Consider the following 115,343-nt stretch of genomic DNA (forward strand, 5'->3'; position numbering starts at 1 on the left):
AATTAACTACACCAGTTGCAGATGCTACAGTTTCTATACAACCTGATTTACCGCAATTACAGTTAAAGCGTTGATCAAAATCTGTTCTAATATGTCCAATTTCAGCTCCTGAACCATTATGTCCATGAACAATTTCACCGTTTGAAATAATTCCGCCACCTAAACCTGTGCCAAGTGTTATAGCAACAACGTCATCAGCGCCTTGACCTGCACCTTTGTGCTTTTCACCTAAGGCCGCTACATTGGCATCATTATCTACGTAGACTGGACAATCAACAAATTTACTAAAGGTTTCTCTAACATTTACATTGCCTGGCCAATGTAAATTTACGGCGCCGTTCACAATTCCAGTTTCAAAATCAACTGGTCCCGGTACTCCTATACCAACACCAAGCGCATTTTTTACATCTAAATCACGAGTCGCTAAAATTTCAATAAATGAGTCATAAATATTTTTTAATAGCTTTTCCCCTGTATGATCAGATGTATCTGTTTCAATTGACCATTTGTGCAATTGTTCTAAATTTTCATCAAAAATACCGAGTTTACAAGTTGTACCACCAATATCAGCTGCTAAAATTACGTTTTTCATTTATGTTCATTCCTTCTTTGGTTAATAATTAAAATACACTTTAAATAATTATCTTTAGATATTAATTCATAATTATATAGTGATTTTATTTCTTGTAACATCATTTCATACATATCATTAGGATCTTTAAAATAAATAATAAATCCAAACTTTTTTAAAAGCTGTAAGACATCATAGAAATTATTGATTTCCTGTTTCATTTGTCTTTTTCAACTCTTTTTCTAAATTTTTATATTTATTGTCATTTGAATCAATTTTTACTGCTTTTTTTACATAACTTAAAGCTTTTTCATTATCATTTAATGCTCTATTTGCTATTGCTAATTCATAATTTAATAGTCCTGAATTAGGATATTTTTTTAATCCTCTTTCCCAATCAGCCATTCCTTCAGCTCTAGAGCTAGTAGTTGCAGTAATTAAACCTTTTAAATAATAAGTTTCGGCATCATCATAGCCTTTATTTATAGTGTGGTCGACTAAATGACTTGCTTCCTTATAATCATATTTTACCATTGCATCTTGAATTAATTTATCATAGATGTTTTGCTCTTTAATTGTGAAAATTCTAATCTGCAATGCTACAAAAATTACTAGGAGTAAAATTAAAAATATCCAAAATAGATTACGATTTACAGTAAAATAATAGCCAACAAGCGTAATTAATATTCCACCTACAAATCCTCCCAAATGTGCCATTATATTGACATTTGACAAGAATAAAGATAGTACCACCATTATTAGTAACGCAATTAGCATTTGTCCAATTACTTTTTTATCAAAAGTTTTACTGATAATCATCATTGCAAAAATAGCACCTATAAGACCAAAAATGGCACCACTAGCTCCAACTGATATCGTATGAACATTAAAAGATAGTGAAATAAAGTTACCAAGTAATCCCGAAATTAAGTAGATACCTAACATCTTTAATGGACCAACAATAGATTCAACAATCTTACCAAAAATAAATAGTGATAACATGTTCATTAATATATGTTCGAAATTAAAATGTAAGAACATTGAAGTGATAAGACGGTACCATTCACCATGAACAACATTAAAGTGAACTAGCCCACCGACATCTAGTAATTTAATATCAGAGAAATGATTTAAATACAAAATCATTATGAGCCAAATAATCACATTAATAGCGATTAAAAGATAGGTCATAGGCGTAAATGTCATCATATATTTATCGATTGGATTTTGTCTCATTACGCGTTTTTTATATTGAAGCGCTGATGTTTTATTACTTCGTGAAATAAGCTTTGCTAGCATTAGATTAGGCATCAATTTTTCTAAATCACGTATGTCATTAATTAAATGAAAGTCCATTTTAAAAGGATGTGTTTCTTTAAATTCATTTATATTTAAATCTTTATCGGCAAAATAAAAGAACTCAAATGCTTTAGGTTCGAAGCTTAATTTCTCATCAATGCTACGACTATTTTCATAAATTTTAGATTTATCAAATCGAATTTCTTGTGTAGAGGTAACATCTTTACGAAAAATAGCTAATTTTCTTTTGTGTTGATTTGCAAGCCATACCTCATTTTCATTTTTTTCAATATTTATTAGATGATAGTCAAAATAACGAATCCAATAAAATATTGATTTCCAAAATTGTTTTTCATTATCCATTAATTTCTCCACCATCAAGTTTTATAAATAATTAATTCTTTAACAGGTTGATCGTGATTTTCAATTTCAAAATCTGTAAGTTGAAAATCATAAATTAAGCTAATCGTATTTGCATCTGATTGACTGAGAAATCGATCAAAATAGCCTCCACCATAGCCAATTCTATAACCATCATTACGAAAGGCTACACCAGGTACTATAATTAAATCTAATTCATCTGTAATCTCAGTATCAGCCTCAACATAATTAATCCCTTTTTCATCTTCGACAATTGAATCTAAATCAATTAATTCTTTAAAATTCATTTCACGCGTTTTGTAATTAGTATTAGGAACAAATACTTTTTTATTATCATTTAATACAGTTTGAATGATTTTATATGTATCTACTTCATGAGGCATTGAAAGTACCATACCGATACGATGAGCATTTTTATACCACTCATTATTAAGTAATTGTTCTTTCAACCAATGATCAGCAATTTCTTTTTTTGAAGAATCAAACGCCTTCATTTTTAAAAGAATATCTTTGCGGATAGTCTTCTTATTCATTCCCTTACACCACCTTTGCACACTAAATATATTATAACGTTATTAAATGATGATGTCATTTAGATGAAATGAAAATGAGGACTATAATCTAATACTTAATCATACTTATAAAATACTTAAATATAAAAAAATAGGCTGAAATATTATTTCAGCCTAATCAATCGTTTTATTATTTAGTTTCACGATGTAAAGTGTGTTTGTTATCACGTGAACAATATTTTTTCATTTCGATACGTTCAGGATTGTTTCTTTTATTTTTTGTTGAAATGTAGTTTCTGTCACCACATTCAGTACAAGCTAATGTTACGTTTACGCGCATGTTAATTCCTCCTTACCTTTTCTAAATACGACTTTATTATCATACCACTTAGAACAAAAATTGAAAAGTATTAATTTTAGTAACGCCTTTTAGTTCTAAAATGTGTAATTAAAGATTATTTTTTATTTTTAAAGTAATAATTAATGACATCGCGTCCTAAGTCTCCACCATTTAACCATGGTGGTGGAACTGGTTGGTTAGTATACATAATTGAGAAAGCTAATTTAGGATTTTTAATTGGTGCATAACCTATATAAGTTGAGTTTACGCGAGATTCTCCGTTTTGGAATACTTCGGCTGTTCCCGTTTTACCTGCAGATGGGACTTCTGTTTTATGGAAACTAGCATAACCCGTACCATCGACTTTGTTAAAGGCCATTTCAAATCCTTTTTTAACTTCATCAATTTCATCTTGTGAATTATTAACTTTATTTAATACATTTCCTTTTATTTTCTCTTTAACTGGACCAACATCATCACTATTGGTTGCGTTATGAACGGCTAATCCTATATGAGGTTGAATTCTATAACCATCATTAGCAATAGTAGAAATATACTGAGATAGTTGAAGCGGTGTGTAAGTGTCGTATTGTCCGATAGATAAATCGAGATAGTTACCAGGATTATTTGTTAAAGGTTCAATTTGTCCAATTGTTTCATTTGGTAAATCAATCCCTGTTTTAACACCTAAACCTACTTGGTTTAATCCTTTTCTTAATTTTTGACCTGCTTCTCTAATATCTGTTGGTAAATTCATACCGTAATAGTACGGGTCTCCTGCTAATTTTAAAGCAGTTTTAAACATATAAACGTTAGATGAATGCATTAAAGCTTCTTTATCATCTATTCTTACCTTACCATTTTGGTTAAAGTAAGAGCGTTTTGTTAGGCCACCACGGAAATGTAATGGTTCGTCAATCATTTCTTCGCCAACTTTAATCGCATTATTTTGATAGCCAGTTAATAATGTACCGCCTTTGACAGAAGAACCAACGGCAAATTGTCCTGTGAAATTGCCCAAATCGTAATCGGTTAATTTACCATCTTTACTAATTTGTCTTCCAGCCATCGCGAGAATATCACCATTTTTAGGATTCTGAACTACTATAAGCGCATTATCCATGTTGGTAGCACCTTGACTACGTAGCGTTTTAATTTCACTTTCTAGTAATGATTCAACCTTTTTTTGTAAATCGATATCAATCGTTAACTGTAAATCATCGCCTCGTGATCCTTTATTTATCACTTCTGAATTAATCACTTTCCCAGATTTATCAGTAGTATATTTCATTTGTTTCTTTTTACCACGTAATACATCTTCGTATTGATATTCTAAATATGATTTACCTACTCTATCATTTCTTGAGTAACCTTTTGCTAAATATTGTTCTGTTAACTCTTTAGGGATACCTTCAGATGGGGTTGAGACACTACCAAATATACTACGAAGCGTATCGCCATACGGATAGCGGCGATCCCAATCCATTGAAGTATTCACACCAGGAAGTTTATCTAATTGTTGAGAGACAGCTGCATATTCTTTTTCAGTGACATCTTCATTTTTAATTGTTTCTGGATCTAAAGTCGAACCTGCTGACATTTCTCTAAATATTGCTAAGACTTGTAAATCTTTTTTACTTAGAGTGTTAAGTTGTTTATCACCAATTTTAGTATAAAGCTGTTTATCATATTGCTCTTGGCTAATACTTCCATCATTAAGCATGGATTGTTCTTTTTTCATCATACTTTCTACTTGATCTGGATGTTTTTGAATCCAAAAATCTTGTTTATCGCGTTCAGTAATTCTATTCGTCTTCATTGTTATTAATTTAGAAAGTTTCTCTGCTGTATCTAACATATCCTGTTGACTCGTTTTTCTTGAACGCGTGTATGTAATAGCAAGCTTAGAAGCATTATCGACTAAGACTTTACCATTTCTATCAAGTATTCTACCTCTTGGCACTGACTCGTTTACAGTAATATTTTCATCGTTTTTAACTAACTGCTTATAATGAGAGCCATGAGCAATTTGTAAATACCCTAACCTTAATACAATTATTGCAAATATTAATACGATTGCACCGAAAATAAAATTGATACGTTTATTCATTGTATGTTTTATTTTCTCATCATTTGTTTTTTCTTTTAACCTTTTAAGCAAGATAACCTACCTCAATTATTAAAACATGTTTACCTATAAATGATATATGAAATTTATATATATTACCATTATTATATCAAAAAAAATAGTGGCCTCTATCAAAGAGACCACTGAAATAAACGTTTATTCATCAACTTATTTAGCAGCGTTATATAATTCGTCTACTTTTTCCCAGTTAACTACGTTCCAGAAAGCACTGATGTAATCTGGACGTTTATTTTGATATTTTAAGTAGTAAGCATGTTCCCAAACATCTAAACCAAGGATAGGTGTTTTACCTTCTGTTAATGGGTTATCTTGGTTTGGTGTAGTAACGATTTCTAATTGACCGTTATTCACTACTAACCATGCCCAACCTGAACCAAAGCGAGCTGCAGCTTTGTCAGCGAATTCTTTTTTGAACGCATCTAAAGAACCCCATTGTTCTTTAATTTTATCAACTACAGTACCTTTTTCTTCAGAATTAGGAGTTAATAATTCCCAGAATAATGAGTGGTTTAAGTGTCCACCACCATTATTACGTACAGCTGTTTGAATATCTTCAGGTACGCTGTCTAAATTAGCAACGATTTCTTCGATAGATTTAGATTCTAAGTCAGTACCCTCAACTGCAGAGTTTAATTTTGTCACATAAGTGTTGTGATGTTTGTCATGGTGGATTTCCATAGTTTCTTTGTCAATGTGTGGTTCTAATGCATCTGCTGCATAAGGTAAATTTGGTAATTCAAAAGCCATAAATAATCATCCTCCTAAAATTTCGATACAATAATAATAACAAGCAATTTATTAAGCAACAAACCTTTTGCTTAAATCTTAATTATTGTTTACTTATTATCTTGTTACTTTATTAATATAACTCATAAAGTTAGATTTTAAACATAATACGCCTTAATTTTTATTATTTACCTAATAATTCAGACTAATGGCCTATAAATTCAAAAAACTATCTAGCTAATGACCTCATAAGCTAGATAGTTCTTTATTAATTAATTCCCTTATGATGACATGATTCACATATACCATATACTTCTAATTTATGTGTATGAATGTCTACATTTGGCAAGAATTGTTTAATTTCATCGATTGGACAGTAATCAATTACCTTTGTATCGCCACAATTTTCACAGATAAAATGATGGTGATGATGATTTGTACAAGCAATTCTAAATTTCATTTCTCCGTCTAATTCAGTACTCTCAATGATATTTAAGTCTTTAAATAGATGTAAGTTTCTATAAATAGTATCGAAAGAAATACCAGGATAATCTTTATCTAATTGTTGTTGTATATGTTTAGCATTTATATATTTATCTTCTTGAACAAATATATTAATCATATCTTCACGTTTCTTTGTGTATTTTAAACCATTATTTTTTAAAATTTTTATTGCATCATTTGTATTCATACTTTAATGCCCCTTTTTAAATCTAAAAGTAGATCTTTGATATAACATTGTAATTCCTAATAATAGAACTAATAGGACTACAATAACACCACCTGGTGAAATATTCATATAGAAAGCAAGAATTAATCCCAAGATTACTGAACTTTCACCAATGATAATACTTAAAATAATTAATTGTTTAAAGCCTTTAGTAATTCTCATAGCAATTGCTATTGGGAGTGTGATTAAAGCACTTACTAGTAAAATACCTACTACTCTCATAGAAGCAGAGATAACCATAGCAACGATAACTATAAATAAAAATTGAATCCACTTAGGAATATTGATGACTTTACTATATTCTTCATCGAAAGATAAAATAAATAATTCTTTGTAAAATAAAATAATGAATAGAACTACGATGATTGAAATTACTATTATCGTAAGTAAATCACTCAAATTGACCGCACTTATAGATCCAAATAAAAGCCCTACTATTTCTTGATTAAATCCATCAGCTAATGAAATAAATATTGCACTTAATGCAATACCAGCACTCATAATAATCGGGATAGCTATTTCTTGATAATTTGTATAAGACGTTCTTAATTTCTCGATTAACAGTGCTCCAACGATTGCAAAAAGAATACCAAACCACATTGGGTTAATAAATGCTAATGCGGGTGATAGCGTGAGAATAAACATCCCAAATGAAATACCACCTAAGGTCACATGACTTAAAGCGTCTGCAATTAAGGATAGACGTCTTACTACAATAAAGGCGCCTATCAATGGCGCAATAAATCCAATAAGTATACCACTTATTAGTGAATAACGCATAAAATCAAAATTTAATAAGGCTTCAATCATGGAAATCACCGTATATCGTTATATTAAATTTATTCATAATTAACTCCTTGTAATCTTATATTATGCTTCACAGCATGATCTATTATGTTGATGATCAACAAATTTTACGGGATGACCATAAATCTTAGAAATTTCAACTTCATCAAGAGATTTAAACTCTTCAGTTGATCCATGGAAATGTAGATGTTTATTAAGGCAAGCCACTTTAGTAGCTGTATCGGCTACTACACCAATATCATGAGTGACAAGTATAATTGTAATACCTTCATGTTTTAAGCGTTCTAGTGTTTCATAGAATTCACTGACATGTTTCGCATCTATCCCATTTGTCGGTTCATCAAGTATTAACACTGAAGGATTAGAGATTAAAGCACGAGCGATTAAAATTCGTTGTTGCTGTCCCCCAGAAAGCTCGGCAATATTTTTATCAATTAGATGATGAATATTTAATCTACGCAATACATCCTCTACTAATTTTTCGTCTTCTTTATTAAAACGTTGAAATAGTTTCTTAGTCTTTGTAAGACCACTTAATACTACTTCTCTCACGCTTGCTGGAAAGCCTGCTCTAAAAGCATTTGCTTTTTGAGATACATAACTTATTTTTAAAGCTGATTGTGTATTCTTTTTATAAGACTTTCCATCTATATAAATTTCACCATTTTGCAACGGAAGTAATCCTAGTATTACTTTTAATAATGTGGATTTACCCGCCCCATTTGGTCCAACAATTGCGAGAAAGTCACCTTTATTTATTTTTATATTTATATTTTCAAGCACTTGTTTATTATCAAAAAAGTAATCAATATTTTTTAATTCAAATACGGGTTGGCTCATGATTTCACCTCGTTTAATACTATACAATTAATGATTTAGTTTGTAAATAGTAATGTTTACGACTTAACAAATAAAAAAAGGAGTGGGACTAAATTCAAGTTGAATTCGTAGTCCCACTCCCGCACTAAAATGACTAATGTTAAGAAACGTTAGATATAAGCAACATCTCAAATTAGTCAGCTTTTGCGAATTTGCTATAAGGTTTCAAAATATTATTTTTATCTTAAGCGCTTAATAGTCTTAGTAATAATTTATATATTATTGTTGAAGTATTTTATCTTTTAAATTTGGATCAAATTGTTGAGATTTTAACATTTCAATTTCAAATTTATAAGGCGGTTTTTTATTTTTCTTATCTTCACCAACATATGGTGTTTCTAAGATTTTAGGAATTTTTTTAAATGCATCATGATGAACAACATAGCTTAAGGCGTCAAATCCGATATGACCAAATCCAATATTTTCGTGTCTATCTTTGTGAGCGCCTTGTTCATTTTTACTATCGTTAACATGCACGACTTTGATTCGATCTAATCCAATAATTTTATCAAATTCGTTTAATACGCCATCAAAGTCTTCTTTAATATTGTATCCTGCATCATGCGTATGACATGTGTCAAAACAGATAGATAAACGATCATTATGTGTCACCCCATCGATGATACGCGCGATTTCTTCAAAGTTACGGCCTACTTCTGAGCCTTTGCCAGCCATAGTTTCAAGCGCAATTCTCACATCATTATCATGTGTAAGTACTTCATTTAGACCTTTGATAATTTGAGCAATTCCTTTATCTGAGCCAGCTCCAACATGAGACCCAGGATGTAAAACTATATCTTTAGCACCGATAGCTTGTGTACGTTCGATTTCATTTTGTAAAAAGTTGACACCTAATTCAAACACTTCAGGTTTAGTAGTATTTGCAATATTAATAATATAGGGTGCATGAACTATAATATTAGATAAACCATATTTTTCCATTGCCTTATGGCCATTATCTATATTTAAGTCTTCAATACTTTTTCTACGTGTATTTTGTGGTGCGCCTGTATAAATCATGAAAGTAGATTCACCATATTTGTGTGCTTCTTCAGCAGAACCTTCTAACATTTTTTTACCACTCATTGATACGTGAGAACCAATTAACATGTCATTCACCTATCCTTTTTTATTATTCTTTCTTTGTTGTCTACTTTGACGTTTACTATATTGTTTACGTTCTTGACGTTTCATTTTTTCAACTTCACGTTTGAATTTCTTTTTATAGCCTGGTTTAACTTTATTCTTAGTTTTACTTCTTACTTTATGTTTTACTTCATTTGTTAAGTGATCGTCTTTTCTTTCACGTTTACGTCTGACATTATGTGCTTTTATCGGTGTTAACTCGCCATTTTTGACGTCTACATTTTCAAAATGATAACCTTTATCTTCAATTAAAGAGATATTATGTTCTTCGTCAGGACTATACATTGTGATAGCTACGCCTTTGTAATTACCACGGCCAGTTCTACCGACTCTGTGCGTAAAGAAATCAATATCATTAGGAACATCAAAGTTGATAACATGACTTACGCCTTCAATATCAATACCACGAGATGCTAAATCACTAGCAATGACGTATTGGAAATCTAAGTTGCGTATACGTTTCATTTGTTGCTTACGTTCTCTAGGTGTTAAACCGCCATGAATCATACCAACTTTAATGCCTGCTTCATTGAGTGAATCAGCTAATTCATTAGCATTATCTCTACTATTACAGAAGACGATACATAAATAAGGGTTTAGTATATCAATTAATTGAAGTGTCTTATCCACTTTTTCTGTACCTTTAGTAGGAATTAAGTAAAATTCAATATTCTTTTTATTTTGAGATTTAGAATCAACAACTACGAAATCAGGATTGTTTAAATATTTATTTAAAAATGGTTGAAGCGATTTAGGAATCGTAGCGCTAAATACCGCAATATTCGCATTATCATCTAAACGAGCTGCAATGTAGTCTACATCTTCAATTAAACCTAAATCAATCATAAGATCTGCTTCATCCACTACCAAATATGAAGCTAAATGAACATGTAAGTGACCACCTTGAGCCAAATCATTAATTCGTGTAGGTGTACCTATAACTAATTGTGGTTGAATATTAGTACGTTGTTTATCTTTTTCAATATCTGTACCGCCAATAAACAAACTTACTTTTACATCAGTTTTGAATTTTGCTAAATGACTAGCTGCTTGGAATAATTGTTGTGCTAATTCACGTGTTGGTGCCACCACAATTGCTTGAGGTTCTTGAATTTCTGGATTAATAGAATCCATTAAAGGTAATAAAAAGGAATGAGATTTACCAGTACCAGTTTGTGATTGACCGATTAAATTAACACCCTTTTTAATTCTTGGAATAATTCTGTTTTGTATTTCTGTTGGTTTTTCAAAATTAAGATCTTTAACAGCATCAATTAATTTTGAATCTAAATTAAATAATTCAAATGGATGATTTGGCATCGATTTAGCCTCCTTGTATCATTCTTGTAGTATATTTTTTAAGTTTTACATATAAGTGAAGGGATCGGTATTAATATCAGAAGATTCAATTTTAAAATCAACACTGAATTCAAACAACCATTGATTTAATAACGTTTTTAGTCCATCTCTCATAACATATTCACTATAGTGATTGATATCTAATAAATTAATACCATTCGTTTTAGCATCTAAAGCATCATGATGTTTAATATCACCAGTTATAAAAATATCTGCGCCTTTATTAATAGCCATTTGTTCAAAGCCAATGCCAGCACCACCGATAATTGCCACTTTACGTATAATAGCGTTCTCATCACCAGTAAATCTCACGCTAGGAATTTGAAGTTGTTGTTTCACTTGCTTTACAAAGTCTTTAATCGCTACTGGCTCAGTGACTTCCCCAATTTTCCCTAGACCATAATTAGCTGTTTTAGTCATTTTAATAAAGTCGTAAACTGGTGTTTCATACGGATGATTTTCAATAATCTTAGTTTCAGCTAAATGACGTTGATGATTTTTTATCATAAACTCTACTTTTACTTCATCTACATATTCTATACTATCAATTTGTCCTAAATGTGGATTAGCATTTCCTACTGGTTTAAATTGGCCTTTTCCTTCAGACTCATAAAAACAATATTCGTAATTGCCTTCTTGCGCTAAACCAGCCTGATCTAAACTATCTTTAAAGTCTTCAACATTATCTTTTGGAATATAAGTTTGAACTTTATAATAGGTCTCCTGTTCATTGTTTAAAAACGTAATATTATGCAGATTTAATTTTTGAGCAAGCATTTCATTTACGCCGTCAACATGATTATCAAGATTAGTGTGCAATGCAATAAGTTGGATATCATTTGAGATAATTTTACGGATTAATTTCCCATATCCATCGTCAGTGATGTTTTTAATTCCTTTGAAAATTAAGGGATGGTGAGCAATTATCGTATTAAAACCTTTCATTATAGCTTGGTCTACTACTGCATCAGTACAATCTAGAGTGGTCAATATACCAGTGATTTCTTTATCATTACTTCCAATTAATAAACCTACATTGTCCCACTCTTCAGCAGTATTTAAAGGAACATTCTTATCAATTACAGACATTAACTGCTTAATTTTCATCATTTAGCACCTCTTTAATCAATGATATTTCATTTTCTATCTCTTTAAGTCTCTCATGATGAACTTCTGAATTCAATTGTTTACGAATGTGTTCTAATGCTTCTAATTCTCTATGCCACTTTTTATAAAAAATAGATGTTTTATTTTCAATTAATTTAGGTCCAAATTTTAAATTAAATTTATTTAGATATTCAATATTTTGAGTATACTCACTAACTACTATTTCATAAATGTGGCCCTTTTCTTCAATAATTTCTTCTGCAATAATTTCATAATTCAAGTTTTGCAATGTTTGACGCAAAACTTCAGTTTGAATATTACTTTGTAAAATTAAACGAGGATGATTACTTAATTTATCTTTACCCTCACTTAAAATTTTAGCGATTAAAGGGCCACCCATGCCACAAATAGTGATATTCTGCACATTATCATTTTGGTTAATCACACTTAAACCATCGCCTAAACGTACATCAATTGATTGGTTAAATTGATATTCTGTTACATTTCTTTTTGCAGCCTCAAAAGGGCCTTTAATCACTTCACCCGCTATTGCAGTTTGGCAGAGACTATTTTGAAGGGCATAGATAGGCAAATAAGCATGATCTGAGCCAATATCTGCCATCATACCAGGTAATAAATATCGACTTACAGCTTTTAATCTTTCATTTAAATTAATCATAATAAACTCCTTTTACTATAAAAAGGGAGTGAGACAGAAATCCTAATTTATTAAAAGATTTCGTCGTCTCACCCCAGCAAAGATGACTAGATTTGAATAAAGCTCAATTGAAGCGCATATTTAAATCAGTCAGCTACTGCCTACATAATAACTAAGGCTGAGATACTTAATTTTATCCCAGCCCCCAATTTTCATATCCGAGTCATATTTAGATTTATCAATGCTCTTTCATCTTTAAAATCATTTGATTCAAATTTTAAATGAGATGATTAGTCCATGAAATCTTTAAGACGTTTACTACGACTTGGATGTCTAAGTTTTCTAAGCGCTTTAGCTTCAATTTGACGAATACGTTCTCTTGTAACGCCAAACACTTTTCCTACTTCTTCTAATGTACGCGTTCTTCCATCATCTAAACCAAATCTTAAGCGTAGCACGTTTTCTTCACGATCAGTTAACGTATCTAATACATCTTCAAGTTGCTCTTTTAACAATTCGTATGCTGCGTGATCAGAAGGACTTTGAGCTTCTTGGTCTTCGATAAAGTCTCCTAAGTGACTATCGTCCTCTTCACCAATTGGTGTTTCAAGTGACACTGGTTCTTGAGCGATTTTAAGAATTTCACGAACTTTTTCAGGAGGTAAATCCATTTCTTCCCCAATTTCTTCAGGAGCTGGATCACGTCCTAAATCTTGTAATAATTGTCTTTGAACACGGATTAATTTATTAATTGTTTCTACCATATGCACTGGGATACGAATCGTACGTGCTTGGTCAGCAATTGCACGTGTAATTGCTTGTCTAATCCACCATGTAGCGTATGTTGAGAACTTAAATCCTTTGCTAAAATCGAATTTTTCAACTGCTTTAATAAGCCCCATGTTACCTTCTTGAATTAAATCTAAGAATAACATGCCACGACCAACATATCTTTTAGCAATACTTACAACTAAACGTAAGTTTGCTTCTGCAAGGCGTGATTTAGCCACTTCATCACCTTGTTCAATACGTTTAGCTAATTCGATTTCTTCTTGAGCACTTAGAAGATTTACGCGTCCAATTTCTTTTAGATACATTCTTACTGGGTCATTAATTTTAACACCTGGAGGGGCACTTAAATCATTCGGATTTAATTTCTCATCCGTATCTGAACTATCTTTTTCGTTGACTAAACTGATATCATTATCATTTAATTGGTCAAAGAAATCATCCATTTGATCTGAATCCATGTCGAAATTTTGCAGCTTCTCAGCAATTTCTTCATGGCTAAGATGACCTTCCTTTTTACCTTTATCAATTAATTGTTTTTTGACATCTTCTAATGTCAATGTCGGATCAATTGTTTGTTTTTTAATTTTAACTTGGTTATCAGACATGAAAAGGCCTCCCAATTTTAATATAAACTTTCAATTAAGGGTTAATTTCTATAATAATTCAATATAATAGAAAAAATATAAATAAAAATTCACAATAATTTTAACATGTAGTAATTCAAAATAATATATTGTGAAATAAATTTAATTAGATAAAGTTGATTCTCATTTAATTTATGGTACATATTTACCCATTAAAAGCGCATAATAACCATTATACAATAACGGTTATTAAATAGAAATACTATATTAAAATATTTCAATATAAAAGACTAGTAAAAGATTCTTCTTACATTCTCTGTTTATTTTTATTAACGATAAGCCCTAAATAATATTTTTGCATTTCAACATCGCCAATGCGTGATGCTTCACGCAATTTATGATTTAATTCTTCTATTGAATCTTCATATTTGTGTTCATTTATACTTTTAATATAATCATCAATCTCGTTATCATAAGGTTCATTATTTAATTCATAATTGTCTAAGGTAATCACAGCTTCTCGTACATCATTATCATCGATATACAAGATGATATCACTAATCGTATATTTATCGTTTTCAGCGTAATACTCTTTTAAAAGTTGAAAAATACTTTGAAAATATTTATTAGAGAAATCTTCATCTTCAAGTTCTCTATGATAATTTAAAAAGATATCTTTATCATTCATAAAATGTTTGAGCAAAGCGCGCTGAGCTTTTTCTTGCTTATTTAGATGAGTGAAAATAGTGGAAATATTAGGTGCATGATTATCATTATAGTCATAATCGGATGGATAATAGACATCATTCGGTATATATTGTTGTTGATAATTAACGTCATTAGTTAATGTAGTCGGATCAACGTTAAATACATCAGCTACATCTTGGACCACTTTCTTTTGTAAGATTGATGAGTGCATCATTGCTATATCTTGCGTCACTTCTTTAAGATAGCGTTCATAAGCTAAGTCATTATTATTAATTTCATCTTTGTGACTATTAACTTTAAATAAAATAAATGACTTTTTCTCATTATTAACAAATTCTATAAACTTCTCTTTTCCGTACTTTGTTATATATTCATCTGGGTCCATATTTTTAGGTAACTGTACAACAAATACATTTAAACCTTGTTGTAGCAATGTTTGTCCAGTTTTTAGTGTAGCCTCTTGACCAGCAAAGTCCCCATCAAACATAAGTGTAATATTAGAAGTGAGCTTTTTAAGAACAGTAATATGCTCATCAGATAAAGCAGTCCCCATACTTGCCACTACTGTTTTAAGCCCAGAATAATCAGCTTTGATAACATCCATGAATCCTTCAAGTAATATCACTTCGTCATTTTTACGAATAGACTTTCTAGCTTTATCAAGATTATAGAGTAATCTTCTTTTTTGAAAAATGGGTGTCTCAGGGCTATTTAAATATTTAGGTTCTTGATTATTATAAGTACGACCAGAATAGCCGACAATTCTACCTTGAGCGTTCATTAATGGAAACATAATACGGTCTCTAAAACGATCGTAATAACTGAAGTTTTCTTCATTTCGTGATAACAAACCTGCTTCATAAGCCAGTTCAATATCATAGCCCTTTTTCTCAAGGAAATCATGACAAAAATGTGAGTTATTTGGCGCATAACCAATACCACGTGATTTAATAAGTTCTTCAGTAAATCCTCGGTCCATTAAGTAGTTAAGTGCCTCTTCACCCTCAACCGTCTTCATTAAGGCATACATATAGTATTCTTGAATGCTTTCATGCATTTCAATCATACTTAAATCATCTGAAGCAATTTGTGTAGTTTGTTGACTAGTATTTCCAACATCAACTTTTATATTAACACGCTCTCCTAGTTCTTTAACTGCTTCAACAAACGAAATGTCTTTAATTTCTTGAGTAAATTGAAAGACATTACCACCCTTTTTACAACCAAAGCAATGACAGATTTGTTTATCTTCTGAAACTGTAAAAGATGGCGTTTTTTCATCATGAAAAGGACACAAACCAATATAATTGCGTCCTCTCTTTTCTAATTTCACATATTCACTAACTAAATCTAGTATATCTGTTTTTTCTTTTATTTCATTAATAACTGACTGTTCAATTCGCAAAATAAATCACCTATTAAATATTAGTCATAATATTATACCTTTATCGCTTAAAATTTAAAATTATTTTGCTTGTTGTTCAATAATATGAAGCACATCGTTTGCAGTTTCTTCAATTGCTTTATCAGATACATCAATTACCGGGCATCCAATTCGTTCAACAATTTCTTCAAAAAATTCAATTTCTTCTTTAATACGTTTTTCATTTGCATATCTAGCTAAATCGCTAAGACCTAGCTGTTTTAATCGCTGTTTACGAATTCGATTTAGTTTATCTTCACTAATACGAAGTGCAATGCATTTAGAAGGATCTATCTCGAATAGAGCTTCTGGTGGTGTAACTTCCGGTACAATTGGTACATTCATTACTTTATAACTTTTATGTGCTAAGTATTGAGATAAAGGTGTTTTAGATGTTCTTGAAACACCTATTAATACAATATCTGCTTTGGGTAGACCTTTAGGATCTTTTCCATCATCATATTTAACCGCAAACTCAATGGCATCAATTTTTTTAAAGTAAGCGTCATCTAATCGATGCACTCTGCCGGGTTGATTATATGGATTATCATTAAATGAGTCTTTTAATAGTCCCATTAATGGCCCCATAATATCTACAGATTTAAGTTGATGATTTTCGATATTTTCTTCCATGTAATCTTTCATCTCTGGTTTAACAAGTGTATAAACTATAATAGCATTTTGATCAATCGCAACTTGTATAACCTCATCGATATTTTCAAAGGTCTCAATATATGGATATCTTAAAAACTCATGTTTACACTCTTTGGGATTAAATTGAGAAACGCATGCTCTTGCTACAAGTTCTGCAGTTTCTCCAATCGAGTCGGATGCGATGATAATCTTTATATCTTCCATCGTTATACCACCTATTCTTTAAATAATGATACGAATAATTTCGCTATTGTTGTTTTAGAAATACGACCTATAACTTGATATTTATTATTTTCTTTTTTTCTAACTATTGGGATAGAATCGATTTCTTTTTCAATCATTTGATTTGCTGCATATATGACTAATTCGTGTTCCTCTAAAAAAGTAAGATTAGGCATTCTAGACATATTAACGCCTACAGGCATTGTATGAATATCTTCACCAATCATAGATGCGCGTAATAAGTCCTTTCTTGAACAAACACCTATAAAATCATTATTATCGTTAGTAATAAATAATGTTCCTGTATCTTCAAGAAAAATTGTACAAATAGCATCATAAATGCTCATGTCTTCTTTCACAATGACAGGTGGTGACATATAATCTTTAACAATATATTGGCGTAATTGATCACTCAAAATTTTATTTTTTGATTTACCAGAATAATAATAACCAACACGTGGTCTAGCTTCAAGGAAACCTGACATTGTAAGGATAGCTAAGTCAGGTCGTAAAGTAGCACGAGTAAGTTGTAATTTTTCAGCGATATGCTCTCCAGTGATTGGGCCACCAGTTTTAACAATTTCGATTATCTGTTCTTGACGTTTACTCAGTTCTATAGGTCTTCACCCCTTTTAAATTCATTTCTATTATACCCATTTATTTATACTCCTACAAATGCATACAAATCCTTGCTTATAAATCATCAATGAATTAAACTAATATTAAGCGAGTTAAGGACGGTGTGAGCTTAACAACATAACTTGGCCTAATCATTAAATTCATAAAAGCGAGTGTCTACACTAAATTGGGTGGAACCGCGGGTTAAAATTAGTTTAAACTATATTATTTTTATATAGATAAATCAATTAACTCGTCCCAAGATAATAATAAATGTGACTCTACATTTATTTATTGTCTTGGGGCGTTTTTTATTCAAAAAGGAGAGATTATATGGTTAAAGATATGGATACTATCGTATCATTAGCGAAACACAGAGGATTCGTATTCCCTGGTAGTGATATTTATGGTGGTTTATCAAACACTTGGGATTACGGTCCATTAGGTGTTGAATTAAAAAATAATGTTAAAAAAGCTTGGTGGCAAAAATTCATTACGCAATCACCATTTAACGTTGGTATTGACGCTGCTATCTTAATGAATCCTAAAACTTGGGAAGCATCTGGTCACTTAGGTAACTTTAATGACCCTATGATTGATAACAAAGACAGTAAAATTCGTTACCGTGCAGATAAATTAATCGAAGACTACATGCAAAAAGAAAAAGGCGATGAAAACTTTATTGCTGATGGCTTAAGCTTCGATGAAATGAAGAAAATTATCGACGACGAAGGTATTGTTTGCCCTGTTAGTGGTACAGCAAATTGGACTGATATTCGTCAATTCAATTTAATGTTCAAAACTTTCCAAGGTGTAACTGAAGATTCTACTAACGAAATTTTCTTACGTCCAGAAACTGCACAAGGTATTTTTGTAAACTACAAAAATGTACAACGTTCTATGCGTAAAAAATTACCATTTGGTATTGGTCAAATTGGTAAATCTTTCCGTAACGAAATCACTCCAGGTAACTTCATTTTCAGAACAAGAGAATTTGAACAAATGGAATTAGAATTCTTCTGTAAACCTGGTGAAGAAATCGAGTGGCAAAATTATTGGAAAACATTCGCTAGTCAATGGTTAAAAGACTTAAATATTAACGAAGAAAATATGCGTTTACGTGACCATGATGAAGAAGAATTATCTCACTATTCAAATGCAACAACAGATATCGAGTATCGTTTCCCATTTGGTTGGGGCGAACTTTGGGGTATCGCAAGTCGTACAGACTTTGACTTGAAAAAACATAGTGAACATTCAGGTGAAGACTTCAAATATCATGATCCTGAAACTAATGAAAAATACGTTCCATACTGTATTGAACCATCATTAGGTGCTGACCGTGTTACATTAGCTTTCTTATGTGATGCATATGAAGAAGAAGGTGTAGAAGGAAGTAAAGATGCACGTACAGTGATGCACTTCCACCCTGCTTTAGCACCATATAAAGCTGCAGTGTTACCATTAAGTAAAAAATTATCAGAAGAAGCAATTAAAATCTTCGAGCAACTAAGCACTAAATTCTCAGTTGACTTTGATGAATCTCAATCAATTGGTAAACGTTACCGTCGTCAAGATGAAATCGGTACACCATACTGTATCACGTTCGATTTCGATTCATTAGAAGATAACCAAGTAACTGTTCGCGACAGAGATTCTATGGAACAAGTACGTATGCCTATTTCAGAATTAGAAACATTCTTAGCTGAAAAAGTAGCATTTTAATAACTAAAATTAGAACCCACTTAAACATGACGATTGTTTAAGTGGGTTTTTTAGGTTTTTGCTATTCATTAAGTCGTTTTAATTGATTAATAAGTTTTTGACTTTTGAAATACATACCTGCGTATTCTCTATATAGCATAATAAGTAAGTCTGACATTTCATCTAAAATATCTTGATTAATATTGAAATGATTCATTTTATTGATTGGTAATTTTTGAAGAATATCTAATAAATAAAATGTTTTATTTGAAATACGCAAAGCATGAGGATCTTGTGGCAGTTCTTTTTCAGTAATTGTGCCATCAAATCTAAAGCTATATGCCACGAGTTGAGATTGGTCTGTATCTCCAGAAATTGCTGAATGGTCGAAGAAAGCTGTGAAACCGAATCGACTCATACATTTTAATAACACTATGATTGACATTAATTGAGCAGAATCACCTTTGGCTATTTTTTCTAATACAAAATGCAATAATTGATAATGATATGGCGATACCTCATCTTGCTCCATCGAACGATCAATCGTTTCTGCACAAAGTGTGGCGTAACTACTATTAAAAATATCTAAACGTAAATCATAATATTGGTTAATAACATCAATTGAAGATAACGTCCCCATGCCTCGCCATTTATTATAAATAAATAAGCCATACACAAATAATTGCGTATGGGCTTGTAGGCCAGTTCTTGATTTTTTAGCACGTCTAACCATTAAAGGAATTTTAGCACCATATTCATTTAAAATAGTGATAATTTTATCAGATTCACCATAGTCAACTGATTTAATAATAATCCCTTTTTGTCTTTCGAGCATTTTTTTCACCGGCCCCTAATCTAACTTAATTTAATCTTGGTCTTCAATATAACCCATTTGACGAATGAAATTAACTTTATTACGCCAATCTTTTTGAACTTTAACCCAAAGTTCTAAATATACTTTAGAGCCAAGTAACATCTCAATATCTTGTCGAGCGCGTTTACCGACTTCCTTGAGTTTTTTACCACCTTTACCTATTACAATTCCTTTTTGAGAATCACGTTCTACATAAATTGTCGCTTCAACCCTAACACGGTCTTCGCTCTCTTTAATCATTCTATCTACATTTACACCAATAGCATGTGGAATTTCTTCACTAGTTAGATGCAAGATTTTTTCACGAATGATCTCACTTACTACAAATTGTTCTGGGTGGTCAGAAATTTGATCATCTGGATAATACTTTGGCCCTTCAGGTAAGTAAGTTTTTAAAACATCAATGAAATGATCAACGTTTAACCCTTCTAGCGCTGAAATTGGCACGATTTCTGTAAAATCCATATATTCCTTGTACTGCTCGATTCTTGGCATTAACGCATCTGGATGAACTAAATCTATTTTATTTAGTACTAAAAATACTGGCGTTTTCACGTTTTTTAGCATTTCCATAATGTATTCATCGCCGCGTCCAATTTCTTCATTAACATTTACCATGAACATAATAGCATCAATTTCTGAAAGCGTATTTTTAGCAACACGCATCATGTAATCACCTAATTTATGCTTAGGTTTATGGATGCCTGGTGTATCTAAAAAGATGATTTGTGCGTCATCTCTTGTCATGACACCTTGAATTTTATTACGAGTTGTTTGGGCTTTATCGGACATGATTGCAATTTTATGTCCAATTACTCTGTTCATAAATGTTGATTTACCAACATTCGGTCTTCCTATAATAGAAACAAATCCTGACTTATGTTCTGTCATTTATTCTAAATCCTTTCCTGAGAAGCCATGAGGTAATAATTCTGCTACCGTTGACTCTAATAATTCTCCTTTGTGATTTGTCATATAAACTGGCATATCATCATCACACAATTCTTTTAATACTTGTCTGCAAGTGCCACATGGTGATGAAGGTTTGTCTGCATCAACCGTGACAGTGATAGATTCAAAATCCCCTGGTCTATAGCCTTCTGCAATTGCTGCGACTAGGCTTGATCTTTCGGCACAAATAGTTGAAGGATATGCTGGATTTTCCACATTAGCGCCATAAAATGTGCGACCATCTTTTGCTTTTAAATAGGCTCCGACTTTGAATTTACTATATGGTGCATAGGCACGTTTTTGTGCTTCTCTTGCTTCTTGAAAATAATGCGATTGATAACTCATTTACCTCATCCCCTTTTCCACTTAAAAAATATGTGGAATAAAAATAATTAATCCAATAATCAATGCGAAGATAGAAACTAACATCACACTGAATGCTGCAATATCTTTCGCTTGTTTAGCAAGCTCATGATAATCCATTGTTACTAAATCGACCACGCACTCAATTGCAGTATTAACTGCTTCTAAAGTAAGTACTAAAACGATCGCTAGTATAATAAACATCCATTCAAACCGGTTTAAATGAAATACGAATCCTAAAACGATTACAATAAGCGCAACAATCATGTGCAATAAGTAATTATGATCTTTAATAAGAAGCGTTTTAAAACCATCAAAAGTGTATTTAAATCTATTTATAAATTTATTAATCTCTAGTCAATCCATATGCATTTAATATTGTATCTTGACGGCCAAACATTTCTTTTTCATCTTCTTCATTCATGTGATCATAACCTAATAAATGTAAAAATCCGTGTAATGCTAAGAAACCAAGTTCACGTTCAAACGAATGTCCATAACTATCAGCTTGTTCTTGAGCAACATCAGTACAAATAATAATGTCACCTAATACACGTGGAATGTCCATACCTGAAATTTCAGGTTCATCTTCTTCAAGTGCAAATGAAATTACATCTGTAACTTTATCTTTATCACGATAAGTTTTGTTAATATTTTGGATTTCATCTTTATCTACAAAAGTTACTGAAAGTTCAGCTTCTTCTTGAATATTTTCTTGATCTTTTGCAAAATTGAGTAAGTCATCAATTTGTTGATACCAATCCTCTTTGACAAGTCCAGTGTGATCATTGAAATCAATTGTAAACATTTAAAGGTCTCCTTCGTATCGATCAATAATTTTACTTACTAATGGATGTCTTACTACATCACTTTGATCTAATTGCATAATATTAATGCCCTTCACACCATGTAGTTTTTTAACTGCTTCTTTTAACCCACTTTTGACGCCTTTTGGCAAGTCGATTTGCGTCTGGTCGCCTGTGACAACCATTTTTGAACCGAAGCCTAATCGAGTTAAGAACATCTTCATTTGAGCGTGAGTAGTGTTTTGAGCTTCATCGAGAATGACAAACGCATCATCTAATGTTCGTCCACGCATGTATGCTAAAGGCGCAATTTCTATTGTGCCGCGCTCAATGAAACGAGCAGTTTGTTCTCTTCCTAGCACAGTATTTAAACCATCATATAAAGGTCTTAAATAAGGATCAACTTTTTCTTTTAAATCGCCTGGTAAGAAGCCTAAAGATTCTCCAGCTTCAACTGCAGGTCGTGTTAGCACAATACGTTTAACATTACCTTTTCTTAATTGTTTAGCTGCATAAACAACTGCTAAAAAGGTTTTACCTGTACCTGCTGGACCGATACCAAATACTAAGTCATTACGTTTCATTGCGTTGATATATAATCTTTGACCCATTGTTTTGGCATGAATCGTCTTACCGAATGCATCTTTAGTAATTTCTTCATCATATAAATCTAGTAAGTGTTGAATTGTATCATTTTGTGCCATTTTAATAGCAGCTTCAACATCTTTAAGTGTAATTGAGTTTCCCAATTCAATTACTTTTAATAAATTTTTTAGAACTAATTCTGCTTTTTCAACATGCTCTAATACCTGACCTTTTACTGCAATTTCTTGTCCACGAGCATGTATCACGACATCAAACGCTTCCTCAATAGCTTTTAAATGTTCATCATTATTACCTATTAAAGCTTGAGAATGATTAATATCGTCTATTTGAATTATTCCTGGCATAAAAGCGCTCCTTTTCACAAATACAATATGTTTAGTAATTTAAATTGATAATATTAATTATAACGCTAATTGTCTTTTAAAATGTATTATAAAACTTAACGAGTTTCTAAATAGTTACTTACAGTAATACTATCTTTCATATAAATTTTACTAAACAATGTTAAAGGATACAAATGTAATAGGCTTTGTTCATAGTGGAATATTACTTAATTTTAGTATTAATAATATGATGAACTTTAATATTTGTATTTTATCTTTTTAATTATTTATCTGCACTACAAAAATAAAAAAAGAGCAGAACAGAAATCAATGTTAGTTTCAGAGATTTCATAGTTCTGCTCTAGTGAAGTTGAACGTTAATTACAATTGCTTAGGTTTTTCCAGTATTTCTTGCCAAATCAGCCCATTAACTATTGGATCTTTATCAAATTGCAAACTTTGATGAGTCATATCTTGTTCAATAGACCTACTATTAAGCAATTGTTTTAGTCGATAACGTTTTGTTCGTTCAGATAAATTTTTATCTTCAATAATAGCACGTGCTTTACTTTCGATTCGAGACAGTTGTTTTTCTTTTTCTCGATCAATTTCAGAACGGACATTGAACAAACTATCAGCTAATTCTTGTTCTAATTTTTCTTGTAATTTTTGACGTTCCTCATTAGCACGTCGACCTGGATTTTCATTTTTTTGTTGTTCAGCTTGTTGCATTTCAACTTTGCGACGAGATTGTCTTTGTGTGCGTTCAATTTCTTCTGGTTGTTGTTCTTTATAAATTTCTTTTTCAAGTTGATTATCATGATAAACCTTTTTCTGATTGTCTCGTGAACTTTTTCGAGATGTATCAGAGCGCTTAGGTTCATTTGATTCATCAGACAAGCTCTCTTCAAATTCATTAAAAGCTTCTTCTAGTTGTTCGAAAAAACCTTTTTTACGTTCGGGCTTTTGAGTAGGTCCCCCGCCTTTTCTTTGAGGGGGAAGTTGATTACGACGCTCTTCATGACTTTTATCACGCACAGCACTTATAATTGAGATAATAACAGATATCACAAATATGAGAATACCTATATTCATTTAATCACCCCTTAATAATTACTTCGGTGATTCGTCTTCGTTTTGTTCAGTACGTTTGTTAATTGCGTTTCTCATGCCTGTATCTGCTTCTACGTTTTTCAAATTATAATAATCTTTAACGCCAATATTACCTTTACGTAAAGCTTCTGCCATAGCTAGAGGTACTTCTGATTCAGCTTCTACTACTTTAGCACGCATTTCTTGAACTCTTGCTTTCATTTCTTGTTCAGATGCTACTGCCATAGCACGACGTTCTTCGGCTTTAGCTTGGGCAATATTTTTATCTGCAAGTGCTTGTTCAGTTTGTAAGTCAGCTCCGATATTTTTACCGATATCTACGTCAGCGATATCAATAGAAAGAATTTCAAATGCAGTACCTGAATCTAATCCTTTACTTAATACAGTTTTAGAAATGTTGTCTGGGTTCTCAAGGACTTGAGTATGGTGCTCACTTGAACCAATTGTTGAAACGATACCTTCGCCAACACGTGCAATAATTGTTTCTTCTCCAGCACCACCGACTAAGCGTGAAATATTTGCACGTACTGTAATTCGAGCTTTGGCTTTAACTTCAATCCCATTCATAGCTACCCCAGTAATAAATGGTGTTTCAATTACTTTAGGATTAACAGACATTTGAACGGCTTCTAATACATCACGACCAGCTAAGTCGATGGCTGCACCTCGTTCAAATGGTAAATTAATATCAGCACGTTGCGCAGCGATATTTGCATCAACGACTCTATCAACGTTACCACCTGCAAGGTAGTGAGACTCTAATTGGTTTGTAGTTAAATTTAATCCAGCTTTATGTGCCTTAATAAGTGGTCCAATTACTTTACGAGGAGATACACGACGTAATCGCATACCTACAAGTGTTCCGATTCCTACTTTTACACCAGCTGCAATTGCAGATATCCAAAGTCCGACTGGCACAAATGAAAATAGCAATAATAATGCTACTATAATGATGACAACAATGATGATAAGTCCAATACTAAACATTAAATCGCTCCTTTATAAATGTTCTAATTCTCTTACAACAACTCTCGTACCTTCCACTTCAAGGATTTTAACTTCTTTATTTCTAAGAATAAAAGAGCCGTCAGACACAGCATCAATTCTTTCATTATTAACAGTGATAATTCCTGCTGGTCGTAAATCTGTAACGGTACGGGCTGTTTGTCCAACTAAGTGAGAACGGTCATCGTGAGATCTATAACCTGCTTCAGCAGATGTGGAGTCTTTTAATACAACTTTATCTAAAAATGGAATTTTTCTCTTAAGTATTTTCACTAATATCACCCACTCAATGATAGATAAGATTAAGGCAATTACTACGTTTAGTAGCATAAGCAAAATATTGTCGCCAAGCATTATAATACTTAACACTATTAATGTAATACCTATAATCCCAATAATGGCACCTACCACGAATAACTCTATAATTACTAATATTGTACCTATGAAAAATAGCAATACGGAGATTAAGTTAACATCTCCACTAATAAGAAAGCCTAAAAATAAAATTAATAATGCTAGAGATGCAATGACCCCCGCTAGATTAAATCTTTTAGAATAAAGTTGGTATAAAAAGCCTAGAAAAATGATACAAGTTAGTATTAAAGAGATAATTGGATGAGTCAATGTGTTCGATAAATCTTCCATCCAAGCATTATTAGATAAAGCCGAATTAAAACCTATATGTATTACGTTAGAATAAGCCACAATTTCACCTCGCTCTCGTCTATGATTATACATGAATATATTTATATATTATAGTGCTAGCCTATAACTATAAGAATAAAAAAACTCCCGATTAGCAAAGACTAATCGAGAGCATATATATAATTAACATTCGTGTTGAGGGAGTCAACAGAGCTATTAATTATTTGAATTTACGTTTACGTGCAGCTTCTGATTTCTTTTTACGTTTTACGCTTGGTTTTTCGTAAAATTCACGTTTACGTACTTCTTGGATAGTACCACTTTTAGATACTGAACGTTTGAATCGACGTAATGCATCTTCAAGTGATTCGTTTTTACGTACTACTGTTTTAGACATCTGTATTTCCCTCCCTCCAAATATCAACGGAACTTTAAAGTCATTCATCGCATAGCAAATTAACTATGCTTTCATTAGTATAATATATGAAATAATTATGGTCAATTGCAAATCTTTATAATTTTTAAAAATTATAATAGTACAGCATCTTCTGATTTATTAGTAGCGTGATCTACTACTCTAATAGCACTACCAAGGTTAATTGGATAATCAGCTTTATTTATTTTAACTTTAACAATTTCGCCAATTAATGATTCATCGCCTTCAAATTCCACTTTCATATAATTATCAGCATAACCAACTAAAGTACCTTCAGTTTCTCCAGTTTCTTCTGGAATAACTTCTAAGACTTCATCTTCGAATTTAGATGCATACTCTTTTGCAAGTTGATCACTTAAAGCGATTAATTTATGCACACGCTCGTTTTTAATACTTTCATCGATTTGATCATCCATACGTGCTGCAGGTGTACCAATTCTTGGTGAATATGGGAAGACGTGAAGTTCAGAGAATTTATGTTTAACAATAAAATCATATGTTTCTTGGAATTCTTCTTCTGTTTCTCCAGGGAAACCAACGATAACATCACTTGTTACAGCTAAATCTGGAAGAGCATCATGTAACTTCGTTAATCTTTCAGAGAAGTGTTCCATTGTATATTTACGTCTCATACGTTTTAAGACTGTATCTGAACCAGATTGAAGTGGTACATGTAAATGTCTTACCACTTTATTACTTTGTTTCAATACGCCAATTACTTCGTCAGTTAATTGACTAGCTTCAATTGAAGAAATACGAATACGTTCTAAACCATCGATTTCTTCTAAGTCTCTTAACAATTGCGCTAAATTGTAATTTTTTAAGTCTTGACCGTAACCACCAGTATGAATACCTGTAAGTACAATTTCTTTGTAACCAGCATTTACTAGTTGAGTTGCTTGTTCAACCACTTTTTCAGGATCACGAGAACGCATTAAACCACGTGCCCATGGAATAATACAGAATGTACAGAAATTGTTACAGCCTTCTTGAATTTTTAGAGAAGCTCTTGTTCTATCTGTGAAATATGGCACATCTAATTCTTCGTATGTACGGTTCTTCATAATATTTCCAACACCGTTAATAGGTTGACGTTCTTCACGGAATTGATCAATATATTCAAGTAACTTATGACGATCTTGCGTACCTACTACTACATCTACACCTGGAATTTCCATAATTTCTGCAGATGATGTTTGCGCATAACAACCTGTGACGCATACAACAGCCTCAGGATTTTGACGAATTGCTCTTCTAATTATTTGTCTACTCTTTTTATCTCCTGTATTTGTTACAGTACAAGTATTGATTACGAACACATCCGCATTTGTTTCAAAATCGACTCTATCGTAATCTGCTTCTTTAAATAGTTGCCAAATTGCTTCGGTTTCATAGTGATTCACTTTACAACCTAAAGTGTGAAACGCTACTGTTGACATATTATTCACCCCATTAATTCATTTTCGAAACTTATAGCACTTAATGCATATAGTGGCGCAGTTTCAGCCCGTAAAATTCTTGGTCCTAAACCTACAGTGGTTGCTACTTCACTAAATTTAGAAATTTCTTTTTCTGAAAAGCCACCTTCAGGTCCAAATATAAATAAAATGCGATCATTAGTCCTAAATTGTTTTAATTGTTCTTTAAAAAGACTAACTTCCCCACGTTTTGCTTCATCTTCATATGCTAATAAAATATAGTCATAATGACTAATAGTATCATAAATTTCGTTTAAATTCGACTTGAATTTTATATCTGGGATGACTAAACGATAACTTTGTTCAGCAGCTTCTTTAATAATTTTTTGCCAACGATCTAATTTCTTTTGAACTTTATTTGCTTGCAATTTTACAACAGATCTATCCATTCCAACTGCTATAAAGTTTGAAGCACCCATCTCAGTACTTTTTTGTAATAGCCATTCATATTTATCTGCTTTAATAAGACCACTACAAATTGTCACATTCACAGGTAATTCAGTATTAATATCTTGTTGTTCTAATAACTCAATTTCGATTTGATCTGGTTCAATATTACTGATTTGAGTTGTATAAACTTTTTTATCGTTGAAAGTAATAATAATCTTATCGCCAACAACATTTCTCATTACATTTGTAATATGATGAATATCTTCTTTACTCGTAATAAAAAAACGCTGATTTTCATCAGCGTTTTGATTAATAAAGTACCTTTGCAACTTAGTCACTCACTTTCTGGCCAACGATACAAACCCAACCGTTGTCATGATTGATTGATACTATATTGAAACCTACACGCTTCATATGAGACAAAATGTCTTCATGTTTTTCCTCAATAATACCCGAAGTAATAAAATAACCTTCTTCATTTAGAGTATTATAAGCATCTTCAATCATTTCATCAATAATGTGAGCTAAAATATTTGCAATTACAATATCAAATTTTTCAGTTTCATCTTGTAATAAGTTGCCTGGAACAGCTTCAATTGCATCTTCACAATTGTTTTTCTTAAAGTTTTCTTTAGCTACATTTACAGCCATTTCATCGATATCTAATGCTTTAATTCTTTTAACCCCAATGAGATGACTAGCAATACTTAAAATACCAGAACCTGTGCCCACATCTATTACTGAATTAGATGGAGATACATATGTTTCAATCGCTTTTAAGCACATGCTTGTAGTCGGATGATCTCCTGTACCAAACGCCATTCCAGGATCTAATTCAATACATAATTCATCATTTGATTCCTTAGTATATTGTTCCCAACTAGGTACAATAGTAAATCTTTCTGAAGCTCTGAAAGGATGGAAATAGTTTTTCCACTCATCCGCCCAATCTACTTCAGCTATCGCTTTTTCAGAAAAAAGAACTGAATCTTTATCGATATCTTCAAGAGCTAAAATGTCATTATAAATCTTGTCTTTTAAATCTTGAGTGTATTTAATTTCATTAAAGTAAGCTTTTAATCTCACACCATATTCAGGATAATCTTCTTTTTTTAGTTCGTAGATTTCACCGAATTTGTCGGCTGGTTGATTGATTAAGTCATCAGAATCTTCTATTACTACACCATTCGATCCGTAGCTCTCTAAAATATCTGTAACTAAATATTCAACGTCATGATTAACTACAACTGAAAGTTCTGTCCAGTTCATTATTTATTCCCCTCTAAAGAATTTACGTGCTTTATCTTTAAAATTAGATGGTTGTTCTTCTACACTTTCACCACTAATCTCTGCAAATTCTCTCATTAATTCTTTTTGTCTATCAGTTAACTTAGTCGGTGTAACTACCTTAATATTAACAAATAAATCACCATGACCGTAACCATGAACATTTTTTACACCTTTATCTTTTAAACGGAATTGTTTACCAGTTTGTGTACCAGCAGGGATGGTAAGCATTACATTTCCATTTAGTGTAGGAATTTTAATTTCATCTCCTAATGAAGCTTGAGGGAAACTAACATTTAATTTGTAGAATAAATCATCGCCGTCACGTTCAAATTTATCTGAAGGTCTAACACGGAATACTACATATAAGTCACCATGTGGTCCACCATTTTCGCCTGGTGCACCTTCACCAGCTAAACGAATTTGTTGATCGTTATCTACACCTTCTGGGACAGTTACTTCTAATTTAACTGTTTTATTTTCAGTACCTTTACCGTGACAAGTTGGACATGGTTCTTCGAATTCTTGACCTGAACCCTCACATTTAGGACATGTTTGTTCAGTTCTTACTCGACCTAAAATAGTATTTTGTTCTACTGAAACATGGCCAGCTCCGTTACAGTAACTACATGTTTTCTTATTAGTTCCAGGTTTAGCCCCATCACCATTACAAGTATGACATGTAACGTCTTTTCTAATAGATATTTCTTTTTTAGTACCAAATACAGCCTCTTCGAAATCAAGAGTCATTGTATATTGTAAGTCATCACCTTTACGTGGCGCATTAGGATCTCGTTGACGTGATCCACCAAAGAAGGAACTAAAGATATCTTCAAATCCTCCGCCACTAAAGCCGCCGAAGTCTTGACCACCGAAGCCTTGGCTACCAAAGCCACCTTGAGGGCCACTATGACCGAATTGATCGTAGTTAGCTCTTTTATTATCATCACTTAAAACTTCATACGCTTCAGAAATTTCTTTAAACTTCTCATCAGCGCCTTCTTCTTTATTGATATCTGGGTGATATTTTTTTGATAATTTACGATAAGCTTTTTTTATTTCATCTTTAGAGGCATCCTTACTTACACCTAAAACTTCATAGTAATCTCTTTTAGCCACTGTTATCTCTCCTTTTACCGTTCAACGTGTATTCAAATATTTTAATTATAACAGAAAAAGCCAAAGCCAATGTTCAATTGACTTTGACTTTTTGGCTGACATTTATGGTAGTTTACTGAATTTAGCAAACTTTATAAACGATAGCTATTATTTTTTATCTTCATCGTCATTTACTTCTTTAAACTCAGCATCTTCAACGTTGCTATCATTACCTGATTGTTGTTCTGCACCGCCTTGAGCTTGTTGTTGAGCTTGTTGTGCTTGTTGGTAAACTTTAGCAGATAATTCTTGGATTACTTTTTCAAGGTCTTCTTTTTTAGCTTTAATTTCATCTAAATCTTGACCTTCAAGTGCTGATTTTAATGCATCTTTTTTGCTTTCAGCATTTGATTTATCTTCTTCACTTATGTTTTCGCCTAAATCTGAGATTGTTTTTTCAACTTGGAATACTAAGCTATCAGCATCGTTTCTTAAGTCTACTTCTTCACGGCGTTTTTTGTCAGCTTCAGCATTTTCTTCCGCATCTTTAACCATACGATCGATTTCTTCGTCAGATAAAGCTGAGCTTGATTGAATTGTAATATTTTGCTCTTTATTAGTACCTAAGTCTTTAGCAGTTACATTTACGATACCGTTTTTGTCGATGTCGAATGTTACTTCGATTTGAGGTACACCACGTGGAGCTGGTGGAATATCAGTTAATTGGAATCTACCTAATGTTTTGTTGTCAGACGCCATTGGACGTTCACCTTGTAATACGTGAATGTCTACTGCTGGTTGATTATCAGCAGCTGTTGAGTAAACTTGTGATTTAGAAGTTGGAATAGTTGTATTACGTTCGATTAACGTATTCATACGTCCACCCATGATTTCAATACCAAGTGATAATGGTGTAACGTCTAATAATACTACGTCTTTAACGTCACCAGTGATAACGCCACCTTGGATAGCTGCACCCATAGCTACTACTTCATCTGGGTTTACACCTTTATGAGGTTCTTTACCGATTTCTTTTTTAACTGCTTCTTGTACAGCTGGGATACGAGTTGAACCACCAACTAAGATAACTTCATCGATTTCTGAAGTAGATAAACCAGCGTCTTTAAGAGCTTGGCGAGTTGGTTCCATTGTGCGTTTAATTAGTGAATCAGCTAATTCTTCAAATTTAGAACGAGTTAAGCTAATTTCTAAGTGTAATGGACCATTTTCACCTGCTGAAATAAATGGTAATGAGATTTGAGTTTGAGATACACCAGATAAATCTTTTTTAGCTTTTTCAGCTGCGTCTTTAAGACGTTGTAAAGCCATTTTATCTTGTGATAAATCTACGCCATTTTCTTTTTTGAATTCAGATACTAAGTAATCAATGATTACTTGGTCAAAGTCATCCCCACCAAGTTTGTTGTCACCTGCAGTAGAAAGAACTTCGAATACGCCATCGCCTAATTCAAGGATAGATACGTCAAAAGTACCGCCACCTAAGTCGAATACTAATACTTTTTGATCTTGATCAGTTTTATCTAAACCATAAGCTAATGCAGCAGCTGTTGGTTCGTTGATAATACGTTCAACTTCTAAACCAGCAATTTTACCAGCATCTTTAGTAGCTTGACGTTCAGCATCATTGAAGTATGCAGGAACAGTAATTACTGCTTTTTCTACTTTATCTCCTAAATAGCTTTCAGCTGTATTTTTTAAGTTTTGTAAAATCATAGCTGAAATTTCTTGAGGAGTATAAGATTTACCTTCAATGTCAACTTTGTAGTCTGTACCCATATGACGTTTGATAGATTGTACAGTATTAGGGTTAGTGATTGCTTGACGTTTAGCAACTTCACCTACTTGAGTTTCACCATTTTTGAATGCTACAACTGATGGTGTAGTTCTAGCACCTTCAGGGTTTTGGATTACTTTAGGTTCGTCACCTTCTAATACAGAGACACATGAATTTGTTGTACCTAAGTCAATACCGATTACTTTACTCATAATAAAATTCCTCCAATTTGGTTAATTTAATATAATAAATGGTGTTTTCGTCAAATAAAATTATTGATTTACTTTAACCATTGATGGTCTTAAAACTCTATCTTTTAACTTGTATCCTTTTTGTAATTCTTGAGTAATTTCTCCAGATTTGAAATCAGGATTATTATCTTGAACTACTGCTTGATGGAAGTTAGGGTCGAATTCTTGCCCTTCAGATTCGATTTCTTCAAGACCATTTTCTTTTAAAGCTCTTAATAAGCTTTCATGAACCATTTGTACACCTTTTTGTAAGGATTTGAATGATTCGTCTTCGCCTTCAATTTGAAGTGCGCGTTCAATATTATCAATTGTTGGCAAAATGTCAGTTAAGACACGTTGCGCTTGATATTTTTTATTTGTTTCATTTTCATTTTGAATTCGACGTTTGTAGTTTTCGAATTCTGCATATAATCTTAAATATTTTTCTTCGTTTTCGTTAGCTTTTAATTGTAATTGCTGAATTTCTTCATCTTTAGGATCTACTGATGTTTCTTCAGAGTTTTCTTCACTAACGTCATTATTTTGTAAATTATCATCTTCTGAAGTAGTTGAGTCACCGTTTTCTACTGTTGTTGGTTCCTCTTTGTGATTTTCTTTTTCTTCAGAAAAGTCTGTAGTGTTTTTTACAGATTCATCTTTTTCTGTCATGTTATGCCCTCCAATATAATTACAATTAGACTTACCAAATTTGGCTAAGTAATTGAATCACATTTTGATAATGCATCGCAGTTGGTCCGATAACCGCAATTTGTCCTTTTAAAGAATCATCAAAATGATACTGACTAGTGACAATAGAAATATCACTCAGACTATCATCAATTTCTTTACCAATTTTTACATTGATACCTGATGTGGATATATCTTCTAGTAAGTCAGTAATCCGTTCAGATTCTAAATATTGTAAAATTGGTTGAATAGATGAAACATTGGTTTCATTCAATGCATCAATTAGTTTAACCTTTCCACCCATAAAAATGCTATTACTTTGTTTGAGTAAATGAGAATTAAGCATTGTAATTAAATCATTTACAAAAAGTTCTTCTTCTAAAGTCTTTGAAAAATACTTATTTTTCTCATTTAATTGAGTATCTTCAAGACTATAGTTATTAGTAATAAATTTTGCTATTTCAGTTAATCTATTACTATTCAAACTTATATTCGAACTTAATTGCAAATGTTCTACATGGCCGGAATGATAAATAATAACCATAATTAATATAGACAGATTCGCCTGTATTAAATGAATATTATTTATAATATCTTTATTGTGATTAGGACGAACAACTAACGTTGCATATTGAGATTTCATAGATAATTCGTTTGCAAAATAACTTAATGCTGAAGAAATATCGTAGTGATTCTCAATCAATAGTTGATTTAACCGTTGAACTTTCTTTTGTTTATGATGAGATGTTTGTTTTAATAATTGATTGACGTATAACCTAAACCCCTTCTCTGATGGCGAACGACCTGATGAAGAATGTGCCTTCTCTAAAAAGTTTAATTCTTCCAATTGTTTCATATCGTTCCTAATCGTAGCAGGGCTCACATTTAAGTGATGTCTGTCAATCAAGGTCTTAGAACCAATAGGTTGTCCTAAATCAACATAATCTTCAACAATTGCATTTAAAATGCTTAATTGCCTTTCAGTAATCATGTTTTCACCTCATTAGCACTCTTTTCTCTCAAGTGCTAATTATAATTTATCAAATTGGTCAAAGTAAGTCAACGTTAAAGCTCTGATTTTTGTAAAAAATTATATATTTAATAAAAATGTCTCGAAAACCTCGTTTCCTATCACTTTTCCTCTCTCAGTTAACGATATATAATCGTTGTTTTCTTTAAGTAATTGATTGTTTTTAAGTTGTTTTATTGTTTGACCAAACACTTCATTTAAAGAAACATTAAATTTATTTTCAAACGTTTTTCTATTAACCCCTTTATTCATTCTTAAACCTAAAAACATTTCTTCTTCCATCTTTTCTTCAAATGTAGGAAAATTACTTGTTAAGATAGGACGTTTTCCACTATTTATTGCATTAATATAATGTTGAACTGGATTTAAATTGGAATATCGTTCACCGTTCACATATCCACTTGCCCCAGCTCCAAAGCCATAATATTCTTCATTCAGCCAATATACTTTATTATGCTCAGATTCATGTCCTGGCTTAGCGAAATTAGAAATTTCATATTGATGAAATTGACTTCCTTCTAATTTCTTCATTAGGTATTGATACATCTCTGCGCCTAAGTCTTCATTAGGTAGCTTCAGTTTGCCTTTACGGTACATATTATAAAATTGTGTTTTAGGTTCCAGAATTAAGCCATAACTTGAAATATGATCAATATCCATTTGAAGTGCTCTATTTAAGCTATCCTCAAAATCTTCTAAAGTTTGTGAAGGTAAATGATACATCAAATCTAAACTGATAGAGTCAATTCCTGCATTCCTTGCATTGTTAACTGCGTTATAAATATCTTCACTTTGATGTGTACGACCAAGTATTTTTAATAATTCAGGTTTAAAAGTTTGTACACCCATAGATATTCTATTAACGCCGTATTCTTTTAATAATTTAACTTTATTAAATGTAAGTTCATCAGGATTAGCCTCAAAACTATACTCACCGTTTATTTTAAATATTGAGTTAATAGCTTTAAGTAATCTTTCAAGTTGAGCTTCACTTAATGCAGTTGGCGTGCCGCCGCCCACATACATAGTTTCTAATTCCCTATTTTGGCTAGTTTTCATTTCTTCAATTAGTGCAGTTAAATATTCATCTACAGGTTGTTTATGAATGAAGTATTTATTGAAATCGCAATATGTACAAATTCTTACACAGAATGGTATATGGATATAAGCGCTTTTAACTGTCATTTTTTACACCCCCGCTTTAAATTCTCGAATAAAAAAAGGTTAAGACGAAGGTACATAAGTTCAGTAGTTTTAATTAAGTAGAAACAGTAAGTTTAACACCTAATTTTAATCAAGACTGAGACATTTTATTTTGTCTCAGCCTCTCTATATACAGTACCTATGATTGTCTTAACCACATTAATGTTCTATTCGTCATCCATTTTTAAGACAGCTAAGAAAGCGTCTTGAGGAATTTCTACGCTACCTACAGCTTTCATTTTAGCTTTACCTGCTTTTTGTTTTTCTAAAAGTTTACGTTTACGGCTAATATCCCCACCGTAACATTTAGATAAAACATTTTTACCCATTGATTTAATATTAGTTCTAGCTACAATTTTTTGTCCAATAGCAGCTTGAACAGGTACTTCAAATTGTTGTCTAGGAATCAATGTTTTTAATTTTTCAACTAAAGCTTTACCTCTTTCGTAGGCAAAGTCTCTATGAACGATGAAACTTAAAGCATCAACTTTGTCACCATTTAACAGAATGTCCATTTTCACAAGATTACTTTCTTTATTCTCAATGAATTCATAATCAAATGAAGCATAACCTTTAGTATTTGATTTCAGTTGATCAAAGAAATTGAATACGACTTCTGATAATGGGATTTCGTAAACAATATTTACTCGAATATCGTCTAAATAATCCATATTGATAAATTGTCCACGTTTACGTTGGCATAGTTCCATTACTGCACCTACATAATCATTAGGAACCATCATTGTTGCTTGAACATATGGTTCATAGATAGCTTCGATTTTATCACGTTCCGGCATTTGAGCTGGATTATCTACAGTAACTTCTGAACCATCTTTCATCACACATTGGTAAATTACAGATGGAGCAGTAGCAATTAATTCAATTCCAAACTCTCTTTCAATACGTTCTTGAATAATTTCCATATGAAGCATACCCAAGAAACCAGTTCTGAAACCAAAACCAAGCGCTTGAGATGATTCAGGTTCAAATTCTAATGAAGCATCATTTAATTGAAGTTTTTCAAGTGCTTCTCTTAAATCGTTATAGTCTTTATTATCTATTGGGAATAATCCACAATAAACCATAGGATTCATTTTTTTATAACCTTTTAAAGGCGCCTCTGCAGGTCGCTCAGCATGAGTAATTGTATCACCCACATGAGAATCATCTACATTTTTTATACTTGCAATAATATAACCAACATCACCAACAGTTAATTCTTCAACAGGCAACTGTTTCGGTGTGTTAATACCTACTTCACTTACTTCGAATTCTTTACCAGTAGCCATCATTTTAATACGATCGCCAGCTTTTACAACGCCTTCCATTACTCGAATTGATGAAATAACGCCTCGATATGGGTCGTACTCAGAATCAAATATAAGTGCTTTTAAAGGTGCACTTGGATCACCTTCTGGAGGAGGTACAACTTCGACGATTTTTTCCAAAATTTCTTCTATACCGATGTTTGATTTAGCACTTGCTAATACAACGTCATCTTGATCTAAACCAATAACATCTTCTAATTCTTGTTTTACCCTTTCTGGTTCAGCAGCAGGTAAATCAATTTTATTAACAACAGGTAGTAATTCTAATTCATTATCTAAAGCTAAATAAACATTTGCTAATGTTTGCGCTTCGATTCCTTGTGCAGCATCAACAACAAGAATTGCACCCTCACAAGCGGCTAATGATCTAGATACTTCATAAGAAAAGTCTACGTGTCCTGGTGTATCAATAAGATGGAACGTATATGTTTTTCCATCATTCGCTTCATATTTTAATCGTATTGCATTTAATTTAATTGTAATGCCACGTTCTCTTTCAAGATCCATAGAATCTAATAATTGGTCTTGCATTTCTCTTATTTCTACAGATTTTGTGTTCTCCAAAATTCTATCTGCTAATGTTGATTTACCATGATCAATATGAGCAATTATAGAAAAATTTCGGATAGACTCTCTTCTGTTATAGCGTTCTTGCATATCCATAACCTATCATTCTCACTTTCATAAAATTAGCCCGTATATGTATACATCTTTGATATAATATCGTTTTTAAAACTTAATTGCAAATTTGAGATAAACTATAATATTTTAACTTTATAATTTATAATTAACATGTTTCAACGAACTAGTTGTTAATTTATACTTCAATTATAAAGTGTTGAATTAGGCTTTCCAATAGCAAATACGATTTAATTTCTAAATAAAATCGTTTAACTTCAATTAATGATTGCACAAACATATATGTTTTGATAAAATATTTCTTGTTGTAATCAAAATAAAATTTGATATGCTAAAGCTCACTTTTAGGAGGTGACAGTAATGCCAAATATTAAATCTGCTATTAAACGTGTGAGAACAACTGAAAGCGCTGAAGCTCGTAACATTTCACAAAAAAACGCTATGCGTACTGCAGTGAAAAACGCTAAATCAGCTATCGCTAATAACGCTGATAATAAAGCTGAATTAGTTAGCTTCGCTATCAAATCAGTTGATAAAGCTTCACAAAGTAACTTAATTCATTCAAATAAAGCTGATCGCATTAAATCACAATTAATGTCATCAAGTAAATAATTTTTTAAAAAAGTTCAAGCTTAGCGCTTGAACTTTTTTTATAGAGATAAAATAAACAATTCAAGTATCAATTGTTTATCCATATAAGATGATTTTAGTTTATAGTCTGTTTCAGCACAATTATCAATGATATTTAAAAGCTGATTTAATTGATAGTGTCTTACTTGTGTAAGAGCAAGTTTCACTCTATATGGATGTACATTAACTGTCTTAGCAATTTGTTGACCACTATAGCCTTTTTGAGAAAGTATCTTACATTGATAATACAATCTATAATTACTCGTAATTAATGCCAATAACTTTATAGGTTCTTCCTTCATGATAATTAAATCTTTTACAAGTGAAATTGCTTTAGCTTTTTGCCCTTTTTGAATATATTCTGTTAATAAAAAAACGTTTTGTTCTAAACTACGATTAATGATTAAATTAACATCCTCTTTGGTTATTGTTGCCCTATCACCTAAAAATAAGATGATTTTTTCTAATTCTTGTGACACGATGTTGAAATTTATACCTGTTAATTCAATAAATAAATTTAATGCATCTTGCTTAATATCTTTATAGTTTTCATAAAGTTTATTCTGTATCCAAGATTTAATTTCTTCTTCAGACATTTGTTCAACTTTAGAAAGTTTGCCCTTTTGTTTTAACGTTTTAGTTATCTTTTTTCGTTCATCCAATTTATTTTGATAAATTTCAAAAATGATAAGATTCTCGCCATCGTATTTATTAAGAAATTCTAAAATTTGATCATTATTAGGTGTTAAATCTTTTGAAACTTTTTCGCCTGTAAAAATAAAAGAATTTTTAACAACAATTGCTTTTTTCTCTGAAATGAAAGGCATAGTTAATGTTTCTTCAATAATATTAGACATACTATGTTCATAAAGATTAAATTTTATATAATTAAAATCATCTTTTTCTTCATTTAAAAAGTCATTTACAATTTCATTGCTCTTCTTTTCAACAAGCTCTGGTACTTCTCCATAAACGGCCACTATATTATTTCCCATAGTAATGAGCACCCTTTCTAATTTTTACACGTTTACATATTATATCATGAGACAATTATTATCACTAATTTTCAATAATTAATTAAAAGAGGTACTAAAGTGATTATCGAGATCAATAGAAATTTCGCCATCATTTTGAGTATTAAAAATTTTAGAGTCTAATTTTAAAAGAGAATCAATTGTAGATTGATTAGGAAGATGATACTTATTATTTTTCCCACTAGATATGACACTTATAGAGGGATGAATTTTTTCAAGAAATGGGAGCGAACTACTCGTTTTACTGCCATGATGCCCTACTTTCAAAATATCTACTTTAGGTAAGTCATATTTTTTAAGTAATACAGTTTCATTATTTTTTGTCGCGTCTCCCATTAATAATATATTAATCTTTCTATATTTAACTAATAAAACAATACTTTGTTCATTTTTATCCTCACTCATTGGTATATAAGAATGAAGAAAAGATATATTACTATTTGATAAATGAATGGTATCAATCTTTGCTGCATCAAATAATTTGATATTATTCTTATCACAAATCATTCTTATTCGAGAGAGTTGTTCTTTTGAGTAACTGTAATCATTAATATATAATTTTTTAATTTTAATATGACTAGCCAAGTAAGGAAATTCGGCAATATGATCAGCATGTGGATGTGTAAGGATTAAATAATCGATTGAAGATATACCTTTAGATTTTAAAGAAGGGAGTATATGATATTTTGAAATGTTATGATTATCGGATTGATTATTTGAAGATTCTTTTCCTCCAGTATCAACCATTAAAGTTTCATTTTTATTAGTTTGAAACAATAAACTATCCCCTTGCCCTACATTTAAAAAAGTAATTGTACTGTGATATGGTTGAGAATTGAATAAGATTGCTACTATATAGACTAACAGAATTAGAAAACTTGCTAGTACTTTCTTGTGGCAAATAAAAATAAAACTTAAAAGAGAAAGTAAAAAGTAGATTAGTAAGTTAATTGGAGAAGTTGAGGCAACAAATATTTGTTCATTTTTAAATATAAGAAATAATTTTAGAATAACATCATGAAAATCAAAAATATTGTTCATGAGATTGTTAATAAAGTTAACATTATTAACGAAGTGATAAATAATAAATACAAATATTGATAAAGGAAAGATAACGAAACTATAAAAAGGGACAAAAATTAAATTTGAAAATAGTCCAATCCATTGAAGTTGATTAAAATGATATATACTTATAATTGAGGAAGATAACTGAGCGATAAATGTTAGAAATAAAAGACTTTGTAAGTGAGACAACGAATTAATTAGTGGTAAAGATAGAAGTATAAAAAATGATATTAAAAAGGAAAATTGGAAACCAATATCATATATTATTGTTGGGTAGCTAATTGTTAAACCAACAAACACAATACTTAAAATATCTAGTGAAGAAAGTTTAAACCGATGAGGAATAATTAGAAATATAATTGTAGCCAAAATTGCTCTTAAAGCACTTGGGGCGAAGCCAGTATAGAAAGCGAAAAGAATAAGCACTAAGATTATAGCTAATTTTATCAGCAATTTTGGAATATTGAATCTCACTAAACTTTGGTGTATTAAGAAGGATATAGTAGCAATATGAGAACCACTCACAGCAAGTAAATGATAGATACCTATTGTTTTGACTTTTTCTAAATACTCTTTGTCTATCCCGCTCATATCAACAGTAATTAATGCTAATATTTTTTCAGGATTTTTTAAATTACTATGCTGAAGTTTATTTGTAATATATTTTATATGTCGCTCAATAAAATTATCATGAACAAGCACATGACATTGTTTATAATTAATTTCTTTAATGAATACATATGCCTTATCATTAATAACATTTGAAAGGGTTCCCTTAATTGGACAAGCACTATGCTCTAGCATACTCGCTATTATATTATGATTCTTATTTATATATGTAAACGAATACTCAATACCATCAATATTAAATTCGCCTTTAAACTGATTTTTAGTTTGGCTAACCATACCGTTAAATACTACTTCCCTATTTATAATTTGATGCATACTGTAATATTGGTTAAGTTTAGCGCTTGCGTTTATATTATGTTCTGCTACTAATATCCCACAAATGAAACTTATAATTAATAAAATGAAACTTATAATTAATAAAATGAAAAAGTTAAAATTAAATTGTTTTTGAAGACTGAGGAAAATTAATAAACTTATAAGGAATAGTGAAAATACTTTTAAGTGAATCCACAAAATTCCAGATAATAAACTTAAAGCAATATAAATCATAAGTTATTAATTTACTAAATATCGAGCAACCTTTTCAGCTGAAAAATTAATTTGCTGATGCTCTATTCCTGACTGAGCTAACAATTTAAGTGCATATTCATGATTATGATAATCTTGAGCATAATATATTCTAGTAATACCAGCTTGAATGATTGACTTTGTACAGTTTAGACAAGGAAAATGAGTTACATATATAGTAGCACCTTCAGTAGATACACCTTGTTTTGCACATTGAAGTAATGCATTCATTTCAGCATGAATTGTACGAATACAATGACCATCTTCGATTAAACAACCTTCGTCAATGCAATGAACTTCTCCTGCCACTGATCCATTGTAACCACCGGCAATGATTCTATTATCTTTTACAATTGTAGCCCCCACTGAAAGACGTTGACAAGTTGAACGTAAAGCCAATAAATGGCTTTGGGCCATAAAGTATTCATCCCATTTGATTCTTTCCATAATTTTCAACTCCATTAAAGTGTATATTAACTAATATTATAGTTTAAGCCTATAGACATAGTAAATTAAAAATTAAGACTACGATTAACATATTATTTTAAGTTGATTATTTATCAAATTACTATTTTATTTTTAAACTGTAAAGTAATCTTTTATTTTTTCGAAAGTTTTACCTCCAATACCTTTGATATCTTTAAGATTATCAACACTATTAAACTGGCCATTTTTTTGTTTATATTCTAAAATTTCTTTAACTTTTGTCGGTCCTATTCCTGGAATATTTAAGAGGTCACTTTCAGTAGCAGTATTCAGATTTACTTTATTTTGAGTAGAATTTTTTCCATTTGAATTGATACTAGAAGGTGGACTAGAAGAATTTTTATTTACATCGTTTTTAGAAGGAACATTAATCATTTTTTGGTCAGTCAACTTTTCAGATAAATTAATTTGAGTGACATCAGCCTCTTTTAATAACTTTGCTTTTTTTAACACATCATTAACCCTATCAGAACTTTTCATTTCATAAACATCAGGTTTCTCAACAGCACCTTTGACATCAACTAAAACGGTTTTATTTTCTGAGTCCTTTTTATCTAAATTATCATCTACACCTTTTTTATTTTTGTGATGATTGTTAACTCCTTGATTAGAAATTTTACTATCATTATTTGAAGTATTTACTAGGTCATTGTTCAAGTTTGTTTCTGAAATATCCCCTCCTTTAAAAAATATTAAGAAAACACCAATTAATATAATACTAATTGCAATTATAATTTGAACCTTCCATTTCAGAATAAAATTCATTATGTCATTTATATTATTAAACAAAAAACTCATCTCCTTATATATATAAACGTATAAGGAAACGAGTTTACTTTAAAAATTATTTATTAACGACGAAAAATAGTCTTTCTCCATTTTCATCATGATTATTAATATCAAAATCTACAAATGTTTCAACTTTAGAAAAGCCAGCTTGATTTAATAAATTACGATAATGTTGCTCTTCAAAAGTTCTTTGATAGTGAGACTCATCAAATCTATGATAACTACCATCAGTATTTTTAATGAAAAAGCTCATATCATGATAGACACTATAAGGCTCCTCACCAACAATTGCTTCCCAAGCAAGGAAAGTATCATTGGTTTCATCTATATAACATTGATTATTGAATAGCGTGTTCATTTTAAAAATAGTGTGAACATCAAAAATAAAAACTCCAGAATCTGATAGATGATTATATACACAATTAAACGTGTGAAGTACTTCTTCATCATCTGGTAAGTAATTCAGTGAATCACAAAATATTGTTATGACATTAAACGTTTTATTTAATGAAAAATCGGTCATATCTCCTTCTAACCAAGTCACTTGATTAGATTTATTAGCAGCAATGGATAGCATTTCACTACTTAAATCCATTCCCGTAACCGTTCCAATAGAAGTAAGTAACGATGTTAAACTTCCTGTGCCACAGCCGATATCTAGTACATCAAGTTTGTCTGTAAAAGGCTGTGCATAATGCTTAACTATAGAAAACCACTTGTCATAAGGTTGATCTAAAGTTAATTGATCGTATACTGTACTCATTTCAACATACTGAGTCATATTAATAAACTGCCTGTTCGTATGTTTCTATTGGCGCATCTTGATATAATTTCTCAATATTGTAGTAATTACGTTCATCTTTATGGAATATATGTACTACAACGTCTGCTAAATCAATTAATACCCAACGAGCACTTTGATATCCTTCCATACGTTTAACATCGATATCTTGCTCATGAGCAGCTTCCTTAACAGCTCTAGCAATTGATTGTACTTGTCTTTCATTATTACCATGACAAACCACAAAGTAATCAGTCATATCACTGATACCTTGCATACTAAGAGAAACGATATCTTCCGCTTTTTTGTTTTCTGTCGCATTGACAGCAATATTTAATAATTCTTCTGAATTCATTTAATCATCCTTTATTCTTTGATCACTATAATTGTAATAGTTTAAACATGAAATCGTTGCGCCGAATACTGTAATATCTTTACCAACTAAAAATAAAACTGTGCGCTTAGATATCTCATAAATTGTTTTATCTAAGCTACCTTGATTGTATGCCATATCTCGGATTTCTTCAACTCCGGGGGTCTTTCTTCCAGGCTCAATATAATCAGCAATAAAAACTAATTTTTCAGTTTTAGTCATTTCTTTACGACCGGTAGTATGGTTTTTAATAGCTAATAAAACTTCTTCATCTTGAACATTATATTCAGACTTCATAATTGCTGCACACACTGGGCCATGTAAAATTTCGCTGCCATAACTTAATAATTCGCTATCTAAATCGTGTTGGCGTACGATTTGATACATCGTACTTAAATCATCATATTTGCAATAATCGTGTAAGACGCCGGCTAATTCCGCTTTATCTTTGTCACCATCATAAATTTCTGCTAGTTTAACTGCTGTTTCAGCGACTCTTAATGAGTGTTTGAATCTTTTTTCAGGTAATTTATCTTTTATTAATTCAACAGCTTTTTTAATTTTCATAAAATCCTTCCTCTCTAATATAGTTATTAACCTTTCGAGGGACTAAGACATTTATAGTTTCTTTATTTTTTACGCGTTGTCTAATCATAGAAGAACTAATATCCATACGAGGAATAGTAATAGAAATCATATCCTCGTCAACTGTTTGATGATTTACGCCACGATTAATAATGATAAAAGTAATTAACTGTTTTAATTCTTCGATTTTATACCATTTATCTAATTGCTCATATTGATCAGTGCCAATAATAAAATAGTATTTAGCATCAGGTTCAATATTAACCAAATCTTTTAAAGTATCATACGTATAACTTTGACCTTTTCTTTGTAATTCAGCTTCACAGATTTCGCCAAAGCCAAGGTCACTTATAACCATTTCAATCATTTTCATCCTAAATTTAGCATCTAAATAATCATCATGACTTTTAAGAGGTGCCATATAACTTGGTAAAAAATAGAATTTATCAGGTTTAATAATAGAATGAACTTCATTAGCTACTAGCATATGTGCAGTATGAATCGGATTAAATTGACCGCCATATAAAACGATTTTTTTTACCATAACTTAAGGTAAAGTGATTTCTTTATTTTCTTCAGATTCTCTATAAATGACAATCATTGAACCAATTACTTGCACAACTTGACTATTAGTAGCCTCACTTAAAGTAGTTGCTAATTCATTTTTATCATCAAAGTTATTTTGTAATACGTGAATTTTAATAAGTTCTCTATTTTCAAGTGTATCATCAATTTGAGCAATCATATTTTCATTAATACCAGCTTTACCAATTTGAAAAATAGGATCAATATTATGAGCTAAACTTCTTAGATATCTTTTTTGTTTTCCTGTAAGCATATTATTCTCCTTTTAAATTTTTTAGTACTGCATATTTCATTTCTTGAATATTTGCTTGGTTTCCAGTCCAAATTCTAAAACTTTCTGCACCTTGATAGACGAACATATCCAGGCCATTATAAATTTGATTTCCTTTAGCTTCAGCCTCTTCTAAGAAAGGCGTTTTATAAGGAATGTAAACAATATCACTTACCAATGTATTTGGTGATAGATGTTTTAAGCTAATGACATGTTCTTTATTATCATCCATACCTGCAGGAGTCGTATTAATAATAATATCGAATTCATCTAAATGAGTCTCAGCTTCTTCAAGTGAAATCGCATTAACATCTAATGTCCAAGATTCAAAACGACTTATTGTTCTATTCGCAACTGTTAATTTAGGTTGGACGAACTTGTTCAATTCGTTTGCTATACCTTTACTCGCCCCCCCAGCACCTAAAATTAAAATATAAGCATTTTCTAAATCTGGATATACTTGTTTTAAGCCAGTTACATAACCTAGACCATCAGTATTATATCCAATCCATTTGCCATCTACTATTTTCACAGTGTTGACTGCACCTACAGTTTCTGATTGTGCATCAATTTCATCTAAAAAAGGAATGATACGTTCCTTATGTGGGATGGTAATATTAAAACCAGAAATATCTTTTTCTTCAATAATTTCGCGTATTTGATTAAAACGTTCTACTGGAATATGCAATGCTTCATATGAATCATTCATGTTTAATGAGTGAAAATTAGCATTATGCATGATTGGAGATAATGAATGTGAGATTGGATCACCTATTACAGCATATTTCATTTAAATTACCACCTTACATTATAGAGTTACGTAATATTACATCAACATTCTTTGGAACTCTAACGATTACTTTTGCGCCTGCTTCAATAGTAATAAAGCCTAATCCAGAAATCATCACATCTCTTTTTTCTTTACCCGTTTCTAATCGGACTGCTTTAATATTACTCATATCAAAATTCTTAGCATCTTTTGGAGGGGTTAAGACATTGCCAATTTGATTACGCCATAAGTCATTTGCCTTTTCAGTTTTAGTACGATGAATATTTAAATCATTTGAAAAATAGCACACTAATGGACGTTTTCCACCACTTACATAATCAATTCTTGCTAACCCGCCAAAGAATAAAGTTTGCCCTTCGTTTAGTTGAAAGACACGTTGTTTAATCTCATTTTTAGGTACAACAATTTTTAATTCTTTTTCAGTCACGTAATGCGTCATTTGATGTGCTTGAATAATACCCGGTGTATCATACATAAATGTACGTTCATCAAGTGGAATATCTATCATATCTAAAGTAGTACCTGGGAATCTTGAAGTAGTAACGACATCTTTTTCTCCGACACTTTGTTCAATCAACTTATTAATGAGCGTAGATTTCCCTACGTTTGTAGTGCCGACGATATAGACATCATTATTGTCACGGTGGTGATCGATTGCCGCTAATAAATCATCAATTCCCCAACCTTTGTGAGCAGATATTAATATCACTTCTTCGGCCTCTAATCCGTATTTTCTCGCTGTTCTTTTTAGCCATTCTTTTACACGACGTTTATTAATTTGTTTAGGTAGTAAATCAAGCTTATTAGCTGCTAAAATAATCTTTTTATTACCTACAATACGTTTAATAGCGTTGATAAAAGACCCTTCAAAATCAAAGATATCTACGACGTTGACGATAATTCCTTTACGATCAGCTAATCCGTTTAATAAATTTAAAAAGTCGTCGCTGTCCATCCCAACATCTTGAATTTCATTATAATTTTTAAGTCTAAAACAACGTTGACAAATCACATCTTCTCTAAATAAATTATGTTCTGGCACATAACCAGGTGCATTTTTATCTTCAGATTGAAGAGGTGCTCCACAACCTATACATTTTAAAGTTTCATCCAATCAATTTTCCTCCCATTTAATGTATCCTTTATTTTTAAAATAATTTAGTAAACGACGTTCGATTATTCTATTAAATTTCGTAATAAATCCATCAGTTCTTTTCACGGGAACAACCATGATAGTATATAAACCATTGCGATTACCACCAAAAACATCTGTAAGCATTTGGTCGCCAATAACAATTGTTTCTTTAGGTTGAATTTGCATATGCTTAATTGCTTTTTTAAATGCTTTACCCATAGGTTTACGTGCTTTAAAGATAAAATCCACATTCAAGTCTTTAGAAAAACTTGATACACGTTCTTCATTATTATTTGAAACTATAGTGATAGTAATACCTAAATCATTGGCTTTTTTAAACCATTCTTTAACTTCAATAGTAGGAGATTTTACGTCCCATCCTACTAATGTATTATCTAAATCTGTAATAATGCCTTTAAATCCTGCTTTTGCTAATTTTTCAATATCAATTTCAAAAACAGATTTAACATAATCATTTGGCATGAAATATTTTTTAATTAACCCCATAATCTTCACCTTTAATATTTTTTTATAGTTCAGATATTAACTTTTCTACAATCTTACTTGATGATTGAGCTGCTTTTCCTAAAAATTCTTCAAAAGACATTTCAGCTTCTCCATTAGCTAAATCTGAAACAGCACGCGTAACAATAAATGGTACTTTAAATTGATAACAAGTTTGTGCGATTGCTGTCGCTTCCATCTCAACAGCCATAGCAGTTGGAAATTGTCGTTTAATATTTAAACGTTGCTCCGCACTGCCAATAAAACTATCACCACTAACAATTGGACCAACTTTAGCAGTTAAATCTTGATTAATAACGATTTGTTCAGTTAATTTTAATAGTTTTGGATCCGCATTAAATTTCGCAGGCATTTGAGGTATTTGACCATATTCATACCCAAAAGCAGTAGCATCAGCATCATGATAAATCACTTCATTACTAATTAAAATATCACCTACTGCTAAACTCTCATCTAAAGCACCTGCAGATCCCGTATTAATGATAATTTGGGGATTAAACTTTTCAATCAATAAAGTTGTTGAAATAGCTGCGTTAACTTTACCTATTCCACTTTGAGTTAGTACCACTTCTTTATTGTTTAGTTTACCTCTGTAGAATTTTACATGAGCTGAAGTAATTTCACTCAACTCTACTAATTTATCTTTTAAAATAGCTACTTCTTCTTCCATAGCTCCTATAATTCCAATCATATTTACACCTCTATCTTCATCTTAGCATAAGCTATTTTATCATAATTTTATAGTCATCACGACCAAGATAAGTTAATTACACGATAAATAGTGGTTCTTTAATTTTAAAAATAAAAATAAGGCTGAGACATTTGATATTTGTCTCAGCCTGCTCAAGTATATTAGCCTTTCCATAGAGTGGCTAAATCTTGTAATGAGAATATTCCAGTAATAATTGTAACTACTACCGCAAGTATACCGAATACTAGCATCCAAGTTGGATGTTTATAGTCTCCGACAACTGATTTCTTACGACTTGCGATAAGGATAGCTCCTAATGTGATAGGTAAAATCCAACCATTAATAGCTCCTGCAATAATCAATAAGCTTACTGGTTTACCAATAAATAAGAAGATTAAAGTTGATACAACAATAAAGATAATGACGATAAGGTTATTTTTATTAACCGTTGATTTATGTAACGTTTTTAAGAACGTTGCACTAGTGTATGCGGAACCAATTACAGATGACATAGCTGCAGCAAAGATAACTACACCAAAGATGTTTTTACCAATAGGTCCAATAGCATGTTCAAATACTGATGCTGGTGGATTATCTGCACTTAAAGTTACACCAGTTACCACTACACCTAATACTGCTAAGAAAAGTAACGTTCTCATAATACCAGTAGTTAAGATGCCAGCAATAGCAGAGCGGTTGACGAATGGTAAAAACTGTTGACCTTTCATACCTGAATCAAGCAATCTATGTGCTCCAGCAAACGTGATGTATCCTCCAACTGTACCACCAACTAAAGTAATAATTGGTAAAATCAATTTAATAGGATGTTCTGGTGCTACTGTACGAACCAATGCTTCTCCATATGGCGGATTAGATACCACCATGACATATGCCACTACAAGTATCATAACCACACCTAGAATCATTGATACAACGTCCATAATTTTTTGGCCACTTTTACTTACAAATATTAAAATAGAGAATATCGCTGTGATAGCAGCGCCCCACTTAATATCTAGTCCAAACATCGCGTTTAATCCTAGACCTGCACCGGCAATGTTACCTATATTGAACGCTAATCCCCCAAAAGCGATTAACAATGAAATGACTGTACCTAAACCAGGTAACACTTTGTTTGATACTTCTTGTCCTCGTAAACCAGTTACTACAAGTACACGCCAAATATTTATTTGAGCGCCAATATCAATAATGATTGAAATCAATATTGCAAAAGCAAAACTAGCATAAAATTCTGCAGTAAATACTGCTGTTTGTGTTAAGAAAGCTGGTCCAATTGCTGACGTAGCCATTAAAAAGACTGAACCATAGAGTAAACGTCTATGATTTTTTGTGAATTGGAAATCTTTCTCGTTAGTTTTTGGTTTTAAATTTTCTCCCATCTTGGAACCCCCTATAAGGATTGAATATCAATGCCTTCTTTCGTTAATTTTTTTCTGATTTGTGATACAAAATCTAATGCATGGGCGCCATCTCCATGCACACAAATTGTATCGGCTTTTAAATCAATTTCTTTCCCATTTTTACTAATCACTTTATTTTCAGTAACCATTTTAATTACTTGATCTAACGCTTCATCAGTATCTGTGATAACTGCATCAGCTTCTTTACGACTAACTAATTGGCCATTATCTTCATAACGTCTATCTGCAAAGACCTCTGAAGCAGTCTTAAGACCAACTGATTCAGCTTCTGAAATTAATAAAGAATTAGATAAACCTACTAAAACTAATGATGAATCAAAGTCATATACAGCTTGTGCAATAGCATGGGCAATATTTTTATCTTTTGCACCCATATTATATAAAGCACCGTGCGGTTTTACATGGTTAATAGTTGTGCCATGGGCTTTACAAAATCCTTCCAAAGCACCTAGTTGATAAATCATTAAATTGTAAACTTCTTGTGGCGCAATATCAATATTTCTGCGTCCGAAACCTTTTAAATCTGGTAGACCAGGATGTGCACCAATACTTACACCATTGTCTTTAGCTATTTTCACTGTGTCATTCATTACATTTTCATCCCCTGCATGGAAACCACAGGCAACATTAGCAGAAGTGATCAATGGAATAATATCTTTATCCCCACCAAATGAATAATTACCAAATGCTTCGCCTAAATCACAATTCAAATCAATCTTCATTAAAGCTCAACTCCTTTGATAATTTGATGTTTCTCAAGGAATTTAATATCTACATCTTTTGCATCGCCATCAGCATATAATGGATAGCTTAAAACTGCATATAAAAAGTCTGCTGTAGTTGAAAAGCCTTCAATTACCATTTCATCAAGTGCTACTTTTAATTTTTTAATAGCATTTTCACGATTAGCATCTTTAACAATAACTTTAGCTACTAAAGAATCGTAATAAGGAGATACTTGATAACCAGGATATAACAGAGAATCTACACGAATATTAAACCCTTGAGGTAAATGTAACTTTTTAACTTTACCAGGTGTAGGTTGGAATTTCTTTTCAGGATTCTCAGCATTAATTCGTGCTTCAATAACATGGCCATTAAACACAATATCTTCTTGAGTGAATGGTAATTCGCCATGTTGTAGTAAATAAAGTTGTGCTTGCAATAAGTCTCTATCAGCACGCATTTCAGTTACAGTGTGCTCTACTTGGATACGTGCATTCATTTCGATGAAGTAATGTGCATCTTCTGTAACTAAGAATTCAATTGTACCTGCACTTCTGTAATTAGAAGCTTTAGCTACTTTAACAGCGTCTTCACAAATTTGTTTGCGTCGCTCTTCTGATAGAGCCGCACAAGGAGATTCTTCAATTAATTTTTGGTTTTTACGTTGAACGGAACAATCACGCTCACCTAAGTGAACATAATTTTCTTTACCATCACCTATAATTTGAACTTCTACGTGTTTTGCTACTGGTATGAATGCTTCAACGTATACACGATCATCATTAAAGTATTTTTGGCCTTCGCTTTTGGCTTCTTTTAATGATTTTTCTAATTGTTCAGGTTCTTTAACAATACGGATACCTTTACCGCCACCACCGCTAGCAGCTTTTAAAACAACTGGGTAACCAATTTCTTTAGCTAATTCTTTAACTTCTTCTACTGAATTAACCGCACCAGACGAACCTGGTATTACAGGAACGCCAGCAGAATCTACAGTTTGACGCGCAGTGATTTTATCACCCATCATTTCCATAGTTGTTTTATTAGGACCAATAAAATGGATATCATTTTCTTCAACTTTTTCAGCGAACGTTGTACTTTCAGATAAGAAACCATATCCTGGATGAATCGCATTAGCACCGGTAATTTCAGCAGCACCAATTATACGTTCAATATTTAAATAACTGTCTAGTGGGTTAGCTTCTCCAATACAAACAGCTTGGTCAGCAAGGCTAACGTGTAAGCTTTTTTCGTCCCCTTTAGCGTAAATCGCAACAGTTTCTATACCCATTTCACGACACGCTCTAATGATACGGACCGCGATTTCTCCTCTGTTAGCTACTAAACAACGATACATACACAAGTTCCCCCTTATTTGACTTTAACTAGTACTTGATCATATTCTACATTTGTTCCATGATCTACAACGATTTCGGCTACTTCTCCGTCAACGTCACTAGTCACTTCATTCATGACTTTCATCGCTTCGATATAACCAATTACATCGCCAGATTTAATTTGATCCCCTACTTTAATTTGAGGTTCAGTTAGCTCTTTACTATCTTGTAAGAAGAACGTGCCAACCATAGGAGACTTAATTTCTTGAGCGCTATCATTTGAACTACCATTTTGACTTTGAGTTGAAGTTTCTTCATTTGTATTATTATTTTGCACTGTTTGTGAAGGAGCACTTACATTATCTTGGCTTTGAACGCCTTCTGTAAAGTCTAACTCTAATTCACTTTTATTATCTTTGAATTTGAAACGTTTAACTCCGTTTGATTTTACTAAATTAATGACCTCTTCTATTTTTTTAATATTCACTAATTATTCCTCCTCAATTATTTTTGCCAATTTATGTGATGTTGGTCGCATAGATTGAATATTGTAGATTGGTTCTTTTTCGATACGATTAAGCAATGTTTTTAAATGTTCATCAAACTCTTGTAAATGTTGATTAGCATCCTCAATCGAAATCCATTTAAATTGAAGTTGATCGCCTGGTTTCAACTGAGCTAGCTTATTCAAATCAAGTTGACTCACTGTTGCTATTTTCGTATATCCTCCAACAGTTTGTTTATCATTCAATAAGATGATTGGATTGCCGTCATTTGGTACTTGAATACTACCTAACGCTACAGGCTCAGATATAATATCGGCACTTTCTTCAGGTGCAATATTATTACCTATTAAACGGTACCCCATTCTATCTGATTGGTCGGAAATATTGTATTCACCTTCAACTAAAAGATTTCTTTTTTCTTCTGAAAATGCCTCAAACTGTGGCCCTTCTATAATATGAATAATGTTATCTTTAGGTGTAGCATCATAATCAAGCGTTTTACCTAAATTGTTTTTATAGGTGTCGTTAGACTTAACTTTAATAACATCATTCTTTTTCAAAGTTCTGCCTTTATATCCGCCAATTTGACTTCTAGTGTGCGTTGAGTAACTATCAGCAACTTCAATGATGTCTAATGGACGACCAAAGAATAAATAGCCACGAGCACCTTCTATAGCAGAACCTATTTCAAGTTTATCGCCTTTTGCAGCGAACATTACTGTGTTATGTGCCACTTCTTGTTGATTCAACTTAGCATTAAATTTAGCACCAGTAATAACGAAAGTATTATCTTCTTGAAATTCAATGGTTGGGCCTATAACTGTAAATTCAAGGCTTGGTCCCTCATTATTGATTAAAGCCTGACCTAATTTGAAACTATTTCGATCCATTGCACCAGCACTTGAAAATCCTAAATGTTGGTAACCATAACGCCCTAAATCTTGTACTGTAGTAAAGAGACCAGGCTTAATAATTTTAATGCTCATAGTTATTAGTCACCCACTTTTCTTTATTAAATTTATTATTTGCAATTTCAGTTTCTATTTCTTTAAAAGTAGATTCATCAATCGCATAAAATTTAATATAATCACCAGCTTCGTAAAGCGTCATTGGATTTGAATATTGATCAAAGACTTTTAAAGGTGTACGACCAATGATTTGCCATCCTCCTGGAGAATCTGATGGATATAAACCTGTTTGATTATTAGCAATACCTACTGAACCAGCATTAATCTTGACTCTTGGTTCAGAACGACGAGGCGTATGTAAACGTTTATCCAATCCACCTAAAAATGGGAATCCAGGCATAAAGCCTAGCATATAAATTAAATATTCATTATCAGTGTGGATTTTAATTACTTCATCAATACTTAAGTTATTGTGTTTTGCAACTTCCTCTAAATCTGGACCAACTTCTAAGTTATATAGTACTGGAATATGTATCACTTTCTTATCATCATTCTTATTTGATGTAGAAAGTTCAATATCATCTAATTCTAGTTGTGTTATAAGCTGTTCATAATTTAATTGCTTATTGTCAAAATTAATCATAATTGCTCGATATGAAGGTACAACATCTCTAATAGCTGAAATATTTTTTGAAAGTATGTATTGTGTAGTTGTATCTACATCTTTATAGTTTTGTTCACTAATTTCTTCTTTGAAATAAAGTAAAATTGATTGTTCATTTATAACTTTAATTTCCAATATGATGCCTCCCCCCTCTAAAAGCTACTTACATTTCTAAACAAGTTCCACTAATAAATTAGCTTTGATTTTTTTTATTTTGAAAATGTGATTAGCTTAGCTAGACATAAAACAATATTTATAAAAAAATTATAACATTTGTAAATCGTAGTTGTTTAATAAGTATTTCAAATTAAGAATAATAAAAAAAGTAAGGACAAAATTGTAATCGCTTACTTTATTGTATTCATAGCATTTATTTAGTTGTATTTACATAGTTATTTAAGCATATAAAATAGAATTTGTCATGAAAAATTTATAATTTTTAAAAAGATTTAGTCATATTTATACCGTAAAATGTTTATTTTAAAGGTAAAACAATTTAAAAATGTTAATTTTACAATATTTTTCGTATGAAACTAAAGAAACACTTCAAATATCTAAGCTGACATTTGAAGTGTTATATAAATTACTTAATATCTACGATTTTAACGTTAATTTCGCCACCATTTGGAAGTGGTACGCGAACTTCATCATTTAAGTTTTTACCAATTAAAGCTTTAGCCATTGGTGATTCATTTGAAATTTTACCTTTAAAGGCATCTGCTTCTGCAGAACCAACAATTTGGTAACTTTCTTCTTCATCACCAGGTAATTCTACAAATGTTACTGTTTTACCAATTTGTACTACATTGTTATCGCCAGTATCTTCAATAATTAAAGCATAACGTAACATATGTTCAATTCGTTGAATATCTTGTTCGATAAAACCTTGTTCGTCTTTTGCTGCATCGTACTCTGAGTTCTCAGATAAGTCACCAAATGAACGTGCAACTTTAATTTTTTCAACTACTTCTGGACGTTTAACCGTTTTTAATTCTTCTAATTCTTGTTCTAATTTTTCATAACCTTCTTGAGTCATTGGATATTGTTTTTGATTTTCCATTATGTCATCTTCCTTTTCACATACTGAGATTTAACTTATAGAATAATTAAAAAATAACGTAATATTAGTTTACTTATAAGCTATTGTTTACTTACAAGTGTTTGGATCTTAGTTGTCATTATATCAATTGCGACCTTATTACTTCCGCCTTCTGGAATAATAATATCAGCATAGCGTTTAGTAGGTTCTATAAATTGATTATGCATAGGTCTGACAACATTTAAATATTGGTTGATTACTGATTCCATTGAACGACCACGCTCTTTAGTATCTCGTACTAAACGACGTAAAATTCTTAAGTCGGCATCAGTATCGACATATATTTTAACATCCATCATATCACGTAAAGTTTTATTTTCTAATGCAAATATACCTTCTACGATAATAACATCTTTAGGCTCAAATGCAATCGTTTCATCACTTCTAGTGTGATTAGTATAGTCATACGTCGGTACTTCTACAGCATGACCATTACGTAAGTCTTTTAAATTTTCAATTAATAGATCGTTATCAAATGCGAAGGGATGGTCATAGTTTGTTTCTAAACGTTCTTCAAAAGTTAAGTGTGATTGGTCTTTATAATAATAATCTTGAGCTAATAAGGCTACGCTATGACCTTCTAAATTCTTCATAATTTCATTAGTAACTGTAGTTTTACCAGAGCCAGATCCGCCTGCAATACCAATAATAGTTGTGTTCGTCATTATCCGATTTCCTTTCTCATCATGTTGTTAGGATAAATAGGATGATTTACCTTGATTTGGACAATTTGAAGTGGATGACGTGCAGCATCCAAGCGATTTCCTTCTTCATCATAAATCTCATCAATGACTTGTCTGAAACTTTCAATTTCAGGACCGAAGAATTCAATTTCTTGACCAGGTTTAAAATGATTACGTTGTTGGATAGTTGCAATTTGAGATTTAGAATCATAGTCTAGCACTAATCCACAAAAATCGTAAGGTGACTTTTTATTTTGTTGTAAACCAAACATTTGCTCTTCATATCCTGGTGTACCTTCAAAGAAAGCTGGTGCTGTATCTCTATTAGCACATTTGTCTAGCTCAATTAGCCATTCTGGTTTAATCTTAAAATTCTCAGGGTCTTCTGCATACGCATCAATCACTTTTCTATAAACAGAAACGACAGTAGCAATATAGTGAATTGATTTCATACGTCCTTCGATTTTAAGTGAATCGATACCAATGTCCATCATTTGAGGAATTGATTCTATTAATTTCAAATCTTTAGGACTCATAGCAAAAGGTACTACATCGCCATCTTGATAATATAAATCAAGTTCTCCATCCTCATCAACAGAAAGTAAATCGTAATCCCATCGACAACTTTGACAGCATCCACCTCTGTTAGAATCACGTGCTGTCATATGGTTACTTAATGTACATCTACCAGAATATGCAATACACATTGCACCATGAATGAATGCTTCAATTTCAATATCAACATTCTCTTTCATTTCCTTCATTTCCATAGCACCAGTTTCACGTGCTAATACAACTCGATTTAAACCTTCTTCTTTCCAATATTCAACGGCTTTATAATTAGAAAGTGATTGTTGAGTAGAGAGATGAATTTCTAATCTTGGTGCTACGCGTTTACATGCTTCAATAATCAGTGGATCAGCTACAATAATTCCTGTTGCACCGGTCGCTTCTAATTCCATTAAGTAAGATTCTAAACCATCGATATTTTCATCATGTGCAATAATATTAGTTGTTACATAAATTTTAGCGCCATATTGATTAGCGAATTCTACACCTTCTTGAATTTCTGCCATTGTAAAATTATCCGCATTAGATCTTAAACCATATTCCTGTCCACCTAGGAATACTGCGTCAGCACCATAATGTACAGCAATTTTTAATTTTTCCAAATTACCAGCAGGCGCTAATAATTCAGGTTTTTTAACTTTAGTTTTATTTTTTGAATTAATTTCAGTTAATGTTTTCATACAAGCGCCTCCTTTTAATAAACAGTTTGTTTGTATAAAAATCCTTCATCAAACGGACGATGTTCTGGTTGAATTTCTTCAATTGGATCTACTAACATAAATTTTTCATCTTCATATGCTTCAGGATCTTCATTATATAAATCTATAGCTTCTCTATATTGAGTAGTTACAGTATTGATATATTCTTCACTTTGTAGAACACCATCAATTTTAAATGAATCAATGCCAGCTTCAAAGAATGGTTCAAGTTCTTCGATTAAGCAAATATCATTAGGTGACATGATGTGTGTACCATTATAATCCTCGAACACTGGATATTTATTATCACGTTCTTCATCATATAATAACAATTCAGTATCATTTTTATCACGTTGAATTTTCATCTGTCTATCTTGGAATGTATAATAATTGCCAAGTAACATACGTTTAGATTGGAACATACAAGTCATACCATGTACCTGAACTTCAATTTCTACATCCGCATTCTCTTTAATATTAATAATTTCGTCTAAGTTTAATTCGCGTGCTAATACTGCTCGTTGTGCGCCTCTTTTACCCCAGTAGTTGCATTGGAAGTAGTTCGTCACTATAGTTTCAGCGTTCCAATTAAGAGGAATCGGATTACTTTGTTGCTTAACGAACATCACTACAGCCGGATCACCAAATATAATTCGATCGACGTTGACTTCATGTAAGAAATTAATATAATCTTCAAGCGCATTTAAATGATAATTATGGAAAATGCCATTTACAGCAACATAAACTTTTTTCTCGTTATCATGCGCTAATTTAACAGCTTGTTTAATATCATCACGATTAAATTCTCCAGCTAATCGTAATCCAAACTTTTCTTCCCCAATAACAAATGCATCAGCACCTAAATCAATTAATGTTTCCATATGAGCTAGTGATTTAGGGGTAACTAGTAATTCTGTCATTTTTATTCTCCTTTAATAGATATGGCTAACCCATCATCCATATTTACAAAATTAGTTTGATAATTTTCTTGAGCCATTAACCAAGTATTAAATTTCTGCACTTTTTTTACCATTTGTTTAACGTTTCTAGAGCGAACAACATCTATATTCGCCACAAAACCGTGATAAAGTACATTATCTGTAATGACAAGACCGCCTTTTTTAAGTAAAGGTGTATATAATTCAAAGAACTTTTTTGATTGTGCTTTAGCCGCATCAATAAATATAATATCGTATTCTTGGTCATTAACGTGAGAATATTGTTCTAATGCATTACCTTCTATTAGTCTGATTTGATTTTTATAACCGTATTTTTCAAAATTTGATTTAGCTTGTTGAATCATAGCTTCATCACGTTCCATTGTCGTAATACTTATATCATCTGAAATTGAAGCGAATTGCATTGAACTATACCCAATCGCTGTTCCTATTTCAAGTATGTTTTTAGCTTGATGTATTCTAATTAATTGTTTTACTAATTCTAGAGATAATCGATCTATTATAGGTACGGCATGTTCTTCAGCATAAGCTCTTAATTCTTCAATATGATTGTTTGTTTTTTCATGTATTCCAAGTAAATACTGTTGATTTGCTTCCATTTTTTACTTCCTTTTAAAATACAAAATAACATTAAAAATAATCAGTCTATTTACTGGAAGTTTTACTTCTTAATATAAGTTTTAATTCGAAAACTTATTTGTTTAATGACTGATTGAATAATTAATATATGCTTATAAGATTTAAACTTTATATATTTTACCATAGTTTCAAACTAAATTTAAGAATGAATTTGGAAAATGGAAGCTTTATATTTGATTTGAAATCATCATACGGTAAAATTCTAATTGAATATCACTATGATGTGTTAATTGACAGATAAAATATAGTTTACAAAAAATCCCTCCATAATTAAATCACATTATGGAGGGATTCTAAATTCTAATATTTAATTTCACATGAACAGAATAGCTATTAAATCTCTATTCTTCCATGTTTGTATTAACAACTTCTTCAATCATATCCCATTCTTCATCCGTTTCGATTGGTACTAATTTACCACCATCGCCTGATTCATCAGGTTCGTTAATCATAGGGATAAGTTCGATCATATCATCGTCGTCAGATTGAGCGCCTTCTTCGGCTAAAATGACATATTCTTTTTTGAATTCAGGATGATAGAATTCTAACATTTTTCTGTATAAAACTTCATTACCATCTTCATCAAATAATGTTAATAATTCTTCTTCATTACTAATATTTAACTCAGAGTTATGGTCGTGATTATGTTCAGTCATAATTTAAATCTCCTTTATTGGATAGAATCTAAATAGCCTTGCAAAATAAATACAGCGGCCATTTTGTCAATAACTTTCTTTCTCTTCTGTCTTGAAACATCTGCTTCAAGTAGTGAACGTTCAGCAGCCATTGTACTTAAACGTTCATCCCACATAATTATTTCTATATCTGGTAATGCTTCTTGTAGCAACTTCTTGTATTGTAACGAAGCTTCGCCACGAAATCCAATAGAATTATTCATATTTTTTGGTAAACCAATTACTACTGAACCTACATTGTGTTCTTTGATAATTGTTACTAATTTATCAATACCAAATTCGTTATTTTCCTCATTGATTCTAAGAGTGTCTAATCCTTGGGCAGTCCATCCCATTAAATCACTAATTGCTATGCCTACAGTTATACTTCCTACATCTAAACCTAAAATCTTGTGTGTTAACATAAATTATTGTTTATGCTCTTTAAGATAGTTTGAAACAAGTTCTTCCATAATTACATCTCGGTCGATATGACGGATTTGATTACGGGCATCATTTTGACGTGGAATATAAGCTGGATCACCTGATAGTAAATAACCAACAATTTGATTTACAGCATTATAGCCACGTTCTTCAAGCGTTTGATGTACGTTGATTAAGACTGATTCGACATTTTCTTTAGGGATTTCTTCATAATTAAACTTCATTGTTTTATCAATATTTTCCATAGATGCGACACTCCTCTAATACGAATTATCTTACATAATAATTTTACACTAGTTGATTACAAAGTTATAGGTTTTTAATGTAATCTTTAATAAAGCGTAATGAGTTTGTGATATTTTCAGGTTCAGTACCGCCACCTTGAGCCATATCAGGACGGCCACCACCTTTACCACCAACTACAGGAGCCATATTTTTAATAATATCTCCAGCTTTAATTTGACTTGTATATTCTTTAGGGACTGTTGCGATAAGTGAAACTTTACCATTAACTTCACTTGCTAAAATGATGATAGCATCTTGTTGTTTAGATTTAAAGTCATCCATTGTTTGTCTGATCTCTTTAGGATTTGAAACTTCAACTTCAGTAGCAAGTACTTTGAAGCCATTAATTGTTTCAATTTGATCTTCAATATTACCCATTTTAAGTGATGTAATTTCTTTATTACGTTGTTCAAGTTGTTTATGAAGTTCTTTTTGTTCATCTTGAATTTGTACTACTTTATCATAAACTTGATTGTCTGATTTTACTTTTAATTGAGTTTTAATAGAATTGAATTTATTTTGGACTTCTTCTAAGTATAAGAATGCTGCTTTACCAGTTAGTGCTTCGATACGTCTTACGCCTGCACCAGTACCTGATTCACTAACAATTTTAAATAAACCAATTTCAGCTGTATTATCTACGTGAATACCACCGCATAATTCAATTGAGAATGGTGCCATATTTACTACGCGCACGATATCTCCATATTTTTCACCAAATAATGCCATAGCACCCATTTCTTTAGCTTCAGCTATTGGCATTTCTTGGATGTGAACAGAAATACCTCTCCAAATTTCTTCATTCACACGTCTTTCTACTCGATCAATTTCCTCTTGAGTCATCGGACCAAAGTGAGAGAAGTCAAATCTTAATCTTTCGCTTTCAACTAATGATCCAGCTTGGTTAACATGCTCACCTAATACTTCTTTTAATGCAGCGTGTAATAAGTGTGTTGCGCTGTGGTTCTTTTGAATGTCTTTACGTTCATCGCGATTTACGCTTGCATCTACTTCACTATTAACAGTAACCTGTCCAAATTGCACGACACCTTGATGCAAGTTTTGACCATTTGGCGCTTTAGTTACTTCATGAACTTCAATTTCAAAATTGTCATTACCTACTGTACCTTTATCAGCTACTTGTCCCCCACTAACAGCATAGAAAGGTGTATCTTTAAGTACAAAGTAAATAGTTTCGCCAGCTTCTACACTTTCAACTTTTTCACCATTGAAGATTAAATCTGTTAATGTAGTTTGGTAATCTGTAGTTTCATAACCTACAAATTTACTATCAGTATTGATATTTTTTAATACGTCACTTTGCACTTGCATTGATTGAGAACTTTGGCGTGCTTCTCTAGCACGAGTACGCTGTTGTTGCATTTCTTCTTCAAAAGTCGCCATATCAACACTAATGCCTTCTTGACTTGATAGTTCTTCAGTTAATTCAATTGGGAAACCATAAGTGTCATATAGTTTGAATGCATCAGAACCATTGATTTCATGCGTAGATGCTTTTGCTTTATCGATTAACTGATTTAAAATAGTTAAACCTTCTTGTAATGTTTCATGGAAACGTTCTTCTTCAGATTTCACTACACGTTGGATGAATTCAGCTTTCTCTTTAACGTTTGGATAATAAGGTTCCATAATCTCAGCCACTATATCTACTAATTTGAACATAAATGGTTCATTAATTCCTAGACTTTGACTAAATCTTACTGCACGGCGTAATAAACGACGTAATACATAGCCTCGTCCTTCATTTGAAGGTAATGCACCATCTGAAATCGCAAATGCAATTGTTCTAATATGATCAGCAATAACTTTGAATGCTACATCTTGTTCAGCAACTTCTAGATATTTTCTACCTGAAACATTCTCAACTTCATGAATAATAGGCATAAATAAATCAGTTTCATAGTTAGTACGAACATTTTGTGAAATAGAAGCCATACGCTCTAATCCCATACCAGTATCAATATTTTTATTTGGTAGCGGCGTATACGTATTATCTTTATTATGGTTAAACTCACTGAATACTAAGTTCCATACTTCTAAATATCTTTCATTTTCTCCACCTGGATACATTTCTTCTGCAGGATCGTTTTGACCATACTCTTCACCACGATCATAGAAGATCTCAGTATTCGGACCTGAAGGACCTTCACCAATATCCCAGAAGTTTCCTTCAATTCGAATAATGCGACTTTCTTCAAGACCAACCTCTTCATTCCATAAACGGTATGCTTCTGTATCCTTTGGATGAATTGTTACGTATAATTTTTCAGGTTCCATAGCCATCCATTTTTCACTTGTTAAGAATTCCCATGCAAATTCAATTGCTTCTTTTTTGAAATAATCCCCAATAGAGAAATTACCTAACATTTCAAAAAACGTATGGTGTCTAGCAGTAAAACCTACATTCTCAATATCGTTCGTTCTAATCGCTTTTTGAGAGTTAACAATTCTAGGTTTTCTAGGTGTTTCACGACCATCGAAATATTTCTTTAATGTCGCTACACCAGAGTTGATCCATAATAAAGAATCGTCATCAATCGGTACTAATGGTGCAGAAGGTTCAACCATATGTCCTTTTTCTACAAAGAAATCAATATACATTTGACGAATGTCACTTGCTTTTAAATTTTTCATTTATTCCACTCCTAAACATTCTTTATTTTAAAAAATTAAAGAAAAACAAAAAAACGTCCATCCTCAATCAAGGGACGAACGTTTTCGCGGTACCACCCTAGTTATAAACACACTGATTATTTCAAAATAACAATCATGTTTATCACTTAATTACAATATGAAACTATCATGAAGTAGCGTTCAACAATTAACCCTGCACTTTTCACCAACCAGTGCCTCTCTATAAGTGTTTAAATTGCCTACTCATCTTCATGTGAATTTAAATTTATTTTAAGTATTTTTCAGGTAAATGTCAACGTTCAACAAAGTCATATGGTGAAACATCCCCCATATTAATCATTGGATTAATTTGATAAATTGTTGCTTCACTTAAAACAATTTGATCTTGAACATCATTTGAGCTTATATCATCTTCTTCATTTGAACTATAGACGACATTCTCATCATTCTTATCTTGATTAGAATGAGTAGTTGAAGGTGCATCAACTTCAAAGTAAGCTTGTATCAACTCACGAAGTTGCGTTTGACGTGTTTGTCCTTGCGTATTCAAGCCAATTTCAAACGCTTTTGGATCACCTAATAAAACTAATGATTGTTTAGCTCGCGTAAGCCCCGTATATAATATTGGTCGCTGTAACATTCTAAAATATTGTTTAACTATCGGCATGATGACTATTGGGAATTCTGAACCTTGTGATTTATGAATGGATGTACAATAGGCATGTGTTAACTCTAATAAGTCTTGTCGCGTAAATGTAATTTCATTGCCTTCAAAGTCCACTACAAGAACATCTTTATTTAGTGCATTTTCCTTCGCCCAAAAAATGCCTACAATTATGCCAATATCGCCATTAAAAATATTATCATTAGGTCTATTCACTAATTGGAGTAATTTGTCTCCTTTTCGGAATTTAATATCTCCAAACTCAATTTCTCTAACATCATCATTTTTAGGATTTAAAATATTTTGTAATACTTGGTTAAGTCGCTTTATTCCAGCGCTTCCTTTGTACATTGGCGCTAATACTTGAATATCGCTCATATCATAGCCTTTATTCACGGCACTTGAAACAACCTTTTCAACTACATCGGGAATTTGATCTACGTTACAATTAATAAAACTTCGATCATGATATCGTTTCGTAATATCGATTGACTCACCATGTTTCATACGATGCGCTAAATCAATAATACTTGAACCATCTTGTTGGCGATACACTTCAGTAAGATTAACGCGTGGCAAGGCATTAGAATCTATTAAATCTTTAAATATTTGACCTGGTCCTACAGAAGGTAATTGGTCTTCATCTCCTACAAGAATAATCTGCGCGTCTAAAGGCACAGCATTTAGAAATTGATGGAACAACCAAGTATCCACCATAGACATCTCATCTATAATAATCAATTTCGCATTAATTTCATTATCTAAAATATCTTCAGGTTGTGTATCTTGATTCCAACCTATTAGGCGGTGAATTGTCATCGCTTCTAATCCTGTAGACTCTTGTAGACGTTTAGACGCTCGTCCGGTAGGCGCTGCTAAGACAATCGGGTAATCATCTTCTTCATAATCAGAATAATTCAATGATAAGCCATGAATTTCGGCATACAACTCAACAATTCCTTTTATAACTGTCGTTTTACCTGTACCCGGCCCACCTGTTAAAAGCATAATTTTAGAATTAATAGCGGTTTGCAACGCTTCTTTTTGTGAAGGCGCATAACTTACATTATTACTGTCTTCAATCTCTCCAATATGCAATTGCAAATCGGATTGTTCTATTTCTTTGAGTTTATTTTTATACGTTTTTATACGATATAAGTTTTGGACGCTTTTTAATTCAGAATAATAAAGACTTGGTATAGCCACACGATCATTTTCAAAAACAAGTTTAGTTTCTTCTGCCAGTTGCTGTAATACTTCTTCTAATTGATTTACCTCTACTACTTCATTATTGCGCGGGTCACTTAACATTTCTTGAGTAACTTCAATTACAAATTGATAAGACAAGTATGTATGACCTTGTTTAATACATTCCTCTTCTAACGTATATAGAAGCCCTGCTTTCAATCTTTCTGGATCATTATATTCAATTCCATTTTTACGCGCTAATGTATCAGCTTTTTGAAACCCTATTCCTTTCACATCGTAGACAAGTTGATATGGATTTTTCTCTAATACATTTAATGTTTCTGATTGATAAAATTGATAAATTGCCATCGATAATTTAGGACCAAACCCTAAATCGTGTAAGCGAATCATCACTTTTTCTGACTCTTGATTTGCGCTAATTTGTTCAGCTATTTGCTGTTGTTTCTTTTTAGGTAAACTCGGCACTTTTTCTAAAACAGTAGCATCATTCAAAATATCGTTTATCGCATTTTCACCTAATGTATTAACAATATTTTGAGCCGTTTTTTTACCTATCCCTTTGAAAAGGTCACTTGATAAATAGCTCACAATAGCATCTTTAGTTTGTGGTAACTCTTTTTCAAATGTTTCAGCCTTTAACTGTTTACCATAACGAGGATGTTCAACCACTTGTCCTTTAAACGTATAAACATCGCCTTCAGCTATATTTGGAAAGAACCCTACAACTGTGGGTAAGTTATCAAATGATTCATTCGTTTCTATGGTATCAACTTTAAGAACAGTATAGAAATTATCTTGATTCTGAAATAAAATAGCGTCTACTGTTCCCTTAATCATTGAATAGTCAAATAGTGTAGGGTCTGACATATTATTCCTCCTGCGCTTTTAGAGATTGAAAAGTTTGTTTCGCATGCTGACTTAACAAGTGTTTAGGATCAATTTCAATTGCTTTATCAAAATAAGCAACCGCCGCATCTATATCTTCTGTTTCCATGTATGTGGCAAGACCTATATTATATAAAGCATCAACATGTTTAGAATCAATAGTGAGTACATTTTTTAACTGTTTGATAGCTTCCTTAAACAATTCTAAATGACATAACACTAATCCATATTGAAATTGGACTTCTGCATCGTTTTTATCATCAAGTTCAGCTGCAGTCATTAAAAACGGCATAGCTTCTCTATGTGAGTCTAGTTGATTAAATGCCATGCCAATCATATAGTTAGTATCCACCTTATCCATATCATATTTTAAAGCAAGTTGATATAGCTTGATAGCTTCTTGATAACGGTCTTGATTATAATATAAGTTAGCTAAATTATAATAAACTGCACCATTCTTGTCATCAATTGTCATTGCTTTTTGGAAAAAGCGCTCCGCTTTCTCAACTTCGCCTGCGTCTGCTAAGACAATTCCAGCATTGATATAATTTTCCACTACGTCTGGTTCTTCTTCAATATTATTAAATAAAGCTTGAAGCGCTTGTTCTAGCTGTCCTTCTTTTATCCATTCATAAATTGTTTCTTGCTTTATCATTATGAACCTCCTCAAATTTATGTATTAAATATGAAAATAATCTATAAAATAAAAGAACTGGGACATTATTATTCCCAGCCTTTCATAAAAAATATTTAAATTAAACCACGTAACTTAATTGGCCAGTCGTTTTATATACATCATCAATTGTAGCCCCGCCAAGACAAACTTCTTCGTCGTAAAATACAACTGCTTGACCAGGCGTAATGGCACGTACAGGTTCATCAAAAGTCACGCGAATTGAATTATCAGTTTCTTTTTGTACAAATACTTTAGTATCTTTTTGACGATATCTAAATTTAGCTGTACATTCAAATCCTTCTTCTAAATCAACAGGATTAACAAATGAGAAATCTGAAGCAATGAGATAATCACTATACAATGCACTATGATGGAAACCTTGTTCAACATATAGCACGTTATCTTGTAAGTTTTTACCAACTACAAACCAAGGATCTCCGTCTCCACCAATTCCTAAACCGTGACGTTGCCCAATCGTATAATACATTAATCCACTGTGCATACCCATTTTCTTGCCATCTAATGTTCTCATTTCACCTGATTGAGCTGGAAGATATTGAGACAAGAATGATTTGAAATTACGTTCACCAATAAAACAAATACCTGTAGAATCTTTCTTTTTAGCCGTAGCTAAATCTTGTTCTTCTGCAATTCTACGTACTTCTTTTTTCTCAATGTCACCAATTGGGAACATGACTTTAGATAATTGTTGTTGAGATAATTGATTTAAAAAATATGTTTGGTCTTTATTGTTATCAATGCCTCTTAACATTTCTACATGCCCATCTTCATGACGACGAATACGAGCATAATGTCCTGTTGCCACATAGTCTGCTCCTAATTTAAGCGCATGTTCTAAGAATGCTTTGAATTTAATTTCTTTATTACACATTACATCCGGATTAGGCGTGCGTCCTTTTTTATATTCATCTAAAAAGTAAGTAAATACTTTATCCCAATATTCTTGTTCAAAGTTCACTGCATAATAAGGTATACCAATTTGGTTACATACAGCAATTACATCATTATAATCTTCTGTTGCTGTACATACGCCATTCTCATCAGTGTCATCCCAGTTTTTCATAAAAATACCAATGACATCATAACCTTGTTCTTTTAATACGTGAGCAGTAACTGAACTATCAACGCCACCAGACATACCAACTACAACGCGTATATCTTTGTTTGACAATTTTATTCCTCCTTAAATTTATGATAAATCTTATGAATTTCAGCTACGATATGTTTAATTTCTTGCTCAGTCGTTTGTTCGTTAAAGCTAAAACGTACTGAATGTTTAGCTCGTTCTTCATCTTCATACATCGCTGCTAAAACATGTGAAGGAGTAGTTGACCCAGCTGTACATGCTGACCCAGAAGAAACATAAATATTCGCTAAATCTAACAATGTTAACATTGTTTCTACATCTATAAATGGGAAATATAAATTTAATATATGTCCAGTTGTTTCTACCATAGAACCGTTCACTTCGAAAGGAATTGCACGTTCTTGTAAACTAACTAAAAACAATTCTTTTAGTTGCATTAAATGAATGTTGTTATTGTCTCGATTTTTATCAGCGAGTTCAAGTGCTTTGGTTAAACCAACGATTTGCGCTAAATTTTCAGTTCCAGCACGACGTTTCGTTTCTTGTTCGCCACCTAATTGAGAGAATTCGATAGGTGTCTGATCTTTAACTAATAACACGCCAACGCCTTTAGGTCCTCCAAATTTATGTGCAGTCACACTCATAGTATCAATCTTGAAGTCTTCGAACTTAATATCAAGATGGCCTACAGCTTGTACAGCATCAACATGTAATAATGCACTTGATTGAGCAACGATATCCTCAATATCATAGATTGGTTCAACTGTACCAACCTCATTGTTAACGAACATGATTGAAACCAAAATCGTATCTTCAGTTAACGCTTCTTCTAATTGATCTAAGTCAACTTTACCTGTATCATCTACATCTAAATAAGTAACATCATAGCCTTCTTTTTCAAGTTCTTCAAAGACATGTAGTACTGAGTGATGCTCGATTTTAGTAGTAATGATATGGTTTCCTAAATGTTCATTTTCATAGACTAAACCTTTAATAGCAGTGTTATTGGATTCAGTAGCACCACTCGTAAAAATCACTTCACTAGGTTTAGCACCTAGAAGTTTAGCGACTGTTCTTCTAGATTCATCTAGATAGCGACGTGCATCTCGCCCTATTGTATGAATTGAAGATGGATTACCATAATGCGATTGATAAATTTCCATCATTGCATCTATTACTTCTGGTTTAACTGGGGTAGTTGCAGCATAGTCTGCATATACTTCCATTATTTTGTACACTCCTCACAATATTATCAATGTTCCTATAATAGCACCTAACTATCAATTTTTCTACATTGTTGTTTGTAACTCCATTACTTAATATTTTAACATGTATACCTTGCCTATTTATATACATTTTATTTTTTGAAAATATCTTTTACATAAGCAGTGAGCAAATTAATAACTCATCGATAGTCATCTTGTTACACTAAATCATAGTAAAAAATAAAGGAGTCTTTGCAAATGTCTAATATGAAATTTTCTGCACTAAATTTAGTGCCTATTAAAGAAGGTCAAAGTGATAAAGACGCCATTAACGATATGGTTACGTTAGCACAAAAACTTGAAGAACTTGATTATGAAAGATATTGGATTGCTGAACATCATAATGCACCTAATTTAGTAAGTTCAGCTACAGCATTACTCATCCAACATACATTGGAACACACTCAAAGTATCAAGGTAGGTTCCGGCGGTATCATGTTACCTAATCATGCGCCTTTAATAGTGGCAGAACAATTTGGTACTATGGAAACCCTTTTCCCAAATAGAGTGAATCTTGGTTTAGGAAGAGCTCCTGGTACAGATATGATGACAGCAAGTGCATTACGCCGAGACCAACATAATGGTGTTTACGCCTTTCCTGAAGAAGTGGAACAACTTCAAACATACTTCGGACCAGGCAATCAACAAGCCTATGTGCGTGCTTATCCAGCAGTAGGAAAAAATGTACCATTATTTATTCTAGGTTCATCAACAGATTCAGCGCATTTAGCAGCACGCAAAGGTTTACCTTATGTATTTGCTGGTCATTTTGCTCCTCAACAAATGAAAGAAGCAATTCAAATATATAAAGAATTATTTGAACCTTCTGAGGTATTGCAAGAGCCCTATATGATTGTTTGTTTAAACGCTATTATTGCTGAAACAGATGAAGAAGCTGAATATTTAGCAAGTACACTAGCGCAAGTGTTTATTGGTATTGCTCGCGGTAGAATGCAACCGGTTCAACCACCAACAAATGATTTACAAGGATTATTAACGCCACGTGAATATGAAATGGCTAAACAAAGATTTAATGATTCATTAATCGGTTCAGAAGCTACAGTTAAACAGAAATTAGAAGATTTTATTGAAGAATATGGAGAAATTGATGAACTAATGGGTATTAGTTATATTTACGATCAAGACAAACAATTTGAATCATTTGAGCGTTTAAAAAATGTAGTTCAATCTTTGAATAAGTAATAGTCGAAAGTAATAAGTTAGTAAAGTAGTTCTTAGATAGATATTTACTCGTTTAAGTTGTTGCGCTTTCCTGGGGTGCTGTCTCAGCCTGCAGTCTTCGACTAGCACTGCTCCCCTAGGAGTCTTCACAACTACACTTCGTAATCTATCTTAGAACTACTTACGTAAGTGTGTGATTACTTAAGAACATCAATAATTCTAAATCTCTCAGGCGTCATAAAGCTATACTTGGTGATTTCACAATTTTATATAATTAAATACTATATATAATTAACCCTTCAATTATTTTGGATAGTTTTTGAAGGGTTTTATGGTATAAAAAAAAGGACGGTAGATACCGTCCCTAAAATTGATAATTATTTATCATCTTTGTCTTTTTTGTCACTGTCGTTACCGCCAGTGTATTCGTTGATTTTATCTTTTACTTTATCAACTTGTTCGTTATCGCTATCTTTGAATTTGTCTGCAGCTTCTTTAGCTTTATCCATGAATCCCATAATGAAATTCTCCTTTCAAATTTAAGCATAATTTAATTAATAACTAATTTATGTTTAATCTACGATAACAATTAATAATCAAGTATTATCGATTGGATGTATTATATAGATACCCGATTATTATATTAATAAACTCATTTATCAAAAAGTTTTTAAATATAAAACATATATCCATCTAATTTATCATCAGTTTCAATATAATCTGCTAAATATTTTAAAGTTGTATTATCTAAAACTTCACGTACAGCATCTCTCATACGAAGCCATAATTGTTTTTGAGCAGGTGGTTCTGACTCAATACTTTCTACAATCGTAATAGGACCTTCTAATAAGCGAATGATATCGCCTGCTGTAATTTCGTCAGCTGGTACTCTTAGTTGATAACCACCTTTAGCACCACGAACACTTCGAATTAATCCAGCATTTCTTAAAGGGCCTACGAGTTGTTCTAGATATAAGTCACTTAGACTATTTTCTTCTGCGATTGTTTTTAATGATACACACCCTTGTCCTTCTCTTTTGGCTAGGGATATCATTAAAGTTAACCCATATCTCCCTTTCGTTGATATTTTCATAACATTACCTCACTTAATTCGAATAATATATATTCCCATTTTAGCATTTTTTCAGTTAAGATAGTAATAGAAAGGTGTGAAAATCGTGAGTACTGAACCATTAGCTTCAAGGATGCGCCCTACAAATATAGATGAGATTATTTCACAACAACATTTAGTGGGCCCTAAAGGTATCATTAGACGTATGGTTGAAACCAAACGTTTATCCTCAATGATTTTTTATGGACCTCCTGGAATTGGTAAAACGAGTATAGCTAAGGCCATTTCGGGAAGTACTGAATATAAATTTAGACAGCTTAACGCAGTAACTAATACTAAAAAAGATATGCAATTAGTAGTTGAAGAAGCAAAAATGTCTGGGCAAGTCATTTTATTATTAGATGAAATTCATCGCTTAGACAAAGCGAAACAAGATTTTTTATTACCACATCTTGAAAATGGAAAGATTGTATTAATTGGAGCAACTACTTCTAATCCATATCATGCTATCAATCCTGCTATACGGTCTAGAGCTCAAATATTTGAGTTGTATCCCTTGGATGAGAATGATATCCGTGTAGCCCTTGATAGAGCCTTGTCAGATGAAGAACGAGGCTTAAAATTATATCACCCAATTGTTGATGAAGATGCACTTGAATACTTTTCAACTCAAAGTCATGGAGATGTTAGAAGTGCATTAAACGCTTTAGAATTAGCGGTGTTAAGTGCAGATGTAACAAATGAGCAGCGTCATGTTTCACTATCAGATGCTAGAGATTGCTTACAAAAAGGCGCTTTCGTTAGTGATAAAGATGGAGATATGCACTATGATGTGATGAGTGCTTTTCAAAAATCAATTAGAGGGAGCGATGTAAACGCGGCATTACATTATTTAGCACGATTAATTGAAGCTGGAGATTTACCTACTATAGTCAGACGATTATTAGTCATTAGTTATGAAGATGTAGGACTCGCTTCGCCAAGTGCTGGACAACGAACACTTGCAGCTATTCAATCTGCTGAACGCTTAGGTTTCCCTGAAGCACGTATTCCTCTTAGCCAAGCAGTAATAGAACTTTCGTTATCTCCAAAGTCTAATTCAGCTATTACAGCAATAGACAGCGCATTGAGCGATATACGTAAAGGTCACGTTGGTCAAATCCCAGACCATTTAAGAGATGGTCATTACAAAGGCGCAAAAGAATTAGGAAGAGCTATTGGCTATAAATATCCTCATAACTATGATAATGGCTATGTAGTTCAACAATATTTACCAGATAAATTAAAAAACAAAATTTATTACGAACCAAAGACTACTTCAAAAAGTGAGCAACAATTTAAAGCAGTATATGACAATCTTCGTAATAAAAGATAAAGTTAAAGACTATGAAATATTGAGTGATCACTCATCTCAATTTCATAGTCTTTTTAATTAAATATTACCTTTATCTTTAATTCGTCGAACTGGTACATCTTTAAGAATGTCATTAACTACGTAACTTGCACATATCAAACCTACTGTACTAGGTACAAAAGCATTTGAAGAAGGAGGCATTTGACCTTTACGGTTACTTGCATTCGGATCCCCTACTGTTGCTTTTACATCTTCACGTATCACGATAGGACTTTCATCTGAGAATACTACAGGTATACCTTTTTTAATACCCTGACGTTTCAATTTATTTCTGATGATTTTAGCCATAGGATCCATATATGTTTTAGAGATATCTGCAATCTTGAAACGTGTAGGATCCGTCTTATTAGCTGCGCCCATACTTGATATGACTTTGATGCCACGTTCCAAACATTCTTTCATTAAATGCACTTTATAAATAATTGTGTCACTAGCATCTATGAAATAATCAATATCGTAATTATTAAATAAATCTTCATAAGTTTCCTCAGTATAGAACATATGTAAAGGCGTTACTTTACAATCAGGATTAATTAATTTAATTCGTTCCTCCATAAGCGTTACTTTACTTTGGCCAATAGTTGTTGTTAAGGCGTGAATTTGACGATTGACGTTCGTAATATCGACGTCATCTTTATCTATAAGTATGATATGGCCAATATTAGTTCTAGCAAGTGCTTCAGCTGCAAATGAACCTACACCACCCACTCCTAACACAGCCACTGTTTTATTCTTTAATAAATCTAAACCTTCTTTACCATATGCTAATTCATTTCTTGAAAATTGATGTTTCATTTTGAACTCCTTTATTAAACATTACGTTACCATAATATTAACAGAAAAAGACAAATAAAAATACGCAAGACAAAAGCCTTGCGTACCGATAGAGTCCGTAATTGCCGTAGTTATAAAAAGCTTGATCATTCGGCCTGCTATATACAGGTGGGTGCCCTGTTTCTTGTTTTGCAAGTCCTCCTATTGAGGCGTGTGCGCTGCAAGAAAACCTATTGGGCTCCCTGATCAAAAAGTGTTAGGCCCAAATAAAAAGCAAACATACGTACAATACAGATGACTATCTTATATAGGTATAATATCACAAACCTTAAAATAAAGAAATCCTTAATAATTGTTAGAAAATCAAAATGTTGATAAAAAAATAATTTAAATATTATAAGTTGACATAATATAGTTATAGTCGTTTAAAAGACTATTGTAACTGCTTTACATGTATAAAAAAAGACTGCTAACAGAGATTGAGATACTCTATCAACAGTCATTTTGAACTTAATATATAAGGATTTAAACTAGTGACGAATTCTTAATGATAATTCTTCAAGTTGTTTATCAGAAACTTCTCCTGGCGCATCAGTAAGTAAGCATGTAGCTGATGCAGTTTTAGGGAATGCAATAGTATCACGTAAATTTGTACGGTTAGTTAATAACATTACTAAACGGTCTAAACCTAATGCGATACCGCCGTGTGGTGGCGCACCATATTTGAATGCATCTAATAAGAAGCCAAATTGTTCTCTAGCTTGTTCTTTAGTGAATCCAAGAACTTCGAACATTTTTTCTTGTAATTGGCTATCTGAAATTCTGATAGATCCTCCACCTAATTCATAACCATTAAGTACGATATCATAAGCATTAGCTTCAACATTTTCAGGTTCTGAATCTAATTTATCAATATCTTCTTTTTTAGGTGATGTAAATGGATGATGCGCTGCTACATAACGTTTAGCATCTTCATCATATTCTAATAATGGCCAATCAGTTACCCATAAGAAGTTTAATTTAGTTTCATCAATTAAGCCAAGTTCTTTAGCAAGTTTTACACGTAATGCACCTAAACTTTGAGCAACCACGTTTGGTTTATCTGCAACGAACATAACTAAGTCGCCAGCTTTCGCACCAGTTAATTCTTTTAATGTCGCTACGTTTTGGTCTTCGAAGAAACGAGCGATTGGACCACTTAAACCGTCTTCAACAACTTTGACCCAAGCTAAACCTTTGGCGCCGTAGATGTTTACAAACTCTGTTAAACCGTCCATATCTTTACGAGTATAGTTATCTGCAGCATCTTCTGCCACAATTGCTTTAACTTCTCCATTATTTTCAACTGTATCTTTAAATACTTTGAAATCCATTTCTTTACCTAATTGAGATACATCGATTAATTCCATTCCAAAACGTGTATCAGGTTTATCTGAACCATAACGACGCATTGCTTCAGCATATGTCATGCGAGGGAATTCACCTTCTAATTCAATACCTTTAACGTCTTTCACTACTTTGCGAAGCATTTCTTCGCCCATTTGAATAACGTCTTCTTGGTCTACAAAGCTCATTTCGATATCGACTTGAGTGAATTCCGGTTGACGGTCAGCGCGTAAATCTTCGTCACGGAAACATTTAACAATTTGATAATATTTATCGAAACCACTAATCATTAATAATTGTTTAAATAATTGTGGTGATTGTGGTAATGCATAGAATTCACCTTCATGTACACGAGATGGTACTAAATAATCACGTGCGCCCTCTGGTGTAGATTTAGTTAATACTGGTGTTTCAATATCAAAGAAACCACTGTTATCTAAATATTCACGAATAGAGCGTGTTGTTTGATGTCTCATTTTGAATGTTTGAGCTAATTCAGGACGTCTTAAATCTAAATAACGATATTTTAAGCGAATATTTTCATCAACATTTTGATTTTCTTCGTTAATTGAGAATGGAGGTGTTTCAGCTTTATTAATTATTGTAATATTTGAAACTTGTACTTCCACTTGTCCAGTTTTAATTTTAGGGTTTACCGTTTCAGGGTCACGTTTAGTTACTGTACCTTCTACTTCAACTACATATTCAGAACGTACTGTTTCAGCAATGCTTAATGCTTCTGCAGAGAAATCTGGGTTAAACACGATTTGAACGATGCCTTCTCTGTCACGTAAGTCAACAAAGATTAAACCACCTAAATCACGACGGTTGTGTACCCACCCTTTTAAAGTTACTTTTTGATCAAGTAATTCTTCTGTAACTAATCCACAATAAGTTGTTCTCTTACTCATTTTTAACACTCCTTTATTATTTTTCAAAAAAGTTAACAAGTTCATCTAATTTAACAGTTTCTGATTCACCAGTTGCCATATTTTTAACATCTATTTGATTGTTTTCAAGTTCTTGATCACCTATTACTACTGTATACTTAGCATTTAAACGATCTGCTTGTTTCATTTGACCTTTTATTTTACGGTTTAAGTAATCTTTATCAGCTTTAACACCATGTTTTCTTAAATTATTTAAAAGTTTAACACTATAGCGTTCAGCTTCTTCTCCCATAGTCACTATGAATAAATCAAAGTCATCTTCAACATCTAATTCAATGCCTTCTTCTTCAAGTGCTAAAAGTAATCTTTCAATACTTAAAGCGAAGCCAATACCAGTTTGACTTGGACCATCTAATAATTCTAATAAACCATTATAGCGACCGCCACCACATAATGTAGTAATCGCACCATCATAATTAGGATTATCCATCATTAGTTCAAAAGCTGTATGAGTGTAATAATCAAGACCACGAACTAAGTTAGGATCTTCTACATAGTTAATGCCTAACTCATCTAAGTAATCTTTAACTTCTTCATAATATGCTTTTGACTCACTATTTAAATAATCTGTAATACGAGGTGCATTTTTAACCGCTTCTTTATCACGATCAACTTTACAATCTAAAATGCGCATTGGATTACTATGCAAACGTGATTGACAATCCTCACAGAACGTATCAATCACTGGTTCAAAGTGTTTCACTAAGGCTTCATTGTATTCTTTACGAGAATCCGCATCTCCAATACTATTGATGACAAGTTTCAAATGCTTAAGTCCGAAAGACTCATAAATGTGCATTACCATCGCTAGCACTTCAGCATCGATACTTGGATTTTCAGCCCCAATAGCCTCTACACCAAATTGATTAAATTGACGGTAGCGCCCTTTTTGTTTACGCTCATATCTAAACATTGGACCATTGTAATACAATTTAATCGGTTGATTTGGATTACCTTGCATTTTGTTCTCAATATATGAACGCACAACTGCAGCAGTACCTTCGGGTCTTAATGTAATACTTCTATCACCTTTATCCTTAAACGTGTACATTTCTTTTTGAACTACGTCAGTTGAATCACCAACACCACGTGCAAATAAGTCAGTACTTTCAAAGATAGGTGTACGAATTTCTTTATAATTATATAATGTCATCAATTCATCTAGTTTATTTTCAATATAACGCCATTGACTAGACGCTTCAGGTAAAATATCTTGAGTCCCTCTAGGAATTCTAATCACCTAATCACTCCTTCATCTATCTATTACTTTGATAACCTAACATCCTCTAATAAAAAAGTCCCTTATATAGCACTAAACTATATAAGGGACGAATCGCCGTGTTGCCACCCTAATTGAGAATAAAATAGACTATCTTACTCTCCACTCAAAACGTTTAACGTACGTAAACCGGCTTTATTTATTAAAGCACCTCTTCTTGTGTTCAAAAGTTAAACTACTCAGTATAATCTTTCAGCCTAGGATTATATCTCTACGCAATTATAAATGTTATTGCTACCTATTTCATTTAACTTTTCAAGAATACTAACGGTATTGTTTATAAAGTTCACTCATTATGATAACGAGTTTAGCTTCAGTTTGCAAGACTTATGACGCAAAATATTGTTTCAAGCCATCAACAACCGCTTCTTCAACGACTTGTCTATGCAATGGATCTCTAATCATCATTTCATCTGTAGGATTACTAATATAACCCAATTCTAATAATACAGCAGGTTTATTCGTCTGTCTTAACACTTGGAAATTTTCTTGACGTGTGCCTCTATTAAATAACATAGATTTCTTTTGAATATTCGCATTTAACGTTTCCGCTAGCGTTTCCTGACTATCTTGATACCAATATACCGTAGCTCCATTAGCATTAGCGCTATCTAAAGAATCATTATGTATACTGATATATGCATCGCCATCCATTTTACGATCATCCAAGCTTACATATGTATCATCAGAGCGCGTTAACTTTACTTTAGCGCCTGCTTTTTCAAGCGCACGTTTTAACTCTTCAGCGGTTTTTAAGGTATAATTCTTTTCTAAACTTTTATTAGCTGTATTACTGGAAGCCCCTTGGTCACTGCCTCCATGTCCTGGATCTAAGACAATGACCTTATTTTTCAAAGGGTTCTCTTTTTTATTAACATCCTCTGGAATATTCAAGCTTGTATGCCAACCAGCAATCCATCCTTTTTTAGTGGCATTATGATTCTCTACCTCTATCCACTTACCTAGCCTATCTATCTTTTTGAAACTCTCCCCTTTATCCACTTGAAAAATCACAGGATAACCTGCATTGGGACCTGTACGTAATTCAGCATCTTCAGTGATCGTAATACGATTGCTACCTTGGTCATCATGATTCATAAACATGAATAATAAAATTAAAAATAGCAGGAAGAGAATAACTACAATAAGCGTTAGACCATTTTTTAGACCATGTTTTGTTAACCATGCATCTATTTTACTCATATCACTTTGCCATCCTGACTTTCATAAATAATTGTCACTGGGCCATCATTGATAATTTCAACTTCCATGTCCGTTCCAAATTCCCCAGTTTTTACTTCAATACCATAATCTCTTAAAGCAGTATTAAACGTTTCATACAGTTGTTCTGCTTCTTCAGGATTTTTTGAATTTGAAAAGCCAGGACGATTGCCTTTTTTCACATCAGCATATAGCGTAAATTGAGAAACAGAAAGGATTTGGCCTTCTACTTGTTGAATATTTAAATTTAATTTACCATTCTCATCTTCAAATATGCGAGCATTGACTATTTTCTTTGCTACCGCTTCTACGTCCGCTTCGGTAGAATCTTTACCTACGCCCACTAATAAACAATATCCTTTTTCAATTTGATTATGAATATTACCGTTTTTTACTGAAGCTCGTTTTACTCTCTGTACAACTATTTTCATCTCTTTTGCACCTCAATTAATTCCATACTCTTGAAACAGTATATATATCACTTAATTGTTTTAATTTTTCAACTACTCGATAAACATCATTTACATTTTTAACCATTACACTTATTGTAATAATTGCATTTTTATCCGTGTCTGAACGACCGTTAATTTTAATAATACTACCTACTGTCGAGTTGACCGCTTGTATCACTTCATTTAATAAACCATTGCGATCATAAGCATTGACTTCTAAATCCACTTGATAGCGTTGTGTAGAGTCTTTAGATTTAACCCATTCTACAGCAATCAAGCGATCGTCTTCATTTTTTATGTTAGGACAATCGGTTCTATGTACTTTAATACCATGTCCTTTAGTTATATATCCAACGATATCATCCCCTGGGATAGGATTACAGCATTTAGAAAGTTTAATTAAAACATTTTCAATGCCTTCTACATATACCCCACTATCAGTGATAATATCCTCTTTGATAGGTAATGACTTTATCACCTCTTGAGCTTCATTAAGCGCTTTTTGCTTATCTTGAATACGCTGACGCTCTGTAAGTTTATTTACCACTTGTAATGCAGTCACGCCACCAAAGCCTACAGCAGCATATAAATCATCATCATTAGCGAAATTATATTTCTCATTCACTACTTCGATATTCTTTTCCGTCAATATATCATCGACTCTAAAGCCTTGTTCTTTAATTTCTGCTTCAACCATGAATTTACCTTTTTCAATATTGGATGAGCGATCTTGTTTTTTGAAAAAGCTTTTTATCTTACTCTTCGCACTTGAAGACTTAACAATTTTTAACCAATCTCTACTTGGACCATAAGAATGTTTACTTGTTCTGATTTCGATAATATCTCCTGTTTGGAGGACATAGTCAATTGGAACAATTTTACCATTTACTTTAGCGCCTATCATTTTATTTCCTACTTCGCTGTGAATCGCATATGCGAAATCAATAGGTACCGCGCCATATGGTAATTCAATAACATCACTAGCTGGCGTAAAGGCATAAACTTTATCACTTTGTAAGTCATATTTTAAAGATTCCATAAATTCTTGCGCATCAGAAGATGTATGATCTGCTTCGGCTAATTCTTTTAACCAATTTAACTTATTTTGGAAATCTTGTGTCTTTTCATTTACAGTTTTGCCTTCTTTATACGCCCAGTGCGCCGCTACCCCATGTTCAGCAATTTCATGCATTTCAAATGTTCTAATTTGAATCTCGAGCGGGTCTCCATTTGGACCGACAACTGTCGTATGTAAAGATTGATACATATTTTGTTTAGGCATTGCAATATAATCTTTGAAGCGACCTGGCATAGGTTTCCATAATGTATGTACTAAGCCTAATATTGCGTAACAATCATTAATTGAATTAACGATGACACGAATAGCTAATAAATCAAATATTTGATCAAATTGCTTTTTCTGTTTCATCATTTTTCTATAAATACTATAGATATGTTTAGGACGTCCACTGATTTCTCCTGAAATGTTCATATTACCCATTTCTTCTTCAATCTTTTCAATGGCATTCGCTATATAAGCTTCGCGTTCGCTACGTTTTTTCTTCATCAAATTAACAATACGGAAATATTGCACACTATCAATGTAACGTAAGGCAGTATCCTCTAATTCCCATTTAATCGTATTAATCCCTAATCTGTGAGCAAGTGGTGCATAAATTTCTAACGTTTCTTTAGAAATACGTACTTGTTTTTCACGAGCCATAGCTTTTAACGTTCTCATATTATGTAGTCTATCTGCAAGTTTAACTAAAATAACGCGTACATCCTTGGCAATCGCAATAAATAACTTTCTGTGGTTCTCAGCTTGTTGTTCTTCTTTAGAACGGTATTTCACCTTTTTCAACTTCGTAACACCATCTACAATACGCGCAACTTCTTCATTAAACATTTCTTTCACATCATCAAATGTATATGGTGTATCCTCAATAACGTCATGTAAGAATCCTGCTACAATAGTTGGACCGTCTAAACGCATCTCTGTCAATATGCCCGCCACTTGAATTGGATGCATAATATAAGGCAGACCATTCTTTCGAAATTGACCTTGATGTGCTTCATATGCAATATGATAACTTTTTAAAACATACTCATACTCATTTGCTGATAAATAGGATTTCGCTTTATGTAGCACCTCGTCAGCACTATATGGATATTCATTATTCAATATATGACACCCCAACTCTCTTATATTCCAAATACTCTGCCCGTTAATTGACTTTTTAAAATTAAGCTACAAACGCTTTAATATCTTTTAATTTGTATAAAAATAACATTTCCAAAGTCATAGAAATGCGAGTATTAATTTTAGTGTATCAAAAGTTCAATACACTATAAAAGGTTTAACTTTTTTATAAATAATAGTTTTATGATACTACAAGTTTTTAAATAAATAAATGCTGTTAAATTAAATTTAGCACCTAGAAATTTATACATTTACTAATAAAAAAGAAGCGGAAGAGAAAGTCATTTTCATCAAATGATTTCATATTCCGCTTCTATATGTGTAGTTATAATAGCTTTGAATTAAGCATTTTATATTAATGCTTACTCATCGTAAGAAATTAAACTCATAACATCATAATCTTTAATTTTTTCAATACCATTTAAATATTTTAATTCAATAATAAATGCAATACCTACTACGATGCCGCCAAGCTTTTCAACTAATTTAATTGCTGCTTCAATTGTACCGCCAGTAGCTAATAAATCATCTGTGATTAAAACACGTTGTCCTGGTTTAATAGCGTCTTTGTGCATCGTTAAAACGTTTTTACCATATTCTAAGTCATATTCATAACGAATGACTTCACGAGGTAATTTACCTTCTTTTCTCACTGGAGCAAAACCAATGCCCATTGAATAAGCTACAGGACATCCAATAATAAATCCTCTTGCTTCAGGTCCTACAACAATATCCACATCTCGTTCTTTAGCATATTCAACAATTTGATCAGTAGCATAGCCATATGCTTCTCCATTATCCATGATTGTTGTAATATCTTTGAAACTTACACCCGCTTTTGGCCAATCTTCAACCTCTGAAACATATTGCTTTAAATCCATTTATCTATTTCCTCCTATTATTTAGCCCTTTTGATTTTTAATCCATTTTTTAAGTTGTGAGAAGTCTTCATATAGTAGAAATTGCTCAACTTCAATTCTTGCTTGTCTAGCTTGATAAATGCGACTTGATTCAATCGCTTGTTTATTTGGATTATTGTTTATTTTAATTATACCATTTTCATCAGTAATAAAGCCTAAATCAAGAAACACTTTCAACATAAATTTAAGTATATTCGGTTTTATTCTTAAATACTGGCATAATTGCATACCTTCTTGAACTAAATTCATTTCTTGTTTATTTAATAATGCTTTATAGCAATTTTTAAATAATGTTGCATTAGGCATGCCTTCGAAATAAATTGACTGACTATGTTGTAAGATTAAATATAATTGCGAATATGTTAAACCATGTAAACTTTGTTGAACACTTTCAAGATTTGGCGGTAAATCACGAAATACAATTATATCATGAGTTGTGTCTATCTCCTCACCATAAAAATAATAATTGTCATCTAATTTTTCCTTTTTAGGATGAATGACAAACGCATACTGATGATTACTAGGATCTATATCTAATTGTTTACGTTTACTTCTATAATCTAGTATTTGTTCATCATTGGTTGCTAAATCTTGAATAATAAGTTGTGGTGATTGATTACCATTCCATTCATTAATTTGTAAATGGCCTAACAAACTAATAGGTTGTCCAATTTCGAGCTGAGTAGCGAGTTGCCCATTTTTCCAGAAAAGATTTTGCAATTGTTGTTCGCCAGCGACTAATTTTAAATGCGCTTTGTCTTTACCAATTGCTTTAACATTTGTTACATCTATATCATCAATTTCAAACAATGGTTTTTCAAAATCTGTACCAAATGGACTTAGTTTTTGGATATCATTAATATTGCCAACCGTAATATCTTTTTCTTCGAGTTTTACAGTAACATGTTTGGTCGGTTCTAGCGATGTATGTTCTGTCAACTTCGCCATCCATGCATTTAAACCTTGCTCTAATGGTTCAATGTTATCAATTTCCATTGTCATGCCTGCAGCCATGTGATGACCACCAAATTTAGTAATTAAGTCTTGATGGGCACTTAATATTTCAAACATCGACACTTGTTCAATACTTCTCGCTGATCCTTTTGCATGATTTTGTTCTAAATCTATATTTAAAATCAGAGTTGGTAATGAATAAGTTTCAACGATTTTAGAAGCTACTATTCCCAATACGCCTTCGTGCCAATCTTCTTTAGCTAGTAATAAAAATTGATGGCCAGCGTTCACTTTTTCTTCAGCCATAACTAATGCTTCTTCAGTAATTTGAGCAACAATATCTTTACGCTCAATATTGAAATGTTCAACTTGTTCAGCTAAAAACTCGGCCTCTTCCTCATCTTCTGACATAAGCAGCTCTGCTGCCAGTGAGGCGTCTTCAAGACGACCTACTGCATTTAGCCTTGGTCCGATAATAAAACCAATTGTTTCTTCATTTATCGTGTCATTAAAGCCAGCTTGATTTAATAATGCTTTAATTTGAGGTGGACAATGCTCATTTAAGTGAGCCAATCCGTTTTTTACGATGGTACGATTCTCATCTGTTAAGGAAACTAAATCAGCTATTGTTCCTATAGCAGCTAAACTCTCAAAATAATTAGGTGGATTGTCTAATAGTAATTGAGATAGTTTAAAAGCTACGCCAGCACCACATAAATAATGAAACGGATAATCGAATTCTGGATGCATAGGATGCACGATAGCATAGGCCTCTGGAAGTGTACGACCAATTTCATGATGGTCTGTAACAATCACATCTACACCTAATTCCTGCATCATTTTTATTTCGTTATGACCTTGTATCCCATTATCTACAGTAATAATAAGTGAAACACCTTCATCATAAGCATTTCTAAAAGCAAGTTCATTTGGACCATAACCTTCAGTAAAACGGTTAGGAATATACCATCCTACTTCAGCCCCTAGCATTCTCAAAGTATTGACGAGAATGGTAGTAGAAGTAACACCGTCAGCATCATAATCTCCATACACTAATATACGCTCATTTTTATCAATCGCTTGATTAATTCTTTCGATTGCTTTATCCATGTCACTTAATAAGCGCGGATCATGACTAATCGTTGTTCCAGATAATAAAGCTTTAATATCACTGTCTTTAGTGATAGCTTTACTTTCCAATACTTTTTTTATAATAGGTGTTAATCGATGTGCTTTAGCTACATCATCTGCGATATATTCAGTTGGAGGTTCATAAAGCCATTTATATTTAGATTTAATCATACAACTATCCTTCCTTTTTCCAAGAGCCATTATACCTAAAATTATATTAAATAAAAAGTAACATCATCCTAAATAAGTATAACTAAATTATTTAAAAATAAGAAAAGAACTACTGATAAACCAAAGTTTATCAATAGTTCTTATATATAAATTATTAAACTAAGATTTTTTCATCATTAGATTTTTTCTCTTTATACACTACAAGTTTTCCATTTTCAGATTTCTTCAATTGACGTTTCTTCATAATGCCCCAAAGAGGAACAGCAATAAAGACTGAAGAGAACACACCTGAAATTAAACCAATAAGTAGTGCAAGTGAGAAGTTAAATAGACTTGCTGCACCAAAGATTAATATTGCAACTACAACCACCACAACAGTTAATACTGTATTAATTGAACGAGTCATAGTTTGTCTGATTGAACGGTTAACAATATCGTCAATTTGTTCAGGATCAGTAATCACTTTAATCTTATGCAAGTTTTCCCTTACACGGTCAAACGTAACAATCGTATCGTTAATTGAATAACCTACAATTGTTAAAACAGCAGCAATGAATGTAATATCCACTTCTAATCTGAATAAACTAAATAACGCAACAATGATAAATACATCGTGAAGTAAAGCTAATATAGATGAAAGACCCATTCTCCATTCGAATCTTAATGATACATAAATAATGATACCAATAGCTGCAAAGATAAGAGCTTTCATAGCATTTTTAGCTAACTCTTGACCAATCATTGGTGACACAGTATTTACAGTTGGTTTATGACCATATTCATCATTCATTTTCTCATTTACTTTAATCACTTCATTTTTAGATAAGTCTTTTTTGAATTGAACGGTAGCTTGTTTATTGCCTTCACCGTTAATTTGAACTTGGTCTGGCGTTAAGCCTATATCTTTAACAGAACGTTCAACTTGTGCTTGTGTCAATTTAGAATCAGAATTGATATCTACACGTGTACCTGCTGAGAAATCAATACCTAAGTTTAATTTGAAAATACTTAAAATAATAATTCCTGCTACTAAGATAAGTATACTTAAACTAATTAATGGTTTAGCTAATTTAACAAAATTCCATTTTTCAAATGACGTTTTTAAATCATGTACATCTACGCCTTCATTAATATCATGACGGTCTTTCTTATTAACACCAAATAACCAATATTTCTTTTTGAAATAATTAGATGATACAAGTAATGAAAGTAACCATCTTGATAAGAATACTGCCGTTACGAAGATCATTAAAATACCTAATAACAACATTGTAGCGAAACCTTTAACTGAACTTTCACCGAAGAGGAATAATACACCGGCTGCAATCACAGTTGTTAAGTTTGAGTCAAAGATAGTTAAAAATGAACTTTTGTTTGCCTTACTATAGGCTTGTTTAAGCGTTCGACCAATCCTCAATTCATCTTTTATCCGTTCATACATAATGATGTTTGCATCGACCGCCATACCTACACCAAGCACTAAGGCAGCTAAACCTGGGAGTGTAAGTACCCCAGAAATAAAGTTAAATGCTACTAAAGTTGAATAGATATAAACAGTTAATGCGATAATCGCAACTAAACCTGGTAATCTGTAGAAACCTACCATAAATAAGTAAATGATAGCAATACCAATTGCAGATGCAAATATTGTTTTATCAAGTGCATCTTGACCAAATTGAGCACCTACAGAATTTGAATAAATTTCTTTTAAATCAACTGGTAATGACCCAGCGTTAAGTAATTCTGCAATTTGCTTAGCTCTTTCCACGCCTTCTTGACCATGGAAACCACCAGAAATTTCTACGCTGTCTGAATTAATAGGTTGATTAACAGAAGCGGCTGAAACGTATTTACGTTTATTCTCAGGCTTCTCTAATTCTTTGTGATAGCTATCACCTTTTTTGTAATCTAACCAAACCACCATCATGTTTTCTTGTTTCTTAGAAATTTCTTCCGTTACTTTTTTAAATTTAGCACGGTCTTTTAATTTAAAAGTAACAGCTGGTTCATTCGTACCTTGTTTAAATTCTTGTTTAGCTGAACCTTGTACAATGTCTTTACCAGTTAATTTAACTTTATCATCTGCATCGCGAATGGTTAAATTAGCTTGAGAAGACAAGATTTTTCGAGCTTCGTCAGGATCTTTAACACCAGCTAACTGAACTCTGATACGGTCAGGATCCTCTACTTGAATATGTGGCTCAGACACACCCAACACGTTAACACGATTTTCTAACGTACGAGCAGTCGATTGTAAAGCATTGTCATCAATCTTTTTACCACCTTCAAGTGGTTTAACTTGGTAAAGCACCTCGAAACCACCCTGTAAATCAAGACCGAGATTTACATTTTTAACTACTTTCTTATATGTAAGTCCCATTCCCACAAAGAGGAGGACTACAATTAATAAAAAAGCAATTATCCTACTAATTTTTTTCACATGAACACCTCATTGTTAACTTATGTAATTAGAATAATCTTTTAATTAACCACGTGCAAGTTAATAAACGATTACATTGTTATAACATGACTTAACTATATTAACATAACACAACATTTAGTGAAATTCAGACCCATGTCCATTCTTTTAAATTTAAAAATGTAGCATTACTTTCCTAATTATATTTTTAACTTATACTAAGATGATTTATTTATTATTTCTTTTAAAAAATAGATTCCACAACGTAGTTATATGACACCTGAGGGTTTAAGGTTTATTGATAAACTTGAGTGCTTACACACTTAAGTAAGTAGTTCTAAGATAGATAACGAAGTATAGTTATGGAGACTCCTAGTGGAAAAGAAAGAGCCTCAAGACTACAGGCTTGAGCCTTTCCCACCGGAAAGCGCAACAACTTAAACAAGTGAATATCTACCTTAGAACTACTTTACAAGACCAAGGCTCGATCCAGCCCTTAGGCAAGCATCACAACAGAATGAGTAAATGTTCATCTAAGAATTTCTTTACAGGACTATAGGCTTGAGCCTTTCCCACTGGAAAGCGCAACAACTTAAACGAGTGAATGTCTATCTTAGAGCACCTTTGATAAAAACATACACAAAAAATGCCCACAAAGTTTTTAACTTCGTGGGCAATCCAAGTATCAAAGTATAACTACTTTTCAACTTATATAAATTATGAAGGGTCTACTTGTTTAATGGCTGGTTTTTCAAAAGTCATTTCTGTACCATGACCATTTACAGTAATTACTACAGTAGTTTCATCTACAGCTTTTACTGTACCTTTTAAACCACCAATTGTAGTGATACGTTGACCTGCTTCAATTCGACTAATCATTTCACGATGCTCTTTCGCACGTTTTTGTTGAGGTCGAATTAAAAAGAAATAAAACACAATAATTAAAATTATTGGCAAAATCAATGCTGAAACGTTCATTATGTTTTCTCCTTACTAAAAGTTTTTAGGGTTCTCTACATTAAGTCCATATTGTTCGAAGAATTCTTCTTTGAAGTCTAATAATCTATCTTCTCTAATGGCCTGTCTAATATCTTCCATTAATTTTAGCAGAAAATGTAAATTATGAATAGTAGTAAGACGGATACCAAAAGTTTCCTCAGCTTTAATTAAATGTCTAATATAAGCACGTGTATAATTCTTACATGTATAGCAATCACAATTTTCATCAAGTGGTCTGAAATCTTCTGCAAATTTAGCATTTTTAATAACTAATCTTCCATTAGAAGTCATACAAGTACCATTTCGGGCAATACGCGTTGGTAATACACAGTCAAACATATCCATACCACGAATACTACATTCGATTAATGCATCTGGAGATCCAACGCCCATTAAATAACGTGGTTTATCTTCAGGCATATATTGAACAGTATGTTCTACCATTTCATACATTACAGGTTTCGGTTCACCTACTGATAAACCACCAATCGCATATCCAGGGAAATCAAGTTCAACAAGTTCTTTAGCACTTTGTTCTCTTAAATCTTTGTACTCTCCACCTTGGATAATTCCAAATAACGCTTGATCTTCAGGACGTTTATGCGCTTTAAGACAGCGCTCTGCCCATCTTGTAGTACGTTCAATAGAATCTTTAACATATTTATATTCAGATGGCATAGGTGGACATTCATCGAACGCCATCATAATATCTGAACCTAAATCATTTTGAATTTCCATTGATTTCTCAGGGCTTAAGAATAATTTAGAACCATTCGTATGGTGTCTGAATTCAACACCCTCTTCTGAAATTTTTCTTAAATTACTTAAACTAAATACTTGGAAACCACCTGAATCAGTAAGAATCGGGCCATCCCAATTCATGAACTTATGCAAGCCCCCAGCTTGTTTGATGATATCATTTCCAGGTTGCAACCACAAATGATATGTGTTTCCTAATATAATTTGAGCCTCAATTTGTCTCAATTCTTCAGGACTCATTGTTTTAACTGTGGCTTTTGTTCCAACTGGCATAAACATCGGTGTTTCAAAAGAGCCATGTGGAGTATGAACAATGCCTAAACGTGCACCGGATTGTTTACAAGTTTTAATATGTTCATAAGTAACTGCTGGCATATTAATACCTCTCATTCATTAAATAATTAACATTGCATCACCAAAGCTAAAGAATCTATATTCTAATTCCACAGCTTTATTATATGCATTTAAAATATTTTTCTTACTACTAAATGCTGATACAAGCATGACTAGCGTTGATTTAGGTAGATGGAAGTTAGTAATTAAACCATCTATTGCTTTATATTCGAAACCAGGATAAATAAATATATCAGTCCAACCACTTACTGCTACAAATCGATCGTAATCACGACGGATTGTTTCTAAAGTTCTAGTAGATGTAGTGCCTACTGAAATAATACGATGTCCTTTAGCTTTAGTTTCATTTAATAAATCAGCTGTCTCTTGTGTCATTTGATAGTATTCACTATGCATTTCATGATCGTCAATATTTTCTACACTTACGGGTCTAAATGTACCTAATCCTACATGTAAGGTAATAAAAGCAATATTAACACCTTTTGCTTTTATCTTTTCTAATAAATCATCAGTGAAATGTAAGCCCGCAGTCGGGGCAGCGGCAGAGCCACTTTCTCTTGCATAAACTGTTTGATAACGATCAGGATCATCTAAGCGTTCTTTGATGTATGGTGGTAATGGCATTTCACCTAATTCATTTAAACGTTCTTCTAAAATACCATCATAGTGCAAGCGCATAATGCGTCCGCCTTGATCTAATTCTTTAATACACTCAGCGACAATTTTACCCTCACCGAAAGATAATTTATTTCCGACTTTAATTCGTTTGGCTGGTTTTAATAACACTTCCCAATCATTATCTTCAATACGCGTAAGCATTAACATTTCTACTTTAGCACCAGTTTCCTCTTTGAGCCCAAATAAACGAGCTGGCATGACACGCGTATCATTTAAAACAAGTGTATCTCCCGCTTCAAAGTAATCAATGACATCTGTAAAATGTTTATGTTCCATTTCTCCAGATTCGCGCCCTAGTACTAATAAACGACTATGGTCTCTATCTTTTAATGGCGTTTGAGCAATTAACGATTCCGGCAAGTGATAATCAAATTCCTCAACATTCATTTAAATTCCCTCATTCTTTTATATTTTTAAAATGTTCATACGCAAACGCCGTAGCTTTTCTTCCTCTAGGCGTACGTTCAATAAATCCTTTTTGTATTAAAAATGGCTCATAAACATCTTCAATAGTTATACGTTCTTCACCAATGGATACTGCAATCGTATCAAGACCTACAGGGCCACCATTATATTGATTGATAATACAGTTCATCATTTTATGATCGATATAATCTAAACCTTCATCATCCACTTGTAACAATTGTAATGCTTGTTTCGTAGTTTCAATATAAATTTGTTCATCCTCATTAACTTGTTGGAAATCTCTGACCCTTTTCAAAAGACGATTAGCAACACGAGGTGTCCCACGAGAGCGTTTAGCTAATTCGATTGCACTTTCATCATCAATCTTTGTTCCTAAAACATCTGCAGTACGTATAATAATTTCTTTTAAATCATTCTCATTATAATATTCTAGTCTGAGATGAACGCCGAAACGATCTCTTAAAGGACCAGTTAAACTTCCTGCACGTGTAGTAGCACCTACTAAAGTAAATGGAGGTAAATCAATACGTATACTACGTGCTTCATCACCTTTACCAATAATAATATCTAAGAAGAAATCTTCCATAGCAGAATATAACACTTCTTCAACAACACTACTTAAACGATGAATTTCATCAATAAATAACACATCGCCTGGTTGTAAACCTGATAATATAGCTGCTAAGTCTCCAGGTCTCTCTAATGAAGGTCCTGAAACAGTTCGAATGTTAACTTCCATTTCATTAGCAATAATATTAGATAAAGTAGTTTTACCTAGTCCTGGGGGACCAAATAACAACACGTGATCAAGCGGTTCTTCACGTAATTTAGCTGCTTTTATAAAGACTTCTAAATTACTTTTAATAGAAGATTGGCCAATATATTGTTTTAATCTTGTTGGTCTTAATGAATATTCAAACGATGACTCATCATTGTGTAAAGATTGATCAACCATTCTATCATCCATATTTATCTCCCCCAGTTATTTAAAGTTTATTGTACAAGTTTAATTAATTATTTAGATTATGACACTAACGTTTTTAAACCTATCTTAACCGCTTCATCCACGGATTCTATATTTTCTTTATTAAGCACTTTTTCAACTTTCGCTAATTCTCTCTTAGAATAACCTAAAGCCTCAAGCGCTAATAAAGCTTCTTTAATAACATTTTCATTTACTGATGCTTGACCATCAATTTGGAATAAAGTTTCACTTGTTTCTTCAGTGATTTGAACTTTACCTTTTAAATCCAACACAATTTGTCGTGCCGTTTTCTTTCCAATACCAGGAAATTTAGTTAGATATGCATCGTTTTCATTTTCAATAGCACGTTTGACTTCATTTGGCGTACTCGTAGCCAAAATAGCTAAGGCTGATTTAGGTCCTATGCCCGTTACCTTAATCAAACTTAAAAACATATCTTTTTCTTCTTCACTAATAAAGCCATATAATAATTGGGCATCTTCTCTAACGATTAATGAAGTATAGATAGTCGCTTCTTGGTTTAAATATTTTTGAAAACGATAAGAATTAGGTGTTTGTATTTCATATCCAATTCCACTCGTTGTTTCAATGACAACATGTGTAGGAAATAGTTGTGTTAATTGTCCTTTAATATACGCGTACATATATGACCTTCCTTACATACTCATACTGATGAGTTCTACTTTAGAAACATGTTCAATCTCTCGTAGTGCGATAATAATTTCATCGATTGATTTCGCAGTATCTTTCGCACTTAATGACAATGTGATAGTAGCCTTATCTTCCATTGGCACACTTTGATGAATAGTGAGAACAGATAATTCTAATTTAGAAACTGTATTTAATACTTGTGCAAGCATACCTACAATATCATTCACATATAAGATAAGCGTAAATTCACGATGTTCAAGCATTTTCTCATCTACTGGAAAGATAGTTTCTCGGTATTTATAAAATGCACTTCGTGATAAATCAAATCTTTTTACTGCTTCAAAAATGGACAAATTCGGATTATTTTTTAAAGCATCTTTAATTTTTAAAGTTTTCACAACAGATTCTGGTAACACATCTTCGCGTATTAAATAAAACTTTTTATAATCTTTATTGTCCACTTAAAGCACTCCTATTCTATAAATTCAAACTCTCCACCCAAGATTCTAACAATATCGCCATTGCTACATCCACGTTCTCTTAAGGCATCATCTATACCCATTGAACGCATTTGTCTTGCAAATCGTCTTACGGCTGGATCACTGTTAAAGTCTGTCATCTTGAACATACGTTCAATTGCATTACCACTTACTACATAAGCACCATCATCGTCTCTAGTAATAGTAAATTTATCTTGAGAAGGTGTATGTTTGTAAAGAACACGGTTAATACCTGCATCCTCGTCTTCTTCTACACTGAAGTCAATATCTTTAACTTCTTCTAATTTATCAGCAATTGTGTATAATAATTGATCAATATTATCTCTAGTAATAGTAGAAACAGGAACAATCGTTACGTCTTCTCCTACTTCTTCTTTGAAAAGCGCTAAATTATCTTCCGCTTCAGGTATATCCATTTTATTAGCTACAATAATTTGAGGTCTATCTTCTAACCTCTGCTTATAATTAACTAATTCTTTATTAATGATTTGGTAATCATCATAAGGATCGCGACCTTCTGAGCCACTCATATCTATCATGTGAACAATTACTTTCGTACGTTCTACATGTCTTAAAAATTGGTGACCTAAGCCAACGCCGTCAGAAGCACCTTCAATTAAACCAGGTAAATCAGCCATTACAAAACTTCTACTATCTGGAGTAGAAACCACGCCTAAATTAGGCTTAATTGTAGTAAAATGATAAGCACCAATTTTCGGTTTAGCTTTAGAGACGATTGATAATAACGTTGATTTACCGACACTTGGGAAACCAACTAAACCAACATCCGCTAATAATTTAAGTTCTAACGTAACATCTAATTCTTCCCCTGGTTCGCCATTTTCACTGAAATCTGGCGCTGGGTTTCTAGGTGTTGCGAAACGTGAATTTCCACGTCCACCTCTACCACCTTTAGCAATAACTGCTCTTTGTCCGTCTTCAACTAAGTCTGCTAAAACTTCATCAGTGTCTACACTTTTAATAATTGTACCAGGTGGCACTTTTAAGACTAAGTCTTCAGCATTTTTACCATGCATATTACTACTTTGTCCATTTTCACCTTTTTTCGCTTTAAAGTGACGTTGATATCTGAAGTCTAGTAACGTTCTTAATCCTTCATCTACTTCAAATACTACAGAAGCACCTTTGCCTCCATCGCCACCTGCTGGGCCACCAAAAGGTACATATTTCTCTCTACGATATGCTGTGATACCATTACCTCCATCACCAGCTTTAAGAGATATTTTAACTTGATCGACAAACATATATCTCACCTCTTTTACTTTTAATTCATCAATGACAATATTATATCATTAAGTATAAAATTTATATAAATAAACAAATTGTATTTTAAACAAAATAAAACACCAGAAGTATTCACTTCTGGTGTTAACTAGACAAAATTATTCAGCAACTGCGTATACAGAAACTTGTTTTTTGTCGCGACCTTTACGTTCGAAACGAACTACGCCGTCGATTTTAGCGAATAATGTATCATCGCCACCACGACCTACATTTTCACCAGGATAAATTTTAGTACCACGTTGACGATATAAGATTGAACCGCCAGTAACGTATTGACCGTCAGCACGTTTAGCACCTAAACGTTTTGATTCAGAGTCACGTCCGTTTTTTGTAGAACTTACCCCTTTTTTAGATGCGAAGAATTGTAAGTTTAATTTTAACATCGGGATACACCTCACTTGTAATTTAATCTGATATTTTCATTATATTCATCTTCAATAGTTTGTAAAGAAACTAACATCGCTTGAAGGATGAGTTGTGCTTGTTCATTATTTGTATCTACACTTCTAATATGAAAATGACCACCGTCATCATCGTAATCAATGTCAGGCTTTTCCGAAGTTAAACCTAAGATAGCATTAACGCTACCAAACAACACTGCTGAAGCACCTGCACAAACAATGTCATGACCATATTCGCCATGATTAGCATGTCCATCCATTATAACATCTGTTACCTTACCATCTTCATTTATTGAAACATCAACAGTAATCATAAGGATTAAGCGTTGATTTTATCAATAGTTAATTTAGTATAAGGTTGGCGATGTCCTTTTTTACGTTTAGAGTCTTTACGACGTTTATAAGTGAAAACAGTAATTTTTTTACCGCGTCCTTGTTTATTAACTGTAGCAGTTACAGTAGCACCTTCAACTGTTGGCGCACCAACTTTAACTGAATCGCCACCTACAAATAAAACTTTATCAAATGTAAATGAATCACCTTCATTAACATCTAATTTTTCAACGAAGATTTCTTGACCTTCTTCTACTTTAATTTGTTTACCGCCTGTTTCGATAATAGCAAACATACTTTGCACCTCCTATATTATAAGTCACGCCATATACAGGTGACTTGTTAAATAAGTACTTAAACCTGTATGCGAGCGGTTGTATGTAGCTATAAAACTACTCAACTACTGCATCTTACCATTCCTATATCTTACTGTCAATCTTGTTTTGAGTTTTTTTGAAAATTTTAATTAAGATTGGATAAAGTATGATGAGTAGTACACTATTAAGTATGATTGTTGGTATTAAACGCAATAATAAGAAGTGTACAATATCAAATTGAACAAATCCAACAATTGAATAAATAAGTGCAATATAACTTTCAAATAATATCAAAGCACATATATTGAATATAAATATCATAGTATAATCGCGATAAAAAACTTTGATAAATTTATCGAAAAGTAACGTTATAGCGATATATCCAAACATATACATTCCATATATACTACCTAAATAAATATCTGTAATAATTCCTAGGAATGCACCTAGCAACAAGGCAACGCCTAAACTACGATAAATAGTTAATAATAGTATAAACATTAAAGTTAAATGTGGCACTAATATAAATTCCATATTACCTATATGCATTGGAATGATGAGACCGATGATAGTATCTAAATAGAAGAGTATCGCGCTAATAATTAAATAATATATAACTCTCATTATTACTCCCTACTTTCTTCAGGGACAGTTTTAGCATCTCTCTTAGCAATATAGACGTGATTAATTTGTGATAAATTGGCTCCTGTTTTAACTCTTACTTCTTGAGCTAAACCATACTCATCATTTTCTACCTTCGTAACTTCACCTATGTATAAATCACTTGGTAATTGATCAGCCAATCCACTAGTAACTACCTTATCACCTTTGGAAATTTTATCTTTATTGTTGATATTACTAATAATAAGTTCTTGGCTTTTTCTATCATAGTGGTCAATCAAACCAAAGACGTTACTTGAGCCATGTTGAATGTTAACTGATAATTTACCTGTTCTCGTATTAGTAGAAATTAAATCTACTTGTGAAGAAAATTGATTAACTTTAGTTACTCTGCCGATTAATCCATCAGCTGTCATTACAGCCATGTTATTTCCTACACCCGCTTTTTTACCCTTATCTATAATCACTGTATTCATCCATTGATCAGGATTACGAGCAATAACGGCTCCTGATATTGCATCATATTTAGAAACGTCACTCATATGTAATTCTTTCTTTAGATATTCATTTTCCGCTTCTAGCTTCTCATTTTTAGCTTCTAATTCTTTAACTTTTTTATTGTCAGTTGTTTTAGATGAGCTGAAAATGTTATTTATTGCTCCAGTCACAAAATTAACGGGATAACTAATAACTCTTTGTCCAAATGAAACAGAATCCCCTACATATTGCTCCGGAGGTGATTGAGTTTGCGATCGAATGGACAAACCAATCAGTGCAATAAAAACTATAATTGCACAAAAAACAACAATCAACTTGTTATTTTTGAAAAACTTTTGCACTCACAACACCTCTACCGATAGTTATTTAAATTGTCCTTTACTATTTTATATTACTCTATAATCTAAATAAAGCACTAAATACTTACCTTTTAAGCTTTATTCATATAAAAAGAAAAAAGAGGCTTGATATCTTATGCTTAAAACACCTTAAAATCAGTGTATTAAGCATTTCAATTTCAAGCCTTAATACTCATTATCTAATGATTATTTTTCTTTGTCGGTATTTTCCTTTTTTTCATCTTCGCTATATAGTGTTTCATCTTTTCTCCACTTAGCGAATAAGTTTTGTGCTTTAGCTTGTTCGTTAGCTTGTTTTTCTTTAGATTGTTCTGCCATAAATCACACCAACCTTTAATTTTTATCTCTAATAGAACTGTAACGTATTTAATTTTGCTTTTCAAATAGTTAAAATATATGCCCTATCAATTAATAAGCAGTCGGTGGCTTAAGCTCAATATTTTGCCCCATGCGATTTAAATCTTGTTCCAATTCAATTTCAGTACTATAGACTCTCATTGAATCGCTACCAAATTTATAAAGAATGAACTTATCTTCTCTTTGCCCTGCAATATAATGATCATTATATCCCATTCTTCCAAGACCTGAGACGGCCATAAATTCATTTTTATCGATTAATTTAAATACATTCCCCATTTGACTAGACGGAATATTTTTTAATAAGTCATTGTCTTCTAAAACATAATGTTTACCATCTGTAGGATATGGATTATTAAATTGATTATAATTCTCACTTATAGGCGCATTATTAGGAGGATGGTTAATAGGATTCCATTCTTGTTCTCTTAGAAAAGGAGCATATTTTAGTGCAATATAGACGACGCAAATAATAGCTATAACTGCAACAATATTTTTTATGAGACTCAGAATAAATCGCATTACTTTCCCTCCTAATTTAATCTTAATCATTATAAATAACTATCATTTCTTATTCATCAGTCTTAGGTACTAGAAGACCTATTACCTAAAGTATGATAGGTTTTTGTGCTAAAATGAATTACAATAATATTATGTTGTAATTGACAAACTTTTTAAGTGAGGAGTGTGACAATGCATATTCTTACAGTTATATTAATTGCATTATTAGTTATTTTATTATTTAAAGTAGGCCTTGCTATTTTAAGATTTATTATCTCAGCCGCTTTAGTTATTTTATGTCTTTATTTAGGTTATCAGGGTATTCTCTGGATTCTTGAAAACTTCCAAACCCTCTCAGCCTATATTCGATAAAATAGAAATGCTAGCTACGTATCTAATGATTGATTTCAGACTACTTAGCTAGCATTAATTTATTTTTTAAAAGTATGAGTTAAATAATTATAAAGTTTATATGTACCCGCTAAAAGTAATCCCCAAATGATTCCAGTAACAACAGCTCCAACTAATAATGTAAAGATATCTACCTTTTGATGACTAATAAATACCCCTAAAATTGAAAATACTACAAAACCTATTATAGATAACCCTACCGTTATTAATACTTCTTTAAATCGAATCGTTTGTTGTTTAACATTTAATCTAATTACATAAATAATGGGCAATAATATACCAATAATTAAAAAGATTGTCATAGTACACCTCTTAACCTTTTATTAAAACCTTATTATACAAAAAGTTACTAAGTCATACTATAAAGAATTTAAAAAAGACTTTACTCAAAATATCCTTCTTCTACCAAGCTAGTAAACTTTTGATCACCAATAATAATATGATCTAATAAATCTATACCGAGAATATGACCACATTCTTTCAATCGAATAGTAGTTGCAATATCTTCTTTAGATGGCGTGACATCACCAGAAGGATGGTTATGTACTACAATAATTGCATTACTTGACGCTCTAATTGCTGCATTAAATACTTCTCTAGGATGTATTACAGATGAATTTAACGTTCCCTTATAAATTACTTCTTCTTTCATAACAACGTTTTTTGAATTTAAAAATAGTGCAACAAAATGTTCCTGTGTTAAATCCTTCATTTTAGCCATCATCATATCAGCAACATCTTTAGGTGATTTAATTTTAACTTTTTCATGTGTACTTCTTGTATTCATTCTTTCCCTAATTCAAATGCTGCTTTTAAGGTAGTTGCTTTATAAGTACCTATCCCTTTTATTCTTACTAAATCATCAATAGATAATTGCTTTAGTTCTTTTAAATTTGGATATTTGTTCATAATATCATTCGCTATATCAATACTAGAGTATCCTTGGCGTCCAGTATTAATTAAAATCGCTAATAATTCGCTATTAGATAAGCTTTTTGCGCCTTGTTGAATCAGTCGTTCTCTAGGTAATTCAGTAGCTGCCATGTCCTTAATTTTCAAAAAAATCAACCTTTCTATAAATAAACTAAAAGATAGGGATAGAAATAATTTGCAAATAGATAACCAATAAAGATAAAAGGAATAAATGGGAGGTTCGAAGATTTCTTAATTAAAATTGTAAAGAATGCGAATGGCATTGCAGTTAATAATGCAAATAAAAGAAAAATACAAAAGAAGTTATAAGGATAAAAGAGAGATAGCATACTTAATAAGAGAATATCACCATAGCCAATTTGATTTGGCATAATCAAAAAACATGTGTGTAATATTAGGGAGAAAATTAGAAAAGTGAAGATATAAACATGCGATATAAATAAAGAAATAATGGCAAATATAATTATAAGATTCATATTAACGGTCTTAGTATCAATATCATAAAGTGCCATTGATAATAGAAATAAAGATGTGGTTAAAAACAATGGGAAATGTATAGAGGAAGGAATATAACATGAAACTGGGATAATTAGAAATGCTAAAAGTTCACCTATAAAATAATTTGTATTAAGCCGATATCCACAACAGTTAGACTGCCCTTTCAAGCAAATAAAACTAATAATAGGTAAGAGTTCAAACCATTTCAAAAGTTGGTGACAGTTATCGCACTTGGAACGCAATTTAAAGTAATTGAAAGAGAGTTTATTAATCGAGCTCAATTGATATAAGTAGCTAAAAAGAACACTACATAAGTAAGAAAGTATATACATGAAACATCTCCTTTCTATTATTGTAGCAAAAATACTGTAAAAGTAAACTGTATAATTTTATTAATATATAGATTTATTATAAAAATTAATATATTTCTTACTTTAAAGTTCTAAATATTAATTTCTGCAGATAAACGCAATTTAAAAAACCACCTAATCAACGTCTATACTTAAAATAGTACGTTATTAAGTGGTTAAATAACTTTATGAAATTTAAAATTGTGTTTTAGCTTTTACTTCACTAATGAAATACAAACTACCAGTAATTAACAATCCTTCACCTTCATATTGATTGATAAATTCAACATAATCGTCGACAAATTGAATATTATCAATATTAATACTTTCGGCAAGTTCATCTTTGCTAAGTGCTTTAGGGAAATCAAATTCAGTGAAGTAAATTGTATTAGCTACTTCCGATAATTTATTCAACATACCTGAAACTGGTTTTCCTTTAATAGCTGAGAATAGAATGTCCATTTTAGTGTCGTAATAATTTTTAATTGTGTCTATTAAAGCTTCTACACTTTCATTATTATGAGCACCATCAATAATAATTAATGGATTTTCTTTCACTTTCTCAATTCGGCCAGTCCACGTTACACTCTCAATAGCATCAATCATTTTATTGAAATCTAATTCAATGACATCTTCTTCGTTAAGTTCGATTAATGCGGTAATAGCTAACGCAGCATTTTCTTTTTGATGTTCACCTAACATATTTAAGATAATCGTTTCTAACTCATAGTCTTTATAACGATAAGTAAACTCATCATCTTGTGATAGCACTACAATTTCACGATCTAATTCCATAGGCTTAGCATCATTACTTTCAGCTAAATCACGAATATATTTAAGTGCTTCTTCATTTTTCACCGCGTAAATCACTGGTGTATTAGGTTTAATAATCACACCTTTGTCTTTAGCGATATCTAAGTAAGTATTACCTAAAATATCCGTATGATCTAATCCAATACTTGTTAAAATTGAAAGAATTGGTTTGAATACATTAGTAGAATCATTTTTAATTCCAAGACCAGCTTCCACTACAACGAAATCGACTGGATGAATTTCTCCAAAGTATAAAAACATCATAGTCGTAATTATTTCAAATTCTGTAGCGCCACCTAGTTCAGTTTCTTGTTCTAATGCCTCACTCACAGGTTTGACACGTTCAACTAATTCAACTATTTCATCATTCGTAATAGGATGACCATTTAAACTTATTCTTTCATTAAATGTTTCAATAAATGGTGAAGTAAATGTTCCTACTTCATAGCCATTTTCAACAAGAGCAGCTCTTAAATAAGCAACTGTAGAGCCTTTGCCATTTGTACCACCAACATGAATGCCTCGAATATTTAATTGAGGGTTGTTCAAACGATCCAGCATCCATTCCATTCTTTTCACACCGGGTTTGATACCAAATTTTGTTCGTTCATGTATCCAATACAAACTATCTAGGTAATTCATTGGCGATTCTCCTATGCTTTTAATTGTTCGATTCTAGTTTTTACACCATCATATTTTTCTTGATAACGTTGTTGTTTTTCTCTTTCTTCGTTAATAACTTTTTCAGGCGCTTTATTAACAAAGTTTTCGTTAGATAATTTTTTATCAACTCTATCTAATTCTTTTTGTAATTTATCTAATTCTTTTTCAAGACGAGCGATTTCTTTATCCATATCGATTAAGCCTTCTAAAGGAAGAACGACTTTCCCTGCTTCTACCACTGCTGTCATAGCTTTTTCTGGAATATCAATATTTGTATCAATGACTAACTCGCTTGGATTACAGAATTTATGAATATAATCTGCATTTTCATTAAGTGTCGCTTTCACGTCTTCATCTTTTGCTTGGATGAAAATTGGTATAGATTTAGAAAGCGGTGTATTAACTTCAACACGAGATTGTCTAACTGATTTAATAATTTCAACAAGTTGTTGCATTGTTTGTTTACTGTCTTCAAAGCTAAATTCTTCTTTAACGGTTGGCCAAGATGCTTTTACAATTGTTTCTCCTTCATGAGGAAGACTTTGCCAAATCTTTTCAGTGACAAATGGCATGAACGGATGTAGCATACGCATAATTTGATCTAATGTGTAACTTAATACAGAACGTGTCGTTTGTTTTTGAGCTTCATCGTCACCATTCATTGGAATTTTACTCATTTCGATGTACCAATCACAGAATTCGTCCCAAATGAAGTTATATAATGCGCGACCTACTTCACCAAATTCATATTTATCACTTAAGTGTGTGACTGTTTCAATTGTTTCATTTAAACGCGTTAAAATCCATTTATCTGCTAGAGATAAATTACCAGATAAATCGATATCCTTGTAGTTAAAGTCATCACCAATATTCATTAAACTGAAACGCGCACCGTTCCAGATTTTATTGATGAAGTTCCACACTGATTCTACTTTTTCAGTAGAATAACGTAAATCATGACCTGGAGATGAACCAGTAGCTAAGAAGTAACGCAAGCTGTCTGCACCATATTCTTCGATAACATCCATTGGGTCAACACCATTACCTAATGATTTACTCATCTTACGGCCATCTTCAGCACGAACTAAACCGTGTAATAATACGTCGTTAAACGGACGACGATCAGTAAATTCTAGACCTTCGAAGATCATTCTTGCAACCCAGAAGAAGATAATGTCATATCCTGTTACGAGCGCATTTGTAGGATAGTAACGTTTAAAGTCTTCTGCTTCTTCATTTGGCCAACCAAGCGTAGAGAATGGCCATAACGCACTTGAGAACCAAGTGTCTAATACATCTTCGTCTTGTTGCCAATTTTCAATATCTTCTGGTGCTTCTTCGCCAACATAAACTTCGCCTGTTTCTTTATGATACCAAGCTGGAATTTGATGGCCCCACCATAATTGACGAGAAATCGTCCAATCTCTAATTTCTTCCATCCAGCGGTTGAATGTATTTTCAAAGCGAGGTGGATAGAAATCAATACGATTATCTGTGTTTTGATTATCTAATGCTCTTTGAGCAAGTGGTTTCATTTTAACGAACCATTGTGTAGATAAATAAGGTTCAACTACAGCGCCCGAACGTTCTGAGTGACCTACTGAATGCATGTGCTCTTCAATTTTAATAACTAAATCTTGTGCTTTTAAATCTTCTACTAATTGTTTACGGCATTCAAAGCGGTCTAAACCTGCATATTTATCAGCTTTATCGTTCATTTTACCGTTTTCATCCATAACGATGATGTTTTCTAAATCATGACGTTGTCCGATTTCAAAGTCATTTGGGTCGTGTGCAGGTGTTACTTTCATAGCACCACTACCAAATTCAATATCAACATATTCATCTGCTAAAATTGGTAATTCACGACCAACAATAGGTAAAATAACTTTTTTACCAATAACATCCTTATAACGTTCATCATTAGGGTTAACAACGATAGCTGTATCTCCTAACATCGTTTCAGGACGTGTTGTAGCAATTTCAATATAACCTTCACCGTCAGCATATGGATATTTAAAATGATAAAAATGACCTTGAACATCTTCATGGATTACTTCAATATCAGATAATGCTGTTCTAGCTGCGGGATCCCAGTTGATTATGCGTTCTCCACGATAAATAATGCCTTTATTGTAAAGGTCAACGAATACTTTCCTAACAGCTTGACTTAAACCATCATCTAAAGTAAAGCGTTCTCTACTATAGTCTAAACCTAAACCTAATTTAGCCCATTGTTGACGAATAAAAGAAGCATATTCTTCTTTCCAAGACCAAGCGTGTTCTAAGAACTTCTCACGGCCAATATCATGGCGAGAAATGCCTTGTTCTTTTAATTTTGCATCTACTTTAGCTTGTGTAGCAATACCCGCATGATCCATACCAGGAAGATATAACGTATCGTAACCTTGCATTCTTTTCATACGTGTAATGATATCTTGTAACGTTGTATCCCATGCATGACCAAGATGTAACTTACCAGTTACATTTGGTGGAGGAATAACAATCGTATAAGTGTCTTTTGATTTATCTTCTGAGGGTTTGAAATACCCATTTTTAACCCATTCTTCGTAACGACCCGCTTCAACTTCGCGCGGATTATACTTAGGTTCCATGTTCATAGAAAAAACCTCCTAATTATAAAAAAACACCCCTCCTAAAAAATAGGACGGATGTTCCGTGGTACCACCTAAATTCAAGCTTAAAATTCTCGATTGAAAACTTTAACCTTGCACTTAATTATGATTAACGCTCAAACACGCTTTTATTTACTACATAAGTTCAATAAAAGTTCAAGTGGGCTACCTTCAGTAAGAATGCTATACATATTTCCACCAACCATATGCTCTCTTTGCTATCATTCAAACTTACTCTTCCCATAAATATATTTAATTACTTATTTATAGTATAATGGAAAGCCTAATAAGTCAATCTCTTGGAGGTATATTTATGAACGAATGTGCGTTCGGTACAAAGGATCCCATTTATCTTGATTATCACGATCACGTATGGGGACAGCCATTATATGATAGTAAAGCGCTATTTAAACTTTTGGCGTTAGAGTCTCAACATGCTGGATTGTCATGGTTGACGATTTTAAAGAAAAAATCTTCCTATGAAGAAGCATTTTATAATTTTGAACCTGAAAAAGTAGCAAGTATGACTCACGAAGATATTGATAAATTAATGGAGTTTCCTAACATAGTTCATAATCGTAAAAAATTAGAAGCTATTGTATCTCAAGCGAAAGGTTATCTTGAAATTGAAAAAGAACATGGTAATTTTAGTGATTACTTATGGTCATGTGTCAATCATCAACCTATTGACTTCCATTATCGACATGCGTCTGAAAGAATTACTGTTGATGAGCGTGCTACACAATTATCTAAAGACCTAAAGAAATATGGATTTAAATTTTTAGGTCCAGTCACCGTATTTTCATTTTTAGAAGCGGCTGGTTTATATGATGCTCACTTGGAAACTTGTCCTTACAAGCCTCAACATAAATAGAAAAATAGCGAACGCTCGTATATACGAGTATTCGCTATTTTTTTATACTTCTTTTCATGAAAAATCCGATAATTGGAGCAACGAGGAATAAGATGAAGAAAATTCTAAATATGTGGAAACTTGAAATCATAGCTACATCGGCCCCTGTGGCTATTGCTACAAGCACAATTTGACTCATTCCACCAGGTGCACCTCCTAAAAACAACTCATTCATTGAACTATGAGTAAATAAATGTACGATAAATACCATTAAGAATGCACTAATGATTAAAAGAACATTTTGATAAATGATCGCTATGGCAAGACGCCCTTTCAAATCTCCTAATAATTTAGCAATTTGTAGTCCAATTCTAATCATATAAATCAATTGTGCTGATGCAAGAATACCATTATCTAAAGTAAATATTGCATGTGTAGATAAATTCCATACTACTAAAACAGCTATCGGTGCCAATAATTGTTTAGTTGGAAAATGAATCTTCGCCATTATAAAGTAAACAATACCGATTGTAATAGCTAAAAATAGAATTTGAGAAATATTTAGAGCTTCAGTTAACGGTGGCGCCTTACTTACAGTTTGATTGCTAGTATCTCCACTACTGAAAAAATATGAGATAAACGGAACTAAGACTACCACAAATATAACTCGAGATGTTTGTGTTAAACTTACTACAAGAATGTTCGCTCTTTTATTCTCTTCTGCCATAATTAGCATTTGACTTAGTGCGCCAGGAATAACACTTAGTATTGCTGTTTCAGTATTGACTTGAGCTATTTTTTTGAAAAAATATGCAATTAATAATGAGAGCAATATGAGTAATATCGTGACAACTACAATCGTTAACCAATCATTTTTAATATCGTTAATCACTTTCTTAGTAAAAGTAGATCCTATTTGAACCCCTAGTAAAATTAAACCAATTTGACTGAGCCAAAATGGCCATTGAACTTTCAACTTAAAGACTTTTACTACTAATATAGCAGCAATAATGGGACCAAACATGAATGGTAAAAGGATATGAGCAAAATGCAAGATTAAGCTCATAACGACAGCAGTAATCAATAAAATTAAATTATTGCGTCTTAATGTCCACATTAACGCTCACTTCTTTCATTAAAATGAGGTTAAGACTAAAGTCTTAACCTCACATTATTTTATATTAAATTATACAATGCGACTTAATGCATTATCAAATGCTTGAATTGTTTTTTCAATATCCTCTTTAGTATGCGCAGTAGATAAGAATGTACCTTCGAATTGTGATGGCGGTAAGAAGATGCCTTCTTTAGCCATTTCACGATACATATTGCTAAAGAGTTCTAAGTCACTCTTATTCGCTTGTTCGAAATTAGTTACTGGACCCTCATTCAAGAAGTAACCAATCATAGAGCCCGCTCTGTTAACTGTAATAGGCACATTATGTTTCGCAAAGACTTCTTTTAAACCTTTTTCTAATATATCACCAAGTTCTTGGAAATAATCGTAAGATTCTGGAGTTAGTTGACTAAGTGTTTCATATCCACTAGTCATAGCTAAAGGATTTCCAGATAATGTACCAGCTTGATAAATGTTTCCTACAGGTGCAATGCTATCCATAATTTCTTTTTTACCACCAAAGGCACCTACTGGTAAGCCACCGCCAATTACTTTTCCTAAGCAAGTAATATCAGGTGTTACACCAAAGTAACCTTGTGCACAATTATAGCCTACGCGGAAACCAGTCATTACTTCATCAAAGATAAGTAATGAACCATATTCAGATGTAATATCTCTAAGTCCTTCTAAGAAACCTTCTAGAGGTGGCACTACGCCCATATTTCCTGCGACAGGTTCTACTATAACGCCTGCAATATCATCGCCATAATTCTCAAATGCAACTTTAATTGCATCTAAATCATTGTAAGGCACAGTTATTGTATTTTTAGCAGTACCTTCTGGCACACCTGGAGAATCCGGTAAACCTAGTGTCGCTACACCAGAACCCGCTTTAATAAGTAATGAGTCACTGTGCCCATGATAGCAACCTTCAAATTTAACGATTTTATTTTTACCTGTGTAACCACGTGCAAGTCTTAAAGCAGCTAATGTTGCTTCAGTTCCTGAAGATACCATACGCACTTTCTCAATAGATGGTACACGGTCAATGACTAATTCTGCTAATCGATTCTCTTCAAGAGTTGAAGCACCGAAACTCGTACCTTTGTCCACCGCTTCATGTAATTTTTCAATTACTTGTTTATTTTTGTGTCCTAAAATTAAAGGACCCCAACTTAATACATAATCAATATATTCATTACCATCGATATCATATATTCTAGAACCTTCAGCATGATCCATAAAAATTGCTGGTGTATCAACAGATTTAAATGCTCTAACTGGGCTATTCACCCCACCAGGCATTAAATTTTCGGCAATTTTCATTGCTTCTTGTGAATTTTCATATCCCATATTTAGTCCTCCTTTTCAAAAATGAATTATTTATCTAAATAACGGCAAATATCTTTCGCAAAATAAGTGATAATCATATCTGCGCCCGCACGTTTCATTGAAACCATTTGTTCCATCACTACGCGTTCTTCATCAATCCAACCATTGAGTGAAGCGGCTTTAGTCATCGCATATTCACCACTAACATTATATGCAACTACTGGAATATTTGTATTATTTTTAACATCTCTAACAATATCTAAGTAACTTAACGCAGGTTTAACAATCATCATATCTGCGCCCTCTTTCAAGTCACTTTCTAATTCTCTTAAAGCTTCTAAGCGGTTGGCAGGATCCATTTGATATGTTTTTCTATCCCCAAATGAAGGAGCAGAATCTGCAGCATCTCTAAATGGTCCAAAGAAACTTGAAGCGTATTTAATACCGTAGCTCATAATAGGAATATTATAATAACCCACTTCATCTAAACCTTGACGAATTTCAGTAACAAATCCATCCATCATGTTACTAGGTGCGATGATGTCTGCACCAGCTTCAACTTGTGAGATAGCTGTTTTCACTAATAATGGTAATGATTTATCATTATCAACATCATGAGTGTGATCATCAATAACGCCACAGTGACCGTGGTCAGTGTATTCGCATAGACATGTATCTGCTACGATGAGTAGGTCTTCGTGTAATGATTTAGCTTTACGAGTTGCTTCTTGAACAATTCCGTTATGATCATAAGCACCTGAGCCAACTTCATCTTTTTCATTCGGTACACCAAAGAACATAATAGCTCTAATACCTAAATCGTAGGCTTCGTTAATTTCTTCATCTAAAAGATTTAGACTAATTTGATATACGCCAGGTAAAGATTTAATTTCACTTTTAACATTATCTTTTTCTACTACAAAGATAGGGTAAATTAAATCTTCTTTTCTTACATGGTTTTCTCTGACTAAACGACGCATTGATTCTGAAGAGCGTAATCTTCTGTGTCTATCAAATTTCATTATTTATTCCTACTTTCTATAATTTTATTAATAAGTGCTTCTGCCGTCTGTTTATCAGCTATATAGGGTTCGATCCCATATTCTCTCAACGTATTTGCAGTTTGTTGACCAATTGCATAATATTGATTGAAATCAGACGGAAGTCCTTCATTAAAATAATAACGCACTGCCGATGAACTTGAAAACGTAAGTGCTTCAATTGCATTATTATTTATCATATTTAAGACGTCATGAATATTATTTTTATGAGGAACAGGCTTGTATAAATCGATTTTCACTACATTATTATTAATAGCTAATTGTTGTTGAAGTTTAGGTCGTGCTTTTGCACTACTTGGTATCAATACTTTTTGCCCTTTTATACTTAAATTATTCAATAATCCTTCTTGTGAATAATCTTCTGGCACAAAGTCTACCTTAATGTTTATATCATGACATAGTTGTGCAGTTTTACTCCCTATTACAGCAATATGTTTAACTTGTAGTGTATCCATATAGGGCTGAAATAATCTAACTGCATTTTTAGACGTAAAAATAAGCCAGTCATAGTTATTCTGCAATAATCGAGTATCAATCTCAAGTGGTTGAATTTGGATAAAGGGCTTATGCACAATTTCCACTAAATCACTTTGTATATTACTCGTTTGCGTCATTACTATAACTGGTTTCATTTGTTTTACCCCTCTAAATTTTGTATTAATGTTTAAATACATTAACTATTAGTGCGGTTGTTCTTCATTTAGCTTTCTAATAATTTCGTAGGCACCTTGTTCAATTAGTACATCACTTACTTTTTTTCCTAATTCTACTGGATCAGTGCCTATTTCAGTATGTTCATATCTCTCAGAGCCGTCAGGTGTCATAATTAACCCTGTGAATTCAATTTCTCCATTTGAATTATTAGTGGCGTAACCACCAATAGGCACTTGGCAGCTTCCATCCATCGCAGCTAAGAATGTACGTTCAGCTGTAACACAATCTGCCACTTGATTATTATGAACTTTCTGAAGTAATTCTAATAACTCCTTATCATCACTGCGACATTCTATACCTAATGCGCCCTGACCGATTGCCGGTAATAAGACATCTTTATCAAGGTAAGTCGTTACAATATCATCAGACCAACCCATACGACGTAAACCTGCTGCAGCAAGAATAATTGCATCATAATCTTCAGTTTCTAACTTATGAAGTCGCGTATCAATATTTCCTCGAATCCATTTTATTTTTAAATTAGGATATTTAGATAGTATTTGTGCACCACGTCTTAATGAACTAGTACCAATAATACTGCCATCAGGTAATTCATTTAAAGGTGTATGGTTTTTAGAAATATACGCATCAAAAGGTACTTCTCTATCTGGGATACAACCTAACGTGAGGCCTTCTGGAATAATACTTGGAACATCTTTTAAGGAATGGATTGCCATATCAATGTCTTTATTAAACAACTCATGTTGAATTTCTTTAACGAAAAGACCTTTGCCTCCAACTTTTGATAATTGTTTATCTACAATTCGATCCCCTTTAGTAACAATTTCTTTTATTTCAATATCTAAAGTTGGATCAACTTCTTTAAGTTTATCAATAAATTGTTGACTTTGCGTTAAAGCAAGTTTGCTTCTTCGCGAACCTACAACTAATTTGCGCATACATGCTGCCTCCTATTGCTTTTCAAATATTAAGTGAAATGAGCTGTAAAAAATAAATTAATCATACATAAGCAAAATAACACAATATTAAAGTAGATTAAATGAATTGATTTGAGCCACTGATTAAGACGAACAATTACAAACATACTATAAAGGATTGTAATTATTGTAGATAAAATCACTTTAGGATCTGTGAAGATACTTTCTCCTACTGCATAAAATCCCCATTGCGCTCCTAATATAATACTAAAAATTAAAATAATTAAGCCACTCAATGACGAATAAAATACAATAGTTTCTAAAGTAGCTACACTTCCAATTCTAAAGTACTTCTGGTCAAATTTTTTCTCTCTTAAATTGCGATATTGAATGATGTATAACAATGCATTAACAAAAGCTAATGCAAAAAAAGCATAACTTAGGACAGCTAAACCTATATGAATTAAGAGTAACTCATTGATAATTGTAACTCTTTGTCCATTCGTAGAATAATGTTCTGGTTGGAAAGTATTCATCATTAATAAAATAAAACCTATGACATTTAAAAAGAATACGGAAAAGCTTAATGCTTTCACAACATTTAATATTAACGAAATAGATATAATAATCCATGACAAAGAGAAAAATACATCAAAAAGAGAGTTGAGTGGTATCTGACTATGCGATGTCATATATATAGACAAAGAGATTGTTTGTAATATCCAAACAATCCCTAGTGTGTATATACCTAACTCTCTGATTTTATAGCTTTTTCTAACGAAATCTATAAAATAACAAAGAATACTTATCAAATATATGACTAATATAATTTCATGAAATCTAATAAACAGGGTTTCTTGCATATTATCACCATATAAATATGCTTATTCAAAACTTAAGATATGTCTTACTGAAAGCTCCTTTTCCCTTTCTGCTTTACGAGCCTTAACTTGTTCGTAAGGATTTTCAGCTTCAATATCAAAAATACTTTGAAATAGCTCTAATTTTTCATTGCTTTTTTTATCATTACTTAATTCTTTAGCCTGTTTAATTGGATCTTTAAGCATTTGATTAATAATACTTTTAGTATGCTTAGAAATAACCGTACGCTCTCTATCTGACAAATCAGGAAGCTTTCTATCAATACTTTCCATTGTTTCCGCTTGTATTGCCATAGCTTTTTCACGTAATGCTCGAATAACTGGAACTACGCCTAACATGTTAACCCAGTCATTATGACTTTGAATTTCATTAGGTATTTGATCTGCAATCATTTCTGCAGCCATTTGACGCTCTCGTAAATTGGCATCAACTAATCCTTTCAAATCGTCTACATCATAACTAAATACATTATCATTTAAGTTAATACCTGGCTCAATATCTCTAGGGACAGCAATATCAATTAACAATAATGATTTAGCTTTTCTAAGCGCTATCGCTTCTTTCATCATGTTTTTTGTAATAATAAATTCTGGTGAACTAGTTGAACTAATCACAATATCAGCAGAAGCCAATAAGGTAGGTAAAGAATTAAGTGAATCATATTTAACATTATGTTTCTGTGCTAACATTTTTGCATTTTCTTCAGTTCTATTAACGACAGTAATATTTGTAATACCTGAACCTAATAAGTTAAGAAGTGATAACTCACTCATTTCCCCTGCACCGATAATGACAGCTTGTTTACTTTTAAGTTTACCGAATACCTTTTTAGCTAATTCAACAGCTGCATAAGAAACACTCACCGCATTATCTGCAATGTCAGTTTCACTATGCGCCTTTTTAGCGAAAGTAATTGCTTGTTTAAATAAATGATTAAAAATTGTTCCAGTTGTATTTGTTTCTTGAGCTAAAAAGAAGGCATCTCTCATTTGTCCAAGAATTTGAGTTTCACCTAATACAATTGAATCTAAGCCAGAAGTGACACGCAATAAATGTTCTACTGCTTCGTCCCCCACTTTTACTTCTGACATTGCTTTTATATCATCTACTTCAAATCCAAATGAACGTGCTAAAAATCTTTGAATATAATAACGTCCTGTATGAATTTGGTCTACTACAGCATATACTTCTGTACGATTACATGTAGATAAAATAACGTTCTCTAAAATAGATTTAGTTTCGAATAAATCTTCATGGGCTAATCGTAAGGCATCATTTCTAAAAGCAACTTGCTCTCTAAGTCCTACATCGGCAGTACGATGATTTATACTTAAAGCAATAAAATGCATTTATAACGCCCTCCATATACTAACAATAATGTTAGTATAACATATATACCTTTGATTTTAAGTCGATTGCTCAAATAAATTAGAAAGATTCTAATCTAACGTCAATTTTTTGTCATTAATTGTCATACTTTCATCACACTAGACTATTTTACTTTAGTAGTGATTATAATCATTATAAATAAGAAGAAATTAAATCCCAAATTTGTTGTTGTTTTGTATTTTGAATCGAAGAATAACTAATAATGGTATCTTCAGGATCTAAATCTAATTTTTCTTTTATATTTTTAATATGCTTTTGTACTTTACCTTTTGCAATTTTATCTTCTTTCGTACAAATTACTAATGTAGGAATATCAAAATGCTTTAAATAATCATACATTAATACGTCGTCTTCTGTAGGATTATGGCGTAAGTCTACAAGCTGTATAACTAATTTCAAACTTTCTCTTTTAGTTAAATATTCTTCAATCATCTTTCCAAACTTTTCACGCTGTGACTTACTTACTTTTGCATAACCGTAACCAGGAACATCTACGAAGATTAATTGATCATCAATATTAAAAAAGTTTAAAGTCTGAGTCTTACCTGGCTGTTGTGATGTACGAGCCATATTTTTTCTAGCAATCATACTATTAATAAATGAAGATTTACCTACATTTGAACGACCACTTAATGCTACTTCAGCTAGACCAGTTTCTGGATATTGTGCCTCTTGAACTGCACTGATAATTAAATCTATATTATTAGGATTAATATTCATATGATATCCTCTCTCTTTAAAGTTTATTATAACTGTTTTATTATAATATATTTTAACGTAAACCTAAAAGACTATGTAACTACTCACAAATTCTCTTTTAATGTGAAAAAGAAAAACCCAAATCTCAAAGAGCGATTTGGGTTTGAAATATAATTAATTATGTTAAGCAGATGTTTTACTATCGTTTAATAAATTACCCTCTGAATCATATAATTCAGGTTCGATTTCATCTTGAATAGTTTCAGCAGTAATCACTACTTTAGCTACATCATCTGATGAAGGCACATCATACATAATGTCGATTAATGCTTCTTCAATAATTGAACGTAAACCACGTGCACCAGTTTTGCGTTCAATTGCTTTTTCACTCACAGCTGCTAAAGCTTCTTCAGTGAATTCTAACTCCACATTATCTAATTCAAGCATTTTAGTGTATTGCTTAACTAATGCATTTTTCGGTTGAGTTAATATATTTTTTAATGCTTCTACATCAAGAGTTTCTAAATTAGCAACAATTGGAACACGACCAATAAATTCAGGGATTAAACCATAAGATTGTAAATCCTCTGGACGGATTTGTTCAAGTAAAGCTTCTTCATCATATTTATCAGCTTCATTACTAGCAAATCCAATAATTTTTTCACCTAAGCGACGTTTGATTACTTCATCAATACCATCAAATGCGCCACCTAAGATAAATAAGATATTTGTTGTATCAATTTGGATAAGTTCTTGGTTAGGGTGTTTACGTCCACCTTGAGGAGGCACACTAGCAGTTGTACCTTCTAAAATTTTAAGTAAAGCTTGTTGTACACCTTCACCTGAAACATCACGTGTAATTGATGTGTTTTCAGATTTTCGTGCAATTTTATCAATTTCATCGACATAGATAATACCTTTTTCAGCTTTATCAATATCGAAATCAGCAGCTTGGATTAAACGTAATAAGATATTTTCAACATCGTCACCTACGTAACCAGCCTCTGTAAGACTTGTAGCATCTGCAATTGCGAATGGTACATTAAGTGTTTTAGCAAGTGTTTGCGCTAATAATGTTTTACCACTACCTGTAGGGCCGATTAAAGCGATATTACTTTTTTGTAATTCAACATCATCTTCATTTGGTCCTAATTGTTGAATACGTTTGTAATGATTATATACTGCTACAGCTAAAGACTTTTTGGCTTTTTCTTGACCAATAACATATTCGTTAAGGTGATCCATAATTTCTTTAGGTGTAGGTAATTCAGTAAACTCTTCAGAATTAGATTGTGCTAATTCTTCCTCTACTATTTCAGAGCATAATTCAATACATTCATTACAGATATAAACACCACTACCTGCAACTAATTTTTTAACTTGATCTTGGTCCTTACCGCAAAAAGAACATTTTAAATTTTCTTCATCTTCATTGAATTTAAACATTCATTTACACCTCTATTCTTAAACGACTATACTAGATAGCATTCTACAATGCAAATTTATAGTAAACAACTATAATGCTTAAAATATAGAGTAGCAGATACATTTATTGATGCACCTGCTACTTAAATTTTAATATATTAATTTTGAAAATTAATTATTTATCTTCTTTAGTTGTTTCAACGTATTTAGCATTGTCTCTTAATAAGTCGATAACTTTTTGAATACGTACGTCATTTTTAATGATGTCTGTATTACCTAAAGTATTTTTGATATCTTCAACTGAAATGTTAAATTGTTGACTCATTTTTTCTAACTCTTTATCGATGTCTTCATCAGTAGCTTCGATGTTTTCTTTATCAGCAATTGCAGATAAAGTTAAGTTAGTTTTAATACGTTGCTCAGCATCTTCTTTCATTTGTTCTCTTAATTGAGATTCATCTTGACCTGAGATTTGGAAGTAAGTTTGTAAATCTAAACCTTGTTGTTGAATTCTTTGACCAAATTCTTGAACCATACGGTCTAATTCAGTATCAATCATAGCTTGTGGAATGTCGATTGTTGTATTTTCAGTTGCTTTATTAATAGCTTCTTCTTTTTCAACGTTTTCAGCTTCTGTAGCTTTTTGTTCAGATAAACGTTTACGTAAGTTTTCTTTATATTCGTCAACTGAGTTAGCTTCTGAATCTAATTCATTAGCAACTTCGTCGTCTAATTCTGGAACATCTTTATATTTAATTTCGTTTACTTTAGTTTTGAAAGTAGCTTCTTTACCAGCTAATTCTTCAGCATGATATTCTTCTGGGAAAGTAACAACTACGTCTTTTTCTTCGCCAGTTTTTAATCCTACTAATTGATCTTCAAATCCAGGAATGAATGCACCTGAACCGATTTCTAAGTCGTAACCATCAGCTTGGCCACCTTCAAATTGTTCACCGTCAACATAACCGTCGAAGTCAATGTTAACTGTATCGCCGTTTTCAACAGCGCCGTCTTCTTTAACTACCATATCAGCTAAGTGACTTAAACTGTGATCAATGGCTTCTTGTAAGTCTTCATCTGTTAATTCAGAATCTTGTTTTTCAATTTCTAAACCTTTGTAATCACCTAATTGAACTTCAGGTTCAACTGTTACAGTAGCTTCGAATTCGAAGTCTTTACCTTTTTCAATTTGAGTAACATTGATTTCTGGTTGTGCTACTGGATTAATTCCAGTTTCATCGATAGCTTCACCATAAGCTTCTGGTAAAAGAATATCTACTGCATCTTGATATAATGCTTCAACGCCGAAACGTTGTTCAAAAATTGGACGAGGCACTTTACCTTTACGGAAACCAGGCACGTTAATTTGTTTAACTACTTTTTTAAATGCTTGATCTAATGCTTTGTCTACTTTTTCTGCTGGAACTGTAACTTTTAATAATCCTTCGTTACCTTCCTTTTTTTCCCAAGTTGCTGTCATGTATAATACCTCCATGATTACATTTTTTATTTTTTCAACTTCCCTATTATATCATACGTCTAATATGGAAACAAACATTGTTTTATAGGGCTTTTCTCACTCTTATTTAAGAAAATCAATAACCTTACTTTAACGAATATTGAATATAATATAAACTAATTTGCTCAATTTTGACCATCTAAAATATAAATAAGTTGTAATACTTCTGAATTAGCTTCATTTGTTTCCAAGCCAATCATTGTTTTAAAATAATCTTCATATGTTTTTACCCAATCTAGTTCACTATATAACTCAAATATATTTAATGGATAAAGCAATATGGAATGATTATTCATAATATGATGTGCTTCTTTAGATATATTAAGCGCGCCTTCACTAAGTAGTTCAGTCACTTTAGGTATCACATTATTCTTCATTTCAGTATGTTCAAGACCTTTCAATTTTGAAGGTTTGATACTAATTGAGTATCCATATTTATCTATCGTAATTGATTCTTCATATTCTGCAAATCGTAAATACTCAAGCATTATACTTTTCAAATTATTAGCTTTTACCTCATTTGTAAGTAAAAATGCTACCGTTTCTTTAAATTCGTAGTGTCCGTTATCAATTAATTTCATTATCAATTTAATTTGTTCATTTAAATTTAAAGTATTGAATTGGGATAATAACTGACTAGTTAAATGTTTATCTTCATTTAATTGAGACTGTGCATATTCTTTTATAGGAAATAAAGCCATTCTTGTTTTATGATCTTTTACTTCATCAATTATTTGAGTGATGACTTCAATAGCTTCATAGTACTGACCTAGACCATTTAAAGCTTTGATATAATAAATCATTAGTTCATCATAATAAGGTAAGCCTTTTTTCAAAAGAACAATGGCTTCTTCGCGCAATTCTAAAAATGACTTAAGCTGATACAACATATCACATTTAATTAAAGCT

The 115,343-nt window shown here is 32.2% G+C and carries 114 protein-coding genes, 1 other RNA gene, 3 pseudogenes and 2 other annotated features (2 of these 120 only partly in view); of the genes and pseudogenes, 6 read left to right on the forward strand and 112 right to left on the reverse strand.

The window, feature by feature from the left end; translation table 11 throughout:
- The 18 genes from LIX58_RS10835 to LIX58_RS10920 form a co-directional block, all read right to left on the reverse strand.
- Positions 1-592: the 5' portion of an ROK family glucokinase gene (locus LIX58_RS10835; protein ID WP_154837597.1), read on the reverse strand. Its footprint begins 395 nt before the window's first position; 592 of the gene's 987 nt are visible here — the first part of the coding sequence; it begins with the start codon at positions 590-592; its stop codon lies off the left edge, out of view.
- Positions 589-792: a YqgQ family protein gene (locus LIX58_RS10840; RefSeq protein WP_126566970.1), complete on the reverse strand. Its 204-nt coding sequence runs from the start codon at positions 790-792 to the stop codon at positions 589-591. The genes LIX58_RS10835 and LIX58_RS10840 overlap by 4 nt, the downstream gene beginning before the upstream one ends.
- A complete protein-coding gene (locus tag LIX58_RS10845; protein ID WP_154837595.1) occupies positions 773-2,233 on the reverse strand; it encodes a rhomboid family protein in 1,461 nt (486 codons plus the stop codon). The genes LIX58_RS10840 and LIX58_RS10845 overlap by 20 nt, the downstream gene beginning before the upstream one ends.
- Positions 2,234-2,247: 14 nt before the next feature.
- Positions 2,248-2,784 (reverse strand): 5-formyltetrahydrofolate cyclo-ligase, encoded by a 537-nt coding sequence (locus LIX58_RS10850; RefSeq protein WP_154837593.1) that lies wholly within the window; start codon positions 2,782-2,784, stop codon positions 2,248-2,250.
- 169 nt (positions 2,785-2,953) lie between these two features.
- Entirely contained in the window at positions 2,954-3,103 is a 150-nt protein-coding gene (gene rpmG / locus LIX58_RS10855) for a 50S ribosomal protein L33 (protein ID WP_103298552.1), read from the reverse strand.
- A 115-nt stretch (positions 3,104-3,218) separates the two neighbouring features.
- On the reverse strand, positions 3,219-5,264 hold the full coding sequence (locus tag LIX58_RS10860) for a peptidoglycan D,D-transpeptidase FtsI family protein (RefSeq protein ID WP_226386323.1): 2,046 nt from the start codon (positions 5,262-5,264) through the stop codon (positions 3,219-3,221).
- 135 nt (positions 5,265-5,399) lie between these two features.
- Positions 5,400-5,999, reverse strand: coding sequence for a superoxide dismutase (locus LIX58_RS10865; protein WP_126566974.1), 600 nt, complete (start codon positions 5,997-5,999; stop codon positions 5,400-5,402).
- A gap of 247 nt (positions 6,000-6,246) precedes the next feature.
- On the reverse strand, positions 6,247-6,669 hold the full coding sequence (locus LIX58_RS10870; RefSeq protein ID WP_126566975.1) for a Fur family transcriptional regulator: 423 nt from the start codon (positions 6,667-6,669) through the stop codon (positions 6,247-6,249).
- A gap of 3 nt (positions 6,670-6,672) precedes the next feature.
- Positions 6,673-7,518: a metal ABC transporter permease gene (locus tag LIX58_RS10875; RefSeq protein ID WP_126566976.1), complete on the reverse strand. Its 846-nt coding sequence runs from the start codon at positions 7,516-7,518 to the stop codon at positions 6,673-6,675.
- 60 nt (positions 7,519-7,578) lie between these two features.
- A complete protein-coding gene (locus LIX58_RS10880) occupies positions 7,579-8,355 on the reverse strand; it encodes a metal ABC transporter ATP-binding protein (protein WP_226386324.1) in 777 nt (258 codons plus the stop codon).
- 258 nt (positions 8,356-8,613) lie between these two features.
- Entirely contained in the window at positions 8,614-9,504 is an 891-nt protein-coding gene (locus tag LIX58_RS10885) for a deoxyribonuclease IV (RefSeq protein WP_154837587.1), read from the reverse strand.
- A 9-nt stretch (positions 9,505-9,513) separates the two neighbouring features.
- A complete protein-coding gene (locus LIX58_RS10890) occupies positions 9,514-10,860 on the reverse strand; it encodes a DEAD/DEAH box helicase (protein WP_126566979.1) in 1,347 nt (448 codons plus the stop codon).
- Between the two features lie 45 nt (positions 10,861-10,905).
- Positions 10,906-12,006, reverse strand: a complete 1,101-nt coding sequence (locus LIX58_RS10895) for a Nif3-like dinuclear metal center hexameric protein (RefSeq protein WP_154837615.1) — start codon at positions 12,004-12,006, stop codon at positions 10,906-10,908.
- Positions 11,996-12,685, reverse strand: a complete 690-nt coding sequence (locus LIX58_RS10900) for a tRNA (adenine(22)-N(1))-methyltransferase (protein ID WP_154837585.1) — start codon at positions 12,683-12,685, stop codon at positions 11,996-11,998. The genes LIX58_RS10895 and LIX58_RS10900 overlap by 11 nt, the downstream gene beginning before the upstream one ends.
- A 269-nt stretch (positions 12,686-12,954) precedes the next feature.
- Complete coding sequence (gene rpoD / locus LIX58_RS10905; protein ID WP_103298679.1) at positions 12,955-14,061, reverse strand: RNA polymerase sigma factor RpoD; 1,107 nt, start codon at positions 14,059-14,061, stop codon at positions 12,955-12,957.
- A gap of 286 nt (positions 14,062-14,347) precedes the next feature.
- Positions 14,348-16,153: a DNA primase gene (dnaG, locus tag LIX58_RS10910; RefSeq protein WP_154837583.1), complete on the reverse strand. Its 1,806-nt coding sequence runs from the start codon at positions 16,151-16,153 to the stop codon at positions 14,348-14,350.
- Positions 16,154-16,213: 60 nt separating this feature from the next.
- A complete protein-coding gene (locus LIX58_RS10915) occupies positions 16,214-17,029 on the reverse strand; it encodes a pyruvate, water dikinase regulatory protein (protein WP_154837581.1) in 816 nt (271 codons plus the stop codon).
- A gap of 11 nt (positions 17,030-17,040) precedes the next feature.
- On the reverse strand, positions 17,041-17,664 hold the full coding sequence (locus LIX58_RS10920) for a helix-turn-helix transcriptional regulator (RefSeq protein ID WP_154837579.1): 624 nt from the start codon (positions 17,662-17,664) through the stop codon (positions 17,041-17,043).
- A 334-nt stretch (positions 17,665-17,998) separates the two neighbouring features.
- On the opposite strand from LIX58_RS10920, the gene LIX58_RS10925 reads away from it, so the two are divergent.
- A complete protein-coding gene (locus LIX58_RS10925) occupies positions 17,999-19,390 on the forward strand; it encodes a glycine--tRNA ligase (protein ID WP_126566984.1) in 1,392 nt (463 codons plus the stop codon).
- A gap of 61 nt (positions 19,391-19,451) precedes the next feature.
- Here LIX58_RS10925 and recO read toward each other — a convergent pair whose 3' ends face one another.
- The 19 genes from recO to lepA form a co-directional block, all read right to left on the reverse strand.
- Positions 19,452-20,204, reverse strand: coding sequence for a DNA repair protein RecO (gene recO / locus LIX58_RS10930; RefSeq protein ID WP_126566985.1), 753 nt, complete (start codon positions 20,202-20,204; stop codon positions 19,452-19,454).
- A 30-nt stretch (positions 20,205-20,234) separates the two neighbouring features.
- The gene (gene era, locus LIX58_RS10935) at positions 20,235-21,134 is read right to left on the reverse strand and encodes a GTPase Era (RefSeq protein ID WP_103299126.1); all 900 of its coding nucleotides are present in this window, start codon (positions 21,132-21,134) and stop codon (positions 20,235-20,237) included.
- Entirely contained in the window at positions 21,135-21,539 is a 405-nt protein-coding gene (cdd, locus tag LIX58_RS10940) for a cytidine deaminase (protein ID WP_154837577.1), read from the reverse strand.
- A gap of 21 nt (positions 21,540-21,560) precedes the next feature.
- Positions 21,561-21,896, reverse strand: coding sequence for a diacylglycerol kinase family protein (locus tag LIX58_RS10945; RefSeq protein WP_126566987.1), 336 nt, complete (start codon positions 21,894-21,896; stop codon positions 21,561-21,563).
- 7 nt (positions 21,897-21,903) lie between these two features.
- Positions 21,904-22,365 carry an rRNA maturation RNase YbeY gene (ybeY, locus tag LIX58_RS10950; RefSeq protein WP_154837575.1) on the reverse strand — a complete coding sequence of 154 codons (462 nt, stop codon included), beginning with the start codon at positions 22,363-22,365 and terminating at the stop codon, positions 21,904-21,906.
- Entirely contained in the window at positions 22,366-23,313 is a 948-nt protein-coding gene (locus tag LIX58_RS10955) for a PhoH family protein (RefSeq protein WP_154837573.1), read from the reverse strand. It lies immediately after the preceding gene.
- A 360-nt stretch (positions 23,314-23,673) separates the two neighbouring features.
- The gene (locus LIX58_RS10960; protein ID WP_154837571.1) at positions 23,674-24,387 is read right to left on the reverse strand and encodes a hypothetical protein; all 714 of its coding nucleotides are present in this window, start codon (positions 24,385-24,387) and stop codon (positions 23,674-23,676) included.
- 18 nt (positions 24,388-24,405) lie between these two features.
- A complete protein-coding gene (gene floA, locus LIX58_RS10965; protein ID WP_154837569.1) occupies positions 24,406-25,392 on the reverse strand; it encodes a flotillin-like protein FloA in 987 nt (328 codons plus the stop codon).
- 12 nt (positions 25,393-25,404) lie between these two features.
- Entirely contained in the window at positions 25,405-26,055 is a 651-nt protein-coding gene (locus LIX58_RS10970) for an NfeD family protein (RefSeq protein ID WP_371869269.1), read from the reverse strand.
- 220 nt (positions 26,056-26,275) lie between these two features.
- On the reverse strand, positions 26,276-26,452 hold the full coding sequence (gene rpsU / locus LIX58_RS10975; RefSeq protein ID WP_000048060.1) for a 30S ribosomal protein S21: 177 nt from the start codon (positions 26,450-26,452) through the stop codon (positions 26,276-26,278).
- Between the two features lie 131 nt (positions 26,453-26,583).
- The gene (gene mtaB, locus LIX58_RS10980; protein ID WP_226386325.1) at positions 26,584-27,930 is read right to left on the reverse strand and encodes a tRNA (N(6)-L-threonylcarbamoyladenosine(37)-C(2))-methylthiotransferase MtaB; all 1,347 of its coding nucleotides are present in this window, start codon (positions 27,928-27,930) and stop codon (positions 26,584-26,586) included.
- 5 nt (positions 27,931-27,935) lie between these two features.
- Entirely contained in the window at positions 27,936-28,688 is a 753-nt protein-coding gene (locus LIX58_RS10985) for a 16S rRNA (uracil(1498)-N(3))-methyltransferase (RefSeq protein ID WP_154837565.1), read from the reverse strand.
- Position 28,689: 1 nt separating this feature from the next.
- Complete coding sequence (gene prmA / locus LIX58_RS10990) at positions 28,690-29,628, reverse strand: 50S ribosomal protein L11 methyltransferase (RefSeq protein WP_154837562.1); 939 nt, start codon at positions 29,626-29,628, stop codon at positions 28,690-28,692.
- 3 nt (positions 29,629-29,631) lie between these two features.
- Positions 29,632-30,765, reverse strand: a complete 1,134-nt coding sequence (dnaJ, locus tag LIX58_RS10995; RefSeq protein ID WP_154837560.1) for a molecular chaperone DnaJ — start codon at positions 30,763-30,765, stop codon at positions 29,632-29,634.
- A 147-nt stretch (positions 30,766-30,912) separates the two neighbouring features.
- Positions 30,913-32,751 (reverse strand): molecular chaperone DnaK, encoded by a 1,839-nt coding sequence (gene dnaK / locus LIX58_RS11000; protein WP_126566997.1) that lies wholly within the window; start codon positions 32,749-32,751, stop codon positions 30,913-30,915.
- Positions 32,752-32,811: 60 nt separating this feature from the next.
- Positions 32,812-33,438: a nucleotide exchange factor GrpE gene (gene grpE, locus LIX58_RS11005; protein ID WP_126566998.1), complete on the reverse strand. Its 627-nt coding sequence runs from the start codon at positions 33,436-33,438 to the stop codon at positions 32,812-32,814.
- A 31-nt stretch (positions 33,439-33,469) separates the two neighbouring features.
- Entirely contained in the window at positions 33,470-34,447 is a 978-nt protein-coding gene (gene hrcA / locus LIX58_RS11010; protein WP_154837558.1) for a heat-inducible transcriptional repressor HrcA, read from the reverse strand.
- Between the two features lie 99 nt (positions 34,448-34,546).
- Positions 34,547-35,671: a radical SAM family heme chaperone HemW gene (gene hemW / locus LIX58_RS11015; protein ID WP_154837556.1), complete on the reverse strand. Its 1,125-nt coding sequence runs from the start codon at positions 35,669-35,671 to the stop codon at positions 34,547-34,549.
- 185 nt (positions 35,672-35,856) lie between these two features.
- Entirely contained in the window at positions 35,857-37,680 is a 1,824-nt protein-coding gene (gene lepA / locus LIX58_RS11020; protein WP_226386326.1) for a translation elongation factor 4, read from the reverse strand.
- 336 nt (positions 37,681-38,016) lie between these two features.
- Here lepA and rpsT point away from each other — a divergent pair, with 336 nt between their 5' ends.
- Positions 38,017-38,268, forward strand: coding sequence for a 30S ribosomal protein S20 (rpsT, locus tag LIX58_RS11025; protein WP_103298117.1), 252 nt, complete (start codon positions 38,017-38,019; stop codon positions 38,266-38,268).
- A gap of 38 nt (positions 38,269-38,306) precedes the next feature.
- Here rpsT and holA read toward each other — a convergent pair whose 3' ends face one another.
- The 33 genes and pseudogenes from holA to LIX58_RS11185 all read right to left on the reverse strand — a co-directional run bounded on the left by holA (position 38,307) and on the right by LIX58_RS11185 (position 68,650).
- Positions 38,307-39,281 (reverse strand): DNA polymerase III subunit delta, encoded by a 975-nt coding sequence (holA, locus tag LIX58_RS11030; protein ID WP_126567002.1) that lies wholly within the window; start codon positions 39,279-39,281, stop codon positions 38,307-38,309.
- Between the two features lie 78 nt (positions 39,282-39,359).
- The gene (locus LIX58_RS11035; RefSeq protein ID WP_226386327.1) at positions 39,360-41,291 is read right to left on the reverse strand and encodes a DNA internalization-related competence protein ComEC/Rec2; all 1,932 of its coding nucleotides are present in this window, start codon (positions 41,289-41,291) and stop codon (positions 39,360-39,362) included.
- 279 nt (positions 41,292-41,570) lie between these two features.
- Complete coding sequence (locus LIX58_RS11040) at positions 41,571-42,029, reverse strand: ComE operon protein 2 (protein ID WP_126567004.1); 459 nt, start codon at positions 42,027-42,029, stop codon at positions 41,571-41,573.
- Between the two features lie 132 nt (positions 42,030-42,161).
- Positions 42,162-42,866 (reverse strand): helix-hairpin-helix domain-containing protein, encoded by a 705-nt coding sequence (locus LIX58_RS11045; protein ID WP_226386328.1) that lies wholly within the window; start codon positions 42,864-42,866, stop codon positions 42,162-42,164.
- A gap of 46 nt (positions 42,867-42,912) precedes the next feature.
- The gene (locus LIX58_RS11050) at positions 42,913-43,638 is read right to left on the reverse strand and encodes a class I SAM-dependent DNA methyltransferase (RefSeq protein ID WP_126567006.1); all 726 of its coding nucleotides are present in this window, start codon (positions 43,636-43,638) and stop codon (positions 42,913-42,915) included.
- Position 43,639: 1 nt separating this feature from the next.
- Positions 43,640-43,993, reverse strand: a complete 354-nt coding sequence (rsfS, locus tag LIX58_RS11055) for a ribosome silencing factor (protein WP_103298677.1) — start codon at positions 43,991-43,993, stop codon at positions 43,640-43,642.
- Positions 43,994-44,578: a bis(5'-nucleosyl)-tetraphosphatase (symmetrical) YqeK gene (gene yqeK / locus LIX58_RS11060; protein WP_226386329.1), complete on the reverse strand. Its 585-nt coding sequence runs from the start codon at positions 44,576-44,578 to the stop codon at positions 43,994-43,996.
- Positions 44,568-45,140, reverse strand: a complete 573-nt coding sequence (locus LIX58_RS11065) for a nicotinate-nucleotide adenylyltransferase (RefSeq protein WP_154837547.1) — start codon at positions 45,138-45,140, stop codon at positions 44,568-44,570. The genes yqeK and LIX58_RS11065 overlap by 11 nt, the downstream gene beginning before the upstream one ends.
- A 3-nt stretch (positions 45,141-45,143) precedes the next feature.
- On the reverse strand, positions 45,144-45,434 hold the full coding sequence (gene yhbY, locus LIX58_RS11070) for a ribosome assembly RNA-binding protein YhbY (protein ID WP_126567009.1): 291 nt from the start codon (positions 45,432-45,434) through the stop codon (positions 45,144-45,146).
- A gap of 1 nt (position 45,435) precedes the next feature.
- Positions 45,436-46,242, reverse strand: a complete 807-nt coding sequence (gene aroE / locus LIX58_RS11075) for a shikimate dehydrogenase (RefSeq protein ID WP_126567010.1) — start codon at positions 46,240-46,242, stop codon at positions 45,436-45,438.
- A 13-nt stretch (positions 46,243-46,255) separates the two neighbouring features.
- The gene (yqeH, locus tag LIX58_RS11080; protein WP_126567011.1) at positions 46,256-47,356 is read right to left on the reverse strand and encodes a ribosome biogenesis GTPase YqeH; all 1,101 of its coding nucleotides are present in this window, start codon (positions 47,354-47,356) and stop codon (positions 46,256-46,258) included.
- Positions 47,357-47,884: a YqeG family HAD IIIA-type phosphatase gene (locus LIX58_RS11085; RefSeq protein ID WP_126567012.1), complete on the reverse strand. Its 528-nt coding sequence runs from the start codon at positions 47,882-47,884 to the stop codon at positions 47,357-47,359.
- Positions 47,885-47,906: 22 nt separating this feature from the next.
- On the reverse strand, positions 47,907-48,593 hold the full coding sequence (gene mtnN / locus LIX58_RS11090; protein ID WP_154837545.1) for a 5'-methylthioadenosine/S-adenosylhomocysteine nucleosidase: 687 nt from the start codon (positions 48,591-48,593) through the stop codon (positions 47,907-47,909).
- Between the two features lie 161 nt (positions 48,594-48,754).
- Positions 48,755-49,993, reverse strand: a complete 1,239-nt coding sequence (locus LIX58_RS11095) for an NRAMP family divalent metal transporter (RefSeq protein ID WP_226386330.1) — start codon at positions 49,991-49,993, stop codon at positions 48,755-48,757.
- An 11-nt stretch (positions 49,994-50,004) separates the two neighbouring features.
- Positions 50,005-50,757, reverse strand: a complete 753-nt coding sequence (gene pxpA / locus LIX58_RS11100; RefSeq protein WP_154837542.1) for a 5-oxoprolinase subunit PxpA — start codon at positions 50,755-50,757, stop codon at positions 50,005-50,007.
- Positions 50,757-52,118: an acetyl/propionyl/methylcrotonyl-CoA carboxylase subunit alpha gene (locus tag LIX58_RS11105; RefSeq protein WP_103328073.1), complete on the reverse strand. Its 1,362-nt coding sequence runs from the start codon at positions 52,116-52,118 to the stop codon at positions 50,757-50,759. Before LIX58_RS11105 ends, pxpA begins: the two co-directional genes overlap by 1 nt.
- Positions 52,119-52,132: 14 nt before the next feature.
- Positions 52,133-52,387, reverse strand: a pseudogene (locus LIX58_RS12685) (acetyl-CoA carboxylase biotin carboxyl carrier protein); the annotation flags it as partial.
- A gap of 74 nt (positions 52,388-52,461) precedes the next feature.
- Positions 52,462-52,585, reverse strand: a pseudogene (locus LIX58_RS12690) (acetyl-CoA carboxylase biotin carboxyl carrier protein subunit); the annotation flags it as partial.
- 3 nt (positions 52,586-52,588) lie between these two features.
- Positions 52,589-53,590, reverse strand: coding sequence for a biotin-dependent carboxyltransferase family protein (locus LIX58_RS11115; protein ID WP_154837538.1), 1,002 nt, complete (start codon positions 53,588-53,590; stop codon positions 52,589-52,591).
- Positions 53,580-54,311, reverse strand: coding sequence for a 5-oxoprolinase subunit PxpB (gene pxpB, locus LIX58_RS11120; protein ID WP_126567018.1), 732 nt, complete (start codon positions 54,309-54,311; stop codon positions 53,580-53,582). Before pxpB ends, LIX58_RS11115 begins: the two co-directional genes overlap by 11 nt.
- Before the next feature lie 448 nt (positions 54,312-54,759).
- Positions 54,760-55,236, reverse strand: a complete 477-nt coding sequence (gene greA, locus LIX58_RS11125) for a transcription elongation factor GreA (RefSeq protein WP_103298269.1) — start codon at positions 55,234-55,236, stop codon at positions 54,760-54,762.
- Positions 55,237-55,316: 80 nt separating this feature from the next.
- Complete coding sequence (udk, locus tag LIX58_RS11130; RefSeq protein ID WP_126567019.1) at positions 55,317-55,940, reverse strand: uridine kinase; 624 nt, start codon at positions 55,938-55,940, stop codon at positions 55,317-55,319.
- Positions 55,940-57,208 (reverse strand): peptidase U32 family protein, encoded by a 1,269-nt coding sequence (locus LIX58_RS11135; protein ID WP_154837534.1) that lies wholly within the window; start codon positions 57,206-57,208, stop codon positions 55,940-55,942. Before LIX58_RS11135 ends, udk begins: the two co-directional genes overlap by 1 nt.
- 14 nt (positions 57,209-57,222) lie before the next feature.
- Positions 57,223-58,146 carry a peptidase U32 family protein gene (locus tag LIX58_RS11140; RefSeq protein ID WP_154837533.1) on the reverse strand — a complete coding sequence of 308 codons (924 nt, stop codon included), beginning with the start codon at positions 58,144-58,146 and terminating at the stop codon, positions 57,223-57,225.
- A 2-nt stretch (positions 58,147-58,148) separates the two neighbouring features.
- Positions 58,149-58,784 carry an O-methyltransferase gene (locus tag LIX58_RS11145; RefSeq protein ID WP_154837531.1) on the reverse strand — a complete coding sequence of 212 codons (636 nt, stop codon included), beginning with the start codon at positions 58,782-58,784 and terminating at the stop codon, positions 58,149-58,151.
- A gap of 381 nt (positions 58,785-59,165) precedes the next feature.
- Positions 59,166-59,480, reverse strand: coding sequence for a DUF1292 domain-containing protein (locus LIX58_RS11150; protein ID WP_103298274.1), 315 nt, complete (start codon positions 59,478-59,480; stop codon positions 59,166-59,168).
- A gap of 14 nt (positions 59,481-59,494) precedes the next feature.
- Positions 59,495-59,923 (reverse strand): Holliday junction resolvase RuvX, encoded by a 429-nt coding sequence (ruvX, locus tag LIX58_RS11155; RefSeq protein ID WP_154837529.1) that lies wholly within the window; start codon positions 59,921-59,923, stop codon positions 59,495-59,497.
- Positions 59,924-59,926: 3 nt separating this feature from the next.
- Positions 59,927-60,187, reverse strand: a complete 261-nt coding sequence (locus tag LIX58_RS11160) for an IreB family regulatory phosphoprotein (RefSeq protein WP_126567024.1) — start codon at positions 60,185-60,187, stop codon at positions 59,927-59,929.
- A gap of 64 nt (positions 60,188-60,251) precedes the next feature.
- Positions 60,252-62,882 carry an alanine--tRNA ligase gene (alaS, locus tag LIX58_RS11165; RefSeq protein WP_154837527.1) on the reverse strand — a complete coding sequence of 877 codons (2,631 nt, stop codon included), beginning with the start codon at positions 62,880-62,882 and terminating at the stop codon, positions 60,252-60,254.
- A 292-nt stretch (positions 62,883-63,174) separates the two neighbouring features.
- Entirely contained in the window at positions 63,175-65,622 is a 2,448-nt protein-coding gene (locus LIX58_RS11170) for an ATP-dependent RecD-like DNA helicase (protein ID WP_154837525.1), read from the reverse strand.
- Between the two features lies 1 nt (position 65,623).
- Entirely contained in the window at positions 65,624-66,295 is a 672-nt protein-coding gene (locus LIX58_RS11175) for a tetratricopeptide repeat protein (protein ID WP_154837523.1), read from the reverse strand.
- A gap of 100 nt (positions 66,296-66,395) precedes the next feature.
- Entirely contained in the window at positions 66,396-67,508 is a 1,113-nt protein-coding gene (gene mnmA / locus LIX58_RS11180) for a tRNA 2-thiouridine(34) synthase MnmA (protein WP_126567028.1), read from the reverse strand.
- A gap of 2 nt (positions 67,509-67,510) precedes the next feature.
- Positions 67,511-68,650, reverse strand: coding sequence for a cysteine desulfurase family protein (locus tag LIX58_RS11185; protein WP_154837521.1), 1,140 nt, complete (start codon positions 68,648-68,650; stop codon positions 67,511-67,513).
- 237 nt (positions 68,651-68,887) lie between these two features.
- On the opposite strand from LIX58_RS11185, the gene LIX58_RS11190 reads away from it, so the two are divergent.
- Entirely contained in the window at positions 68,888-69,892 is a 1,005-nt protein-coding gene (locus tag LIX58_RS11190) for an LLM class flavin-dependent oxidoreductase (RefSeq protein WP_154837519.1), read from the forward strand.
- 356 nt (positions 69,893-70,248) lie between these two features.
- Here the strand turns inward: LIX58_RS11190 and LIX58_RS11195 are convergent, their stop codons facing one another.
- Together LIX58_RS11195 and cymR are read right to left on the reverse strand one after the other, a co-directional pair.
- Entirely contained in the window at positions 70,249-70,389 is a 141-nt protein-coding gene (locus tag LIX58_RS11195; protein WP_126567031.1) for an SAS049 family protein, read from the reverse strand.
- Positions 70,390-70,541: 152 nt separating this feature from the next.
- Entirely contained in the window at positions 70,542-70,964 is a 423-nt protein-coding gene (gene cymR, locus LIX58_RS11200; RefSeq protein WP_103297199.1) for a cysteine metabolism transcriptional regulator CymR, read from the reverse strand.
- Between the two features lie 85 nt (positions 70,965-71,049).
- On the opposite strand from cymR, the gene LIX58_RS11205 reads away from it, so the two are divergent.
- Positions 71,050-72,318 (forward strand): replication-associated recombination protein A, encoded by a 1,269-nt coding sequence (locus LIX58_RS11205; RefSeq protein ID WP_186805193.1) that lies wholly within the window; start codon positions 71,050-71,052, stop codon positions 72,316-72,318.
- A 57-nt stretch (positions 72,319-72,375) separates the two neighbouring features.
- On the opposite strand, the gene LIX58_RS11210 is transcribed toward LIX58_RS11205, so the two are convergent.
- The 24 genes from LIX58_RS11210 to LIX58_RS11320 all read right to left on the reverse strand — a co-directional run bounded on the left by LIX58_RS11210 (position 72,376) and on the right by LIX58_RS11320 (position 96,282).
- The gene (locus LIX58_RS11210; RefSeq protein ID WP_126567033.1) at positions 72,376-73,152 is read right to left on the reverse strand and encodes a ThiF family adenylyltransferase; all 777 of its coding nucleotides are present in this window, start codon (positions 73,150-73,152) and stop codon (positions 72,376-72,378) included.
- 88 nt (positions 73,153-73,240) lie between these two features.
- A non-coding RNA gene (gene ssrS, locus LIX58_RS11215) (6S RNA) lies at positions 73,241-73,431 on the reverse strand.
- Positions 73,432-73,661: 230 nt separating this feature from the next.
- A complete protein-coding gene (gene aspS, locus LIX58_RS11220; protein ID WP_154837515.1) occupies positions 73,662-75,428 on the reverse strand; it encodes an aspartate--tRNA ligase in 1,767 nt (588 codons plus the stop codon).
- 16 nt (positions 75,429-75,444) lie between these two features.
- The gene (hisS, locus tag LIX58_RS11225; protein ID WP_126567035.1) at positions 75,445-76,707 is read right to left on the reverse strand and encodes a histidine--tRNA ligase; all 1,263 of its coding nucleotides are present in this window, start codon (positions 76,705-76,707) and stop codon (positions 75,445-75,447) included.
- Positions 76,708-77,073: 366 nt separating this feature from the next.
- Entirely contained in the window at positions 77,074-77,949 is an 876-nt protein-coding gene (locus LIX58_RS11230) for an N-acetylmuramoyl-L-alanine amidase (protein ID WP_126567036.1), read from the reverse strand.
- The gene (gene dtd / locus LIX58_RS11235; protein ID WP_154837513.1) at positions 77,946-78,398 is read right to left on the reverse strand and encodes a D-aminoacyl-tRNA deacylase; all 453 of its coding nucleotides are present in this window, start codon (positions 78,396-78,398) and stop codon (positions 77,946-77,948) included. Before dtd ends, LIX58_RS11230 begins: the two co-directional genes overlap by 4 nt.
- Before the next feature lie 16 nt (positions 78,399-78,414).
- On the reverse strand, positions 78,415-80,604 hold the full coding sequence (locus LIX58_RS11240) for a RelA/SpoT family protein (protein WP_226386331.1): 2,190 nt from the start codon (positions 80,602-80,604) through the stop codon (positions 78,415-78,417).
- Between the two features lie 380 nt (positions 80,605-80,984).
- The gene (locus tag LIX58_RS11245; protein ID WP_154837509.1) at positions 80,985-81,503 is read right to left on the reverse strand and encodes an adenine phosphoribosyltransferase; all 519 of its coding nucleotides are present in this window, start codon (positions 81,501-81,503) and stop codon (positions 80,985-80,987) included.
- Positions 81,504-81,524: 21 nt separating this feature from the next.
- Positions 81,525-83,798, reverse strand: a complete 2,274-nt coding sequence (gene recJ, locus LIX58_RS11250) for a single-stranded-DNA-specific exonuclease RecJ (protein WP_154837507.1) — start codon at positions 83,796-83,798, stop codon at positions 81,525-81,527.
- A gap of 154 nt (positions 83,799-83,952) precedes the next feature.
- Positions 83,953-86,238 carry a protein translocase subunit SecDF gene (gene secDF, locus LIX58_RS11255; RefSeq protein ID WP_226386332.1) on the reverse strand — a complete coding sequence of 762 codons (2,286 nt, stop codon included), beginning with the start codon at positions 86,236-86,238 and terminating at the stop codon, positions 83,953-83,955.
- 696 nt (positions 86,239-86,934) lie between these two features.
- Positions 86,935-87,195: a preprotein translocase subunit YajC gene (gene yajC, locus LIX58_RS11260; RefSeq protein ID WP_103166575.1), complete on the reverse strand. Its 261-nt coding sequence runs from the start codon at positions 87,193-87,195 to the stop codon at positions 86,935-86,937.
- A gap of 15 nt (positions 87,196-87,210) precedes the next feature.
- On the reverse strand, positions 87,211-88,350 hold the full coding sequence (gene tgt, locus LIX58_RS11265; RefSeq protein ID WP_126567042.1) for a tRNA guanosine(34) transglycosylase Tgt: 1,140 nt from the start codon (positions 88,348-88,350) through the stop codon (positions 87,211-87,213).
- Between the two features lie 18 nt (positions 88,351-88,368).
- A complete protein-coding gene (queA, locus tag LIX58_RS11270; RefSeq protein WP_126567043.1) occupies positions 88,369-89,394 on the reverse strand; it encodes a tRNA preQ1(34) S-adenosylmethionine ribosyltransferase-isomerase QueA in 1,026 nt (341 codons plus the stop codon).
- A gap of 10 nt (positions 89,395-89,404) precedes the next feature.
- Positions 89,405-90,400, reverse strand: a complete 996-nt coding sequence (ruvB, locus tag LIX58_RS11275) for a Holliday junction branch migration DNA helicase RuvB (RefSeq protein WP_103328454.1) — start codon at positions 90,398-90,400, stop codon at positions 89,405-89,407.
- Positions 90,401-90,456: 56 nt separating this feature from the next.
- A complete protein-coding gene (gene ruvA / locus LIX58_RS11280; RefSeq protein ID WP_126567044.1) occupies positions 90,457-91,062 on the reverse strand; it encodes a Holliday junction branch migration protein RuvA in 606 nt (201 codons plus the stop codon).
- Between the two features lie 12 nt (positions 91,063-91,074).
- Positions 91,075-91,530 carry an ACT domain-containing protein gene (locus tag LIX58_RS11285; RefSeq protein WP_126567045.1) on the reverse strand — a complete coding sequence of 152 codons (456 nt, stop codon included), beginning with the start codon at positions 91,528-91,530 and terminating at the stop codon, positions 91,075-91,077.
- 11 nt (positions 91,531-91,541) lie between these two features.
- Positions 91,542-92,834: a GTPase ObgE gene (gene obgE, locus LIX58_RS11290; protein ID WP_126567046.1), complete on the reverse strand. Its 1,293-nt coding sequence runs from the start codon at positions 92,832-92,834 to the stop codon at positions 91,542-91,544.
- A 138-nt stretch (positions 92,835-92,972) separates the two neighbouring features.
- Positions 92,973-93,257 carry a 50S ribosomal protein L27 gene (rpmA, locus tag LIX58_RS11295; protein ID WP_011275573.1) on the reverse strand — a complete coding sequence of 95 codons (285 nt, stop codon included), beginning with the start codon at positions 93,255-93,257 and terminating at the stop codon, positions 92,973-92,975.
- Between the two features lie 11 nt (positions 93,258-93,268).
- Entirely contained in the window at positions 93,269-93,589 is a 321-nt protein-coding gene (locus LIX58_RS11300) for a ribosomal-processing cysteine protease Prp (RefSeq protein ID WP_103298261.1), read from the reverse strand.
- A 5-nt stretch (positions 93,590-93,594) separates the two neighbouring features.
- On the reverse strand, positions 93,595-93,903 hold the full coding sequence (gene rplU, locus LIX58_RS11305; RefSeq protein ID WP_002448968.1) for a 50S ribosomal protein L21: 309 nt from the start codon (positions 93,901-93,903) through the stop codon (positions 93,595-93,597).
- 12 nt (positions 93,904-93,915) lie between these two features.
- Positions 93,916-93,994: a sequence feature (ribosomal protein L21 leader region), on the reverse strand.
- A gap of 33 nt (positions 93,995-94,027) precedes the next feature.
- Entirely contained in the window at positions 94,028-94,549 is a 522-nt protein-coding gene (gene mreD, locus LIX58_RS11310; protein WP_154837501.1) for a rod shape-determining protein MreD, read from the reverse strand.
- A gap of 2 nt (positions 94,550-94,551) precedes the next feature.
- Positions 94,552-95,385 carry a rod shape-determining protein MreC gene (mreC, locus tag LIX58_RS11315; RefSeq protein ID WP_126567049.1) on the reverse strand — a complete coding sequence of 278 codons (834 nt, stop codon included), beginning with the start codon at positions 95,383-95,385 and terminating at the stop codon, positions 94,552-94,554.
- Between the two features lie 204 nt (positions 95,386-95,589).
- Positions 95,590-95,721 carry a hypothetical protein gene (locus LIX58_RS12575; protein WP_126567050.1) on the reverse strand — a complete coding sequence of 44 codons (132 nt, stop codon included), beginning with the start codon at positions 95,719-95,721 and terminating at the stop codon, positions 95,590-95,592.
- 90 nt (positions 95,722-95,811) lie between these two features.
- Positions 95,812-96,282, reverse strand: coding sequence for a DUF4930 family protein (locus LIX58_RS11320; RefSeq protein ID WP_154837499.1), 471 nt, complete (start codon positions 96,280-96,282; stop codon positions 95,812-95,814).
- 171 nt (positions 96,283-96,453) lie between these two features.
- On the opposite strand from LIX58_RS11320, the gene LIX58_RS11325 reads away from it, so the two are divergent.
- A complete protein-coding gene (locus LIX58_RS11325) occupies positions 96,454-96,633 on the forward strand; it encodes a hypothetical protein (protein ID WP_126567052.1) in 180 nt (59 codons plus the stop codon).
- Between the two features lie 59 nt (positions 96,634-96,692).
- On the opposite strand, the gene LIX58_RS11330 is transcribed toward LIX58_RS11325, so the two are convergent.
- The 5 genes and pseudogenes from LIX58_RS11330 to LIX58_RS11350 all read right to left on the reverse strand — a co-directional run bounded on the left by LIX58_RS11330 (position 96,693) and on the right by LIX58_RS11350 (position 102,550).
- On the reverse strand, positions 96,693-96,974 hold the full coding sequence (locus LIX58_RS11330; RefSeq protein ID WP_154837497.1) for a hypothetical protein: 282 nt from the start codon (positions 96,972-96,974) through the stop codon (positions 96,693-96,695).
- An 80-nt stretch (positions 96,975-97,054) separates the two neighbouring features.
- Positions 97,055-97,731, reverse strand: a pseudogene (radC, locus tag LIX58_RS11335) (RadC family protein).
- Positions 97,732-97,745: 14 nt separating this feature from the next.
- The gene (locus tag LIX58_RS12695; RefSeq protein WP_226386333.1) at positions 97,746-98,435 is read right to left on the reverse strand and encodes an A24 family peptidase; all 690 of its coding nucleotides are present in this window, start codon (positions 98,433-98,435) and stop codon (positions 97,746-97,748) included.
- A gap of 213 nt (positions 98,436-98,648) precedes the next feature.
- Positions 98,649-99,908: a bifunctional folylpolyglutamate synthase/dihydrofolate synthase gene (locus LIX58_RS11345; RefSeq protein ID WP_154837494.1), complete on the reverse strand. Its 1,260-nt coding sequence runs from the start codon at positions 99,906-99,908 to the stop codon at positions 98,649-98,651.
- 11 nt (positions 99,909-99,919) lie between these two features.
- A complete protein-coding gene (locus tag LIX58_RS11350; RefSeq protein ID WP_154837492.1) occupies positions 99,920-102,550 on the reverse strand; it encodes a valine--tRNA ligase in 2,631 nt (876 codons plus the stop codon).
- A 40-nt stretch (positions 102,551-102,590) separates the two neighbouring features.
- Positions 102,591-102,822, reverse strand: a binding site (T-box leader).
- 56 nt (positions 102,823-102,878) lie between these two features.
- On the opposite strand from LIX58_RS11350, the gene LIX58_RS11355 reads away from it, so the two are divergent.
- Positions 102,879-103,439: a DNA-3-methyladenine glycosylase I gene (locus LIX58_RS11355; protein WP_154837490.1), complete on the forward strand. Its 561-nt coding sequence runs from the start codon at positions 102,879-102,881 to the stop codon at positions 103,437-103,439.
- Between the two features lie 34 nt (positions 103,440-103,473).
- Here LIX58_RS11355 and LIX58_RS11360 read toward each other — a convergent pair whose 3' ends face one another.
- The 11 genes from LIX58_RS11360 to LIX58_RS11410 form a co-directional block, all read right to left on the reverse strand.
- Positions 103,474-104,535, reverse strand: a complete 1,062-nt coding sequence (locus LIX58_RS11360) for an AbrB family transcriptional regulator (protein WP_154837488.1) — start codon at positions 104,533-104,535, stop codon at positions 103,474-103,476.
- Between the two features lie 69 nt (positions 104,536-104,604).
- Positions 104,605-105,888, reverse strand: a complete 1,284-nt coding sequence (hemL, locus tag LIX58_RS11365) for a glutamate-1-semialdehyde 2,1-aminomutase (protein WP_154837486.1) — start codon at positions 105,886-105,888, stop codon at positions 104,605-104,607.
- 26 nt (positions 105,889-105,914) lie between these two features.
- Positions 105,915-106,889 carry a porphobilinogen synthase gene (gene hemB / locus LIX58_RS11370; RefSeq protein ID WP_154837484.1) on the reverse strand — a complete coding sequence of 325 codons (975 nt, stop codon included), beginning with the start codon at positions 106,887-106,889 and terminating at the stop codon, positions 105,915-105,917.
- On the reverse strand, positions 106,889-107,560 hold the full coding sequence (locus LIX58_RS11375; protein WP_154837482.1) for a uroporphyrinogen-III synthase: 672 nt from the start codon (positions 107,558-107,560) through the stop codon (positions 106,889-106,891). Before LIX58_RS11375 ends, hemB begins: the two co-directional genes overlap by 1 nt.
- 48 nt (positions 107,561-107,608) lie before the next feature.
- Complete coding sequence (hemC, locus tag LIX58_RS11380) at positions 107,609-108,541, reverse strand: hydroxymethylbilane synthase (protein ID WP_154837480.1); 933 nt, start codon at positions 108,539-108,541, stop codon at positions 107,609-107,611.
- A gap of 29 nt (positions 108,542-108,570) precedes the next feature.
- Positions 108,571-109,383, reverse strand: coding sequence for a cytochrome c biogenesis protein (ccsA, locus tag LIX58_RS11385; RefSeq protein WP_126567064.1), 813 nt, complete (start codon positions 109,381-109,383; stop codon positions 108,571-108,573).
- Between the two features lie 21 nt (positions 109,384-109,404).
- Positions 109,405-110,751: a glutamyl-tRNA reductase gene (hemA, locus tag LIX58_RS11390; RefSeq protein WP_154837478.1), complete on the reverse strand. Its 1,347-nt coding sequence runs from the start codon at positions 110,749-110,751 to the stop codon at positions 109,405-109,407.
- 172 nt (positions 110,752-110,923) lie between these two features.
- Positions 110,924-111,511, reverse strand: coding sequence for a ribosome biogenesis GTP-binding protein YihA/YsxC (gene yihA, locus LIX58_RS11395; protein WP_154837476.1), 588 nt, complete (start codon positions 111,509-111,511; stop codon positions 110,924-110,926).
- 162 nt (positions 111,512-111,673) lie between these two features.
- On the reverse strand, positions 111,674-112,936 hold the full coding sequence (gene clpX, locus LIX58_RS11400) for an ATP-dependent Clp protease ATP-binding subunit ClpX (RefSeq protein WP_126567067.1): 1,263 nt from the start codon (positions 112,934-112,936) through the stop codon (positions 111,674-111,676).
- Between the two features lie 154 nt (positions 112,937-113,090).
- Complete coding sequence (gene tig / locus LIX58_RS11405; protein WP_154837474.1) at positions 113,091-114,395, reverse strand: trigger factor; 1,305 nt, start codon at positions 114,393-114,395, stop codon at positions 113,091-113,093.
- A 164-nt stretch (positions 114,396-114,559) separates the two neighbouring features.
- Positions 114,560-115,343, reverse strand: partial view of a hypothetical protein gene (locus LIX58_RS11410; protein WP_154837472.1) — the 3' portion only. Its footprint extends 140 nt past the window's final position; only the last 784 of its 924 coding nucleotides appear in the window; its start codon lies beyond the right edge, outside the window; it ends in the stop codon at positions 114,560-114,562.

The organism is Staphylococcus sp. Marseille-Q1834 (genome assembly GCF_916858875.1).
GTDB lineage: Bacteria > Bacillota > Bacilli > Staphylococcales > Staphylococcaceae > Staphylococcus > Staphylococcus pragensis.

Coding starts and splice junctions, on each gene's coding strand:
- yihA (WP_154837476.1), bottom strand. CDS start 111,511: ATGAATATTAATCCTAATAATATAGATTTAATTATCAGTGCAGTTCAA.
- LIX58_RS11115 (WP_154837538.1), bottom strand. CDS start 53,590: ATGAGCATTAAAATTATTAAGCCTGGTCTCTTTACTACAGTACAAGAT.
- LIX58_RS10955 (WP_154837573.1), bottom strand. CDS start 23,313: ATGCCAGGAATAATTCAAATAGACGATATTAATCATTCTCAAGCTTTA.
- recJ (WP_154837507.1), bottom strand. CDS start 83,798: ATGATTAAATCTAAATATAAATGGCTTTATGAACCTCCAACTGAATAT.
- LIX58_RS11095 (WP_226386330.1), bottom strand. CDS start 49,993: ATGGGAGAAAATTTAAAACCAAAAACTAACGAGAAAGATTTCCAATTC.
- obgE (WP_126567046.1), bottom strand. CDS start 92,834: ATGTTTGTCGATCAAGTTAAAATATCTCTTAAAGCTGGTGATGGAGGT.
- LIX58_RS11245 (WP_154837509.1), bottom strand. CDS start 81,503: ATGGATTTAAAGCAATATGTTTCAGAGGTTGAAGATTGGCCAAAAGCG.
- LIX58_RS11360 (WP_154837488.1), bottom strand. CDS start 104,535: ATGTGGACATTAAGACGCAATAATTTAATTTTATTGATTACTGCTGTC.
- LIX58_RS11320 (WP_154837499.1), bottom strand. CDS start 96,282: ATGCGATTTATTCTGAGTCTCATAAAAAATATTGTTGCAGTTATAGCT.
- LIX58_RS10890 (WP_126566979.1), bottom strand. CDS start 10,860: ATGCCAAATCATCCATTTGAATTATTTAATTTAGATTCAAAATTAATT.
- LIX58_RS11300 (WP_103298261.1), bottom strand. CDS start 93,589: ATGATTACTGTTGATGTTTCAATAAATGAAGATGGTAAGGTAACAGAT.
- LIX58_RS11330 (WP_154837497.1), bottom strand. CDS start 96,974: ATGACAATCTTTTTAATTATTGGTATATTATTGCCCATTATTTATGTA.
- LIX58_RS10875 (WP_126566976.1), bottom strand. CDS start 7,518: ATGATTGAAGCCTTATTAAATTTTGATTTTATGCGTTATTCACTAATA.
- yhbY (WP_126567009.1), bottom strand. CDS start 45,434: ATGCTTACAGGAAAACAAAAAAGATATCTAAGAAGTTTAGCTCATAAT.
- LIX58_RS11355 (WP_154837490.1), top strand. CDS start 102,879: ATGAACGAATGTGCGTTCGGTACAAAGGATCCCATTTATCTTGATTAT.
- tig (WP_154837474.1), bottom strand. CDS start 114,395: ATGACAGCAACTTGGGAAAAAAAGGAAGGTAACGAAGGATTATTAAAA.
- yajC (WP_103166575.1), bottom strand. CDS start 87,195: ATGAACGTTTCAGCATTGATTTTGCCAATAATTTTAATTATTGTGTTT.
- LIX58_RS11195 (WP_126567031.1), bottom strand. CDS start 70,389: ATGGGATTCATGGATAAAGCTAAAGAAGCTGCAGACAAATTCAAAGAT.
- aroE (WP_126567010.1), bottom strand. CDS start 46,242: ATGAAATATGCTGTAATAGGTGATCCAATCTCACATTCATTATCTCCA.
- LIX58_RS10840 (WP_126566970.1), bottom strand. CDS start 792: ATGAAACAGGAAATCAATAATTTCTATGATGTCTTACAGCTTTTAAAA.
- LIX58_RS10915 (WP_154837581.1), bottom strand. CDS start 17,029: ATGGAAGATATAAAGATTATCATCGCATCCGACTCGATTGGAGAAACT.
- ccsA (WP_126567064.1), bottom strand. CDS start 109,383: ATGCAAGAAACCCTGTTTATTAGATTTCATGAAATTATATTAGTCATA.
- floA (WP_154837569.1), bottom strand. CDS start 25,392: ATGTTTAGTATTGGACTTATCATCATTGTTGTCATCATTATAGTAGCA.
- LIX58_RS11065 (WP_154837547.1), bottom strand. CDS start 45,140: ATGGTAAAAAAAATCGTTTTATATGGCGGTCAATTTAATCCGATTCAT.
- LIX58_RS11160 (WP_126567024.1), bottom strand. CDS start 60,187: ATGGAAAATATTGATAAAACAATGAAGTTTAATTATGAAGAAATCCCT.
- LIX58_RS11135 (WP_154837534.1), bottom strand. CDS start 57,208: ATGAAAACATTAACTGAAATTAATTCAAAAAATAAAACTAAAGTTAAA.
- aspS (WP_154837515.1), bottom strand. CDS start 75,428: ATGAGTAAGAGAACAACTTATTGTGGATTAGTTACAGAAGAATTACTT.
- hrcA (WP_154837558.1), bottom strand. CDS start 34,447: ATGATTACTGAAAGGCAATTAAGCATTTTAAATGCAATTGTTGAAGAT.
- lepA (WP_226386326.1), bottom strand. CDS start 37,680: ATGGATATGCAAGAACGCTATAACAGAAGAGAGTCTATCCGAAATTTT.
- hemC (WP_154837480.1), bottom strand. CDS start 108,541: ATGCGCAAATTAGTTGTAGGTTCGCGAAGAAGCAAACTTGCTTTAACG.
- LIX58_RS10850 (WP_154837593.1), bottom strand. CDS start 2,784: ATGAATAAGAAGACTATCCGCAAAGATATTCTTTTAAAAATGAAGGCG.
- recO (WP_126566985.1), bottom strand. CDS start 20,204: ATGCTCGAAAGACAAAAAGGGATTATTATTAAATCAGTTGACTATGGT.
- LIX58_RS11345 (WP_154837494.1), bottom strand. CDS start 99,908: ATGAATTACCTAGATAGTTTGTATTGGATACATGAACGAACAAAATTT.
- LIX58_RS10880 (WP_226386324.1), bottom strand. CDS start 8,355: ATGAGCCAACCCGTATTTGAATTAAAAAATATTGATTACTTTTTTGAT.
- hemA (WP_154837478.1), bottom strand. CDS start 110,751: ATGCATTTTATTGCTTTAAGTATAAATCATCGTACTGCCGATGTAGGA.
- LIX58_RS11150 (WP_103298274.1), bottom strand. CDS start 59,480: ATGACTGAACATAATCACGACCATAACTCTGAGTTAAATATTAGTAAT.
- ruvX (WP_154837529.1), bottom strand. CDS start 59,923: ATGTTAACACACAAGATTTTAGGTTTAGATGTAGGAAGTATAACTGTA.
- tgt (WP_126567042.1), bottom strand. CDS start 88,350: ATGCCAGCAGTTACTTATGAACATATTAAAACTTGTAAACAATCCGGT.
- alaS (WP_154837527.1), bottom strand. CDS start 62,882: ATGAAAAATTTAAAAGCAAGTGACATTCGTCAAATGTATATTGATTTC.
- LIX58_RS10925 (WP_126566984.1), top strand. CDS start 17,999: ATGGTTAAAGATATGGATACTATCGTATCATTAGCGAAACACAGAGGA.
- clpX (WP_126567067.1), bottom strand. CDS start 112,936: ATGTTTAAATTCAATGAAGATGAAGAAAATTTAAAATGTTCTTTTTGC.
- dtd (WP_154837513.1), bottom strand. CDS start 78,398: ATGAAAATAGTTGTACAGAGAGTAAAACGAGCTTCAGTAAAAAACGGT.
- LIX58_RS11035 (WP_226386327.1), bottom strand. CDS start 41,291: ATGGTTAGCCAAACTAAAAATCAGTTTAAAGGCGAATTTAATATTGAT.
- holA (WP_126567002.1), bottom strand. CDS start 39,281: ATGGGAAATAATATAGTGGCCGTTTATGGAGAAGTACCAGAGCTTGTT.
- yqeK (WP_226386329.1), bottom strand. CDS start 44,578: ATGAAAATTAAAAAAGCTGTTGAATTAATAAAAGATAAATTACCTGAA.
- LIX58_RS11185 (WP_154837521.1), bottom strand. CDS start 68,650: ATGGAAGTATATGCAGACTATGCTGCAACTACCCCAGTTAAACCAGAA.
- LIX58_RS11050 (WP_126567006.1), bottom strand. CDS start 43,638: ATGACTCAGTATGTTGAAATGAGTACAGTATACGATCAATTAACTTTA.
- LIX58_RS10870 (WP_126566975.1), bottom strand. CDS start 6,669: ATGAATACAAATGATGCAATAAAAATTTTAAAAAATAATGGTTTAAAA.
- LIX58_RS11375 (WP_154837482.1), bottom strand. CDS start 107,560: ATGAAACCAGTTATAGTAATGACGCAAACGAGTAATATACAAAGTGAT.
- dnaK (WP_126566997.1), bottom strand. CDS start 32,751: ATGAGTAAAGTAATCGGTATTGACTTAGGTACAACAAATTCATGTGTC.
- mreD (WP_154837501.1), bottom strand. CDS start 94,549: ATGAGAGTTATATATTATTTAATTATTAGCGCGATACTCTTCTATTTA.
- LIX58_RS11140 (WP_154837533.1), bottom strand. CDS start 58,146: ATGACAGAATTACTAGTTACCCCTAAATCACTAGCTCATATGGAAACA.
- pxpA (WP_154837542.1), bottom strand. CDS start 50,757: ATGAAGATTGATTTGAATTGTGATTTAGGCGAAGCATTTGGTAATTAT.
- queA (WP_126567043.1), bottom strand. CDS start 89,394: ATGAATGTTGAGGAATTTGATTATCACTTGCCGGAATCGTTAATTGCT.
- LIX58_RS11170 (WP_154837525.1), bottom strand. CDS start 65,622: ATGTCAGACCCTACACTATTTGACTATTCAATGATTAAGGGAACAGTA.
- greA (WP_103298269.1), bottom strand. CDS start 55,236: ATGGAAAATCAAAAACAATATCCAATGACTCAAGAAGGTTATGAAAAA.
- LIX58_RS11230 (WP_126567036.1), bottom strand. CDS start 77,949: ATGAGTAAAATAGATGCATGGTTAACAAAACATGGTCTAAAAAATGGT.
- era (WP_103299126.1), bottom strand. CDS start 21,134: ATGACAGAACATAAGTCAGGATTTGTTTCTATTATAGGAAGACCGAAT.
- prmA (WP_154837562.1), bottom strand. CDS start 29,628: ATGAACTGGACAGAACTTTCAGTTGTAGTTAATCATGACGTTGAATAT.
- LIX58_RS11045 (WP_226386328.1), bottom strand. CDS start 42,866: ATGAGTTTTTTGTTTAATAATATAAATGACATAATGAATTTTATTCTG.
- LIX58_RS10885 (WP_154837587.1), bottom strand. CDS start 9,504: ATGTTAATTGGTTCTCACGTATCAATGAGTGGTAAAAAAATGTTAGAA.
- hemW (WP_154837556.1), bottom strand. CDS start 35,671: ATGACAGTTAAAAGCGCTTATATCCATATACCATTCTGTGTAAGAATT.
- mtnN (WP_154837545.1), bottom strand. CDS start 48,593: ATGATTGGAATTATAGGAGCTATGGAAGAAGAAGTAGCTATTTTAAAA.
- LIX58_RS10960 (WP_154837571.1), bottom strand. CDS start 24,387: ATGAATATAGGTATTCTCATATTTGTGATATCTGTTATTATCTCAATT.
- LIX58_RS12695 (WP_226386333.1), bottom strand. CDS start 98,435: ATGTATATACTTTCTTACTTATGTAGTGTTCTTTTTAGCTACTTATAT.
- LIX58_RS11145 (WP_154837531.1), bottom strand. CDS start 58,784: ATGGAAGCAAATCAACAGTATTTACTTGGAATACATGAAAAAACAAAC.
- hemB (WP_154837484.1), bottom strand. CDS start 106,889: ATGAAATTTGATAGACACAGAAGATTACGCTCTTCAGAATCAATGCGT.
- LIX58_RS11350 (WP_154837492.1), bottom strand. CDS start 102,550: ATGAACATGGAACCTAAGTATAATCCGCGCGAAGTTGAAGCGGGTCGT.
- udk (WP_126567019.1), bottom strand. CDS start 55,940: ATGACGAACACAACTATTATTGGTATTGCAGGCGGATCTGGCTCTGGT.
- ruvA (WP_126567044.1), bottom strand. CDS start 91,062: ATGTACGCGTATATTAAAGGACAATTAACACAACTATTTCCTACACAT.
- LIX58_RS10865 (WP_126566974.1), bottom strand. CDS start 5,999: ATGGCTTTTGAATTACCAAATTTACCTTATGCAGCAGATGCATTAGAA.
- LIX58_RS11175 (WP_154837523.1), bottom strand. CDS start 66,295: ATGATAAAGCAAGAAACAATTTATGAATGGATAAAAGAAGGACAGCTA.
- cymR (WP_103297199.1), bottom strand. CDS start 70,964: ATGAAAATATCAACGAAAGGGAGATATGGGTTAACTTTAATGATATCC.
- rpoD (WP_103298679.1), bottom strand. CDS start 14,061: ATGTCTGATAACCAAGTTAAAATTAAAAAACAAACAATTGATCCGACA.
- LIX58_RS11210 (WP_126567033.1), bottom strand. CDS start 73,152: ATGAAACATCAATTTTCAAGAAATGAATTAGCATATGGTAAAGAAGGT.
- LIX58_RS10895 (WP_154837615.1), bottom strand. CDS start 12,006: ATGAAAATTAAGCAGTTAATGTCTGTAATTGATAAGAATGTTCCTTTA.
- LIX58_RS11085 (WP_126567012.1), bottom strand. CDS start 47,884: ATGGGGTTAATTAAAAAATATTTCATGCCAAATGATTATGTTAAATCT.
- ruvB (WP_103328454.1), bottom strand. CDS start 90,400: ATGGATGATAGAATGGTTGATCAATCTTTACACAATGATGAGTCATCG.
- LIX58_RS10845 (WP_154837595.1), bottom strand. CDS start 2,233: ATGGATAATGAAAAACAATTTTGGAAATCAATATTTTATTGGATTCGT.
- rplU (WP_002448968.1), bottom strand. CDS start 93,903: ATGTTTGCTATTATCGAAACAGGCGGTAAACAAATTAAAGTAGAAGAA.
- LIX58_RS10900 (WP_154837585.1), bottom strand. CDS start 12,685: ATGATTAATTTAAATGAAAGATTAAAAGCTGTAAGTCGATATTTATTA.
- rpmA (WP_011275573.1), bottom strand. CDS start 93,257: ATGTTAAAATTAAACTTACAATTCTTCGCATCTAAAAAAGGGGTAAGT.
- LIX58_RS10970 (WP_371869269.1), bottom strand. CDS start 26,055: ATGGAAGATTTATCGAACACATTGACTCATCCAATTATCTCTTTAATA.
- mtaB (WP_226386325.1), bottom strand. CDS start 27,930: ATGTCAACAGTAGCGTTTCACACTTTAGGTTGTAAAGTGAATCACTAT.
- LIX58_RS11105 (WP_103328073.1), bottom strand. CDS start 52,118: ATGTATCGTTGTTTAGTAGCTAACAGAGGAGAAATCGCGGTCCGTATC.
- rpmG (WP_103298552.1), bottom strand. CDS start 3,103: ATGCGCGTAAACGTAACATTAGCTTGTACTGAATGTGGTGACAGAAAC.
- cdd (WP_154837577.1), bottom strand. CDS start 21,539: ATGAGTTATCAATCGCATTATTTTCAAGAAGCAAGAGAAGCACAAAAA.
- rpsU (WP_000048060.1), bottom strand. CDS start 26,452: ATGTCTAAAACAGTAGTACGTAAAAACGAATCACTTGAAGATGCATTA.
- rsfS (WP_103298677.1), bottom strand. CDS start 43,993: ATGAATTCAGAAGAATTATTAAATATTGCTGTCAATGCGACAGAAAAC.
- rpsT (WP_103298117.1), top strand. CDS start 38,017: ATGCCAAATATTAAATCTGCTATTAAACGTGTGAGAACAACTGAAAGC.
- ybeY (WP_154837575.1), bottom strand. CDS start 22,365: ATGTTTACAATTGATTTCAATGATCACACTGGACTTGTCAAAGAGGAT.
- LIX58_RS11040 (WP_126567004.1), bottom strand. CDS start 42,029: ATGGAAAGAATCAAATGGGATGAATACTTTATGGCCCAAAGCCATTTA.
- LIX58_RS12575 (WP_126567050.1), bottom strand. CDS start 95,721: ATGGCAGAACAATCTAAAGAAAAACAAGCTAACGAACAAGCTAAAGCA.
- hemL (WP_154837486.1), bottom strand. CDS start 105,888: ATGGGATATGAAAATTCACAAGAAGCAATGAAAATTGCCGAAAATTTA.
- LIX58_RS11190 (WP_154837519.1), top strand. CDS start 68,888: ATGTCTAATATGAAATTTTCTGCACTAAATTTAGTGCCTATTAAAGAA.
- grpE (WP_126566998.1), bottom strand. CDS start 33,438: ATGACAGAAAAAGATGAATCTGTAAAAAACACTACAGACTTTTCTGAA.
- LIX58_RS11325 (WP_126567052.1), top strand. CDS start 96,454: ATGCATATTCTTACAGTTATATTAATTGCATTATTAGTTATTTTATTA.